Origin of the sequence: Hahella sp. CCB-MM4 (genome assembly GCF_002260525.1) — a bacterium.
Lineage (GTDB): Bacteria > Pseudomonadota > Gammaproteobacteria > Pseudomonadales > Oleiphilaceae > Hahella.
The window spans coordinates 1-115,343 of sequence record NZ_MRYI01000005.1 but is presented as its reverse complement, the minus strand read 5'-3'; the positions used below and the strand labels follow the sequence as shown (position 1 = coordinate 115,343).

General features: G+C 49.5%; 92 protein-coding genes (1 of these 92 running past the window's edge). 44 read left to right on the top strand and 48 right to left on the bottom strand.

Annotation, left to right across the window (positions count from 1 at the left end):
• The 11 genes from BTA51_RS11645 to BTA51_RS11595 all read right to left on the bottom strand — a co-directional run.
• On the bottom strand, positions 1-1,467 hold the 5' portion of the coding sequence (locus tag BTA51_RS11645) for an IucA/IucC family siderophore biosynthesis protein (protein ID WP_094707639.1). It extends 462 nt beyond the left edge of the window; 1,467 of the gene's 1,929 nt are visible here — the first part of the coding sequence; the start codon lies at positions 1,465-1,467; its stop codon lies beyond the left edge, outside the window.
• Positions 1,464-2,942, bottom strand: coding sequence for a DHA2 family efflux MFS transporter permease subunit (locus BTA51_RS11640; RefSeq protein ID WP_246841009.1), 1,479 nt, complete (start codon positions 2,940-2,942; stop codon positions 1,464-1,466). The genes BTA51_RS11645 and BTA51_RS11640 overlap by 4 nt, the downstream gene beginning before the upstream one ends.
• Before the next feature lie 107 nt (positions 2,943-3,049).
• Entirely contained in the window at positions 3,050-4,429 is a 1,380-nt protein-coding gene (locus BTA51_RS11635) for a diaminobutyrate--2-oxoglutarate transaminase (protein WP_094707637.1), read from the bottom strand.
• A complete protein-coding gene (locus BTA51_RS11630) occupies positions 4,410-5,705 on the bottom strand; it encodes a type III PLP-dependent enzyme (RefSeq protein WP_094707636.1) in 1,296 nt (431 codons plus the stop codon). The genes BTA51_RS11635 and BTA51_RS11630 overlap by 20 nt, the downstream gene beginning before the upstream one ends.
• Positions 5,702-7,534, bottom strand: a complete 1,833-nt coding sequence (locus BTA51_RS11625; protein ID WP_094707635.1) for an IucA/IucC family siderophore biosynthesis protein — start codon at positions 7,532-7,534, stop codon at positions 5,702-5,704. The genes BTA51_RS11630 and BTA51_RS11625 overlap by 4 nt, the downstream gene beginning before the upstream one ends.
• Positions 7,531-8,493, bottom strand: coding sequence for a hypothetical protein (locus BTA51_RS11620; protein ID WP_141215584.1), 963 nt, complete (start codon positions 8,491-8,493; stop codon positions 7,531-7,533). Before BTA51_RS11620 ends, BTA51_RS11625 begins: the two co-directional genes overlap by 4 nt.
• 368 nt (positions 8,494-8,861) lie before the next feature.
• The gene (locus BTA51_RS11615; RefSeq protein WP_094707633.1) at positions 8,862-11,150 is read right to left on the bottom strand and encodes a TonB-dependent receptor; all 2,289 of its coding nucleotides are present in this window, start codon (positions 11,148-11,150) and stop codon (positions 8,862-8,864) included.
• A 125-nt stretch (positions 11,151-11,275) separates the two neighbouring features.
• Positions 11,276-13,252: an iron ABC transporter permease gene (locus BTA51_RS11610; RefSeq protein ID WP_094707632.1), complete on the bottom strand. Its 1,977-nt coding sequence runs from the start codon at positions 13,250-13,252 to the stop codon at positions 11,276-11,278.
• Complete coding sequence (locus BTA51_RS11605; protein ID WP_094707631.1) at positions 13,249-14,190, bottom strand: ABC transporter substrate-binding protein; 942 nt, start codon at positions 14,188-14,190, stop codon at positions 13,249-13,251. The genes BTA51_RS11610 and BTA51_RS11605 overlap by 4 nt, the downstream gene beginning before the upstream one ends.
• Complete coding sequence (locus BTA51_RS11600; protein WP_094707630.1) at positions 14,181-15,026, bottom strand: ABC transporter ATP-binding protein; 846 nt, start codon at positions 15,024-15,026, stop codon at positions 14,181-14,183. The genes BTA51_RS11605 and BTA51_RS11600 overlap by 10 nt, the downstream gene beginning before the upstream one ends.
• A gap of 73 nt (positions 15,027-15,099) precedes the next feature.
• Positions 15,100-16,347, bottom strand: a complete 1,248-nt coding sequence (locus BTA51_RS11595) for an MFS transporter (protein WP_141215583.1) — start codon at positions 16,345-16,347, stop codon at positions 15,100-15,102.
• 161 nt (positions 16,348-16,508) lie between these two features.
• On the opposite strand from BTA51_RS11595, the gene BTA51_RS11590 reads away from it, so the two are divergent.
• The 4 genes from BTA51_RS11590 to BTA51_RS11575 are packed head-to-tail and all read left to right on the top strand — an operon-like array spanning position 16,509 to position 22,557.
• The gene (locus tag BTA51_RS11590; protein ID WP_094707628.1) at positions 16,509-18,377 is read left to right on the top strand and encodes an IucA/IucC family siderophore biosynthesis protein; all 1,869 of its coding nucleotides are present in this window, start codon (positions 16,509-16,511) and stop codon (positions 18,375-18,377) included.
• A 40-nt stretch (positions 18,378-18,417) separates the two neighbouring features.
• Positions 18,418-19,455 (top strand): GNAT family N-acetyltransferase, encoded by a 1,038-nt coding sequence (locus BTA51_RS11585; RefSeq protein WP_094707627.1) that lies wholly within the window; start codon positions 18,418-18,420, stop codon positions 19,453-19,455.
• A gap of 26 nt (positions 19,456-19,481) precedes the next feature.
• Positions 19,482-21,248, top strand: coding sequence for an IucA/IucC family siderophore biosynthesis protein (locus tag BTA51_RS11580; protein ID WP_168188138.1), 1,767 nt, complete (start codon positions 19,482-19,484; stop codon positions 21,246-21,248).
• Positions 21,232-22,557, top strand: coding sequence for a lysine N(6)-hydroxylase/L-ornithine N(5)-oxygenase family protein (locus BTA51_RS11575; protein ID WP_094707625.1), 1,326 nt, complete (start codon positions 21,232-21,234; stop codon positions 22,555-22,557). Before BTA51_RS11580 ends, BTA51_RS11575 begins: the two co-directional genes overlap by 17 nt.
• A 44-nt stretch (positions 22,558-22,601) precedes the next feature.
• Here the strand turns inward: BTA51_RS11575 and glpK are convergent, their stop codons facing one another.
• From glpK to BTA51_RS11555, 4 genes are all read right to left on the bottom strand, one after another.
• Entirely contained in the window at positions 22,602-24,095 is a 1,494-nt protein-coding gene (glpK, locus tag BTA51_RS11570) for a glycerol kinase GlpK (protein ID WP_094707624.1), read from the bottom strand.
• Between the two features lie 117 nt (positions 24,096-24,212).
• A complete protein-coding gene (glpD, locus tag BTA51_RS11565; protein ID WP_094707623.1) occupies positions 24,213-25,721 on the bottom strand; it encodes a glycerol-3-phosphate dehydrogenase in 1,509 nt (502 codons plus the stop codon).
• Positions 25,722-26,057: 336 nt separating this feature from the next.
• A complete protein-coding gene (locus BTA51_RS11560) occupies positions 26,058-26,828 on the bottom strand; it encodes a DeoR/GlpR family transcriptional regulator (RefSeq protein ID WP_094707622.1) in 771 nt (256 codons plus the stop codon).
• A gap of 180 nt (positions 26,829-27,008) precedes the next feature.
• Positions 27,009-27,818, bottom strand: coding sequence for a flagellin (locus BTA51_RS11555; protein ID WP_094707621.1), 810 nt, complete (start codon positions 27,816-27,818; stop codon positions 27,009-27,011).
• Positions 27,819-28,158: 340 nt separating this feature from the next.
• Here BTA51_RS11555 and BTA51_RS11550 point away from each other — a divergent pair, with 340 nt between their 5' ends.
• Positions 28,159-30,582 (top strand): hybrid sensor histidine kinase/response regulator, encoded by a 2,424-nt coding sequence (locus tag BTA51_RS11550; protein ID WP_168188137.1) that lies wholly within the window; start codon positions 28,159-28,161, stop codon positions 30,580-30,582.
• Between the two features lie 66 nt (positions 30,583-30,648).
• Positions 30,649-31,095 carry a YaiI/YqxD family protein gene (locus tag BTA51_RS11545; RefSeq protein ID WP_094707619.1) on the top strand — a complete coding sequence of 149 codons (447 nt, stop codon included), beginning with the start codon at positions 30,649-30,651 and terminating at the stop codon, positions 31,093-31,095.
• Positions 31,096-31,409: 314 nt separating this feature from the next.
• Here BTA51_RS11545 and BTA51_RS11540 read toward each other — a convergent pair whose 3' ends face one another.
• Together BTA51_RS11540 and BTA51_RS11535 are read right to left on the bottom strand one after the other, a co-directional pair.
• The gene (locus BTA51_RS11540; protein WP_094707618.1) at positions 31,410-32,858 is read right to left on the bottom strand and encodes a TrkH family potassium uptake protein; all 1,449 of its coding nucleotides are present in this window, start codon (positions 32,856-32,858) and stop codon (positions 31,410-31,412) included.
• A gap of 72 nt (positions 32,859-32,930) precedes the next feature.
• The gene (locus BTA51_RS11535; RefSeq protein ID WP_094707617.1) at positions 32,931-33,353 is read right to left on the bottom strand and encodes an Lrp/AsnC family transcriptional regulator; all 423 of its coding nucleotides are present in this window, start codon (positions 33,351-33,353) and stop codon (positions 32,931-32,933) included.
• 219 nt (positions 33,354-33,572) lie between these two features.
• Between BTA51_RS11535 and yjeH the strand changes: the two genes are divergently transcribed.
• Both yjeH and BTA51_RS11525 read left to right on the top strand, forming a co-directional pair.
• Entirely contained in the window at positions 33,573-34,850 is a 1,278-nt protein-coding gene (gene yjeH / locus BTA51_RS11530; protein WP_094707616.1) for an L-methionine/branched-chain amino acid transporter, read from the top strand.
• 256 nt (positions 34,851-35,106) lie between these two features.
• Positions 35,107-36,330 (top strand): lytic murein transglycosylase, encoded by a 1,224-nt coding sequence (locus tag BTA51_RS11525; protein WP_094707615.1) that lies wholly within the window; start codon positions 35,107-35,109, stop codon positions 36,328-36,330.
• A gap of 188 nt (positions 36,331-36,518) precedes the next feature.
• Here the strand turns inward: BTA51_RS11525 and BTA51_RS11520 are convergent, their stop codons facing one another.
• The 3 genes from BTA51_RS11520 to trpB form a co-directional block, all read right to left on the bottom strand.
• Entirely contained in the window at positions 36,519-37,589 is a 1,071-nt protein-coding gene (locus tag BTA51_RS11520; protein WP_094707614.1) for a hypothetical protein, read from the bottom strand.
• 90 nt (positions 37,590-37,679) lie between these two features.
• Positions 37,680-38,453, bottom strand: a complete 774-nt coding sequence (trpA, locus tag BTA51_RS11515) for a tryptophan synthase subunit alpha (protein ID WP_094707613.1) — start codon at positions 38,451-38,453, stop codon at positions 37,680-37,682.
• Positions 38,446-39,768, bottom strand: coding sequence for a tryptophan synthase subunit beta (gene trpB, locus BTA51_RS11510; protein WP_094707612.1), 1,323 nt, complete (start codon positions 39,766-39,768; stop codon positions 38,446-38,448). The genes trpA and trpB overlap by 8 nt, the downstream gene beginning before the upstream one ends.
• Positions 39,769-39,911: 143 nt before the next feature.
• On the opposite strand from trpB, the gene BTA51_RS11505 reads away from it, so the two are divergent.
• A complete protein-coding gene (locus tag BTA51_RS11505; RefSeq protein ID WP_094707611.1) occupies positions 39,912-40,379 on the top strand; it encodes a TetR/AcrR family transcriptional regulator in 468 nt (155 codons plus the stop codon).
• Here the strand turns inward: BTA51_RS11505 and BTA51_RS11500 are convergent.
• Positions 40,366-40,902 carry a DUF1439 domain-containing protein gene (locus BTA51_RS11500; RefSeq protein WP_094707610.1) on the bottom strand — a complete coding sequence of 179 codons (537 nt, stop codon included), beginning with the start codon at positions 40,900-40,902 and terminating at the stop codon, positions 40,366-40,368. The two genes, BTA51_RS11505 and BTA51_RS11500, sit on opposite strands and share 14 nt — an antisense overlap.
• Before the next feature lie 319 nt (positions 40,903-41,221).
• On the opposite strand from BTA51_RS11500, the gene BTA51_RS11495 reads away from it, so the two are divergent.
• The gene (locus BTA51_RS11495) at positions 41,222-41,791 is read left to right on the top strand and encodes a DUF1439 domain-containing protein (protein WP_094707609.1); all 570 of its coding nucleotides are present in this window, start codon (positions 41,222-41,224) and stop codon (positions 41,789-41,791) included.
• A 41-nt stretch (positions 41,792-41,832) separates the two neighbouring features.
• Here the strand turns inward: BTA51_RS11495 and BTA51_RS11490 are convergent, their stop codons facing one another.
• Entirely contained in the window at positions 41,833-42,777 is a 945-nt protein-coding gene (locus tag BTA51_RS11490) for a sensor domain-containing diguanylate cyclase (protein ID WP_094707608.1), read from the bottom strand.
• A 210-nt stretch (positions 42,778-42,987) separates the two neighbouring features.
• On the opposite strand from BTA51_RS11490, the gene BTA51_RS11485 reads away from it, so the two are divergent.
• Positions 42,988-43,383 (top strand): DCC1-like thiol-disulfide oxidoreductase family protein, encoded by a 396-nt coding sequence (locus tag BTA51_RS11485; protein WP_094707607.1) that lies wholly within the window; start codon positions 42,988-42,990, stop codon positions 43,381-43,383.
• Positions 43,384-43,409: 26 nt separating this feature from the next.
• Here the strand turns inward: BTA51_RS11485 and BTA51_RS11480 are convergent, their stop codons facing one another.
• Positions 43,410-45,458, bottom strand: coding sequence for a methyl-accepting chemotaxis protein (locus tag BTA51_RS11480; protein ID WP_094707606.1), 2,049 nt, complete (start codon positions 45,456-45,458; stop codon positions 43,410-43,412).
• 270 nt (positions 45,459-45,728) lie between these two features.
• Here BTA51_RS11480 and BTA51_RS11475 point away from each other — a divergent pair, with 270 nt between their 5' ends.
• A complete protein-coding gene (locus BTA51_RS11475; RefSeq protein ID WP_094707605.1) occupies positions 45,729-46,544 on the top strand; it encodes a DUF547 domain-containing protein in 816 nt (271 codons plus the stop codon).
• Between the two features lie 208 nt (positions 46,545-46,752).
• Positions 46,753-47,526, top strand: a complete 774-nt coding sequence (locus BTA51_RS11470; RefSeq protein WP_094707604.1) for a hypothetical protein — start codon at positions 46,753-46,755, stop codon at positions 47,524-47,526.
• Positions 47,527-47,629: 103 nt separating this feature from the next.
• On the opposite strand, the gene BTA51_RS11465 is transcribed toward BTA51_RS11470, so the two are convergent.
• The 6 genes from BTA51_RS11465 to BTA51_RS11440 all read right to left on the bottom strand — a co-directional run bounded on the left by BTA51_RS11465 (position 47,630) and on the right by BTA51_RS11440 (position 51,221).
• On the bottom strand, positions 47,630-48,088 hold the full coding sequence (locus BTA51_RS11465) for an arsenate reductase ArsC (protein WP_246841008.1): 459 nt from the start codon (positions 48,086-48,088) through the stop codon (positions 47,630-47,632).
• Between the two features lie 32 nt (positions 48,089-48,120).
• Positions 48,121-49,173 carry a methyltransferase domain-containing protein gene (locus BTA51_RS11460; RefSeq protein ID WP_094707603.1) on the bottom strand — a complete coding sequence of 351 codons (1,053 nt, stop codon included), beginning with the start codon at positions 49,171-49,173 and terminating at the stop codon, positions 48,121-48,123.
• A 101-nt stretch (positions 49,174-49,274) separates the two neighbouring features.
• The gene (locus tag BTA51_RS11455) at positions 49,275-49,889 is read right to left on the bottom strand and encodes an Hpt domain-containing protein (protein WP_094707602.1); all 615 of its coding nucleotides are present in this window, start codon (positions 49,887-49,889) and stop codon (positions 49,275-49,277) included.
• Between the two features lie 42 nt (positions 49,890-49,931).
• Entirely contained in the window at positions 49,932-50,348 is a 417-nt protein-coding gene (locus BTA51_RS11450; protein WP_094707601.1) for a DUF6691 family protein, read from the bottom strand.
• Between the two features lie 15 nt (positions 50,349-50,363).
• Entirely contained in the window at positions 50,364-50,786 is a 423-nt protein-coding gene (locus BTA51_RS11445) for a YeeE/YedE family protein (RefSeq protein WP_094707600.1), read from the bottom strand.
• Between the two features lie 108 nt (positions 50,787-50,894).
• On the bottom strand, positions 50,895-51,221 hold the full coding sequence (locus tag BTA51_RS11440) for a metalloregulator ArsR/SmtB family transcription factor (protein ID WP_094707599.1): 327 nt from the start codon (positions 51,219-51,221) through the stop codon (positions 50,895-50,897).
• 425 nt (positions 51,222-51,646) lie between these two features.
• Here BTA51_RS11440 and BTA51_RS11435 point away from each other — a divergent pair, with 425 nt between their 5' ends.
• The 3 genes from BTA51_RS11435 to BTA51_RS11425 all read left to right on the top strand — a co-directional run bounded on the left by BTA51_RS11435 (position 51,647) and on the right by BTA51_RS11425 (position 58,322).
• The gene (locus BTA51_RS11435; protein ID WP_094707598.1) at positions 51,647-53,245 is read left to right on the top strand and encodes an isocitrate lyase; all 1,599 of its coding nucleotides are present in this window, start codon (positions 51,647-51,649) and stop codon (positions 53,243-53,245) included.
• Between the two features lie 231 nt (positions 53,246-53,476).
• Positions 53,477-57,652, top strand: coding sequence for a response regulator (locus BTA51_RS11430; RefSeq protein WP_094707597.1), 4,176 nt, complete (start codon positions 53,477-53,479; stop codon positions 57,650-57,652).
• Between the two features lie 169 nt (positions 57,653-57,821).
• Positions 57,822-58,322, top strand: a complete 501-nt coding sequence (locus BTA51_RS11425) for an OsmC family protein (RefSeq protein ID WP_094707596.1) — start codon at positions 57,822-57,824, stop codon at positions 58,320-58,322.
• A gap of 107 nt (positions 58,323-58,429) precedes the next feature.
• On the opposite strand, the gene BTA51_RS11420 is transcribed toward BTA51_RS11425, so the two are convergent.
• Positions 58,430-59,071: a DUF642 domain-containing protein gene (locus tag BTA51_RS11420; RefSeq protein WP_094707595.1), complete on the bottom strand. Its 642-nt coding sequence runs from the start codon at positions 59,069-59,071 to the stop codon at positions 58,430-58,432.
• Between the two features lie 259 nt (positions 59,072-59,330).
• On the opposite strand from BTA51_RS11420, the gene BTA51_RS11415 reads away from it, so the two are divergent.
• Positions 59,331-61,157, top strand: coding sequence for an ATP-binding protein (locus tag BTA51_RS11415; protein WP_094707594.1), 1,827 nt, complete (start codon positions 59,331-59,333; stop codon positions 61,155-61,157).
• Positions 61,154-63,457: a hypothetical protein gene (locus tag BTA51_RS11410; RefSeq protein WP_094707593.1), complete on the top strand. Its 2,304-nt coding sequence runs from the start codon at positions 61,154-61,156 to the stop codon at positions 63,455-63,457. Before BTA51_RS11415 ends, BTA51_RS11410 begins: the two co-directional genes overlap by 4 nt.
• A 48-nt stretch (positions 63,458-63,505) precedes the next feature.
• On the opposite strand, the gene BTA51_RS11405 is transcribed toward BTA51_RS11410, so the two are convergent.
• The 3 genes from BTA51_RS11405 to BTA51_RS11395 form a co-directional block, all read right to left on the bottom strand.
• On the bottom strand, positions 63,506-64,441 hold the full coding sequence (locus tag BTA51_RS11405; protein ID WP_094707592.1) for an OmpA family protein: 936 nt from the start codon (positions 64,439-64,441) through the stop codon (positions 63,506-63,508).
• 372 nt (positions 64,442-64,813) lie between these two features.
• A complete protein-coding gene (locus BTA51_RS11400; RefSeq protein ID WP_094707591.1) occupies positions 64,814-65,356 on the bottom strand; it encodes a hypothetical protein in 543 nt (180 codons plus the stop codon).
• A gap of 367 nt (positions 65,357-65,723) precedes the next feature.
• Positions 65,724-66,209, bottom strand: coding sequence for a hypothetical protein (locus tag BTA51_RS11395; RefSeq protein WP_094707590.1), 486 nt, complete (start codon positions 66,207-66,209; stop codon positions 65,724-65,726).
• A 120-nt stretch (positions 66,210-66,329) separates the two neighbouring features.
• Between BTA51_RS11395 and BTA51_RS30160 the strand changes: the two genes are divergently transcribed.
• Positions 66,330-66,494 carry a hypothetical protein gene (locus BTA51_RS30160; protein WP_168188136.1) on the top strand — a complete coding sequence of 55 codons (165 nt, stop codon included), beginning with the start codon at positions 66,330-66,332 and terminating at the stop codon, positions 66,492-66,494.
• A gap of 80 nt (positions 66,495-66,574) precedes the next feature.
• Positions 66,575-67,312: an NUDIX domain-containing protein gene (locus BTA51_RS11390; RefSeq protein ID WP_094707589.1), complete on the top strand. Its 738-nt coding sequence runs from the start codon at positions 66,575-66,577 to the stop codon at positions 67,310-67,312.
• A gap of 43 nt (positions 67,313-67,355) precedes the next feature.
• Here BTA51_RS11390 and BTA51_RS11385 read toward each other — a convergent pair whose 3' ends face one another.
• Positions 67,356-67,547 (bottom strand): hypothetical protein, encoded by a 192-nt coding sequence (locus BTA51_RS11385; protein ID WP_094707588.1) that lies wholly within the window; start codon positions 67,545-67,547, stop codon positions 67,356-67,358.
• Positions 67,548-67,710: 163 nt separating this feature from the next.
• Here BTA51_RS11385 and BTA51_RS11380 point away from each other — a divergent pair, with 163 nt between their 5' ends.
• On the top strand, positions 67,711-68,100 hold the full coding sequence (locus tag BTA51_RS11380; protein ID WP_094707587.1) for a hypothetical protein: 390 nt from the start codon (positions 67,711-67,713) through the stop codon (positions 68,098-68,100).
• An 89-nt stretch (positions 68,101-68,189) separates the two neighbouring features.
• On the opposite strand, the gene BTA51_RS11375 is transcribed toward BTA51_RS11380, so the two are convergent.
• Both BTA51_RS11375 and BTA51_RS11370 read right to left on the bottom strand, forming a co-directional pair.
• Positions 68,190-68,426, bottom strand: coding sequence for a hypothetical protein (locus BTA51_RS11375; RefSeq protein WP_094707586.1), 237 nt, complete (start codon positions 68,424-68,426; stop codon positions 68,190-68,192).
• Between the two features lie 67 nt (positions 68,427-68,493).
• Complete coding sequence (locus BTA51_RS11370; protein ID WP_141215582.1) at positions 68,494-68,727, bottom strand: hypothetical protein; 234 nt, start codon at positions 68,725-68,727, stop codon at positions 68,494-68,496.
• A 318-nt stretch (positions 68,728-69,045) separates the two neighbouring features.
• Between BTA51_RS11370 and BTA51_RS11365 the strand changes: the two genes are divergently transcribed.
• The 7 genes from BTA51_RS11365 to BTA51_RS11335 all read left to right on the top strand — a co-directional run bounded on the left by BTA51_RS11365 (position 69,046) and on the right by BTA51_RS11335 (position 74,596).
• Positions 69,046-69,705, top strand: a complete 660-nt coding sequence (locus tag BTA51_RS11365; RefSeq protein ID WP_094707584.1) for a hypothetical protein — start codon at positions 69,046-69,048, stop codon at positions 69,703-69,705.
• Between the two features lie 115 nt (positions 69,706-69,820).
• Positions 69,821-70,060 carry a UPF0175 family protein gene (locus BTA51_RS11360; RefSeq protein WP_094707583.1) on the top strand — a complete coding sequence of 80 codons (240 nt, stop codon included), beginning with the start codon at positions 69,821-69,823 and terminating at the stop codon, positions 70,058-70,060.
• A 66-nt stretch (positions 70,061-70,126) separates the two neighbouring features.
• Positions 70,127-70,291, top strand: coding sequence for a hypothetical protein (locus BTA51_RS11355; protein WP_210404818.1), 165 nt, complete (start codon positions 70,127-70,129; stop codon positions 70,289-70,291).
• Positions 70,292-70,487: 196 nt separating this feature from the next.
• On the top strand, positions 70,488-70,907 hold the full coding sequence (locus BTA51_RS11350) for a hypothetical protein (protein ID WP_246841007.1): 420 nt from the start codon (positions 70,488-70,490) through the stop codon (positions 70,905-70,907).
• A gap of 4 nt (positions 70,908-70,911) precedes the next feature.
• Positions 70,912-71,568 carry a hypothetical protein gene (locus BTA51_RS11345; RefSeq protein WP_094707581.1) on the top strand — a complete coding sequence of 219 codons (657 nt, stop codon included), beginning with the start codon at positions 70,912-70,914 and terminating at the stop codon, positions 71,566-71,568.
• A gap of 551 nt (positions 71,569-72,119) precedes the next feature.
• Positions 72,120-73,457 (top strand): DarT ssDNA thymidine ADP-ribosyltransferase family protein, encoded by a 1,338-nt coding sequence (locus BTA51_RS11340; RefSeq protein WP_094707580.1) that lies wholly within the window; start codon positions 72,120-72,122, stop codon positions 73,455-73,457.
• On the top strand, positions 73,454-74,596 hold the full coding sequence (locus tag BTA51_RS11335) for a macro domain-containing protein (protein WP_094707579.1): 1,143 nt from the start codon (positions 73,454-73,456) through the stop codon (positions 74,594-74,596). The genes BTA51_RS11340 and BTA51_RS11335 overlap by 4 nt, the downstream gene beginning before the upstream one ends.
• A gap of 64 nt (positions 74,597-74,660) precedes the next feature.
• Here BTA51_RS11335 and BTA51_RS11330 read toward each other — a convergent pair whose 3' ends face one another.
• From BTA51_RS11330 to BTA51_RS11315, 4 genes are read right to left on the bottom strand one after another with little or no spacing between them, the layout of a single operon-like run.
• Positions 74,661-75,284, bottom strand: a complete 624-nt coding sequence (locus tag BTA51_RS11330) for a PIN domain-containing protein (RefSeq protein WP_256385719.1) — start codon at positions 75,282-75,284, stop codon at positions 74,661-74,663.
• Positions 75,259-76,443, bottom strand: a complete 1,185-nt coding sequence (locus BTA51_RS11325) for an XRE family transcriptional regulator (protein WP_094707577.1) — start codon at positions 76,441-76,443, stop codon at positions 75,259-75,261. Before BTA51_RS11325 ends, BTA51_RS11330 begins: the two co-directional genes overlap by 26 nt.
• Positions 76,440-77,825, bottom strand: a complete 1,386-nt coding sequence (locus BTA51_RS11320; protein ID WP_094707576.1) for a 7-cyano-7-deazaguanine synthase — start codon at positions 77,823-77,825, stop codon at positions 76,440-76,442. The genes BTA51_RS11325 and BTA51_RS11320 overlap by 4 nt, the downstream gene beginning before the upstream one ends.
• On the bottom strand, positions 77,822-78,463 hold the full coding sequence (locus BTA51_RS11315) for a hypothetical protein (RefSeq protein ID WP_141215581.1): 642 nt from the start codon (positions 78,461-78,463) through the stop codon (positions 77,822-77,824). Before BTA51_RS11315 ends, BTA51_RS11320 begins: the two co-directional genes overlap by 4 nt.
• A gap of 83 nt (positions 78,464-78,546) precedes the next feature.
• Here BTA51_RS11315 and BTA51_RS11310 point away from each other — a divergent pair, with 83 nt between their 5' ends.
• The gene (locus BTA51_RS11310; RefSeq protein ID WP_094707574.1) at positions 78,547-79,692 is read left to right on the top strand and encodes an HNH endonuclease; all 1,146 of its coding nucleotides are present in this window, start codon (positions 78,547-78,549) and stop codon (positions 79,690-79,692) included.
• 2 nt (positions 79,693-79,694) lie between these two features.
• Here the strand turns inward: BTA51_RS11310 and BTA51_RS11305 are convergent, their stop codons facing one another.
• Positions 79,695-80,246 carry a bifunctional 2-polyprenyl-6-hydroxyphenol methylase/3-demethylubiquinol 3-O-methyltransferase UbiG gene (locus BTA51_RS11305; protein ID WP_094707573.1) on the bottom strand — a complete coding sequence of 184 codons (552 nt, stop codon included), beginning with the start codon at positions 80,244-80,246 and terminating at the stop codon, positions 79,695-79,697.
• 203 nt (positions 80,247-80,449) lie between these two features.
• On the opposite strand from BTA51_RS11305, the gene BTA51_RS11300 reads away from it, so the two are divergent.
• The 14 genes from BTA51_RS11300 to fusA all read left to right on the top strand — a co-directional run bounded on the left by BTA51_RS11300 (position 80,450) and on the right by fusA (position 104,932).
• Positions 80,450-80,797, top strand: a complete 348-nt coding sequence (locus tag BTA51_RS11300; protein ID WP_094707572.1) for a hypothetical protein — start codon at positions 80,450-80,452, stop codon at positions 80,795-80,797.
• A complete protein-coding gene (locus BTA51_RS11295) occupies positions 80,790-81,452 on the top strand; it encodes a hypothetical protein (protein ID WP_094707571.1) in 663 nt (220 codons plus the stop codon). Before BTA51_RS11300 ends, BTA51_RS11295 begins: the two co-directional genes overlap by 8 nt.
• A gap of 19 nt (positions 81,453-81,471) precedes the next feature.
• The gene (locus tag BTA51_RS11290; protein ID WP_094707570.1) at positions 81,472-82,053 is read left to right on the top strand and encodes an imm11 family protein; all 582 of its coding nucleotides are present in this window, start codon (positions 81,472-81,474) and stop codon (positions 82,051-82,053) included.
• 95 nt (positions 82,054-82,148) lie between these two features.
• On the top strand, positions 82,149-82,316 hold the full coding sequence (locus tag BTA51_RS30155) for a hypothetical protein (RefSeq protein WP_168188134.1): 168 nt from the start codon (positions 82,149-82,151) through the stop codon (positions 82,314-82,316).
• A 55-nt stretch (positions 82,317-82,371) separates the two neighbouring features.
• Positions 82,372-82,965, top strand: a complete 594-nt coding sequence (locus tag BTA51_RS11280; protein ID WP_094707568.1) for a DUF4166 domain-containing protein — start codon at positions 82,372-82,374, stop codon at positions 82,963-82,965.
• Positions 82,966-82,997: 32 nt separating this feature from the next.
• Positions 82,998-83,735, top strand: a complete 738-nt coding sequence (locus BTA51_RS11275; protein ID WP_168188133.1) for a type VI secretion IcmF C-terminal domain-containing protein — start codon at positions 82,998-83,000, stop codon at positions 83,733-83,735.
• Between the two features lie 130 nt (positions 83,736-83,865).
• Entirely contained in the window at positions 83,866-84,129 is a 264-nt protein-coding gene (locus BTA51_RS11270; RefSeq protein WP_094707566.1) for a helix-turn-helix transcriptional regulator, read from the top strand.
• A complete protein-coding gene (locus BTA51_RS11265; RefSeq protein ID WP_094707565.1) occupies positions 84,129-85,358 on the top strand; it encodes a type II toxin-antitoxin system HipA family toxin in 1,230 nt (409 codons plus the stop codon). The genes BTA51_RS11270 and BTA51_RS11265 overlap by 1 nt, the downstream gene beginning before the upstream one ends.
• Before the next feature lie 142 nt (positions 85,359-85,500).
• Positions 85,501-86,394 carry an EamA family transporter gene (locus BTA51_RS11260; RefSeq protein ID WP_094707564.1) on the top strand — a complete coding sequence of 298 codons (894 nt, stop codon included), beginning with the start codon at positions 85,501-85,503 and terminating at the stop codon, positions 86,392-86,394.
• 192 nt (positions 86,395-86,586) lie between these two features.
• Positions 86,587-87,591: an efflux RND transporter periplasmic adaptor subunit gene (locus BTA51_RS11255; RefSeq protein ID WP_094707563.1), complete on the top strand. Its 1,005-nt coding sequence runs from the start codon at positions 86,587-86,589 to the stop codon at positions 87,589-87,591.
• Positions 87,592-87,608: 17 nt separating this feature from the next.
• Positions 87,609-92,108, top strand: coding sequence for an efflux RND transporter permease subunit (locus BTA51_RS11250; protein WP_094707562.1), 4,500 nt, complete (start codon positions 87,609-87,611; stop codon positions 92,106-92,108).
• A 507-nt stretch (positions 92,109-92,615) separates the two neighbouring features.
• Positions 92,616-100,583: a type I polyketide synthase gene (locus BTA51_RS11245; protein ID WP_094707561.1), complete on the top strand. Its 7,968-nt coding sequence runs from the start codon at positions 92,616-92,618 to the stop codon at positions 100,581-100,583.
• 50 nt (positions 100,584-100,633) lie between these two features.
• A complete protein-coding gene (locus BTA51_RS11240) occupies positions 100,634-102,163 on the top strand; it encodes a hypothetical protein (protein ID WP_094707560.1) in 1,530 nt (509 codons plus the stop codon).
• Positions 102,164-102,892: 729 nt separating this feature from the next.
• The gene (gene fusA, locus BTA51_RS11235; protein ID WP_094707795.1) at positions 102,893-104,932 is read left to right on the top strand and encodes an elongation factor G; all 2,040 of its coding nucleotides are present in this window, start codon (positions 102,893-102,895) and stop codon (positions 104,930-104,932) included.
• 101 nt (positions 104,933-105,033) lie between these two features.
• Here the strand turns inward: fusA and BTA51_RS11230 are convergent, their stop codons facing one another.
• From BTA51_RS11230 to BTA51_RS11210, 5 genes are all read right to left on the bottom strand, one after another.
• Positions 105,034-108,753, bottom strand: a complete 3,720-nt coding sequence (locus BTA51_RS11230) for a putative Ig domain-containing protein (RefSeq protein WP_094707559.1) — start codon at positions 108,751-108,753, stop codon at positions 105,034-105,036.
• 114 nt (positions 108,754-108,867) lie between these two features.
• Positions 108,868-109,089 (bottom strand): hypothetical protein, encoded by a 222-nt coding sequence (locus BTA51_RS11225; RefSeq protein WP_094707558.1) that lies wholly within the window; start codon positions 109,087-109,089, stop codon positions 108,868-108,870.
• A 279-nt stretch (positions 109,090-109,368) separates the two neighbouring features.
• Positions 109,369-111,153, bottom strand: a complete 1,785-nt coding sequence (locus BTA51_RS11220) for an alkaline phosphatase (RefSeq protein WP_246841006.1) — start codon at positions 111,151-111,153, stop codon at positions 109,369-109,371.
• 275 nt (positions 111,154-111,428) lie between these two features.
• Positions 111,429-112,136 (bottom strand): N-acetylmuramoyl-L-alanine amidase, encoded by a 708-nt coding sequence (locus BTA51_RS11215; protein WP_094707556.1) that lies wholly within the window; start codon positions 112,134-112,136, stop codon positions 111,429-111,431.
• A 142-nt stretch (positions 112,137-112,278) separates the two neighbouring features.
• Positions 112,279-112,962 (bottom strand): hypothetical protein, encoded by a 684-nt coding sequence (locus BTA51_RS11210; protein ID WP_094707555.1) that lies wholly within the window; start codon positions 112,960-112,962, stop codon positions 112,279-112,281.
• Positions 112,963-113,183: 221 nt separating this feature from the next.
• Between BTA51_RS11210 and BTA51_RS11205 the strand changes: the two genes are divergently transcribed.
• Complete coding sequence (locus BTA51_RS11205; RefSeq protein ID WP_094707554.1) at positions 113,184-113,603, top strand: hypothetical protein; 420 nt, start codon at positions 113,184-113,186, stop codon at positions 113,601-113,603.
• A 15-nt stretch (positions 113,604-113,618) separates the two neighbouring features.
• Here BTA51_RS11205 and BTA51_RS11200 read toward each other — a convergent pair whose 3' ends face one another.
• On the bottom strand, positions 113,619-114,506 hold the full coding sequence (locus BTA51_RS11200) for a tetratricopeptide repeat protein (protein ID WP_094707553.1): 888 nt from the start codon (positions 114,504-114,506) through the stop codon (positions 113,619-113,621).
• A gap of 57 nt (positions 114,507-114,563) precedes the next feature.
• Entirely contained in the window at positions 114,564-115,103 is a 540-nt protein-coding gene (locus BTA51_RS30490) for a hypothetical protein (protein ID WP_210404817.1), read from the bottom strand.
• Positions 115,104-115,343: the final 240 nt, after the last annotated feature.

Here is a 115,343-nt window from a genome sequence, read left to right as displayed (position 1 = left end):
ATGAATAAGCACAATGTTCTGTGCATGAGATTCCATTCCAATACCATGGGCAAACAGCATGTGAATAATCGGGGTGGTGGATACCCTGAGTACCTGCTCTGTCCAGGCTTTCAGACCGTATTGCTGTATCCAGGAATCAATCAGCGGTTTCGCTTCCGGTTTTATTGGTCCTGTATTTTCCTGATTCAACGGTTCGGGTCTAAGCGAACAGAGTCCGTTGAAAGGAAACCCTTCTTCACCCGGCTTCAGATAATGATGCAGACTTTCCCGCCAGATAGCTCCCAGCGTGCCGTAAGCTTTTGAATGTCTGGCTTCCGGTAGCTTCTGATAATCAAAGGTCACGCCCACCGTTTCACCCAGGATGACGAAGTCCATTTCGCGGGCAGTTTGGTCTTGGGTAATCAAGCCGTGCAGCCAATCTGTAATCAACGGACCGTTCAAGACGGTATGGCCCGCCAGTATTCTGCTGGTAGAAGTATTGGTGATGCTGAGAGCCAGTTTGACGTAAGGCTTCTCCTTCTGCGTGGCATTGGCCAGGGTGCGAATCGATTGCTGAGCGCGGTAGCGATCCTCGCTGGTACCGAGGTAAATGATCTCTTTGTCCACCAGTTCAGGATAAAAAGTGGCTAAAACCTTTTCCTCCCATTGCCAGGGGTGTACGGGAATCAGGTGGTAGTCACTCAGATCACGACCCTGGCTTTGCAGCGCATCGACGAAACGTTGATAGTCCTGTGCGCCCAGCTGTTCTTCCACGAAAGCCTGATAGTCGGTGGAAAGTGAATGATTCATGGAACTTAGGCGATGATGCACAGCCAGCCAGTGAACCTGCAGGGGCTGCTTGAACTCAGGCCCGTAAAGTTCGTTATCTTCCAGGGAGAATCCAATGCGGGATTTATAACAAGCGTGGTATGAATGGGCATCCAGAATGTCGCCCTCAAGCTCGTCATAGTCCAGTTTCCCATCCCAAGGCTGAAGAAAACGCTCCTGGCTGTGGGACTGCAAGTCCTTGAGCAGAGTTTGTTCCAATTCATCCATAAATGTCGCGAGGAGCTGGGTGTCGGGGATGCGGGAGACAAGCTCGGTCAGAACTTCCTGCAGGTTGGCAGATTTGGTCTGACCGTTTTCGGAGATTCGCAGCACCGCTACCCGGTCCAGCTTGATCTGTCCAAAGCTGACCCTGGCTCCGCCGCGACAATGATAGTGGACCGGCTTCCCGGTTGCTGTCTTGCCTTCCAGGATAAACCAGCCTTTATCGTCGGGTGTGGCATCCTGTCGAAACTCGTGGGGCAGAATGTCTTCGTAAATCAGCGTTTGTAATAGTTGCCTGATGACCCTTTGTTCAACCTGATGGAACTGGTTGGATGCCAGCGCCTCCACCCAGCGGGTGGATTGGCTGGATTGGCCCGACTGATTGGATTGATTGGTGTGGGTTTGGTTTCCGATTTCCTTGGCTTCCAAAACACTCATGTTTCTACCTTGTTTAGTTTTTGATTTGAGGCTGTCTGCCCTTTCAGGAGCAGACTTTTAGATAAACGAAAATTGATCCGTGCTGCTTTCAGCCGGTTCTTCTGCCATTTCTTCGATTGATGCGGAGCTGAACCGGGCAGTAGCCATGCCAACGGCAAGGCCAGCAATATCAGCAGACCAACCGTTGTGAATATCTCGTTGATGGCGGTTAATCCGCTGATGTCTGACGGGGTACCGCCAGTGCGAAGATTGGCACTGCGAACCTCGAAATAAATGGACATCAGAACGATGGCGATTGAGGCCGCAATGCGCCGCAGGATGTTGTTCATTGCAGCACCCTGTGCCACCAGATGCTCGGGGATGGCATTGAGTCCTGCAGTGGTTACGGGCATATAGGACAGCCCGATGCCGATTCCCCTGGCCATCATGAGTAAAAAGATCATCCAAAGTGGTGAGGCGTTATCGATCAATCCAAACGCGATGGTTGCCAGTGCGGTAAACAGCAGGCCGATACAAACCACACCTCTTGGTCCCCGTGTGTCCAGTGTCTTTCCGCCCAGATTGACAAATGCACTGGCGAACACGGCGGTGGTCAGTAATGCCAGCCCGGTCCAGACCGGGCCATGTCCCAAAACGGTTTGCATGAGCAACGGCAATATCATGATGCAGCCAAACATGCCGACGGTCTGGACCACGGCAACAACGACACTCAGGCTATAGCTTGGAATGGCAAATATCTGCAGGCACAGCAAGGGTTCCTGCTTGCTTATCTCTACCCGGACAAATGCGACAAGGCAGAGTAACGCAAGAGTTATCAATGTCAGATTGACAGGACTGGTCAGTGCCGTTTGATCCCTGAATTGGCTGAGGACAAACAGTAGTAGTCCAACCCCTGAAGTCACCAACAGAAAACCAATCCAGTCGAATGAACGGTCTTTTTGACCTTCGTCTGCCGGGAGGCAATAAAAGCCGACAAACAAGCCCAGCAGGCCGGTGGGAATATTCATGGCGAACAGCACATGCCAGCTGTAAAACTGCAACATCACTCCACCAACCGCAGGTCCTACTGCTGGGGCCAACATTACCGCAGTTCCCCAGATGCCGGTGACTCTGCCACGCTGTTCTTTTGGATAGACGGCAAAGATCAGGGCCAGAGATAAAGGGATCATCAGACCTCCTGCTATTCCCTGGAAGACTCTGGCTGCGATTACCCAGGGCATGGTCGTCGTAAAAGTACCGGCAATAGAGCCGCAGATAAAAAGCGTTAGCCCGGTCAGGTACACGGTTCTCTTGCTGAAGCGATGACTCAGAAAACCGGTGATCGGCATGGTCATACCCATGCCGATCAAAAAGCCGGTAATGATCCAGCCGGCGGTAATCGGGCCAATGCTGAAGGCTGTCATGAACTCAGGTACCGCCGGATTGAGAGCACTATTGTTCAGGCTCACCGTGACCGTTCCGAACAGAACGGTCATGACGATTAACCAGCGTGGTCTGCTATTAGCTCCTGGAGTTATATCGGCTCCTGGAGATATGTTGGATCGTGAAATCATGTCAGATTGAGGACCTATATTGACGCTATTTATCCAGCGACGCTGATTTCACGGGACAGGCAAAGCTCCCGTACCGCTTCGGAAAAAATATTGCCGATTTGTTCAATCTGCTGTTCAGTAACGATCAAAGGAGGGAGGAAGCGGACCACCGAAGAATGCCTGCCGCCAACCTCAAGAATTAATCCTTTCTGAAAGCATCGACGCTGTATTTTTGAAGCCAGTTCCGGGTTAGCCAGCGGCTGGCCCAGACGATCTGTAGCCCCATTACCGTCAACGATTTCAACGCCAATCATCAGGCCCTGTCCCCGGACATCGCCGATTTCACCAAAGTCATACTGAAGCTCGCCCAGCTTCTCTTGAAGTTGTCTGCCTTTGATTGACGCCTGTGCGGAGAGATCCTTCGATTTGATGTATTTGAGACTGGCCAGTCCTGCGGCCATTGCTAGTTGATTTCCCCGAAAGGTGCCGATATGAGCGCCGGGCAGCCACTGGTCGAACTTTTTCCGGTATACAAGAACTGACAACGGCAGGCTGCCACCAATGGCTTTGGACAGGACCAGGATATCCGGCTCGATACCGGCGTGCTCAAAAGCGAACAGACGACCGGTTCGGCCGAAACCGGTTTGTACTTCGTCGATGATCAAGGGGATTCCGGCTTCTGCGGTAATGCGGCGAATCTCCCTGAGCCATTCCACCGGAGCGGGGATGGCGCCACCTTCGCCCTGAACGACCTCCAGAATTACGGCGGCAGGAGGGAGAATACCGCTTTCCGGATCATGCAGAATCGTTTCAAGATAACGGGTGCCGAGTTGATGTCCCCGTTTTCCACCGACGCCGAAAGGACAACGATAAGAGTAAGGATATGGGAGGAAATGAACATTAGGTATCAACCCTTGAACAGCTCCTTTTTGATGTAGAGTGCCGCTAAGGCTCATCGTTGCATGGGTGGAACCGTGATAACCACCGTGAAAGGAAAAGATGCCGCTTCTTCCCGTGTGGGTTTTGGCCAGTTTGAGCGCGGCTTCAATACCGTCTGCGCCAGATGGGCCGCAGAAGTGTATACGAGCGTCTTCGGCAAACCCGGGAGGTAAACTGGCAAACAGTTCGTCAACGAAGGCCTCTTTCACCGGGGTGGTCAGATCAAGCGTGTGGAGCGGTAGCTGCTGGTCCAGTGCTGTTTTGATGGCTTCCACGACCACCGGATGGTTGTGTCCCAGTGCAAGAGTACCGGCACCGGCCAGACAATCGATATAGGTTTTACCGTCCATATCTGTGACATGGATTCCCTCGGCTTTGCTAATAGCCAGAGGCAATCGTCTTGGATAGGAACGGGCATTTGATTCGCGGCTAGCCTGGTTTTCCAGTAATGGAAGGTTTCTGGAGCCTTCATTAACAAGCGGTTGCAACATGTTGGTCACTCCTTTGTATATGTGCGTCAATAACGTCTGAATCAATGAAAATCTGTTGTGGTTTGGGATGGCACAGAAAGTCCGTGTGGGAAATGTTGTAGCCATAAGCACCTGCCATCGGCAGGACCAGCAGGTCGCCTATCTGCAGGTCGGAAAAACTCTGATTCCGGGAAAGAATGTCCTTGGGAGTACATAGTTGTCCCACAACGGTCACGGTTTGCCAGGAATCGGAACGGTTGTTGCCGTAGTCCCTTGGGTTCCCCATTGGTAAGTGAATCACCGGGTGATCATGGGATTGGGCTACCGGTAAGCGGAAGTGATGGGTACCCCCCCGGCATATCGCAAAGGTTTGGCCGTGGTTTTGTTTAATGTCTATTATCTGTATCAGGTAATACCCACAAAACGCTGAAATGAAGCGGCCTGGTTCGAATCGAATGCGAGGCGGATTCGGATGTTGTTTCAGGGATTGCTCAAGATGACGACAAAGGGCTGACCAATCGTACTGATCCGGAGTCAGATAGTTGACCCCCATCCCCCCGCCGACATTCAGGTAACACAGGTTGGAGGTATCTGTGACCAGGGCTTTCCACTCGCCCCATTTTTCCAGGTACCAATCGAGCAGGCGCTGGTGCCGTTGCACATCTGTCTGGTGTGACATGGCATGAACGTGGAAGCCGCTGAGTATCAGATGTTCACTCTGTTCAACCAGTTGAATGGCTTCAGCCAACTGCTTTTCGTCGATACCAAAGGGAGTGGGAACACCTGCCATGGATAGTTTGGTGGCCAAATGATCCGGTAACATCGGGTTAATGCGCAGCAATACCTTTTGTTGGCGATTTTGCTCTGCGGCGATGTTCTCCAACCGATGTATTTCATTAATGCTTTCGAGGTGGATCATTTCCACTCGGTGTTTGATGGCTTCTCTTAGGTCGGAGTCCAACTTACCTGGGCCGGAAAAGATAAAGGGCTTGCGTAGTGAACAATTCAGGACTTTCTGAATTTCTCCCCCCGAGGAGATTTCCAGTCCATCCACCAGAGGTGCCACGGTTTCAATAATTTCTTTCTCGCTGTTGGCTTTGATCGCGTAATACAGTTCCACTCCTTTAGGGAGTTGGGACATGAGACTACGAACATGCCTGCGTAGGCTTTCCAGGTCATAGATGAAGGCACAGACCGGTTCATTTTCAACCAAAGCAAGAGATTTTGCGTTTACCAGGATATTCTCGGGTAGTGATGCAGAAGATGCAGAAAAAGACGAGTCGGATAGTGCTTTCATTGGCTGCACTCCATAACTTTCAGTGGATTGTCTGCATGACCCGAATCTTTCGATGTGAATTTGTCATGCCAGGGAGATGGAAGTTGCACATAACCAGCCTGCTTATCTGCAGCTCCGGCCAATCTCACCCTGAAATTGGTTTTACATGGAATATCATCACCTGAGAGCAAACCGTCCAGTTCCGGTGTTGGTGTTGCCAACTCTTTCCGGATCATCTGAAGCTCTTCATAAACCATCTGCCACATCTGTGGAGCCAGTTCAGGATGATGATGGGTGAGCGCCAACACGGCTTCTGAAAGGTTATTGACGAACAGGCAGTAGGCGATTCGGCTCCACCCCTGGGCTCGTGGGTAAGTCATGGACTGTTTGACCCGTGGGTGAGTGTCCTCGGGAATCCACTGGCTGCCCAGATCGGAGGTCAGTTTGACGCCTTCATAGTCACGCAGAAGCACCTTTTCCGGGTAACCCTGCCGGTGAACCACGATGGTATTCTGCAAATGAGGTTCAAACACGATTCCATGATTGAAGAACAGGCTGATAACTGGACGTAACAGCAAAGACTGGTAGTGACGGAACCAAGCCAGACGGTCCTGCGATGTGGGAGAATGACCAAGATAATCCTGTAGAAAGTTAAGGATGACGGGAAGCAGGGCTCCGTCCCGGCCGAACAGCGTGCCTGCCATCAGGCTGTTTTCCATCCCCTCATGTTGGCAAAAGTTGCGTCGCAAAATGGCCCCGGTTTGTTCACGGAACCAACGTTGATCTTCCTCTGAAGCCGCGACGGGTGACCAACTGATAGCTCCTGGTTCACCCAGCAATTGCAACCCACCGGTGGTTGCAGGGGAGTCCGTGACCAGGTGGGTGAGCAGCCGGTCAATGATCAGAGCGCTTTCCAATTCATACCAGGCATTCTTGCGCACGCAGTTGGTGATGCGGACGTTCAGTGATCCTTTAATGAAGAAATCGTGATCCTTCACATACAGGGTTCTAAGGGAAGCCGTAGGCCAGGCGTCAAAACCGGATCTGCCCAGATCGCGGATAATGTTATCGGATAGCAATTGCTGGACTCTGGGGTCGGTTCGGAAGAGTTCGCCCTGTACCGGATGCATACTGATAATGGCCATACCTGGACGAGCACCGGATTGGTTGGCAAAACCGTTAAGAACCTGCCGGTCAGATAATTCATTGCCACTGACCCACAGACCATTCATGGGGACCTCAAACTGGTGCAGCCGCATTGATCGAGCAAACTCTGGGGAATAGTCTTGCTGCTGCAAATGTTGAGGCCAGAGCCGGGCTTTGGGAGCGGGATGAGTCGGATGACCAAACCAAAGGCTTTGCTCGCTATCAAGATAGCCTTTTAATGAGCGTCTGACCTGGGAGGTGAGTTGGGCCACAATCGTTTGCTTAAGCTCGCCGCTTGCAAGAATCTGGTCCATGAGCTCTTCGTTGCGATGACCGGTGATCTCAGAGCAGCTTTCCAGTAAATACTCGGCAAAAGTTCTAAGCTGAAGCTTTCTCCAGGGCCCGGATTGGCGCTTCCCAAAAGCGCCCGAGAGGTAATATTGACTACCCAGGTTATCCTGACGATCAACCAGTACCAGGAAACGTGTTCCGTTAGGCATGTCTACCCTCAGGGGAAAGGCATTCACAGAACGTGCGCGATGGGATAGTTGAAGAGGTAGCCCCATCGGTTCACTCGGCCAGCCATAGCGAACCAGTGATAAAGGCAGAGCGAATTCCTTGATCAGGCAGTTCAGCAGAGCGTGACAGGCAGCCTGCTCGCCGATGACATTGGCGTATACGGCATAAGGAGGATTGAGGCTCATGCCATCGCCTCCAACATCGGGGATTCCTGATGAGTTTCACACCATTGCAGCGGCTGGGAGGGTATACCCAGGCAGATATTGATGGTTTCCCTGAACAGGTTCCCTTCCAGATGCTCGTTCAGTGACAACTCGCCGTCTTCGGTGTGAAGTCCGTTATGGATTTCCTTTATCCTTGGGCCGTTGGCGGTGATGGTATATTCGACATGGTGACGGCCCAGCCCAAGTCCCAGTCCGGACAACTGACTCAGAACCTCATTTTGTAATGGAAGTGTTGCCATCCATTGCGGCTGACGAATGGTGCTACCGGAAAGCTCCTGAATCTGGATGCGGCTTCCGCCCAGTACGATAAAACCCTCAGGAGTACCCAGACCCTCCAGGGTATAAAACTCGCCTTCTACATAATTCTCAACAAGCGCGAATCCTTCACTAAGGGTTGTGAGATAACGGCTTAACTCCTCCTGGTTTCTCACAACCTGTCCATTGTCGCCGGTTCCGGGTTCCAATGATTGAACGACTGCAGGGAAATGCTTGATCATGGATGCTGATTTAAGGTCCGCAGCTTGAATGATTTTGCTGTTGGTTACATTATCGGAGGGATCGAGCCGGTTATGTAAAGCGTTTTTCTGGCTGCAGAGAAGTGTGCTGTGCCAGGACGGGCCGGATAGGCCGTGATAGTCTGAAAGTATTGCTGCACTGGGTTGTAAACCGGGTGCCATGGCGAGAATACCGTCGCATCTTAACTGATGTATCGCCATTAATCTGGCGACAGATAGAGGATTGAAGATATCGCATTCGAGAAGTTTGCAGTGTTGATACGCCGGGACGAATTTCTTCCGCAATACATGCTCATGGATACAGTCTGTCAGAATGGTCACCTCGACGTTCAGGTCGATAGCGGCCGGGATAAATCCTTCCTCGAGGACTCGCGTCGGCAAATGGGAGAGTAAAATCAATTCCATTTGGGGCCTCACAAAGTGGTTAGTTGCAAATAGTTTGCATACGGTAATGAGAATCATTCGCATTGTAAATAGAAAGAATGACCTAATCCTCAGTTTTTTTGATTGTGACGAACTAGACTTTTGTATAAGACAGACTCAAGAGAGGTAAAAAGCTCACGGCAAAACGCCTGAACATTGATCGAGATTGCACGCATGAAACGGCAGTAACATATGAGCCGTTTTGGATTGCCGGGAAAATGGGAAAAGGAAGAATTGAAATAATGAATAGGCGGGATTAAGCGAAAAGAAAGGCACCGCTATCAGCGGTGCCTTGTGCGATGATAAAATTTATAAATCAGTAAACTACATAGATAAGAAGGCTAAATAAATCAGTAGGTTACAGAGTATCCTAAAGTAATTGTCCGACCTTGGGCGCTGAGACCTGAAGGTGAGCCGTAGGTGGCTTCAGCCCACTGGGAATAAACGGTTTTGTAATCACGATCGAAGAGGTTGCTGATGCCGGCACTCAGTTCTCCTACCGGTAGAGTAAAGCGGCCTAGAAGGTCGACCACCAGGTACCCATCGATTGGTTTGATGCTGCTCATTTCACCGCTTGTTTCGTCTATTTCAGCACCTTTGTCGTAGCTTTGTACTTTTAGAGCCTGTAACCGAAGGCTGTAGTTGTCCGCGACGTAACCGACATAGGTCGTAATTTTTTCCGGAGAAACTTCGCTGGCATCCAGGTCGACCCAGGTTCCGGCATCGGTATCGAAGGTTCGACCTTCCGTAAACGAGTAGGTAGCTCCTGTGACCAGGTTATCTGTCAGATAGTAATCCAACGTGGCTTCTGCACCATAAATACGTTTCTGCTGTTCCAGCATGTCCACGGAATAGTCTTCATTGAAGACCACCGTTTTATCGGATTTGTTATAAAACGCCGTGATACTCGCCTGAATAGGCTGCCATTGTCCACGCCACCCAAGCTCATAACTTCTCACCTTCATCGCATCCAGGTTGATCTGGTCGATAGTGGTATAAGGCCCCCCAACTTCAGCAAGCTGGCTGTCCTTGGCAATAGCACCTCGTAGTAGACGGGCAGTATCGGGTAACTCAAAACCTTCGGAATAATTAATGAAGATCTCATGCTCAGGAGTCACCCGATAAATAGCACCGGTGTTGACCAGTAGAGAATTGTAATTAACTTTGCCGCCTTCGAGCTCGGTTGGGGTAAAGTCGGATGGTCTGCCTATATCGTCATATGCATAATCGTAGAGTGATTCGTAGGGCGACGTAAAATTGCTAATATCTTGCTTGATGGTTTCATATCTCAATCCCAACTGTAGTGTTAAGGGATCAACAGGTTTATAGGAAGACTGAACGAAACCTGCCAAAGTGGTGGTTTCGACGTCCGGCCCATAAGAGTACTCGCGTCCGGTAGGTGAATATTCCAAACCATTGGATGTAAGAAAAGTCATAGTGTCGTAGCTTTTGGCATTCTGGGAGCCTTTTTCAACTTCGAAGTCTGTTCCCCAGACCAGATTGACTCTTTCGTGGACAGGTGTGTCGAATGCCAGTTTACTGCCCCAAACTTCAGACTCACTGACAGATTGATTCACAACCAGACGTGCCAGTGTAGGTAGTCCGGCACGAGCTTTGAGCAATGTGGGGAATGGATAAAATTTATATTCCCGTTTCCGGTAATATCCCAATGCATGGAAACTTCCACCAAGAGTATCACTGTCATTAAAAGAGATGGAGTAAGCGTCCCTGTGGCTGTATGGTTGGTCATCCAGTTTCAGTCCGTCAACCGCTTCGGTGGGGAATGACATAGTACCACCGGAGGTAACGTAGGCTGCCCCGGGCCCGTAGTTAGGGCCGAAATCGGTGTCCATATCATCGCGAAACCATTCACCTGATAGTTGAATGTCCTGGGTTTCGCTCAACTGATAACCGCCTTTCAACAGAATGTTTTTGGTTTCCGTATCCTCCCGTCCGACCTGTGCAGGTTCCGGTGCAATACGGTTGCCTTCACTATCGTAATTGCCGTAACGCTCTTCGTAATTGGCATTGAAGAACAGATCGAAGTCACCCTCCTTGACGGACACGCTCTGGCTGACATCATACTTGCTGACTCTTTTAGATGGCGTAGAGGAGGTAATGCTGGTGCCGACATCAGTGGAGAATTCAACGCCGTCTTCCCGGGCCTTTTTGGTGATGATGTTAATAACACCACCAGCGCCGCCTGAACCGTAAATTGCGCTGGAACCGGAGATGACCTCTATGCGATCAATAATGCTCGCTGACAGAGTATTGAGCTGGCGGCTGACATTACGGTTTTCGATCTGTGGAACGCCATCAATCAACAGTAGTACATCCCTTCCCCGAATGGTTTGGGTAAAGTCTGTTGAGATTTGTGTGCTGGTGCCCATCCCGGGAACCATCCGGCCGAGAATATCAGCCACAGAAGCTCCTGTCGCAGCCTGTTCCGCTATCTGGTCTTCATCAATCACCTGTACCGTTTGCGGGATCTCTGAAATAGACTGTGCAGTACGGGAGGCTGTTACAAAAACGTCATCCATAACGATTGCCTCATCAGCGTGGGCAAATCCCGGAAGCGCAATGCTCACAGCAACGATACCTGTTGCCCGGGTGGTTTTACTAAGCAGTGGTCGGGTCACGACGTTCTCCTATTGATGTAAAGCGTTATTCATTTGATGTAAAACGTTGTCAGCTAGTTTTGATAATCATTCGTATTTGTAATTTGCAGACAAAAATGCACGGCTCGTAAACTCCTTCGAGTCGATTAATGAGAGATGGCTGGATTAGATGAGAGACGCTGTCTGTATTTGCCGGTAAGCAGCAGGAGGACAAAGTAGCTTCCTCCGAGGACGGCTGTGGTAATGCCTGCCGCAAGCTCAAATGGCGACATAAGGGATTGAGCCAGAGAGTCAGCAGCGACCAAAAGTATGGCGCCTAGCAATAGGCTGCCGAGCATCTTCTGTCGGTAATTTGATAGTCCCAGCATACTGGCCAGATGTGGCGCCATCAGTCCGATAAAGCCGATGCCACCGACAACAGCCACTGAAACAGCGGCCAGGATACAAGCGAGCACCAACATGAGAAGACCCTGACGTTGTATGGAAACACTCAGTGCCTGGGACAATTCCGGACCTAACTGGAGAATATCCAGAAGCCGGGCCTGATGTATTACCCAGACCATAATGGGGAGGCTGATTCCCGCCATTAACCACCATTGGGATTGGGTAACACCATAAGTGGTGCCCGACAGCCATAGCAGTGCATCGGACGCCTGACTAGCGCCTAATGTCAGCAAAAGGGTATTCAGCGTGGCGGCAATGGCTGAGAGCGTCATACCAACCAGTGCCACATGAGTGGGGGAATAGGCTGGCCGCCGTAGTAGCAGGAAAAATACAGGAAGTACCAGCAGGCTCCCGATCATGGATAGCCAGGCGAAATCCATTCGATTCAGGCCAGGGCTGAAGCTCAGAGCGATGACAACAACCAAAACGCCAACGGTCGTAACCCCTGAAATATCCGGACTGGCCAGCGGATTTCGCAGTAGCCCCTGAAAGATTAATCCGGAACAGGCTAATGCAGCACCTGCAAGCGCTGCGACAGCAGTGCGATAGGAATACAGGTAAGCGATAGGTGATTCCGAGCCGATATTTGGAAACGTTAGCCATAACAACATGGCCAGTATTGCTACAAGAACAGTAAAGAGAATGGCTGGACGGCATTCGAATAGTGGAGCAAGTCCAACTTCCCTGGCTTCCGGCAAGCGTGTTCTTTGTCGTGAAAGTTTTAGCAACATCCATAGCAGGAATGGCCCGCCAATCAGGGTTGTCATGGCTCCGGCGGGAACCGGAAAATCATGTCCGCCAACGAATCGGGCGAGTACATCCGCACCCAGCAATAATGCGGCACCTACCACAGCGGTGATAATTCCCTGGCTAAATGACCGTCTGGCACCAAGTAATTTTGCCAGATGGGGGGCAACCAGGCCGACAAAACTGATAACGCCAACCATGCTGACGCAGAGTCCAGCCAGAATAGTCGCCAGTAGCAGGCTGAGGCCTCTAATTTTGGCAACAGAGACTCCCAGGGATAAAGCTGTCTGGTCGCCAAGGTGGAACAGATCCAAAGCACGGGTGGCACCTATCCCCAGAGCAATCGTCAGTGCCAGCGGAAGCGTGAAGTGAACCAGATCATAGGATTCCAGGTGCTGGAGACTACCGGCGCCCCAGAGGAACATTCCGTCCAACCTGTTTTCGTAAAACAACATGAAGCCGGACGTAAGCGCTCCCAATGCCAGGGAAAGCGCCATACCCACCAGAATCGTATTTAACGCACTACTGCCCAGCCAGGCGGCGAATCCGTAAACCACCAGGGCTGTGGTAGCCGCGCCACCGAAAGCCCATAGTGATGCTTCCCATGGGGTGAGGGTGGCAATGACCAGTTGACCGATAATCAGTCCCACCATAGCGCCGGCGTTAATTCCCAATGTGGTTGGGCTGGCAAATGGATTCTGCAGACTGTGCTGAATCAGGATACCGGCCAGTCCCATTGCGGCACCTATCAGGCATGCCAGAATGGTTCGTGGCAGTGTCAGAGTGGTAAACAGCTCCTGGTCTATGTTGATTGTTGAATCTGACCAGAGAGTCGGCAAGATAACAGTACATTGGTCGTCAAGGCACAGCGAAGCCAGGGCAAGCAAAGCCAGCAGTCCCAAACTGAATACTGCAGTTACCCCTAGCTTCATAACCTGTCTCCGGTAGTTTTCTCTATGAGCCTCCAGGAGATGGTGTCCGCCATTCTCATGGCGCTGACGGGGCCGCCGAAACTCCACAACTGTTCTGTACTATATAACTGATCATTGATAACGAACGGCATGTGCGGCCAAAGCGATGAGTCGATCAGCTGTTGAGCATTCCGGGATAGCCCACCGACCATGAAAACATGGGTGTCAGAGAATCCTGCGAGTTCCCGTAGCTGTATGTGAGAAAAGTCTCTTCCGGGAATTGAAGTTAACCAACGATTTTTAAGACCTAATTGAGTGGTCAGAGTGCCGGCGAGGGATTCCGGGCTAAAGACCCTGACGCCCAATCCCATACCTATGGCCTTGGCAACAACGATCTGCTCGCCCTCAAGGCCGGCACTGGTCAGGCTTTTCCTTGACTCTGCAATCGTGTCCCACATCTGTCCCAGCAGGGATCGCGCTTCTTCTTCTTTATCAAGCAACCGTGCCAGTTGGAGAAAATTGGATTGCATGACATCGAAATATAAAAAGTCTTTTTCGCCTGTTGCGGGGTACTGTTGAAACAATGCGGTAGGCGCTATTTTGCTTAAGGCTTCGTAAGCACTGCGGTGGCGCCAGGGGTAGCCGACGATGAGATCAGGTTTCAATGCGGCGATCGCCTTCAGGTTGACCTGGCTACGGCTTCCGAGTTCCGTCACGCCGTCCGGAAGTTCAGGATGATTCGATTGCCATTGACGATATCCTTTAATACTGGCTGCACCGACAGGTACCGTATCAAGGCTGAGCAGCATTTCCACCGCTGTCCAGTTCAGAGCAACCACTCGCTTTGGAGGCGCCGGCAGTTCCAGGGTCCCCAGCGCATGTGTGGCACTGACAGCGGCGTAGACCTGTCCGTAACTTAATAGGAACACACTGCTGATCAGGAGGGCTATCAATCGCAATTTACTTCCTCCAGTGAGGGCTTGCGACAGTGGTTCAATTGATGTTGGCGGCGTGACGTCCTGGATCTGCAATGCAAATAGGTATTACCGTCAGGAAGCTCAACCCGGGTGGTTTGCAGCTGAAACGTGTCGTTGAGTATGGGGAGTTCCAGCAAGTGTTCCGGATTGCCAAAAAAGGCCGGTGCTCCCTGTCTCATAAGCAGAATCTGATGGCTGAACTGCAGCGCCTGGTTAATATCATGCAGTATCCACACAATGCTTTTATTGAGTTGGTGATTGATATCCTGAACCAACTCCAGTAACTCAAACTGGTGACTCAGGTCCAGATAAGAGGTTGGCTCATCCAGGAGAATCATGGGGGTATCCTGGGCAAGGATCATGGCCAGCCATACGCGCTGCATTTCTCCACCGGACAGAACGTCAACGCGTTCCTTACGACGGTCTGCCAGACTCACCAGTTGCAGGGCCCATTCAATCATTTCCTGATCGTGTTGAGTCATACGACCCAGAACTGAACGATGTGGGTGTCGTCCACATGCCACCAGATCCTCAATCAACATACCAAGAGGACGTGGTGCTGATTGGGGGAGTAGAGCCAGCTGTTGGGAAAGCTCGCGTTGACGAAAATGTTTTAAAGGTTTCCCACCCAGTCGAATGTTTCCCTCGCTTGGTGCCAGCAAGCGGCTGGCCAGCTTAAGAAATGTGCTCTTACCTGAACCGTTAGGACCGATGACAGCGGTGACGGATCCTGCCGGAAACGTCAGGGAAATATCGGACACCAATGTTTTTTGTCCAATGCGGTAAGCGACAGAATCAAACTCAAGGGAAACAGACATATGACAACTGCTAATAAGTGATAAGATATTAATTTAAATCACAATCATTCTCATTAGCAATAGTGTATTGTTTTTATGGCTCCTCAGGAAGGGGGGATATGCTATTTTTTGAACATTGCCACAGGGTTAAAACAACAAATATCGGTCCCAGCAGCAAAGAACTACTGAGGGCCTGATCCGGCAAGTATTGAAATAGCAGTCCTCCTGCCAGGGTACCCACGCCATAGCCAATAGTGTGGGCGCTAGTCAGAATTCCCCCAATAAGTCCCTGTCTTTCCGGCCACCGGTCTCTGAGTTGCTGACCGTAATAGGGGGTGCTGAGTGTTACTCCCATACAGGCGAGAATCAGTCCCCCTGTCAGCGTGATGATGCTCTGACTGCTTCCAAGCATCAGGCTGCCCACACTGATGGTGGCGAGCATGACCGTCAGATAGCTCCTAGTGCGGTTTTGCAGCCAGGGAATCAAAACTAGAGCCGTAATAACCATCGTGAAAGCGGAAATAGCCAACATCCCGCTTAACTGATGGGTGGCTTCCTCTGGGGATAACCCGTACTGATGCTGAAGGTAGGGCCCCAAAGAAAATTGTATGGCACCCAGGAAGAAGGTCAGGCAGAAGGCCATGGAAAGCTCGGGTAAGACATCATTCCAGTTAATCTGCTGGTTATCGGTCGGTTCCCTGGGGCTTGGCTTTACGGAGGTCGCACACGGCAGTCGTTTCGACCGGAAGAATAGTGACCATGACATCAGAAGACAGATTATTCCCAGTAAATACAGCGATAGAAGAGCGTTGTACCAGGCACATGCTGCGACCAGGAGTGGGCCTAGTATTCGGCCGGCCTGATTGGCGGCATTCAGACGGGCAAGATGGCTTCGGGTGTTGCTTGAGAGCGGAGTGATCACGCTGGCTTGTGCAGCGCTGAAAACTCCTGATGCAAACACTGCATAGACGAGGCGTGACAACACCAGCCCGCCCAATATGAGCCAAAACTCCGTCGGTTGAAAGATCGCGGTACTGAGGGTGGCCAATAGTAGCAGATGGGCTGTGGAAAGGCCGGCGAAGGTCCAGGCCAGAGTCCGGACAGGAGTATACCGGTCGGTCAGTTTCCCCCATATCGGACCGAAAAAGACAAAGCCCAGTAACCCTCCCCCAATCAGCCAGGACCATAATGATGCAGTCATCGGAGTCTTGGCGATCAGTAGTGGCAGGCAGGCTAATAACGCCGATTGTAATGTGCCCATGATGAGCACACTGATGTGAGCTGTTGTGCTGTTGTTCGCTGAAAGCTTCGTTGAAAGAGTAGAAAGTTTCTCGGTGTCCATTTTGGCCTGATGATCTGTGATTTTTATCAAAAACTCATAAATGATAATTGTTCGCACTTGAAAACAATTATCACACGCATTAGCATAATTTAAAACTCGAATGTGAAGGGACGGAATGTCCCTTATGAGAATTGTCGACTTCGACTGTGTGTTGAAGCCCGATGTATACAATAGCAGCCAGATTACCCGGGAAGGTCATGATGAGCTTCTTTTTTGATTCCTCACTTAACTGTTTCTTCAATGCGATGCTCAGGGAATGGAGTGGCTGGAAATATCGGCCAGCACAGCCCCAAGCTGATACTGATCACCAGCAAGGTTCGTTATATCCCTCCGGATGGTTTGATATTTCAGCTGCCGAAGGCGTTCTGTCTGTACCCTGTCGGCAATATTTCTCGACAGGACGGCATCAACTGCTGGCTCCCTGCTTACTGACCGACAACGACGGTGAAGTTCATACCCTTCAGTTTGAGCAAGCGATGGAATGGGCGATGCTGAACAGTTCTGTGGCGGCGGATCTTCCTGCTACCACCGTCATTGAATTTATCTCCAGAGTTCGAGATAGCAATCGTAATCTTAAGCATGCGATTGAGTTTAGAGGGGATGAACTGGATGCGCTATTTCAATCACCCCTGAATTTTTCTCAGGCTGAAACGGCGCTATTTACCGGCCACTCTATCCATCCCTGTCCAAAGGCCAGGGATAATTTCTCTGAACAGGACACCCTGGCGTATGCCCCCGAATACAACGGAAAGTTTGCCCTGCAATGGTATCTGGTCAGGAAAGACCGGCTATACCTCAAGGAGAGCGAAGGACATGCTTACAATGAGCTGGTGCAGGATCTACTGAAATCAGATAAGCATATGCAGTATTGGGCTGCTCAATTGGGAGAAAATCAGGCGCTGTTTCCCTGTCATCCGTTTCAACACCAGGTTTGGCAAAGCACGCCTCGCATTCGCGACATGATAGAAGAAGGATCTTTGGTATACCTTGGCCAGGGTAGTCAGCATTGGAGTGCCACGTCATCTGTGCGTGCCATTTATAGCTCGCAAGCTCCCTGGATGTTGAAGTATTCGCTCACGGTGAAGCTCACCAACTCGATTCGTCATCTGCAGCCGGCAGAGCTGGTGCGCGGAGCAGAACTGTTCAGAGTGCTGAATACTTCCAAAGCCAGGGAATATGTCGATCGCTTTCCATGTTTCAATATCCTCATGGAGCCGACAGCCGCAGCTTTATGCGGCGAGGATGGTTCACTATATGAAGAGAGTATTGTGCTTTGGAGGCAGAATCCTTTCATCGAGCGGTTTGATCGGAATACGGAAGTACTGGCCACTTTGTTGCAGGATGATCCCAGGACGGGAACTTCCCGGCTTGAGCAACGTCTCCGGTTATTGCCGCAATCCTATCAGGAAGTGGCGGTAGAGTGGTTTCAACAATATCTGGAAGTTGCTGTTAAACCGTTATTAGTCGGGCAGGCAGATTATGGCCTGCTGTTTGGCGCCCATCAGCAGAATATTGTGCTGACCCTGAACGATCTGGGGTATCCGGTAAAGATGTACTTCCGTGATTGCCAAGGCACCGGCTATACCCATCTGGCTCACGAGTTGTATGGTCATGAAATTGCCGACATGGCGAAGGATAGTGGGAACGTCATCGAAGACGAGGTGGCCATCCAGTTATTCAGCTATTACCTGATTGTAAATGCCACTTTCAATGTGATCAGTAGCTTATGCGGGGATGGAGCACTTGAAGAGAGTCTGTTGATTCGGCACTTGGGAGAGTTTTTAGTCGCCGTGAAAGAAGACGGGATTAACGATCACCAATGTATTGACTACTTGCTGCAATCCCCGGAGCTCACCGCCAAATGCAATTTTTATCTGGCATTGCGGAAAACCAATGAAAATACAAATTCAGATTACCTGGCAACATACCACCAGATGCCCAATCCCTTATTGATATGGTCACAGGGAAAATCCGTCAGTGAAGTCGATCTTCATCGAAATTCAGAGATTTCTGAGTCTGTAACTCCATAGCTCCTCGTCATACACAACTTATCGACATATTTGGAAGACCATGAACACTATTGCGCATATTGATACTTCTACGGCCGACAATGCTTTTTCTCCCCAACAGGAGAAATTTCAATTGATTCCCCATTCCGCGGATAACTGCCTGTTGATTCAGAAGGGCACCCGGCAGTGGCAGATAGACTTCAGTCAACACACACTGGAAGACAATACCTGGTTACTTACAGGACTATACGGGAGTATCGAGAATACCCTGCTTGCAGGCCAGTTAATGGATCAGCTCTTTGCTTACACCAAGGCACAAAGGCTAATCATTTCAGAAGCCATTCTGGCTGGAAACCCGGTGTTGAGGATGCCTCATTGGAGACCGTGTGAGCAGGGCGTTAGCATTGAGAGAGTTGCGTTTTATCAGATCCGGGAACACTGGTTGTCGCCTGAGCTGTTAAGTGTAGCACCGGATGCCAGGGTGAAGAGGGAAGGTGTGGCAGAGACTGTGCCCGTACGTCCACAGATTCCCGATACCGTCTTGTATCAACGTCAAATTCCGGGACTGAATGAAGTCTTTAGCCTACGACGGGCCACTATCGAAGAAGATGGTGAACGCTTTCACCGATGGCAAAATGAGCCCAGAGTCGCCAAATTCTGGGAATATCCGTTCAGTCGGCAGGAACTCGATGACATGCTACGTGATCGTCGTGCTGATCCCCACTGCGAACCTCTGATCGGCTGCTTTGACGGCCAACCTTTTGCTTATTTCGAGAGTTATTGGGGATTAGAGGATCGACTGGGCCCTTATTACGATGCTCGTCCTTTTGACCATGGATATCATGTGCTGGTCGGCGAACCCAAATATTTGGGAGGGGGGAGAACCCTGCATTGGATCAACGCTCTCAGTCACTATCTCTTTCTGTTGGATCCAAGGACTGAGCGCCTTGTAGGGGAGCCACGTGCAGATAACAGCAAGCTGCTTAAATGGGTGGAACACACTGCATGGTATAAAGAACGGGAATTTGATTTTCCTCACAAACGTGCAGCTCTGCTGAAGTGTGAGCGCGAAGAATACTTTTCTACCACGGTATTGTAGCCGACCTCCCAACAGGAATGACCGTCATGACATTGGAACCGTTACTATGGGCGCGATGTAATCAATCCCTCGTCGCCAAAATCATTGGCGAATGTGCTTATGAGGAATGCTGGGAACCGACTCCGCTGAGCAAAGGGGAGTACGAACTGGTGATTGGGGATCGCAGTTACCGTTTTCATGCCCGTCAGAGCATCTGGGGCTGGCTCCAGGTTGATCCGGAAAGTATTCGCTGTCAGGGGCAAGAGGTCTCCTCAGCCACTGAATTTCTGGTGAATGCACAGCCAGATCTGAAACTGAATGATATTGATCTGGGTAATCTTTTGGAGGAAATCCAGAACACGCTCTACAGCACTTATCGGCAACAGGAACGACTGTTGGCATATACCGCAGGGGATATGGTCCAGTTACCTGCAGAAGAGTTGCAATCCCTGTTAGATGGACACCCCAAAGCGATTGCCAACAAAGGGCGAATCGGTTGGGGTACAGAAGAACTGGCCCTCTATGCACCTGAATCGGGACAGTCCGTTCGCCTGCAATTGCTACTGGTACATCGAAGTTTGTGCACCGTTGGTTATGAGCCAGAGACAGATCCGTGGCATTTGCTTCAGCTGCACGTAAGCGATGAGCAGAATCAAGTGATCGACCAATTACTCAAGGACCGGGGAACAACGCGGTCTGAATATTATCCTGTGCCGGTTCACCCTTGGCAGTGGCAACGTCATATCAATGTTCAATACCAGGCCTGGATTCAGAGCGGAGACATTATACCGGTTGGGGAGTTGGCGGATGATTATTTGCCTCAGCAATCCATTCGTACCTTCTCGAATCTGAGAGACAGGGCTGATTACGATATAAAACTGCCTTTGACCATCCTGAACACCTCTTGTTTCCGTGGTATTCCCGGTAAGCATATCGAGACAGGCGCAGACTTGTCTCAGTGGTTGTCGTCGATTGTTTCCGAAGATCCATTGTTGAGTGGATTGGTTGTTCAGCGGGAGATCTGTGGTATCCACTGCCGTCACCCGGTCCAGGAACAGGTGGCTCAAACTCCCTATAGATATCGAGAAATGCTCGGAGTCGTCTGGCGGGAGTCTTTGCAGAAGTTTGTGAATCAGGACGAACAGGGCATTTTGATGGCGACGCTTATGCAGTGCGATAGCCGTGGCAAGGCTCTGGTCGCTGAGTATATTCGCCGTTCAGGACTCGCCCCGGAAGCTTGGCTGCGTGAATTGTTCAGTAAGGTTGTCGTACCCCTTTATCACCTGATGGCGAAATATGGAGTGGGGCTCGTCGCTCATGGCCAGAACATCAGTGTGATATTGAGAGATCATGTGCCGGTTCGCGTCAGTGTTAAGGACTTTCATGGTGATCTGCGTATAGTAGACCAGGATTTTCCAGAGCTTGCCGACATGCCCATGCAGGTGAAAGCTTGTCTTACGCGGTTTCCCGCAAAGTACCTTATTCATGATCTGGTTACCGGGCATTTTGTTACCACGCTGAGGTTCATATCACCGTTGGTGGAGGAACAGTGTGGTGTCACGGAAGCCCGTTTCTATGCCCTTCTTGCGGAAAGTATAAGTAAGTACCAGAAGCAACACCCGGAGCTCGCTGCCCGGTATGAACTATTTCCCATGTTTACCGACACTATTCTGAAAGTTTGTATAAATCGGGTGCGTTTTCGCATCGGATATGCTGATTCGGCGGAACGACCTATCCCCGAACTTGGTACCCCGATCAACAACCCATTAGTTTTGGATCGAGTCACGGAGCACGACTATGACACAGCCTCTTGATCTTGCAGGCCTTGGCGCAGGACCTTTCAATCTGAGCATTGCAGCGCTCATAGATGGCCTGAATCGGCAAGGGAGAAGCATCCGCTCAACGTTTTTTGAGCGTAAATCCTCATTCAGCTGGCATCCGGGAATGTTATTGCCGGACGCGCGAATGCAGACCTCCTACCTGAAGGACTTGGTGACAGGCATTGCGCCCACCAGCCCATACAGCTTTTTGAACTATCTGGTATCTCATAAGCGCTTTTACCAATTCCTGTCTGCTGAACTCACTGCTGTCACTCGGGCCGAATATGCTGATTACCTGCGCTGGGTATCGGAGCAGCTACCTAATGTTCAGTTCAATTCGCCGGTTGAGAATGTGGAGTTTTCAGAAGGGCAATTTCGGTTGTATTTTGACGGTGTTTCAGAGCCTGTGAAGGCTAAGAATATTTGTCTTGGCACTGGAAAAAGGCCTCATATTCCTGAGTGTGCCCGCAAGCATATCGGTGGCAACGTATTTCATGCTATTGGCATTGCCCAGCGGCAGTTTTCGGTGGAAGGGCTTCGGGTTGCAGTTGTTGGCGGTGGCCAAACCGGTGCGGAAGTATTCCAGAGCATGATGGATAACCAATGGGGAAGGCCGGCGAGTGTGCACTGGCTATCGCGGCGACAGAACTTTGAACCGCTGGACGAAACCCCTTTCACCAATGAATTTTTTACACCCCAGTATGTGGATGCGTTTTTCCAGCTGCCAGGAAAAATCAAACAACGGCTGGTGGCCAGCCAGAAGCTGGCATCCGATGGGATTTCGCCGGATACCCTCAAAGCCCTGTACCAAAAGTTATATGACAAGGCTGTCAGGGGGCAGGCTGAGCACCTTGACCTTCGACCTTATCGTGAAATGTCAGGCATGACCTACGAAAACGGCCGTTATTCCCTGGAGTTGTTGAATGGGCTTAATCAGCAATCCGAATCGTTGCAGGCCGATGTTGTGGTGCTATGCACCGGATTTGAATCTGACATTCCCGTGTATATGGATAGCCTGCGCAGCAAGTTGTCTATTGATGCTGAAGGACAGTTTGAATTAAGCCGGGACTTTGAAGTGGAGTGGAATGGACCATCAGAAAACCGCATCTTTGCTGTGAATGCCGGACGTCATAGTCACGGTATCGCCGAGCCCCAGATGAGTCTGATGTGCTGGCGGTCTGCCAGTATTATTAATCGCTTACTGGGCGAACAGGTATTTGATCTAGAGCAGCGTGTCAGTCTGGTGAACTGGCAGGAGGAGCTTCAGCCTGAAGTCGAAATGGCTTACGACATGGCTATTTAACAGAAATACCCCATCAACTCGGTACCGGGTTGATGGGGATCAGTCTAATCAGCAGAAATATGCTTCACCCCTTCCAGGGCTTTCTGCCAGCCTTTGTACAGCCGATTGACGGTGTTGTCTTCCATCTTGGGTTTGAATGATCGCTCACATTGCCAGTTGCTTTGCAGCTCTTCCAGGGAGGAATAAATACCCTGTTGCAGTGCCGCCAGCATTGCAGCGCCCAGCGCTGTGGTTTCCGTAACCAGTGGGCGATCCACTTGAACCTGAAGAATGTCTGACAGGAACTGCATAACCCAGTCGTTGACTACCATCCCACCGTCGACCCGAAGAGCGGCCAGCTCTTCCACGCCGTCAGCCTTCATGGCCTCCAACAGGTCGCGGGTCTGGTAGCATACGGATTGCAGACCGGCCGTCACAATCTGTTCAATGCCGGTATCCCTAGTCAGGCCGACAATGGCACCACGTGCTTTGGGATCCCAGTGAGGTGCTCCCAGTCCGGTAAAGGCGGGTACCAGGTATACGGATTGGTCTGCACCGGCTTTCAGGGCGTGTTGCAGACTGTCGCCGGCGCTGGTGATCAGCTTGATGCCGTCGCGCAGCCATTGCACTGTTGCGCCTGCCATGAAGATACTGCCTTCTATGGCGTAGGTGACCTTGCCGTCCAGGCAGTAACCGATCGTCGTCAGCAATTGATTTTCGGAAGTCAGGGGCGTATCGCCGGTGTTCATGATCATGAAACAGCCGGTGCCATAGGTGCTCTTGCACATACCCGGTTCAAAACACGCCTGGCCAAACAGCGCAGCTTGCTGGTCGCCTGCAACACCGGAAATCGCCACATGGCCGCCGATAAAGTGCTCATCTGTGTGACCATAGTCGTCAGCACAATTCAACACTTCAGGCAGCATACTGGTAGGAATATCCAGCAGTTGAAGGAGTTCTTCGTCCCATTGCTGAGTCTTGATGTTGTACAGCATGGTACGGGAGGCATTAGTGGCGTCGGTCGCATGAGTTTTACCGCCGGTCATCTTCCACATCAGGTAAGTATCGACGGTACCGAACAGTAATTCGCCTTTCTCGGCTCTTTCCCGAGCGCCTTCCACTTGATTCAGTATCCAGCGGATTTTGGTGCCGGAAAAATAAGGGTCTATCAGTAGGCCGGTTTTATCACGAACCTTTTCGGCCAGTCCTTGATTTCTCAGTTCCTGACAGTATTCCGCGGTACGGCGATCCTGCCAGACAATGGCATTATAAATGGGCTCACCGGTTACTTTGTCCCAAACAATAGTGGTTTCGCGTTGGTTGGTAATCCCAATGGCCGTAATATCGTGGGCTTTGATACCGGCCTGTTTGAGAACATCACGGCATACATGTTCGGTGGTATTCCACAGGTCAAACGGATTATGTTCCACCCAGCCATCGCTGGGGAAATGCTGTGGAAATTCCTGTTGGGAAATAAAGGCAGGTTTACCCTGGTGGGTGAACAGTATGGCACGGGTGCTGGTCGTGCCTTGGTCAATGGCTAACAGGTATCCATTCACGGTTGTTATTCTCGTATTAGTGAAACGGTCAGGTTTTCAGTAAACAGTCGATCTTCAGCGTAACAGCATTATTGGATAAAAGCATCGGCCAGGCGATCGCCTGGCCGTGTTATCTGCTTATGCTGCAACGCGGTTATCGACCGCTTTTTTTTCAATATAGTCACTCACTGCGCTCTGTTGTTCCGCGTTAAGGAACAGACCCATTTTGGTCCGTCGCCAGAGCACGTCTTCTGCAGTACAGGCGAACTCGTACTGTACCAAATAGTCCACTTCGTTTTGAGTGAGATCAGAACCGAAATCGATTCCAAGGTCGCTCAGAGATTCCGCTTCACCGAGAATCATCTCTGCCCTGGTACCGTAGGTCGTTGCCAGACGCTTGGCGGTCTCCTGGGTCAGGAATGGGTACAATTCCCGCAACTTGGCGATATAAGCGTTAATGTCGGCACCGATATTACCTCCCGGGAGCTGGCTGGTTGCGGTCCAGGAATGCCCCATGGAAGGATAAAACGGCTTGAGCTTGTTCATGACAGCTTCGCTCAGCTTGCGATAGGTGGTCAGTTTGCCACCGAAGACAGACAGCAAAGGTAACTTGCCTTCTGTTTCCAGCTCAATGGTGTAGTCCCTTGTCACCGCCTGAGGAGAATCAGACTCGTCATCACACAATGGGCGAACACCTGAATAGGTCCATACCACATCTGCCGGGGAAATCTGGCGAGTGAAGTGCTGATTGACGATCTTGCACAGATAATCGATTTCTTCCTGCGATATCGCAACACTGTCAGGTTCGCCCTTATGTTCCACATCAGTGGTGCCGACGATAGAGAATTTATCCAGGTAAGGAATCACAAACACGATACGGCCATCTTCGTTTTGCAGAATGTAGGCCTGTTCCTGATCATGAATTTTAGGTACCACAATGTGACTACCCTTGATCAGCCGGATTCCTCTGGGACTGGTGCGGGACAGCTCCTGGGTCAGCAGGGCTTTGACCCAGGGGCCGGCCGCATTCACCAGACCTTTGGCTTTCAGAGTACGTTCTTTGCCGGTCAGCTCATCGCGTACCTGAATGTGCCATAAATCGTTTTCCTGTTTTGCTCCAATGCACTTGGTTCGGGTGAAAATGTCACCCCCGAGATCCCGGCACTGCATAGCATTCAGTGTTACCAGACGGGCGTCATCCACCCAGCAGTCAGAATATTCGTATCCTTTATTGATTTCCGGCTTCAGGGGAGAGTTATCTTTGCCGAATTTCAGGAATTTGCTGCCAGGAAGAACGTCTCTCTTACCGAGTACGTCATAAAGAAACAGGCCACTGCGGATCATCCATGAAGGTCTAAGGTGTGGACGGTGTGGCAGGATAAAGCGCATTGGCTTAACAATATGAGGCGCCTTATGAAATACCACTTCGCGCTCGTTGAGGGCTTCGCGTACCAACCGGAATTCGTAGTGTTCCAGATAGCGCAGGCCTCCGTGAATTAGTTTGCTGCTGGCCGAGGATGTTGCGCTGGCCAGGTCTTTCATTTCCACGAGAGCAGTTTTCAAACCACGTCCCTGGGCATCCAGAGCCGCGCCTACACCGTTGATACCCCCTCCGACCACTAAAAGATCATAGACTTGTTCCTTCATGGGAATTAAACCTGTCATTGGATTGTTGTTCAGATTAAACGAATCTTAAAACAACAAAAAAGAAAATAAAAGGAAAATGAAACGAAAATCATAAAATTTGTTCAATAAACGAACTGTACTTTGGGCTCACAATAGGAAGGGAATGTGACAATGCTGTGATCAGAATGTTGGATGAGTGAGGAATAATGAGAAGCTAGACAAACAGTTACGAACTAATTGGGAGCCTGTCAGGCGCGGTGGCAGACAACATTCAGGACGAGTAGTCTGGCCAGGAAATAGGGAGGGCTCAGCCCATCCCTATAAATAGGAGAAATAAATGAAAATGTTCGGAAGGAATTACTGGCAGATCTGCAGTTTGACGTCGTTTTCTTCCATCAGACTGATAATGTTGGAGTTGGGTGCCTGATCAGTGAAGAACATATTGGCCTGGGTGATGCTGCCTAGCCTTACCATGGCCCGGCGGCCGAATTTGGAGTGGTCGGCGGCCAAGAAGACATGACGGCTGTGTTCAATAATCGCCTGTGCCACCCTGACTTCTCTATAGTCGTAATCCAGCAGGGTACCGTCTTCATCGATCGCGCTGATGCCGATAATACCGAAATCCAAGCGAAACTGTTTGACGAAATCCATTGTAGCCTCACCGACAATCCCTCCATCGCGGGCACGGACTTCGCCGGATGTGACGATCACCCGAAAGTCTTCTTTCTGACTCATCAGACTGGCAACATGGAGGTTGTTGGTGACCACCTGCAAACCGCTGTGATTCATCAACGCCTTGGCAATCGTCTCAGTGGTCGTTCCGATATTGATGAACAGGCTGCTGTGGTCAGGAATATGAAGTGCAATCTCCCGGGCAATGGCCTCCTTTTCCCGCAGATAGCGTATCTGTCGATCCTGATAGGGGAGGTTCTGGGTCGAGGTGGTTGAACTCGCACCACCGTGAAAACGCTGGATCAAATTGGCATCTGCCAGCAGGTTGAGGTCACGCCGGAGGGTTTGCGGTGTGACATCAAAACTTGATTCCAGTTCGTCGATCGTTGCCGAGCCATTCTGCTCGATCATTTTCAGGATATTGACCTGGCGGGCATTCAGCGGTTTTTCAAGCATCTTTTTCGTTATTGTTCCATTGCTGATAACTAGTGGGGCGTGAAGAAAGCGACTGAATTTTCCTCACAACCCACTAGCGGATAAAACAGGTGCGCCAATGTTCGGCACCCGAGCATTATGCAGCAATGTTGTGACGCTTGTAACCCTGCGGGTTGTGGCTATTGAAATGGCTTGTCGGCTTTAGCCTGACAGCAAACGAAGTACCTGTTGTGCCTGGCCGTTTGCCTGCGCGCGGACGGCGATTTGTGCCTGGTTACGAATCTGTTCGGAAATCAGGCTGGAAGCGGCTTCTGCAATATCGGTATCGGCGATTCGACTACGGGCTTCCGCGGCATTGACCCGGCTGGTCTCTGCCTGTGCGATAGTCGCTTCGAACCGGTTGGCAACGGCTCCGAATTCCGCATTTCTCTCGTTGATGACGGAAAAGCTGTCGTCAATGACCGATAGGGCGTTAACGGCGCCTTCCTGTGTGCTGATATCCAGCTCATCCAGACCAAGCTGGTTCAGCTGATCGAGGATATTGCCGCCTTGTATGGAAACCTCGTCTCCAGCATTTTCTCCAGTTTGGAAAGTCTGAGCGTCCTCGTTGGTAAAAACACTGACGCCGTTGAAATTGGTCTTTTCCAGGATTTGCTGAGTACTTTCGGCCAATTGGCCGGCTTCCTGTTGAAGCGCCTGGCGGTCCCTATCCGAGAGCGTACCGTTTGCTGCCTGTAATGACAGCTCCCGGATACGTTGCAGGTTATCCGTTACCTGGCCAAGAGCCCCGGAAGCCAGCTGGGTATAGGAGATGCCGTCTCCAGCGTTGCGGATGGCCACATTAAACCCGCCGATTCGGGCATCAAAGCGATTGGTAATCGCAAGCCCCGCAGGGTCATCTGCAGCACTGTTGATACGATTTCCTGAGCTGATTTGTTCAAATCGCTGGTTAATACGCGTATCGCTGATCGGAGGCAGGTTATTGAAGGTGTTGTTGATATTAATGGCCATGTTTGGCTGCTCCCCGCAGAAATATCGCCTACATTTGCTTAAGCGGACAATTTTAAAACTGGTCAGATATTGTACATCGTCATTTGTTAACGGGACTAACTACAATGCACGGATTTTCGTCGATTATTGGTAACCGCCTGTAGGAAGTACGTAATAAATCGGGCTTTAGGATCGTTATAAATGGTTAAAATGCCATTTGGCTGATAGTCGGCACTTTATTCATGGTGTAATTTAGGACGTTTATCTATATTTTGGTCAGTAAGTCCCAAAATTATCGCTAATGGCTCAGGATGGTCGTGGTAATTTGGTTACTGAAGAAAAACGAGGTGTACATCTACAGATGGATAAACGCTGGCTATCAGTAACTCTGGTCAGTATGTTGATTTTGCTCTTCATGGGGACAAAAGCCTATGCTGGTCAACTGGAGATTTCCGGGGAGCCGGAGGAGCCTGTTGATCTCTCTTCGGTGATGGAGTTCTGGCACGACGAGGATGGAAATCGTACGGTTTCAGAGCTTCCTGCTTCCGGGCAGGCCGCCTGGCAACATCTGAATGAAGAGACTGGGGTGAATTTCGGCTTTGACAGCAGCCCGTTGTGGATTCGCTTTGATCTTATTAGTACGAGTAACACCACGTTGTATCCTCTGCTGGTATTGGCTGCACCGACCCTGGATTTTGTTGAGATTTATACCTCTGAACCCCGCCATGGAATATTGAAGGTTCTGGATACCGGCAACGCTTACCCATTCCATTCCCGCCTTCTGGACAATCGAAACTTCATTCTTCCCCTGAATCTTGCTCCCGGAGAGCAGATGACGCTGTTCCTGAGAATCCGTGAAGCCGGGTCCATGCAGGTCCCGTTAACGCTATGGGATAGAGACCAATATTACAGCGATTATCAGTATGACCAGACCAAGTACGCGCTGTATTTTGGTCTGCTGCTGACATTGATGGCCTATAACCTGTTTCTGGCAATCACCCTTCGTTCGAGGGGGCACATATATTATGTTGGCTATATTGCAACGCTGATTCTTATCCAGGCCTCCCAAACAGGGCTGGGTCCTCAGTTTCTATGGCCCAATATGCCGGAATGGGGGTACTACTCCGTTCAACTCGGGGTGGCGATGTCTGTCGTCTGTGCCGGCTTTTTCAGTATCGAAGCGCTTGGACTGAAACAATGGCCCAGATTGTTGCGTTGGAACAAGGTGGTTATTTTTGTGGCTCTGGCGATTATGTTGCTGGGGCTGGTGCTACCCCTGGGTGTGCATCTGAAGTTGGTTGTTGCGCTTGGCATGGCCGGTCCGGCAGCTTTTCTGGTTGCCGGTTTCCTGACCTGGCCCCGTGGAGAGTTGTCTTCACGTCTATATACATTGGCGTGGGTTGCCCTGGCATTGGGGACGACTATCTATGGTCTGAACAAGTTTGGACTGATCCCCGCCAATTCGTTGACTAACAATGCATTCTGGTTTGGATCGGCCTTTGAAGGCCTGCTGCTGTCTTTCTCACTCGCAGCCAGGTTCAGTGCATTACAGAAAAATCGCCTTGAACTGCAACGGCAGATCGCTCAGGACAGGGAAAAACAATTCGAGCTGGAGTCTGCCGCTATTCAGGCTGAGGCGCAGAATCTGGCAAGAGGTGAATTTATTGCCACCTTCAGCCACGAAATCAGAACACCGATTAACGGTATTCTGGGGATGGCAGAATTGTTGGATGACACTGAGCTGAATGAACTGCAGCGCAATTATCTGCAGGCGATCAGAGGCAGTGGTGAAAATCTGTTGCACCTGATCAATGGCGTATTGGATTTTTCCAAAATCGAGGCCGGTCGATTGGAACTCGATCTGCAAGCGACCTCTCTCAAAATACTGGTCAACAACTGTTGTGAACTATTTGAGGCGATAGCCAACGAAAAAGGCATCGGCTTTGGGGTGCGATACGAAGGGCAGGTTCCCCGGATCGCTATGCTGGATCCCCTGAGAGTCAAACAGATACTCCTGAACCTGTTATCCAATGCATTTAAATTTACCGAAAAAGGATCTGTAGAGCTGGCTGTCATTGCCGTTGATGGTGAGCATCTGCGGTTTGAAGTGACGGATACGGGTATCGGCATAGAGGAAGAGCATCAGGATCTACTGTTCCAGTCGTTCTACCAGGGCGATAAGTCCACTACCCGTCGATACGGCGGAACCGGCTTGGGTCTGACCATATGCCGTAGCCTGGTGGAGTTGCATCAAGGCCGCATAGGGGTTACCAGTGCTCCGGACTGTGGGTCAACATTTTGGTTTGAGATTCCTTTGGAAGAGGTTGAAGAGATTGAAGAAGAGGAATCCCCTCTCGTAGAGGAAGAAAAAGCCTACCTTCTTTCGCCAAACACGTTTCGAGTGCTGGTCGCAGAGGACAATAAAGTGAACGCCATGGTCATCGAACGCTTCCTGGAGCGCTTTGGCTGTCAGGTGGAACTGTGCGAGAACGGTCAGGAAGCTCTGTCGGCATTTATGCTGAACCCAGAGGCTTATAAGGTAGTGCTGCTGGACTATGAAATGCCAATTATGGATGGGCATCAGGTCACTATTGAGATTCGCCGGCATGAAAACAACCTGGGCATTCAACCGGTCCCCATCGTGGGAATCAGTGCACACACGCTGCCAGAGACGGAGCAGCGGTTGAAAGAGGCCGGTATGAATGATTTTATCCACAAGCCCATTAACCGGGAACAGTTGGAGTGGATGCTAAAAAAGTACTCGGGATTCGAAGATTCTGCCTGATATCAACAAATCGGGCATAATATAACGGCCGTTCACGTCGAATCATCAAAAGAGGAACACCACACCATGCAGATCTGGGTAGATGCCGATGCCTGTCCCAACGTCATAAAAGATATTCTGTTTCGAGCATCTGAGCGTACCGGAACACTGCTTACCCTGGTGGCAAACCAGGCTGTGAAAACGCCTCCTTCTGCTTTGATAAAATCTTTGCAGGTTGAATCTGGGTTTGATGTGGCAGATAACACCATCGTTCAGAGAATGGAGCCGGGTGATCTGGTCATCACTGCAGATATCCCCCTGGCGGCTGAAGTGATTGAGAAGGGCGGGCATGCCTTGAATCCGCGCGGACAGTTTTATACCAGAGAAAACATCAAGCAGCGTCTGGCAATGCGGGATTTTATGGAAACCATGCGCAGTAGCGGCATACAAAGCGGCGGTCCAGCGGCATTCAATCATGGTGATCGTATGGAGTTTGCAAACCAGCTGGATCGATTTCTGGCAAAGAACAAATAAGATAAGGATTAAATGAGATGCATGGCCTGTTGATGGGTCCATAAACGGAAAGGGCACAGCTTCCATGCTGTGCCCTGCGATATGCGATACCGTTGCCATATCCTATGGCCTCTATCATCCCTGCCGCTTCCCTGCTACGCATCCTTACGTGTCATTTCGCATCCTTTCGAGAGTAATAATAGTGATTCGGCTATGGGGGCGAAAGTCTACATCTCCGCAATAAACGTGCGACATGTCCTACATCAGAAAGTTGAAAGGAAATAGCACGATTCGATCAATAAACTGATGCCATGTTGGTCTGTTCTGACCCCCAATTATCCCCGCCAGAAGGTCCTCGTAAATAGAATCATCACGGCAAGAAACTCAAGCCTGCCCAGCAACATACCAATGGTCAGTAACCACTTGGCACTGATCTCCAGGCTCTGAAAATTGCCGGCCGGGCCAATCATATCTCCAAGACCGGGGCCGACGTTCATGAGCGCTGTAGAGGCCCCTGTTATGCTGGTAATAAAGTCCAGGCCGGTCAAAGACAGGAGGAACGTCAGTACGATCAGTGTTGTCATCAGGAAGAACAGGAAGGCGATACAGGATTGAATGATATCGTCGCTGACCGTGCGACCACCGAATTTACTGGCAATAACTGCATTAGGGTGAACCGATTTAACCAGCTGGGTTTTCAACATGATGAAGAAAATCTGGCAACGAAAAATCTTCACCCCGCCGCTGGTAGAGCCCGAGCACCCACCAATGAAGGTCAGAAAGAAAAACAGTGCAATCGCCGCATTGCCCCAGTGGGAGTAGTCCGCACTGGCAAAGCCTGTGGTGGTGACGACAGATGTCACGTTTAGTGCGCTGAGCGTGAATGCTTCCCAAAAATCCATTCTTCCGGTGAATTCCAGGTCAACCGCCAGGATCAGGGAGACCCCCAACAACAGTCCTACCAGACCCTTCACCTGCACATCATTTACATGGATCAGACTACGATGTGACCACATCCGGACATACAGTAAAAAGGGAATCGAGCCTGCGATCATGAAAAATGTGCACATCCACTGCAGCAGTTTGGAATCAAACTGGCCGAAGGAAGAGTCGGATGTGGAGAAGCCTCCGGTGGAGACGGTGGTCATGGCATGATTGATGGCATTGAATGGAGACATTCCACCCACCCAGTAAGCCAGTGCACAGAGGACCGAGATGGCAAGATAGGCGGTGATGATGCCGACCAGCATCTGGTGCGCCCGTGGCGTGGTTTTTTCCGACCAGTCAGAGGATTCTGTCTGGAACAGCCGCATGCCCCCAACTTTCAATGATGGCAGGATCGCGATAGCCATGCCGATGATGCCGATACCGCCGAACCACTGCAGGATGGAACGCCATAACAGAATATCGCGTGGTGTGTGGTCGAGCCCTGACATGACAGTGGAACCGGTCGTCGTCAGTGCGGAAACGGTTTCGAATACAGCATCGGTGAAGGTGAGCGGATCCCGCATCATCAGGAAGGGCAGCAACCCGAACATGGGGACAACAAACCAGGCGCCACTGGTGATGACAAACAGCTGTTTTGATATCAGCCGTTCAACACCTTCACGGCTGAGTAAATGACAGACGACAGCACCGGCCATGGTAAGGGCGGCGCTGACGGAGAAGGCTTTAAGGTGAACAGGGTCACCGTAAAATACCAGAATCAACGGCAGTAGCATCATTGTGCCGAGTACCAGCAGGGCAATCGACAGTAGCCGGAACAACGGTTTGAATAGCTGCATCTGTGGGCGAATCCTGTTTACTGCAGAATAAAGAGATTGTGATAGAGAATATGCATGAATCAGTTTACCGGCTTACTCGTTGATAAATTCCATTAACACCACGTGGGTCTTGATATAACCCACTCCTTTGATAGACGAGATGGTTTCCCGGATTTTTGTTACGCGATCCATGGATTTTGCCTTAACGGTTAACATCATATCTGTATCACCGGCCACACCATGGCATACCTTGATCTCGGGTATGCGGCGAAGCTGACTGGCAATTTCTGCACATTGAGTATTGTTATAGCTGATTTCCAGATAAACGATGACGTCATCCTGAGCGCCGGAGCTCAATAGTACCTGATAGCCACGAATAATTCCGGTTTCTTCCAGCTTTCGAATCCGATCTGTGACCGCTGAGCGGGACAGATTGACCTTATCGGCAATAGATGACACAGATTGCCGGGCATTCTCCCGCAATAGCTGAATGATTTTTTCGTCAAAACGATCCACTGAGACCTCGGAAAGCTGGAGTGGCCAGTGAGCAGGGTTATCACTGTGCCGGCAGATCAGGCATTTTGGCGGTCATTTACGACAAATTGCAAGTATCAGATGCGATAGTCTAACCCTCTGATATGGCGGCATAACCGATTAATGGCAGCAAGCCATGAAATGAGTATTGCAGCCGGTAGATCTGTGAGTATGTAGCGGTCCGGCAAAAGGAAATATCGCATGAATGAATTAAAGCCAACATTGACCCTGGTTCAGGGGCTGGGCCTATTAACCTCCGCGCTACTTGGAACCGGCGTTTTCATGCTGCCGGAGCTGACCGTGCGAACGTCCGGGGGTAACGCATTGTGGGGCTGGATGGTGTTAATTCTGGCAATTCTGCCGGTGGCTTTGTCTTTTGGTCAGCTTGGGCGTCGTTTTCCCCATGCAGGGGGAGCCTCCCATTTTGTCGAGTTGGCCTTTGGAAAATTGCAGGGACGTATTGTGGGGTGGTTGTTTCTTGCCCTGTTGCCGGTAGGGCTTCCTGCAGCCATGGAAATGGCGGTCTGGTTTTTGGGCAGTCTGGTCAGCATGTCTGACGCTCAGCAGGTGATGGCAAAAGTGTTATTGCTGCTCATGATGATGGCGGTAAATCTACGTGGAATTAAGCTGTCCGGGGCAATCCAGACGACAATATCTGTCACTGTCTGCAGCGTTATATTTCTTCTGACCTGGCTGGCAATCGATGACTCCGGACCTACTGCGGCGACCCGATATAATCCGTTTACTGCTGACTCTCTCGAAATGGGAGCCGTGGCCGCTGCCGCTGCATTAGCGTTCTGGAGCTTTATCGGTGTTGAGGCCTTGGCCCACGTATCGTCCGAATTCAAGAATCCCCAGCGGGACTTTCCTCTGGCACTGATCATCGGTGTGCTCATCGTGGGTCTGGTGTATTCACTTGGTACCTGGCTGGTATTGTCCTATCCGGGTTCACTCTCACCCGATACCCCTGCCATGGTGATTCTATTCGATAAGTTGATCGGTCCCTGGGGCGGACTGTGCATCGGGCTGTTCGGATTTCTGTCCTGTGTCGCCACCATGAATATCTACCATGCCAGTGCCTCCCGTATGCTCTGGAGTCTGGCCAGGGGCGGTGATGCCCCACGGATGCTGGAAAAGCTCAACCGACAGCAGGCTCCGGTCAATAGCGTGATTGCAATGACGGTGGTCTGCCTGATCAGTCTCCTGATCTCCAGTAGCCTGAACATGTCACTAGAGGGGCTCATCATGCTGTCCAATGGCATCGTGGTGCTGATATACATTATGACCATGATGGCCGCGATCAGGCTGCTGTCCCGCTGGCGGAAACTCCTCGCGGCCGGAGGCATGCTCATCTGTGTCTGGCTGGCGGTGACTCTGGCTGCCTCCATGCTTTATGCAGGTGTCCTCTATGTCTCGTTATGGATCTGGTTCCGTAGCCGTTATCTTGGGGAGGCAGATCTTATGGGGAACGGAGTCTAAGGAGCCACTGAACTACTTCCTACAATGCACCCCCAGATGCTTGGCTATGCTTCTGCATCCGATTTAATCCTGCCGGATTCCAAAGGTGAGGAAATATTTCCGAAACTTAATGAGTCCGGTAGTTGACAGTATTTGACGGCGTTGCGATCCTCAATCCCAGTTTCTATCTTCAAAAGGCCCTACCAGCCCATTTGAGCTAAAGGCATAACGGCTATCAGGTATACATAACCTATGCCGGATATAAAAAGGTATTAAGGTGCAAAAAAATCTCTTACGGCCGTTGGTCAACGCCGTGCTGCTTTTATCCACATTCGGTCTGAACTCTTCCGTGTGGGCAAGCGAAACCTTTGAACAGTGTGTCGTCGGCCTTCAGGACACAGCCAGAAACCAGGGTATTTCCCCTCAGACGGTGGACCAGGTACTGGCAAAAGTGAACTACCTGGACAAAGTCATTGAGCTGGACCGACGCCAGCCCGAATTCACCACGCCATTCTCGGAATATCTGGGTCTTCGTGTTACTGAGCAAAAAGTAAAGAAAGGGCGCGAGCTGTATCATCAGTATCGCGATCTCTTGCAGCGGGTTACCCGTGAAACAGGGGTACCCGGGCATTATCTGGTCGCCTTCTGGGGGCTGGAAACCAACTTCGGTACCTATTTCGGGAAAATGTCGACTCTGGATTCCCTGGCAACACTGGCTTGCGATCCCAGGCGGAGTGAATATTTCACTCAGGAGTTGATGTCTGCGCTGAAAATTATCGACAGTGGCGATATCGAGCCGGAGCGTATGCAGGGATCCTGGGCCGGTGCTCTGGGGCATGTACAGTTCATGCCGTCGGTATTCCTCAAATATGCTCGTGATGCCGATAAGGACGGCACCCGGGATCTCTGGGGCAGCGTGCCGGATGCCATGCTATCTGCCGGAACCTTCTTAAAAGGAATCGGCTGGAAACCTCAACTACGCTGGGGAAGAGAAGTATTACTGCCCAAAGACTTCAACTATCGTCTGGCAGGTCTGGGGCAGACCAAATCCCTGGCGGAATGGAAAGAGCTGGGACTAACGGATGCATTTGGACGGTCGTTGGCGAATGTGAACATTCAGGCTTCGTTGCTGGTGCCCGCCGGCCATGCAGGTCCGGCGTTTCTGGTGTATGACAACTTTGAAGTCATCATGCGCTGGAACCGGTCAGAGTACTATGCTCTGGCTGTTGGACACCTGGCAGACCGTATTGCCGGAGCCGGGCCACTGCAGAATACTCCGCCAGCGGATTCTCCACGTTTGAGTCGTGTGATTGTTCTTCAGCTACAGGAAAAGTTAATTGCCTATGGTGTGGATCCCGGTACGCCTGACGGTATTCTGGGGCCGGCTACCCGCAAAGCATTGCGTGAGTATCAACATCAGGAAGGGTTGGTTGCGGATGGATATCCCGATGCAACAACCTTTGCCAGGCTGGGGGTTTCGTTTCCCGCGGTTGAGCAGTGAAGGCTTGGATCTCTTCTGCCAGGCTGTTCTGAAAGCAAATTGAGAGGCTAATCTGAAAGCTAATTGAAAGGCCAGGCTGAAAGTTAATTGAAAGGATGACCGGAAGGCTAATCAAAAGGTGAGCCGATTAAGGTAATCCAACGGATAAAAAGGCCGTTACCTTCATAAGGTAACGGCCCGATCAGTACTTAATGCAACTGTGATTCCGCCTGAGCCTGAATCATCAGGCATGCGTCAGGGTCATCAAGATCCACGCCCATCGGGACCTTGCTGAGTCGATTCCCAATTGACGAAGTCTGGTCAAACAATATCCCTTTTTCAGTTACCAGCAAGTCATGTCCGTCGAACCAGGGTCCGCTTCCGATGGCCAAAGCTGTCGGACTGTCAAAGCCGAACGGGGGAGAAGAAAAGATCACAGGGAACGATTCCTCTCCAGTATCAGGATCGGTATAGGCGGCAACGTAGTGTATGCGTCCGGTGATAAAGTTAGTTAGTGCAATGCCGCCACAATAGGTCTGGATATCGTCGACAATGGCTCCCGGCGCTTCCCACATAACGGTCTCGTTAAGCACCTGATTTCCATCCTTATCGTCTACATAGATTGGCACATTGCCATTGTTTTCAATGGTGAAGCGCTTAACCTTCTGGCCATCGGAAACATACAGATAGTTGCCTGCGATTTTCAGTCCGTTAGCATTACTTAAACCATGATTGGCACCCACCCAGTTTTTGGTAAAGCTGGCGATGCGGGGTAAATCTCCATCGAAATCCAGGGTAGCCTTGGCAATTCCTGAGACACCGAAGAAGTTGGTATCGGAAATTAACAGGTCGCCGCTGGCTGTAAAGGCCATGCCATTTGGAATGGTAAGAGAATCCATGGGGTCATTGCTGGAAGGTGAGATAACCTGGAATTGATAGTCAGGCTCTTCAAGGTTGGCCGCGAACAGGTAGTTATTGGTAAATACCAGCCACTGTCTTCGTTCACAGGCGGTAAATACCCAATTATCCCGCTGGGCAAGTCCTGTAAAAGTACATTTGAAATCCGGGAATAACGAACGTTTGCTGTAGCTGACGGTGCCGTTCTGATCTTCGTCACGCATGACCTGGAAGACGCCGCTGCCACCGGTCACCAGCAGGTCACCGTTACTGGCAAACATCAGGTTCTCTGCATCGGGTACCTTGACGATCATTTCTTTTTCGATGCACCCGCTTAGCAGGGTCGCCGAGGCTAACAGGGCAATACAGTATTTGGTCGACATGTTTAACTAGTCCCTTATGTTGTTGTAGTGGGGCTGCCAAATGGTCGGCAGCCCCAGGAGGGCCAATTATTGGTAAACAGTCGATGATAGTCATCCCCCAAATGGGGGCAGATCCGCTTCTGTGATCAGTGTCGCCATGTTCTTGGCTGCCGTCTCGCTTCCGGACTCTGCCTGCCACTCGATATAACGGGAGCAGACCGCGGCGACCTCTACCTTGTGTTTCAAGGCCTTCAGGTCGCTGGCATCGCGCACCCCAAAACCCACAGCCAGTGGCAGATCGGTATATTGACGTATGCGGTTTAAATAGAGATCGAACGCTTCGTCCCATCGGGTCTGGTGTCCGGTGACTCCCATTCGTGCGACAACATATATCATCATGCGGCTGGCCTGACAGATTCGTTGCAGCCGGCTTTCAGGAGTGTTGGGGGTCACCATCAGGACGGGAGCCAGATTCAATTCGTCCAGTAGCGGTAACATGGGCTCCACCGATTCTACCGGCCAGTCCGGAATGATCAGACCCTGTATCCCTGCTTCGGCGGCATCACGAAAGCATTGTTCCAATCCATACCGGTAAAGAGGATTCAAGTAACTCATCAGGATGAAAGTGACCTGGGGATGTCGTGCTGTGGCCTGACGTGCAAGCTCAAGCGTGGCGGCCACGGAGCCACCTTGCTTGAGCGCAAGATAACAGGCGTTGACCAGAGTCGGGCCATCCGCAACCGGATCACTGAACGGTACCTGCAACTCAATCATGCGCACACCGGCACTGACCAGACCATCAATTGCCCGTAGATTTTCGTCCAGGGAAGGAAAACCAACCACTGCGTGAGACATAACCTGTAAAGAGGTTCCCGACTTAAGCATGGCGATTCTCCTTATGTGCTGTGTCGCTTTTTTGGACTGACGGCTCTTGTTCTGCTGAAGGTTCCTGTTGCGCTGAAGGCTCTTGAGTATGCCGCTCCAGCTCCCGTTGCAGGAATGCGGTCCACTCGGGCTGAGGGAAAGCTCTGGCGACATTGAAAATGTCTTTGTCGCCCCGTCCACTCAGGTTGATGACCAGATGCTGGTCGTTGTTCATGGTGGCCGCTTTTCGAAATCCTCCGGCCAATGCATGAGAAGACTCCAGTGCGGGGATAATACCCTCAAATTTCATGAGCAATTTGAATGCTTCCAGAACTTCTTCATCATTGGCTGAGTCGGCAGTGAGTCTTCCGCTTTGGCTGAGGTGTGCAATGATGGGTGAAACCCCTACGTAATCCAGACCGGCGGCAATGCTGTGGGTATGTCCCAACTGACCATCTTCATTCTGAAGGAACAGGGTTTTAAAGCCTTGGGCTATACCGGTTTCGGCGGTGTCGGGTTTTAATCTGATGGAGTGATCGCCATCTCCCATTCCGCGGCCGCCGGCTTCCACGCCGACTAATGTGACGTCATGGTGATCCAGGAACGGGGAAAACGCTCCCATGGCATTACTGCCACCGCCGACACAAGCCACGATGGCATCCGGCAGCCTACCGATGGCTTCTTGAATCTGGTCCTGGAGCTCGATACCAATCACACTCTGGAAATAAGTCACCAGCTCAGGGAAGGGGGCCGGACCACAGGCGGTTCCCAAAACATAGTGAGTAGTTTCACAGCTGGCAGCCCAATCCCGAAGTGCTTCGTCCATGGCTTCCTTGAGAGTTCGCGCCCCGGTAGAAACCGGAACCACATTGGCGCCCAGCTGGCGCATCCAGAAAACATTGCTGTACTGACGCTCAATATCATCAGCGCCCATGTAAATGGTGGCTTCCAATCCCAACCTTGCGGCCATGATTGCAGTGGCCAATCCGTGTTGACCGGCGCCGGTTTCGGCGATGACCCGTTTTTTGCCCAGACGCTTCACCAACAGGCCCTGTCCCAGCACATTGTTGACCTTATGGGCTCCGGAGTGGTTCAAGTCTTCCCGTTTCAACCATATTCTGGCGCCGCCGATATGATCTGACAGCCGATGACATGGGGTCAGCGGCGTTGGACGTCCACTGAATTGCCGGGTCAGGGTGACATATTCCTGCCAGAAATCCGCATCTTCCCGCAACTGGGCAAACATCTGCTCCAGCTCTGTTAATGCCGGAAGCAGAATCTCCGGGACAAAGCGGCCCCCGAAATCGCCGAACATACCATTTTGGCTGCGGATCATGGTGAATCTCCTTTGCATATTTCTGTGCATTGATCAGGCTTTTCCTGACCAGGTATAGAACTTATCGACCCCTTGTTAGATAATGCTGGGGTGTACCCAATTTAAACTAAACGGTTTAGTTAAAATATAGCGAAAGGAATCAAATGGCAAGGGCATCAAAGAAAGATTTTATTGTGCAAACCGCAACCGGCGTGTTCCTGGAAAATGGATTTAAGGGCACCTCCATCGACATGGTGGTAAGTGCCTGCCAGGTATCCAAGCCGACGGTTTACAACCATTTTCCGGACAAGTCGGAGTTAATCTCCGCTGTTGTCGAGCGCTGGATGCAACTGCATCCGGTGACGCTTGATGAGATTTTCTCGGAAATACACTGGGAGGAACGGTTAGCAACATCCTGGTGGAATGACGAGGCCATATCACTGTACAGGCTGGTGATAGGTGAAGGCTGGCGGTTCGAAAATACGGCAGAGCGCTTTTGGCAGGAATATGACGCCAAATGGCGGGATCTTGCTATTACTTGTTATAAACATCTGGAAATTCAATCCATGACCGACGACCACCTGCAAGCCTGGATCAGTCATCAACTGTGGAGCCGGCTCAGACCCGCTTAGGGATGGCAAAGCGTACCCGAAGTTTGCCTCGGTGAACTTCCACATTACGGACGACCGAACGAACCAGCCTGTGCTTCAGGCTGGTATTGCGAAACTTAAAGAGTGGCACGTTCACCACAAAGCGGGATAACAGGCTCCTCACCAGAACTCTTACCGGGGTCAGGTAACCCGGTGGAATCGACCCGAGCGCGAATTCACAGATCTCGGGCCGGTTCAGATAAAACGCTCCTTCCTCTGTGTCATAAACCAGTACTCCTGACAGTTCCAAGTGCCCTTCGGTTTTAATCTGGCCCGGCAGCCGCACCAATAATTGCACCCGCAGGTGGATGCGATTGGCACGTTCGTCGAGTTTTACCCGGGGATCAGCGAGCTGGATGTAAATACCCAATTTGCGGGTTTCCAGAGGGAAAAACCGCCCCAGGTGTCGTTCCAGAGCCTTGTCCGTCAGAGCCAGCCTGTAAGCCAGGGCTCGCACAATCTGGCGGCTTATATGATAGGGCGAAAAAGCATGTGGCGGATGCATGGTCAGATGTCGAGTTCCTGATTTTGACAGTTTTCCATAGACCCTGGCAGCCTAATGAGTCCTTTCAAGAGAGTCCAGCCGGTAACCTGTCAGGCGTGATTTTTGTGTCGGTGTTCAAATCGTGGATGTGCGGACGAGCATGTCGCAATAGCATTTGTGCATCCATTCACTTTGTCATGGGGATCATTAAAAAAACGTTACCGTGACCATTAAAGATGGAAGGCTGATTAACTATTCCGGAGTAACGTGTTATACACACCATCATATGCGTCGGGTATCGTCCCCCGCCTGTTTTCACTGGTCCGGATATTATTACGTCATGAACATGAAATCTGTTTTTATATTGTCTTTTCTGACAGCCTTCCTCTCAGCCTGTGCTACTTGGTCACCGCTGAGTATTAGCGAGAGCACTTTGGAAGGCTACCTGCAGGAGCAGGTGCAGCGGTTTGATCAGGAGCAGCTTAAATCAGGATCTCCCCTGAGCGTGAAACTGAGCGATGTGGATATAACGTTGGGGCCGGATGGCCGCGAAGTTGCGGTGTTGAGTGTGCAGGGGGAAGTCGCGGTAAACGCGTTGGTCACTAAAATACCGGTGGATGTGTTTCTGAAAGTGGAAGGTGCCCCGGTGTATAAAAGCGATGAAAAGGCGATCTATATTCGCCGTCTTAACCTGCTCGACAGCCGTGTAGAGTCGACGCTATTCAAAGGGGACTTCAAGCCGGTGACGGATAATCTTATGCGTGCACTTGCGCAGATGCTGGAGACCATGCCGGTATACCGTCTGGATGAGTCCAATCTCACCGGTCAGCTATTGGGAATGGCCGATCTTGATATCAAGGTGGCTCCCGGCAAACTGGTGCTGGTGCCTGCGGAAGCTTCCCGCAAGTAGACTGTAAGAATCAATAGAGAATATCCAGGTTCCCGCCTGCTTCAGGCGGGAGTACTGTTGGCTTTGATGGTGTTCACGACAACGCGGTTGCGCCCGGTTTCCTTGGCATCGTAAAGCGCCTCATCCGCCTTTTCGAACAATTGATCATAGGGAGTGTCGCAGGGGGCTTTGGTGACACCGATGGAAACCGTCATGGGAATCACCTGTTCCTCGTATCGCACGGGGTGGTTATCCACAATATGCCGAATGCGTTCTGCGATCTGTTCAGCCAGGTCTGCATCTGCCTGACCCAGGAATATACCAAACTCCTCGCCTCCCAGGCGCCCGAAAATATCATACTCTCTCAACGTCTGTCGGATCAGGCTCGCCATATGTACCAGGGCGGCATCGCCAGCCTGATGACCATACTGATCGTTAAGCTTTTTAAAGTGATCAATATCTATAACCAGCAGGGCGGCCTGAGCACCGGAGCGCCAGCATCGGTTGAGCTCCGCTTCGGCTGAGCTGGTAAAACAGCGCCGGTTGGCGATACCGGTTAATTCATCAGTAAGCGCTAGCTGCCGGAGCTTATGGTTACTTTGTTGAATTCTTTCTTCCAAGCGTTTCTGCTCGGAAATATTTTTGGCGTGTACCAGCAGTTCTTCTTTATCGTTCAACTGCTCTGAAAATAGATACCAGCGACCATCGGTCAGGTTAACCTCGTAAATCCTGAAGTCTTTCGAGCGCCGGACACTTTGCGCATATTGCAGCCAGCCTTCAAGGTCGTCCGCATCGATGCGCAATCCCTGGTTCAATTCATAGGATTGTTTGGCCAGATCTTCGAATGTTTTACCCAGCAGGTCCTTGCAGTCACTGTGAAAAATTTCGGCGAAGGAAACATTGCAATAGATCAACGCATCTTCATCGTTGAACACCGCGTAGGCATCGCCACTTTTGTCCACAAAATCGAATAGTTTTCGTTGTATTCCTTTATCTTTGGAAAACATGCCGGGCTCCGCTTCCAATGAGTCTGTTGTTATTTCTTGTTTCTTTCAGCCTGATAGCGTCTGCGGCCAATCGATATACATGCTTGTCCCAAAGGGGGACCAATAGTACTTAAAGCATAGTCCCTTTTTGGCAATATTGAATGCTTTGTTTGTTGCAATTCTGTATATCCCTAACGTGGAGGTTGGATAGCCACAGACCTATAATGGGCTATGGATAAAATAACTGTCTACTATGATGCTTCCTGCGCCGGGTGTCGGCGTGACCGTCGTCGCTATGACCGGTGGGCGGGTGAAGGCAAGGTCAACTGGTGCGATATCACCGGACAGGAGACTTTATTGCGAGGGAAAGGCATTGATCCCCTGGAAGCGCAGCTGAAACTGCATATCGAGCTTCCTGACGGGCATGTCGAAAAGGATATTGAGAGTTACATCGTACTGCTTAACCAGATTATCTGGCTCAAACCCCTGGCATGGTTGATTTCCCTTCCCTGGATAAGAGAGCCCTTGCGCGTCAGGTATCGGCGTTCAGTGACCCGGCGTCTTCAGGAGGATGGTCGGCTGGTCTGCCAAAACTGTGATAATACCGGTACATCCTCCGATTCCTGAGCTGTCATTTACTGATGTGATGCACATCAGATCTTAAACCTGCGCACAAGCTTACTCAGTTCCTGACTGAGAGTGTTCATTTCCTCGCTGTAGCCTTCACTGCGATGAGCTTCCTGGTCCGTATCCCGGCTGATACTTTCCACCACATTGATGCGCTGGTTGACGCTCCCAGCCAAAGCCATCTGTTCTTGCGTGGCGTTGGTAATCTCGTGGCTCATATGGCGAAGGTTGGTAATGGCACTGACCATTTCATCGAGATGGGTTCCAGTCGCACGAGCCTCATCCACGGTATCGTTGCCTTTGATCTGGCTCTTGTGCATAAAACTGGTGGCATTTTTCGACCCCTGCTGCAGGCGTTCAATCATGGCCTGAATGTCGGCCGTACTTTCCTGGGTACGAGAGGCGAGCGAGCGGACCTCATCTGCCACCACAGCAAATCCGCGGCCCTGTTCGCCAGCGCGGGCGGCTTCGATGGCGGCATTGAGCGCCAGGAGATTGGTTTGTTCGGCAATGGAGTTGATGACATTCACGACGGAGTCGATATTTCCAATTTCAGCGCCCAGGTTATTGATAATCTCTGCCCCTTGGCTGATATCAACAGCCAGCGCTTCGATGGCGGCGATAGAATCTTCCACCAGGCCCTTGGTTTGTTCCCCAATGTGTGCAGTTTTTTCTGCCAGGGTGATGGCCTGCTCGGAGGATTGGGCCACCACATCCACTGAGTTGGAAAGGGCCGACATGTCATTGAGCAGCAAAACGGCTTCAGAGCGTTGTTTCTCGCTATATTCGGTCGTGTTGTGGGCACAGGTGTTGAGTTCATTGCAGTTATTCAGCATGTTCTCACTGGCATCCCGAATATGTGTAATGACTTCCTGGATGCGGCTGATAAAGGTGTTGAAATGAGACGCCAGAACACCGATTTCGCCGCGACTACCCAGATTGATGCGCTGGGTAAGATCCCCTTCACCCTCGGCGATATCCAGTACCCGCCGGGTGATTTCCTTGATGGGTTTGATCACCACATTCAGCAGGATGATTGCCACCAGCACAAAAGCTACGGCCGCGACCAGCACACCGACTGAAATGGCTTTGGTTACCTGGGAAACCACCTGATTGGTGGATTCCTCGGAATCTCTCATGGCTTCCAGTGAAAATTGTTTGATCCGGTTAACGGTCGCATCCAGCTGGCCGATGACTACTTCGACATCATTTACCAGTGATAAGGCCTTGGCGCGGGTCTCCAGTTGTGCGGTTCTGGATTCAAAAATCTTTTCTTCATTGATGGCTTTTGCAAGCCAGGCCTCATAGCCGGATTTGATTCTGGCAATGTCTTCCAGAGTCTGTTCGTCTTCCACCATTCGGCTAAGGGTTTCCAGGGTGGCGATACCCTCATTCTGTTGGTCTTCGAATTCGATCCGCAGCTTTTTCAATGTCTCGGAATTTCGTTCCGACATGAATTTGGTCAGAACGATCTGAAGGGACAGTATGGTTTTGTTGAGGTTTTGTGCTTCGATGACAACCGGATAATCACTGGCGAACATATTGATCAGGGAGATCAGTTCTTCCAGCTCTTTGGAAACCTCGTCGCCTCTCTGCTTGAAAGTAGCGCTGAGCTCCAGATTTTTCTCATCCAGCTGTATCGCCTGGATCTGCAGCTGAACCACGTTTTCCACCAGGTTGTCCAACTGGATTCGGCTGTTCAGCAGCTTGCGTACATCCCCTTCAGTTTCGGGCAATACACCTGATAGCTCTTTGGCGTCCTTGATAAAGTCCGGGGTCAGGGATTGAATTACTGTCTGCTTCTGCTGGATCTGCGCCACTTCACTGACAGACAGAATTTCGTTAACGCCTTTGGTCGTTTGAAGGTAATTTATCGTGAGCGCATCCGACAGGTCGTCAGCCTTGCTGACATTGTTGATCAGATGATCAAAACGCTCTTCAATCTGTCCAAGTCCATTCCATGTAAAGGCAAAAATTCCAAAGATAATGATGGCGGTAAGTACCAGCAAAAACACCACCCGGAAGCTGATGCTATTGAACTTTGCACTCACCTGCGCAGGAATAATGCTTGCCACGTTAGACCTCTATCGCAGTGCTTTTTGTTTTATTTCAGAATAGTTGGCATCTGGCGTATTGACCACATGGAATACTGTAAGAGGATGTTAAGAAATATTGTTGGCGAGCATTTTCAACAAATTTCGCGACTGTTTTAATCCAGATTCCCGAAAATTAAACAGGGATGATTGGTGGGAACCTGTCAGGATTTATCCTGTCAAATCAGTAACCACGGGGTACTTAATCATACTTCGTCGAGTGTTCCGAATAATTTGAATCAGGGAGGCAGAATGAATTTGAGCCACTTAGCCAGAGTCCTGGTGCTGGCATGGACTGTGATGTTGTCATTTCAGGCGGTTGCCACCGAAACAGGTCTGTGGAAACAGAGCAATGAGGGCAATCCTTCAGTCATCGACCACAGTCGATGGGACCATATTCTGTCGAAATACCTCGAAATCTCAGATCCTTCTGGTGTTCATCTGTTTCGATATGTGGAAGTTTCCGCCGCTGACAGGACACAGCTGGAACAGTACATCGACAGCCTGGCCGGTCTCGATCCCAGAAAATACTCGCGGGCCGAACAGAAAGCTTATTGGATTAATCTCTATAACGCGCTGACAGTTGATCTGATTCTCAAACACTATCCGACCAAGTCGATCAAGAAGCTGGGTAAATCGTTCTTCTCATTCGGGCCATGGGATGACAAAGCGGTGCAAGTGGCAGGAGTTCCGCTGACACTGAATGATATCGAACATAAAATTCTGCGACCCATATGGCAGGATAAGCGGATTCACTATGCGGTGAACTGCGCCAGTTACAGCTGCCCGAATCTGGCAGCAGAAGCCTATACGTCTGACAACATGGAGCGTTTACTGGAGCAGGGTGCCCGGGACTATATTAATCACGAGAGAGGTGTCAGCCTGCGGCGCGGTGATTTACTGCTGTCATCTATTTACAAATGGTACCGGGAGGATTTTGGCAATAGTGAAGCGGACGTTCTGAAACATCTGGAACGCTATGCCGGGCCTGAGTTAAAGAAGGCGCTGGAAGGTTTTGATGGTGATATTGATTATGACTATGACTGGCGTTTGAATGAAGTTAAATAACCAACCACCTGCTTTCCCGCTAACCTTCGATGGGACTCCATGGACTTTGAGAGAGGAAAGGGGATGCCGTATTGGCTGACCAACATCCGGTAAAATACGGATCTGGCGAAGGCTGCAGCGAACATGCGAGAATCATTGATCTCTCCCAATTCGATAAAGGTCAATGGTGCGGTCGGCTGTACAATCCTGCTTCTTCAAAAGTGTTCTGATGCTGTTGTTATTCACTGGATGTGCAGACAAAGAGGCTGATTTCTCTATTGCCCTGACACCTGAGCAGCTGGACTGGGTTGGTCAGAAGATTTTCCAGAACGAATGCTCCGGTAAAGAATCCTGTCTGGTTCATTGGAATGAAGGTGAGGCGTTTCCCTCTCTGGGAATTGGCCATTTTATCTGGTATCCCGCCGGGGTAGACGAGCCTTTCGTGGAAAGCTTTCCTCTGTTGATCGATTTCATGCACGATAATGCCGTATCGCTTCCCACCTGGATGGATGAGCTTGAATCATTTGATGCTCCATGGCCGGATCGGCCCACGTTCCTGGACCGGCAGGACAGCACGGAAATCTGGACGTTGCGAAAGTTTCTTGTTGCTACTCAGGGAGTCCAGGCGGAATTCATGTACCAGCGTGCCAGGGAGTCGATGCAGCGGGTGCTGGATGCGGTGCCTGAAGATCAACAGGACCGTCTGCGCCGGAAACTGACGGCCATCACCAGAACCCCCGGTGGTGTCTATGCCCTGATAGACTATGTGAATTTTAAGGGGGAAGGTCTGTCAGCAAAGGAAACCTACCAGGGGCAGGGTTGGGGTCTGCTCCAGGTATTGCAGCAGATGCCTGAGGATTTTGACTCAAAACCTTTGCAGCGTTTTCAACAGGCAGCTGTCAAGGTGCTAACCCGGCGCGCTGAAAATGCAGAAAATCCTATCGAGCGGGAGAAGTGGCTACCAGGATGGATTAACCGGCTGAAGACATACCGGGATTCATAGCGGTAGCGAATTGCTCATACAAGTCACGGTTATCCACACCATTGCTATTCGCACGATGCTACTCTCTCCACGCCACGCCACGCCACGCCACGCCACGCCACGCTTAAGCAAGCTCGCGTTGTATGGAGAGCTGGCTTTGCAGCCATCGCCTGATCTGATCTCTCACCTGTCGATAGCAATCGAGGCGCTCCTCTTCGTTCATATCCTCCCTGGCCAGTTTGGGCGGGTCAGGGAAGGGCTGATGATAACGAGGAACCTGGTTGGGGAACGCCGGACAGTGATCCGCAGCGTGGTCACATACCGTGACCACATAGTCGAACGATACATCTGAAAGCTCTTCAAGGGTCTTTGAATAGTGCCCCTGCATGGAAATTCCGAGCTCTTTCATAACCGCTTCCACATTCGGGTTCATGCCATTAGCAACAATCCCGGCAGAATAAAAATCGAACTGGTCTCCCAACAGGGCTTTACCCAAGGCCTCTGCCATCTGGCTGCGACAGGAATTGCCTGTACACAAAAAGAGCAGCTTTCTGCGATCTGGGGTTGGGTTGGATGTATCCACGTAAGTCTCCCGGTCAGTTCACATCAGGGCTATCAGCAGCAGCCACCAGCGGATGCACTGCCATCACCTTCAACAGAATCAAAAGGCAGGCTGGTGCCACAGCCGTCAAAGATCCCATAGTGGATGCTCCAGTCACCGTAAAAATCGAAATGGGGACGGAAACGAGTGTCATGCAGCATACGGTAGGTATTGCCACAAACCGGGAAGACCCGGCCAGTTTCAATCACATGGTGTTTGTCCAGCACGAAGCGGTCGCCAGCATTGGGAATCGTGCCCTTGTAGCGGACTGCCTGACCGTAGTCTTCACAGGCAGGCTCCAGGCCATCTAGTTTGAACAGGCGGTAAGTGGCTGAAAAGAAACGCAGGTTCCCCACTTTCTGTTCCAGTTTTGGATTGTCGATGGTCAAAGGACGATCCTCCACCAGACGGGGATCGGCAAAACCGGCTTGTTTGGCCAGATTTACAAAGTCATTCCAATACAATGCGCCGGACAGACATTCGCCAAAGAGAACCGGATCTTTGGTCAGCTCATCCGGAACCCGGCGATCACAGTAAACGTCAGAAAAATACAGTTCGCCTCCGGGCTTCAGCAGCTCGTAGGCCTGGCGTAGAACGGCGGCTTTGTCAGTACACAGGTTCAATACGCAGTTGGACACGATGATATCGAAATGATTCTGCTTCAGTTCAAGCTCGTGCAGTTGCTCCAGAAATCCATGCAGAAAGCGGACGTTACCCTGGCGGTAACCAAATACCTCCCGGTGATACTCCACATGACGCTCTGCGACCTCTAACTGCTCGCGGGTCATATCCACGCCGGTGACGCTTCCCTGTTCGCCTACGAGAGCGCTGAGCACGTAGCAATCGCGGCCGGACCCACTTCCCAAGTCAAGAATATGGGCACCTTCCAGATGGTCTGGAGCAATCAGTCCGCAGCCATAGTAGCGTGACATGACCTCATCATGGATTTTGCTGAGAATGGGTTTCAGATGTTCTGGGGTGCCACCGGCTGTACAGCAGGCATCGGTTTGCAGGTCTTCAGAGGAAGAGAGGGTCTTTCCGTAATAATCTTGTACTTCGTCACGCATAGGAGATCCATTGTTCTGGTTATTCTGAAGCAGAAAAATCCGGGCCAGGATGTCTTACAGACATCGACTTCAGAGATTGGACAGGTTGGTTAGTGAAAAGTTCAATCGAATTCGATTCGCTCGATAATATGGCTTGCTGTGGAAAAGTCGAGGTGATTGATTGCGTCATCAAGCCGTGTCAGTGATTCCTGGGGTAGCTTGGCTATCAATGAGGGCCGGAGTTCCGGATACAGAGTCAGGGCCGTCATATTCTGTGTTTGAAGGTGTTGTAGGAACTGTTGATGTTGCTCTCTGTCCAACGGACTGGTTTCCTGTTGAAGGGAAGTCTCCTCCTCAAGATTGGCGAGCCACTGGGTTGCGGCGCTGATCATGTCGTCCAGGTCTTTTTTGACTTCCTGGATATTGGCCAGGGTAACCTCTTCTGACACCGCGGGCATGGATTTCTCGGCTTTGAATGCGGTGTCAACCAGCTTCTTTGCGCCGACAGTCCCACAGGAGCCCCTCAGAGTATGAAGAATTCTGGCGGCCTCTTTCTGCTCTCCATCCCGAAATAATTGTTCAGAGCGCTCTACTTCTTGCGGCCACTTTATGATGAAATCCTTCATCAACCGAATGATCTGCTGCTTTTGCCTGGAGCCCAGACCGGCTAGTCTGTCCAACTGGACCGGGCTGAAAATTTCCTCATTGTCTGAAGCGGCAGCATGCGCTGAATTCATAATGCCTCCTGGAAACCACGGGCAGGGAAAACATGACAGTATTTATATACTACGCTCACGCCAGAGTTTTTCCACCCACATGCCGGTGACCATGGCCACGACAAACACCGCAGATTCAGGACGAAAATAGGCCAGGCTGGCAATCGCAGGGCCGGGGCAGTAACCGTAAAGGCCCCAGCCAATGCCGAACAACGCGGCCCCAATCAGCAGAGGTTTATCGATGCTGGTATTGGTCGGCAAAGAAAACTTATCCGCGAAAGTAGGCCGTGTAAGTTTTTGCACAAAGTGAAAACCTATAAACGTTGTCACCACAGCTCCGCCCATGACAAAGACCAGAGCAGGGTCCCAGGCACCAAAAAGATCCAGGAAACCCTGGACTTTATGTGTGTCCGTCATGCCCGAAATTGCCAGGCCGATTCCGAATAATGTTCCACAAATGAGCGCGATTAATTGAGTCATGGATGTCTCCTCCTGTCAGGCTGCCAGCAAATGGCGGACAATAAACACGGTGATGATCCCCGTCGCCATAAACGTCAGGGTCGCGCTGAGTGAACGGGGCGAACGACGGCCCAATCCGCAGACACCGTGTCCGCTGGTGCATCCACTGCCCAGTCGAGTGCCGAAGCCTACCAGCAGCCCGGCAACGATAATTAACGGCCAGTTCCGGCCACCGGATTCAGGAATCGGCAGGTTCAAGAAGTAATGTGCCAGCAAAGGACCCAGAATCAGACCCGCGACAAAGGCCAGGCGCCAGTGGCGATCCGTTTCCACCAGGGAGGTCCACAGGATGCCGCTGATGCCCGTAATCCTACCCAACAGCCAGAGCATTAATACCGCTGCCAGCCCGATTAATATGCCGCCGGTCAGTGGCCAGGCGAAATCCAATGGAAGAGACATAAATGTTGTTCCTCAGGTAGAGCTTGTTCAGTTAATGGATAGAACGGTTTCCGGTGTAAGGAAAGTTTTGCTGCACGATGACTCCTGCAGCCGCATGATTTACCCGGATTAATCTGCTGCGCAGAACTGGTCCTTCAAAACACTGATTACTTGCTGGGCCGCAGTCCCCTCAAGCCGGTACCAGATGGTCTGGGCTTCCTTACGTGTATTGACCAGTCCGGCTTTACGAAGAGCTGCCAAATGCTGGGACAGCGCAGACTGGCTGAGCGGAACCCGGGCATTGAGTTCCCCTACAGGCAGTTCCCGTTCCAGAAGACTGCACAGGATCATCAAGCGATTTTCGTTAGCCATGGCTTTTAATAAACCGGCAGCCTCTTTCGCGTTTTCTGCCAGCCGGGCCAGTTCGCCCAGCTCTTCGGTGATTGATTCATTCATCGGTATTGGCCCTGTTATCGGTTTTGGCTCAGGCGTCGGTATTGGCTCAGTTGTCGGTATTGGTCCTGATTCGGGGTTCATAATCTCTTTAGACGGCAAGATGATTAATTATTGACCCGAAGAGGCTCTATATTGACCCGAAGAGGCTCTATATTGACCTGAAGAGATTCTATATTAGAAAATTCTAAATTAGCAATGTCTAAAATAATGGTCGCATAAAAAATGAGCAAAACCATCCACTTGCGACTAATACTAAAGTCGTAAAATTGACACGTGGCAAATATTCACCTGATTTATATCGAGTATCGATAATATATATTTCATTTATTCTCCCCGGTTTCTTAGACTTCCATCCGAACATTGAAACAGGCCAGTCGTATACCAGAATGGTCTCACTAAATAACGGATATCTTGAGGATCAGCACATGTCTCAATATCAAAATGACATTCAAGCTGTAGCAGCTATCAAAGAAACTGCTGGCAAGACTTGGGACGCAATCAACCCTGAGTACGCCGCTCGTATGCGCGCCCAGAACAAATTCAAAACTGGTCTGGATATCGCCAAGTACACTGCCAAAATCATGCGCGAAGACATGGCTGCGTATGACGCTGACACTGCTCAGTACACTCAGTCTCTGGGTTGCTGGCACGGTTTTATCGGTCAGCAAAAACTGATCGCGATTAAAAAGCACTTCGGTAACACCAAGCGTCGTTACCTGTACCTCTCCGGCTGGATGGTGGCGGCTCTGCGTTCAGAGTTCGGTCCTCTGCCTGACCAGTCCATGCACGAAAAAACTTCCGTTGCTGACCTGATCGAAGAACTGTACACCTTCCTGCGTCAGGCTGACGCTCGTGAGCTGGGTGGTCTGTTCCGTGAGCTGGATGCTGCACGTGAAGCTGGCGACAAATCAAAAGAAGCTGAAGTTCAAGCCAAGATCGACAACCATGAAACTCACGTTGTGCCGATCATTGCTGACATCGACGCTGGTTTCGGTAACGAAGAAGCCACATACCTGCTGGCCAAGCGTATGATCGAAGCGGGTGCTTGCTGTATCCAGATCGAGAACCAGGTTTCCGACGAGAAGCAATGTGGTCACCAGGACGGTAAAGTAACCGTTCCTCACGCTGACTTCCTGGCCAAGATCCGTGCGGTTCGCTACGCATTCCTGGAGCTGGGTGTAGACGACGGTGTCATCGTTGCCCGTACTGACTCCCTGGGTGCCGGCCTGACCAAGCAGATCGCTGTCACCAACGAACCAGGTGACCTGGGTGATCAGTACAACAGCTTCCTGGACGGCGACTATGTAGAAAGCGCTGACGACATCGCTAACGGTGATGTGGTTGTTAAAGCCAACGGCAAACTGCTGAAGCCCAAGCGTCTGGCTTCCGGTCTGTTCCAGTTCAAGAAAGGTTCTGGCGAAGATCGCGTAGTTCTGGACTGTATCACTTCTCTGCAGAACGGTGCTGACCTGCTGTGGATCGAAACCGAGAAGCCTCACGTTGGCCAGATCGCCGCGATGGTTAACCGCATTCGTGAAGCAGTGCCTAACGCGAAGCTGGTTTACAACAACAGCCCATCATTCAACTGGACTCTGAACTTCCGTCAGCAGGTATTCGATGCCTGGACTGAAGAAGGTAAAGACGTATCTGCCTACGATCGTGCTGCTCTGATGAGCGCCGAGTACGATGAAAGCGAGCTGTCTGTAGAAGCTGACCGTCGTATCCAGAGCTTCCAGCGTGATGCTGCTCGCGAAGCGGGTATCTTCCACCACCTGATCACTTTGCCGACCTACCACACTGCGGCCCTGTCTACTGACAACCTGGCCAAAGAGTACTTCGGTGAGCAAGGCATGCTGGGCTACGTCGCTGGCGTACAGCGTAAAGAGATCCGTCAGGGTATCGCTTGCGTTAAGCACCAGAACATGGCCGGTTCCGACATGGGTGACGATCACAAAGAATACTTCTCTGGTGATGCCGCGCTGAAAGCGTCCGGTAAAGACAACACCATGAACCAGTTTGGCTAATCGGAATTCCGATTTGGCAAGGGGCAGAGTAATCTGCCCCTTTTTTTTGTGCGGCTTCCGGCCGCCTGCCATCTGCATTTATCCCTTCTTTGACGCTCACAATAGCTTCTTCTCCCGCTTGCCACATACCGCCCATACGCCTATAACATAAAGGTGTGGATGAGAAGTCAGACGTTTAATGTTCACCCGGCATAAAACGACATATTGACGGATAAGGACGCTGGCAATTTCATGACGGATAACCTCGCCAAATTTCAGATCAGGCTGCTATTGCGGTATCCGGCACCTTTAGTTGTGATAGCTGTCACCCTGTCTGTCATGGTGGGCTGGTTCCTCAACAGCTCCCGGCTCGTGCAGGTGTTTCCCACCTTTGCCCCCATGCAGTTCAACACGGCTCTGTCATTGTTGTTGACGGCTGTTGCTCTGATATTCCTGCAGCAGTCCCGCCCCCGTCCAGCGATGATCTTCGCTGCAATACCCTGTCTAATTGGTGGTCTCACCCTGATAGAGTACGCCTCCGGCAGCAATCTGGGCATTGATGAGTTAATACTAAAGCACGGTATCACCACCAAGACTTCCCATCCGGGGAGAATGTCTCCCAATACTGCCACCTGCTTTGTGTTGCTGAATATCGCCATTTTCGTCTGGCAGGCAGTACAGAGAGACCTGCGGGCGTTAATACCGGTCATTGTTCTCAGCGGCATCGTTCTGTCTCTGTCGATGACGGCACTTTTCGGCTATCTGGCGTCCATTGAAGACGCCTACGGCTGGAGTGAATTCACTCGTATGGCGGTGCACACGTCCCTGGGGTTTATTCTGCTGTCCACCACCTTTCTGGCCGGTCTTTTCAATCCCGTAGAGCGTCGGGCGGAGGCGGAGAGATATTTGCCCTTCCTGGCCATTTATGTGGGGTTGTTGCTGACGGTACTGCTGGGTATTGCGCTGGCCAGTGACAATCACCGGTCCATTCAGAACGTCTCTGATAAAGCGGCTATCAGCCTCCGGGAAATGGTATTGAGTCTCTACGGGGACCAGATGAAAGCGCTTGATCGTATGGCGGCGCGCCTGATCCATATGACTGAGACCGCCAATCCGAATATGGAGGAACTCTGGCGGAACGATGCCAGGGAGTATCTGAGCGATCATGAAATATATCGCGGTATATTCTGGCTCAGGCAGGATGGCGAGCTTTTGGTGGAATTCAAGGACCAGGAGCTGGGGCGCACCCAGATATTGAACAGCATCATCAATGGTCCGGTGCCCAATCAGCCGGCGTCGGATGTCTGGAAAACCACTTCTGGCGGCTATGGTTTGATTGAACGACTGGATCTGGGGGAAGGGGCCTACCTGATTTCTTATCTGGCCCTGACCTCCCTGACTGAAACCAGTTTCATGCAATCCCGCCTGGAGGGATATAACTATCAACTGACCGTCAATGGATTCCCCATTCTGGATAAAGGCGTTTCATCGGATAATAGCTTTTTTGAGTTTCGGACCGAGCTGCAGTTTCCCCTCGGCAAACGAACTGTGGAGCTGTCCATTGCCCCCAGCTATGAGTTGATAGAGGAACTGAATACACCGCTATCCACTCTGGAGCTTATTCTGGGGACGCTGCTGTCTCTTTCCATTGGCTACATGGCTCACCTGAGTCTGAAAGCCAGCGGTAAAAACCATTTACTTGAGCAGTCCGAAGCATCCATCAGGGCTATTCTCGAATCCGTTGGCCAGGGAGTTTTCGGGCTGGATGAGCAGGGGAGAGCCACTTTTATCAACCCGGCAGCTTACGACATGCTGGGCTACCCGTCCGGCGAACTGATCGGACTGCCCATCCTGCCGATAATTCAAAACCGGGATAAGCATGGTCAGTCGATAGATATCGATCAGAGCCCCATTTCCAAAACGCTCGCAACGGGAGAGAGTTTTCGCATTAACAACGAAGTCATGTGTCGTAAGGATGGCCATGTCATTCCTGTGGAATATATGTGTACACCGGTCACAAACGGGGACCGTTCCGCCGGAGCTGTGGTGGTGTTCTCTGATATTACCGAACGGCTGGCCAGGGAAAATGAGCTGATGACCAAGCAGTCCAATCTGGAGGCAATCTGGCAATCGTTCGATGATATGTATTTCTGGCTCGATGCCGACGGAGTGATTGAGGAATACCGCGCCAGTGACCGCAGTGGCCTGTATGCCTCACCGGACGTCTTTCTGGGCAAGCGAATGCAGGATGTATTGCCGCAGGATGTCGGGGAGATGTTCTCCCAGGCGATGTCCGGCGTCGGTGATCGATCGGTCGCCTCTGAATTGCTGGAATACCAGCTGGATATCGAGGAATCGGGTCAGCATTATTTTGAAGCCAGGTTGGCCAGGATTCATGGCAACCGGTTTCTGATTGTGGTGCGTGACATCACCTCCCGCAAACTGGCAGAGATAGAACTGCTGAGAGCCAACCGCTATAAGTCCGAGTTCCTGGCCAACATGAGCCATGAGATTCGAACTCCCATGAATGCGATCCTGGGGCTGACCCAACTGGCAATGGGAACTGATTTGAATGATCAGCAGAAATCCTATCTGGAAAAAGTCAGGAGCTCTTCCCAGTCGTTGCTCAATATCCTGAACGATATTCTCGACTACTCGAAAATTGAGGCGGGCAAGCTGGATATTGTCGAGGAAGAGTTTGACCTGGAAAAACTGCTGCTCAGCACCTCGGGATTGTATGCCCTGAGTGCCGAGGAAAAGAAAATCGAATTGATATTCGACATGCAGATCGATATCCATCGATATTATCGCGGTGATGCCCTGCGTATTGGACAGGTACTGAATAACATCGTCAGCAATGCGATCAAGTTTACCGAGTATGGCGTGGTGCGTATTCGGGTGAGTGAAATGAGCTTCAGGTCAGGCCGGTCTTTGCTCCATTTTTCGGTGGAGGACAATGGTATCGGAATGACAAAAGATCAGGCCAGCCGCTTATTCCGGCCGTTTACCCAGGCCGACTCTTCCATCACCCGACGTTTCGGTGGCACCGGGCTGGGGCTGACAATCAGCAAAAAACTGGTGGACCTTATGGGAGGGGAAATCGGCGTCGTCAGCCGATTGAATGAAGGCTCAACTTTCAGCTTTTCCATTCCGGTGGACAAAGTCTGGGACAAGCAGACCAAAGTTCTCCAATTGATGAAGATGAAAACGCTGGTGGTTGACGATCAACCGGACTCCCTGGAGGTGGTCGGCAAGATTCTGCACAGTTGGAAATTCGATGTCTTGAAGGCCTCCTCTGCGAGACAGGCTCTCGATATCATTGAAGAATCCAAAGCAAATGGGGCACCAATCAGCCTGTTTCTCATTGACTGGAGAATTCCGGAAATCGACGGCCTGGAGTTGGCGGCCCGTATACGGGAAATCTATGCCAAAGAGAACATCCCTGTCGAAACCGTCATCATCATGGTGACGGCCCACGGTCGTTTTCAGGTTCAGGAAGCCTCATCAGGTATCGCCATTGACGGCTTTCTCGAAAAGCCGGTCATCGCCTCCCAGTTGCAGGACATCCTGGCCGAATTGCAACGCTCGAATGATAAATCCAAGCTGCTTGGCGGCATGCCGAAGAACGAACTGGAAAAGCTTCCGGATCTCTCCAGTATCGTGGGGGCTGAGGTTCTCCTGGTGGAGGACAATCATACCAATCAACTGGTCGCGGTGGATTTACTCAAACAGCTGGGGCTGAAAGCCACCGTCGCCGACAACGGAAGAGAGGCATTGGAGTGCTTTGGAAGACAGCCATATGATCTGATTCTGATGGATATCCATATGCCGGTGATGGATGGACTGGAGGCCACCCGACGTATCCGTATGGCACCCGGAGGCCAGAAAATACCTATCTTAGCCATGTCCGCTGCAGCCATGGAAGTGGATAAAGCCCGCTCCCTGGAGGCCGGGATGAACGGACATATCGTCAAGCCAATTGATTTCAAGGACTTCGCAGACATGCTGTTGAAGTACATTAAGCCTCAGAAAAGGCCGGACAATGAGATAGAACAGAAGAAAATAGAGCAAGAAAGTCCGTTCACCATTCCGGGGTTTGATTTGCAGGCAGCCGTTACCCGGGTGAGAGGTAATTGGAAACTTCTGAGAAAGATATACGAAAGCTTTTACCAGGAGTTTCAGCCGGCCGGGGAACAGTTAATAGAGCTGATTGAAAGCGAAGACATAGACGGCGCGATCAGTCTTGTTCATACCTTAAAAGGCTCAAGCCTCACTATTGGGGCATATCACCTGGCTGATATGGCTGAAAGTGTAGAGCATGCCCTACGCGCTGATAAGATCGCCGCCATTGATGAACTATTGAAGGAACTTAACAGAATACTTAAGGACATCACCAAATCCTTGCTCTCCGGATCGGTGCGATCCTAACCTGAACTCTCCCAAAACCGGATGCATAAAGCTTTTCTTCCCTATCGCGCCTAAGACTTTAACTATAATTTCTAATATCGATCTGGCTTGACGATAATCAACTTGGCCTGAAGCTAATCGACCTGTGACGATAACCGATCGGCCAAAAAATAAACTGAAGGAGGGGGATGTGAAAGCTGAAGACCTTCGTGCACTGCAATCACCGCTCAAGGAAAAGTACAAAGCTGACCCACAGTCTGCGGTGATCACTCTCAAAGCCGAAAGTGAGCTGGGTGAGGGTGTCTCCTGTAATGTCCAAACCGGAAAAGCCCTTGTGGAAGCGGGCCTTCATCCTGCCACCGGCGGTACCGGCATGCAGGCCTGTTCAGGGGATATGTTATTACAGGCACTGGTGGCCTGTGCCGGTGTTACTCTGTCGGCAGTCGCCACAGCTCTGGGAATTCCCGTTAATTCAGGGAAGCTCCACGCGGAAGGGGATCTCGATTTTCGCGGTACACTTGGGGTCTCGAAAGAGGCGAAAGTGGGATTCCAGGAGGTACGCCTTTACATCACCCTCGACAGCCCCGCATCCGCGGACGATATCAACAAATTGATAGAGCTGACGGAAAGGTACTGTGTGGTACTGCAAACGATACGTGCCCCGGTAGAAGTGAATACGTTCGTTAACTAGGGATGCCTGGCAATGATCGGCCAAGAATAAATGCAGACCAAAAAAAGGGCTCTTGCGAGCCCTGAAATCTTAATGTGAAATCAAATTGATTAACATTCAAGAGGAAATTAAGCGTTGCTGCGTGTGAGTTTGCGATGACCGGCAATCGCTGCCAGACCCAATCCGAAAATCGCAACGGCAGCGGGTTCAGGAACCGCTTCCAGGCTGACATTATCGATAAAGCCCCCGTAGGAATTACTGGCTCCAAGAGCAGCAAACGATAATGCCATTTCACTACTGGTGGCATGCAGCACCGCACTGAACTTCATCCACTCCGGCATCTCTTTGCGAGTCTGGTTTTCGATGCTGATCACCTCGTTCTCCGGGTCGAACATATCGAAATTGCCGTCAAAAATGTCCCAGAAAACCCCGATGCCATTGTCGTTATTGCCGCGGTTGGTACGTGGAATGTAATAAAAGCTCAGCAGATAGTCAGTGCCCGCTTCAAGATGAAGACTCTGGGTCATGGCACTATTCCCGTATGAATCCAGCTCCACATACTGATCGCCGGACTGTGCATTCACAATCGTGTTGCGCTGGATTTCAATACTGTTACCCATTGTGGTTTCCCAACCAGGAATATTGTCGAACACTTTCCAGCTGTGACCGCTCAACTGAGGCTCTTCAAAATCACCATTAACAATCAAATTAGCCTGAGCGGTGGAAGCCAGAGAAAGCGCCAGAAATGTGCTCGCAATAATGGATTTCATACTGCCATAAATCCTGTTTAGTGAATGATTTAGGATTCAGAGGATGACAGCTGGGCATCAGTCGGCCCACATCGCTCTGAATTTCGAGTGGGCATAGTACATGATGTGAACAATTTCGTTTTTAAACGATTGTAAAATGTAGAGAAGAGGCCGCTGGTTTGAAGGGCATAGGCATGCCCAAGATATTCCTGTATTTTAAAGTCCAGCGCTGAAATTGTGCTTTACTTAATTTCTTTTCATGCAGTAATGATGTATCAACATGGTAAGTGAACTACACCAAACCCAGGTAGATCTTGATGGACTACTGGATGTATTAGGTAAAAATCTATATTCAACTCCCTTTGTCGCTGTTCGGGAACTGATACAGAATGCCCATGACGCTTGTATCAGGCGTAAGCTTGAAGCTGATGACATTCAGGATTTCAGAATCCGGATTTCAACAGATTCCAATACCAAAACGCTTATCATCGAGGACAATGGCTCTGGCCTGACCTACGAGGAAGTCAAAAGTTATCTGGCAACCATCGGTGCCGGTTATACACGGCTTCTACGCCAACGCAGTAACACAGACGAGATGGTTGGCTATTTCGGGCTGGGCTTTCTCTCTGCCTACGTGGTTGCTGATAGGGTCGAGGCATGGACAACGTCATATCAAACCCCCGATAAAACCTGGCACTTTTCCAGTTCTGGAGGAAAACGGTTTGTGTTGCAGGAAGCTCAGAGTGCAGCTGACGTTAATTCCAGCAATGTTGGAACGAAAGTTCTGCTGACATTGAAGCAGGATTTTGCCGAGCTGAGTGAACATCCGGCCATATTTTCACTGATTCAGCGTTATTGCTGCCTGTTACCTATACCGATTTTAGTAAATGGCTCGGAAACTCCCGTTAATAATGTACTTGCCCCCTGGTTGCTGGACGAGTCGGCTTCTCAGTTGCAGCAAAAGAAAAAGCAGCTTGAGTTTGCCAATATTTTTGAGGACTCGTTTGAACCCCTGTGTACCTTTCCAATTCCCGAAAATAACCAATACGACCTTAAAGGTCTTATCTGGGTACAAGGAGGAAGTGGATATTCTACGAGTGATTTCCGCAATGTCTCTATATTTATCCGAGGGATGTTTATAAGTAATGAATGCCGTGATTTATTGCCAAGATGGGCGGGATTCATCGGTTGTGTGCTGGAGTCGGAACAATTGGTGCCGACAGCAAGCAGGGAAGACATACAGAAGAATGATCATTATTTCCTGGTTCAGGAATACCTCAAAGATATTCTCATCAATGGGCTGTGTGACATTGCGAAAAATGAATCTGCCAATTGGCGGAGGGTACTGTCACGTCATAATCAGGCTTTGCTGGGGGCAGGAGTAAGCGATGATTCGCTTTTTGAGGTCATACACAATGACCTGAAAGTGCCGACCTCCATGGGGGATATGACGCTTCCGGCATACTTGAAACAGAGTGGGGGGGGGTTATATGTTCGTAATGAAGATAAAAACAGCCATGAAGAAATCCTGTTTAGAGCACAGCTCAAACCACTGGTATTGGGATACTTGTTTGCAGCCCTGGGGTTTTGCCAAAAATTCGGCGAACGGAATAATGTCAAAGTACATATTATTGGAATCGGCAATAACAAAAATGATCTCTTCCAGGAAATCTCGGTAAATAGCGATCATCATGCCAAGCTTGCCAGGTTGTTCGAAGGGAATAACGAAAAGCTGATTTGCACTAAATTCTCTCCGGCGTTTATCCCTATGGTCATTATTGATGATCAGGAAACTCTGTTAAAAAAACGGGTGGAAAAAGATGATGCCGATAAAAGAATTGGTCGTGCGGCCCTCAGTCTTGCGCGGTTACATACCCAGAATATAAGCCAGGATATTGAGCGCCGGGTCTACATCAATATGGATTCACCGTTGATATCCAGATTAATTGAAATGGGTGAGAGTCTGAGTGAGCATTTCTCAAATACCATCAGGTCTTATATGGAATCCTTGTCACACCAGACGGACTCAGAAGAGTCCGTATTTTCAGATAAGCTTCAAAAATTCAGTGATTCACTGATCGCTCTGACAGAAAAGGATGCGCTATGAATATATGGCAATGGGTTTATGATCTGGAAGATGAACTTCATGAAAGTGGGAATAGCCGTTTAGCTACCCTCGTAGAACAAGTTCCGCATTATGCGGCAAATAACGACTTCGAAAAATTAAAGCTGGTCTATCCGGAGGCATTAGCCTTAGCGCGTCAGTATAACTATCCATGGCTGGAAATATTTTTCCGTCACTGGTATTTGCAAAATCAGGTGATTATCAGAAAGAACACTAAAGGGTTACTTTCAGAAGCGGTGGATTTGCTGGAGTTTTCTCACCGGCAGGATAATAAAGACTGCCCCCAAAGGATTTGTACGGTTCAGGATCTTGCTGTTTGTTATCAAAATACTGATGGCCCCGGTTATGCTGAAGAACGCATCGAGGTGTCCCTGGAAACACTGTCTCAAATTGACTCGAGTTGGCCCTGTTATACCTGTATTTATTCTGAGTACATCGACGCTTTGATTGATAAAGGTGACTTGGATCAGGCTCTCCGTGAAATTGATATTGTGAGATCAGAGCTGCTTAAGAGAGGAGTCTCGCTGAACAAAACAAAGCTTTCTTACCTTGAGGTATTTGTTCATCTCGAAAAGGGGGAGTACGAACAAGCTGAAATCCTGGCTCGTGAGGCGACTAACCATACCAGCGATCACATTGATCGGAAAAGGAAGTTTCTGTATCACGCGCTGTGTCTCGGTCATCTTGCTCAATGGGAGGAAGCTGACGCAATACAGGTATCATTCGAGGACGTACTCGAATCTCCGTATCTATTCGATGTGTGGTTAAAATTACAGAAGCTGAAAATAAAGAATGGAATCATTCAGAATACTGAGGAACTGGATCATCGATTTCATCTGATTGCATCGCTGTTCCTGAAAAATGGTACATACCGATCTGCGATTAACGTAGCTCTTTACCAGGCGGAACTCGCCCTTGAACGTGGTGCTGTGATTGTTGCAGAGATTTGCGCTAATAGAGCGGAAAGTGTAAGGGGCCAGCTTAATAAGGATTTAGGTGTATCGGAAAAACTGGCCGATATCAGAAAGAGAATCGGGGAAATTAATCATCAAGAGAGTGTCTGTCAGCAGGCAACGCCTGAAGAATTTCTTGAACTGCAATTCCGTTCCAGTGATGAAGCGCTAGTTCAGGCATATTCGGCATTACGGCAATGGCCGGATGATGATCGAATACTGGTCCGTTTGGTTGAAATACTTGATTCCATTGGATGTGCACAGGAAGCACTCGAACTCCTTAGAAAAAGTTTCAGCTTGGATCGGCCCCGCATCGTATTGGTCTATGGACATATATTAATTGATCAGGGAGAAGGTGAGACCTTCTTAAAGACCTTCCAGGAGGTCACTCCTGAGTCTGTAAGTGAGGAGGTCTATTGCAATATATGTTGGCTGTTCTCCCGTTACTATAGATCAACAGACCTCAAGCTTTCCTACGAGTATCTATGCAAGGTTATTGAGCGGAGGCCACAGTCAAGAAACGCTACGATCCAGGCTGCTCAGTCAGAACAAAAGCTCGGCTACTATGATCGTGCGGTCTCTCATTGGACATCTCTGATAGAGCAATATCCTGAAGAAACGGATTTTCACTGGGATAGAATGGTTCCAGCAACGATCTCGGAGAATTGGCCCACGGTCCATGAATCCGCTCGTGTTCTGGGCATCGAACTGCCTGTGGATGAAGGACCAATATACTGTGAAGGTGGCCATCTTCGACTGAGATTTCAGAACGATAATGGTGAATACCAAGACTATACTGCAGTTCGTACAGGCCCTGTAACAGCGAAAGTCATCAGCTTGTACCGATTAGGTGAAGAGCAAAGATATGGTGTTGAAGTCGTATTCGATCCTGTCCCGCGTAATCAACTGGACCAGGAGGATGAAGAGGGATACCCGATGGACAGGGAAGGCTACTACACCTATCTGTACGATGTATTTCAGGAAATCAGGAAGCCAAAGTACGAATACTTTGACCTTGATGGAGTACATCCTGGAGAGGAAGCACTAAAGAGAATTTTCAAAGAGTTGGATGCTCTTGATGTATTTGTACAGGTAAGAAGCTCTGATGATTATGAGGTTTTAGTAGACGGCAGTGAGAATGCCATAAAAGGGCTTTATGCATACATGGCTGTGCCCGAATCTACGGATCTGGCAAGCGTTAATAATATACTGAAAACGCTTATCGCAAAATTCGAACACCCATTAATCTGGCCTTCTCTTGCTGAGGAAGCAGGAGATAGCGAACTGCTGAAACTACATGCACAGGCAGAAGAAAAATATAACCTTTAGGTGAGAGGTCACGACAGGGGCAGAACAAGCTGCCCCTATAGAAATCTATCAGGACTTGGGAAGTGATAACACTAATTCAACCCGGCGGTTGATTTCCTTGGTCTGGGAAGTACCGGTCCTGGCCTGGGGAACCCAGGGACCTGCCCCTCTTGGCTTGAGACGGTCCTTGGCAATCCCAAAGTCTTTGATCAGCGCATTGGCAACCGACTCGGCTCTGGCGGTGGATAAATCCAGGTTGTGTTGCTCAGACCCGGTATCATCAGTATGACCGACAACGTAAAAGGACATGTCCGCATGAGCCTTCAGATAACCGGCAACACTGGAGAGCGTTTCGTTAGACGTCGGCTTCAATGTGGCGCTGTCCGTGTCGAAGTATAACCCTTTCAGAATCACCCGGCCCTGGTTTGTAATCTGCTTCGCCAGATAGTCCGGATCCACTTTCACTTTGCCGGTCTCCATCGCCTTTTCTTCGACAACGGTCTGGTAGACTCTTGGGCTGTACAACCCTGTCTCAAAGTAGAGAAACACATAGGCATTCCCCGAGTCTCTGGTTAAGCGATACAACCACACGGGGTCGTTACCGTTGTATTGATGCCAGATATCACCGGTTTTCTTGGTCTCTGAGAATAACGCATTCATTCCAGGGCCACAGTCCGGGCCGGAACAGGAAAACAGTAACTCCATACCGGCATCTTCCAATGCCTGCTTATAGTTTTCCGTGAGAACGATCATGGAAGTGCCTTCCGGAGTATCGTATTGATAGGAGTACGACACACCGGAAACCGCGAGGTATTTCCCCTTCGCAAGATCCCCAGGAACCTCCGCCAGAGGGAATTCGGCGTTGGTAAAATCCGAGCTCTCAAATTTCCACACACTCGACCCCTGATAAGGCGAGATAAGAGGATGCGCCTTGGAATAATCAACCTGAGAGAAAGCCGCCTGGCTGGCCAACAATAAGGCAATCAATGCAGTGATACGAAACATAGTCCATTCCTGAAAACAATATTGATAACTGATGGAAAGAGCCACCGATGGGCTCGCCTTCCATCACAAACAGTTGTGCCTATGCTGGCAAAATATCTTGATCATTGCCAAGGCCTTAATAGACCAATCTTTGGATCTGTGATGTGCTCAGGTTTATCACAACCCCATGTAGAGGCCGACCTATGCGTTAGCCCTGAATGCTTTGACACTATTAGGCTTTGGATTCGATGAAACGCCAAATCTGAAAAGAAAAGGGCAGAATGAACTGCCCCTTTTGGTATTGATCAGGGTTTTAATAGTGATAAAACCCGTCTGTTGAGGATGAGCCGGTCCTGGTCGGTAATCTGTTTGCCAGATACTCAGGATCAACTTTTACCTTATCGGTTTGTCACCTTCTTCGAGTACTGTCTGATAGATCTTCGGACCTTGCTTTCCTGTTTCAAAGTGCAAAAACACATAGACATTACCCGTATCCCTGCTTAAACGATACAACCATACAGGGTCGTTGCCCGAATATTCATGAGGTATACCACTGGTTTTATTGGTTTCGGAGAATAACTTGCTCAATCCGGGTCCACAGTCAGAACCCGAGCAGGAAAACAGTAACTCCATACCGGCATCTTCCAATGCCTGTTTATAGCTTTCAGTTACCGACGCCATGCTTGAACCTTCCGGCGTACTATACTCATAGGCGTAAGCACTTCCAGAGACGGCAAGATATTCTCCCTTGGTAAAGTCCATGGGAACTGCCGCCATTGGAAATTTAGCTTCAAAAAATTCATAGGACTCGGTCCACCAGGCAGTCGATCCTTCATAAGGTGGAACCAGAGGATGCCCATCGGGATAATCGACCATAGAGGAAAAAGCAGCCTGGCTGATCAGCAGCAAGCCAATCAATGAGGTAACACGAAACATAATTCAATCCTGAAAATAAATTGGTAACTAATGGATGAAGAGCCGCATATGAGCTCCCCTTCCAGCATGGACAGTTCCGCCGATGCCGGCGAAGTATAGTGAAATTGCCAACGCACTGATAAACCAATGTATGGATCTGTGACGTGCTCACGTTTATCACAAACCCACTTAGTGGCTGACCTGTGGTCAGCCCTCAGAAGGAAGAGCACCCGATGAGTCTGATTCAGGCGCAGATACAACCTCTCCATCGGTAGTTATATTCACCACAGACCTTTTCCCATCCCATCGTTTCCTAGTCACCCTTGGAATGGACACTACCCACTATCCTGCGATTACTAGATTTCCAAAATTATGGATTTACCGGTTCTTAAATACCTGCATTGCCAAAGTCTGATTGAACAGCTTTTTGGTTGGTGGTCCCCGTCATTTTGAAGTTTGCATAGAGAGTTAGTATGTGGAACAGGCGAATAGGGAATGCGTAGGCTTTAACCTGGCCGTCAATTTCTATCACTTTCAGTTCGATATCATTATTCTCGAATGATTGGGCATCGATTTTTGAAGGGCATTTGTTGGCTGTTAACACATCCGCAATCTTTCGAATGGTGTCTATTGATACATGATTCTCAATTTGAACAGGAAACTCTTTTTTGAATGAGTCTAAAAATTCAAAAATAAATTCCTTTTCATTGGGAGACACAGCAATATACATGGGAGTTTCACCATCGTATATTGCCAAACACTCTGCCTCATAATCATCAAACGAATCATCTATGTTTTTGATGAACTCTTTATGCTGAAGAGCCTCCAAACCTAGACTATCTATAAGGTCCTTGGTAGTTACTAATTTATCCATATGCTTATATTTCCCTATATTTAAAGTACACGTTTGAGGCTGTGGGTCGTCTTTAACTAAAAATGAGCATTGTCATTTTACGTTCCGCAGAATGCAGCCAACAATCATGTATATGGACTAATGAACACGATTCCAAAGCAGGAATCTCCTATTGCCACCATTAGCTCCCTGATCGGCCCTCTGATGGCCAACATGATGTTTCGCCGGGCCAACGTGAGCCTACCCATTCCCGACATCGATCCCAAGGCTCATGTTGAAGGCTTCTTGAACGGCAGAAGGCTCTAGTGCAACGGGCTTTCATTCCCGTTAACTTATATCTCAATACCCGTTAACCTATGTCTCCCGAGCCCAACCAGGAACCGAAAGTGCTAAATTTCGAAAACGATCCCTTCGACGGCGTCATCGTAAGTCTCCACCAAGCCACCTTCACCGCAGATGTTTTCAAGGACGCCCTGCAAACACTGCTTGGCACAGCCTCCGCCGGTAACAAGAAGCTTATCTGGCTTACCCTGGCGATCGAGCAATCGCACTTGATTGATGTCGCCATTAAACTGGGATTCGTCTTCCACAACTGCCTGGAAACCGAAATCACTTTGATTCACCGCATCCAACAAGGTGCTTACGCCCCGTTCAAACCCACCCACAGCCTGGGTGCTGGGGGTCTGGTTACCCGTGGCAACAATGAAATTCTGGTCGTCCGCGAGAAAACCAACCCACGCTTTAAACTCCCTGGCGGCCACATCGAACTCGGCGAAAAAATCGCCGAAGCCGTCGTACGGGAAGTCCTCGAAGAAACCGGCGTCACCGCCCAGTTCCAATCCATCCTGGGCATCGCCACCCGACATCCCTACGAGTTCGGCAAATCCAACATGTACTTTGTCTGTGGCCTGATACCAGTCTCCGACGAGATCAATATCCAGGACACCGACGAAATCGAAGAAGCCCGCTGGATCGCCGTATCCGATTATCTGGAAGATGAGAATAACAGCCTGTTTAATCGGCAGATCGTGAATGCCGCCTGGAACAGACGAGGGCTGTTAGGAGTTGAACTGGAAGGAAATGAAGGGAAGTTCAAGAAGCACGAAGTGTTTTTAGTGGAGTAAGTAACCAGTTCCCATACCAGCACAAATCAATGTAGGGGCTGACCTATGTGTCAGCCCTGTTTTGTTCCCTGACCTCTCTTCGAATTTCTAGATCGTCAGGTTGGCCACTCTTCAGACCATCAGGTTCATCAATACTATTCTTGACGCCTTGCTTATGTCGTTTTTCGATTTCAGGCAGCAACTCTTCAAGTCGCTTTTCGGCTTCTCTTAGGGCCTTATAAATATTCTTAGACATGGTTTGTGAATCCAGGTAAATGGCGGTAATAGCTTATTGGAAGGGCCTCTTTATATGGAATCATCCAAATAGCCGGTAGACGGCTACCCCACCGAAAGGTAATTTCCAGCGACATCAATAAGTTTTCAGAAGGTTCGACCACAGGGTAATTACCGAGGACAAAATGGCTGACATTAACCTAAAGATGCTCATCATCCCGCTATTTTCTCTAGCTGCATCCTGTGCCACAAGTGAGTCCACACACGCAATTGAAGCCGCCGACTTCTGCGAAGTACACAACCCTGAGCGCAGGATGAAATACTGGCAAGATGGTGATGCAGAAAGTACCGAGTTGTATTATCAAAAGCTCGCCAGCGATATAAAGGCAATCATCAAAACAGAAGGATTCAGAAACATCTTCAAAGAGCAGCTTAATATCCCTCCCAGCGAATACAAAAAAGAGTATTCGAACGACTATGTCTACTACAAAAAGAAAATTTCAGAGCTTCTTGATGAGGAATGGGATTGTGAGTATTTGAAGCATCACTATGTCCTGGAGTTTGTGGAGGAGTAGAACGCTCACTCTAGGTCTGATTCAAAAGTCCAGGTTCCACAAAAATCAATGTAGGGCTGACCTGAGTATCAGCCCATTGCTCTTAAATTCTACTCTGGGGATTCGTCACCTTTTGGCCAACCAGCCTTAATAACTCCCATGAAATTTGTCATGGTCACCCAGCCGACGACCTCGCCCTCATAGCCAAGGTTCCACTTCTCGCCATCCCAATCGGCCAAATCATAAGTACCAAAACCATTTGGGTATCTTACAGCTACGAAGTAGGTGCCGGTATGGGGGAGTTCCAGAGACTCCTGCCATTCAACGGGTAGGTTTATTTCGTTCACTTCCCTTCCTTTCCATAAGTTTTACAAGCTCAGGACACCTTAGTAAGTGAATAGCTTGAGCTAAACACTAGTTCCCAAGGTGAGGCGGCAGGGCTCCATATTCTTTCTCAAACTCCAATTTTATATGGCTTAGTATGCCCTTCAGATTTTGTTGGTCAGTGTACATATCTGCCAATTCATCCTCATCGACAGATTCGGGATCCACGGAGTCCATGACTTTTAACTTGGTATCAATTGATTCCATGATCAAAACCCAGTCACCCATGGTCATAGGTATGGGTAGGCTATCTAGTTGCGACATTGTTCTCTCTTAACTGACCTTTTTACAATGGACTGCCAGCTCTAGGCCTGGAATAAGGTGGTGTTAAGTGGCTAATAAACAGACCGCTATGAACACTAACTAGCTGATATGTATCATTCAATAAGGGTTACCGAGTAGGTCATAGGGGTTATGGCAATAGAGTGAGCGATTTGAGAGAGTGAGTTGGTATCATATATTGAAAATTGAGAAATTTAGTTAGCTGAGTTGCCTATAGAAGTACTGACTCTTGATATCGATGTGAGGTTATCAGTAATAAAGTGAATTTTTCAGAGTGGTTATTAATAACAAGGAGTAAATATGAAACGGAGTATTGACAGCGCAATTTTTTTAGCAGCATTCACGGGACTACTTTACACATGGAGTACCGCCTATTATCACGGGTATTTAGGGGTTATGGGGCTAGATGCAGATATGATGGAAAGAAGTTTTCATCAGGTGATATACGGTGGACTATTAAACTCATTTTCTCCAATATTTGCTATTTTACTTTTAGCAACACCTATACTATTCCTGTACTCAAATGCTGTGCTTCCCTCTTATATTGATTGGGTGAGAGGAAGTGTGAGAGCTAAAAAACGTGTTATCAAATTTCGGCACTTTTGGTTTGGAAAAAGAAACGAAGCTTATGTGGAACGGCGAGCTAAAAAAATAACTTCAAATGTTGCTATATTTACTGCTTTTGTATTTCTATATATCGTTAGTCTTGTTTACTTCGAGCATAAAGGTGTTATTAAAGCTAAGGCCATATTAGAAAAACATGTTACAGGAAAAAACAAGTTTACAGATATGATTAATGTAGTAATTGGCGATGACCGCAAGTTCCTTAGGTTTTTAGCCTGTGGTGAGAATAATTGTGCTGGAATAGAAAATAAAAGTAATTATATTTACTATTTTTCTTCTTCATCAGGATATAGCTATCTCCATCAAGAGCCGGAAATAGTAGATACTTCGAAATAGATTATTGAGATACACCTGTATCTACAATCAGCCATATAGCCTGTAGACGGGCGTACCTATACAGAGATAACCTTTTAACCATCATTCAGCAATTCAAGACAGGGAGGGAGTACCTATGAAAATTGATATACCTGATGATGTAATGCAGAGAGCTGGTTTAAGCGACCAGGAAATAAAGGAAATTGTTGCCGTTTCCCTCTATCAGCTTGAAAAAATCAATGGCGTTCAAGGCGGCAAGATTATTGGTAAGTCCGAGATCGAGTTCCATGAGGTGGTAGGAAAGTACGGCCAGACTTTTTCCTACGATGCCGAAGACCTTTTGGACGATATCGGACGAAGGGTAAATGAGGGTTAGAGCTTGTCGTACAACTACAAAGATCTAAATTACATCCGAGAAGCGCTGAATTTTTATGAAAAGCATTTGAGTGAAATTGATATTAATGAATGCGATGACGATGAAGCGGATGAAATACAAGACGATATTTTATATATGGGGCGTTTAAAGGCGCTGACGAATCGTTTGATTGAGGAGTGGGAGAGCAATGGTCCAAAACTTTCTTTAGTCGACAGTGAAAAACCTGAATAGCGGGAAAGCTTGAACCTGTGCCAAAAACTTATAAAACAGGGATTGTGTATGACTGAGCATTCATATCTCTATATGGATGGAGATGTGAATATTCTAAATTTGAGATTTCATGACGGGATTTCGCATCAATTGACGCTTGCAAAAAATCCATAGCAGAAAATACGGTCGTAATGCCACCGTACCTGTCGGTAACATAGTGAAAATCGCCGAAGGTGATATGAGGGAGCTGCGTTGTATCGTAAGAGCTGGATACTTTATGGCAATGGACGAAAAAGGTACCTATATGAAGACTTTTTGGGTAATTGATACCACGGTAACTGCCTTGGAAGGCTGTGATCTCAATGATGACGGTTCAAAGTATATATTCGGACGGAGTGTCGTCCCTGCCGATTCAAAAGAAGAAGCTGTTTCAGCACTTAAAGATCACCTTGAGCAAGCCAGAATTCATGTTGAAGAAGTCACAGCGGTTGTCGCCTATGACGAAGGTGACTGGAGTGAAGATCCGCATCTCCTAAGCAAAGCTTATAAGCTGGCTAAAGCTACTAACGAAATTAGAAGTGCGGCTTTTATTTCTGAAAAGGCGCGTGAATTTTCCGAGGAACAGAAACAAGGATAGTTGGATGACAAAGAAGTCACATGCTCTCACTCTGGCGGAGGGAGATCCTGATTTTAAAACCAATGCGACTTTGATATTGGGAGGCAATGTAGAAAGAGGATATGTTCTAAGAACTGCATATGACTCCTTAGCGGTGTGGAAAGCCAAATATGCCATTGGAGTATCGCCTTTTTACCCCAAAGTTAAAACTACACTAAAAGATGCAGCCCTCATTGATAATGAAATCTGGGTGTTCGGTGTTGATGCCACAGTAGCCCAACACATCGTAGATGCGGTGAGCATCGGCGCGCAGTTTTATAAAGTCGAACCTTCAGAGATTATGCGCCACATTTATGTGAAAAACTTAAATGCTGAAAGGGAGAATGGTATGGAAACCAAGGCTCTGATTAAAGCAAATATGAGTTTGTATGAGAAAACTGCGATAGCCATTAATGAGGCAGCAAGTATATTGGGAATAAAGGGTAAGCTGGATTTCTACATATACAGCGCAAGTAAGAATCATAAAATTCCCAGGGATAACTTGAGTGAGGCTGTATCCCGAGGTGGCGGGAGAAATTTCACATCAGATAGTAGAATCCATAAGTTCTTTGTTGGCTCAAATAACGGATTGCGGTTTGACGAGTTCTTAACGAATATGCACAAGACTGAGCTCAACTGGTAATTGAATCGAATTCAGAGCTGAGACATGTTAATCGTTGTAGGTCTGCGTATAGTTGGCTAAGGCTGGTCTACAACATTCGTCCCAATTCTTCTCCATTCTATTCAGTGATCGCATGGCAAGCTGGTAAAGTTTAGGGAGCCACTTAAGAACCTTAAGCGTGCGAAGACTGATCCACGAGTACTACCTTCAAATATTGATAAAAATCAAAGTATCACATAGTCCTTTTGGTCTAGGGTGACAAATTCTGATTATCGACTAGTCTAAAAATTGAACATCGGTTCGGCACTATTCCCCGAGTCGATTCTGGACGAATGGTTTACCCACTAGATCATTGAAGCGCTAAGGATGTGGAGTGTTGTATGGCGGTTCGAGATGGAGTTTGGAAAAACGGCGAGAAACCCAGTGGGTTGTCGCTGCCTGTGTTGTTGTTTGAATACCTAAGCCTCTTGCGATTTCGCACCTTTATCCCGTATTTACACTCACCTTGCCGCGATATTGATGGACGTTACTCTTTCTAAATTAATGCTTGGTTTTTGTGAAGGAGATTATGAATGGAAATTCCGGAATGCTACAAACATCGCCATGCTTATCATTTCACCTCTATGGAAAACTTAGAGTCGATCATAGATTCTGGTTTACTTTCGACCTCCTTAAAGAACTCCAGGGGAATCAGTCACGTAAACGTTGCAGAAGCAAGCATACAGGACCGACGAAGTACGATGCTAATTCCGGGGACGGATGGTCGCTGTGTTCATGATTATGTACCATTTTATTTTGCACAAAAAACACCAATGCAATTAGCCGTTCTAAACAAAAAGAATGTCGACCAAGAGTTCCTCATATATTTATCTATTTCGATCTCAGTACTTAATACTAGACCAGGAGTATTTTTCACAGATGCCTCAGCCAACACTGATATTGCCCCAAATTTCTATCCAGCAACTGAAGCCCATCAACTGAATAATCTAAAATGGCAAGTCATTGATAATCATAAATGGTCATATCATGATGACGACGAGCGCCACCAGAAAATGGCGGAACTATTAATACCAGACCAAGTATCCATTGCTGAAATTAGCGAAATAATAACCTGGGACCCTTCTATATCCGGTTATGTAAGACAGATATTTCAAGAAAAAGGCGTTGTCCCACCTCATATTACTGATAACTCATACCACTATTATGCAGATCCAGATAACTGGGCATACTCACTAGTTACAGGCCCAAATCTCTTAAAGAAAAATTTTGAGGACACTGTCAACAATATCAATATCTCCCAGACAAATAACGCTAAATTCCAAAACTTAGAGTCTGCCCTCTTGGCTGTCCAAGGTGATTTTTGTGCTATTAAAGAACTTTCTGATATTGACGGCTTAGCTGCTAATTACGGTCCGCATAACGACGATGTGGGCACTCATAGCAGGCGAGTAGCTGAACTTGTAAGGCTATCTCCTGAATACGCAAAGCTTAGCGACCATAACAAAGCCATTCTGGAAATTGCTGCGTACTTGCATGACATAGGAAAAGGACCAAAATCTAGATGGAAAAACTCCTATATGGACAAAGCTGATAACAACCATGCTAGAAAGTCGCTCCCAATGTTACAGAGAATCCTAACAGAGGACATTGGGGCAATACCTAATGACTCTGTCCGAAAATTGGTAATGCTGGTAACTTATGACGACCTTTTGGGAGATATAGCAGCTAACGGTAGAGACAAGATACAGCTTTTTAATATAGTTACGTGTCGAGAGGAGATAGAAATGCTGGTTGCGTTAAGCAAGGCTGATATTGGATCTCTTAGTCAGACCTGGCTAAATAATGTTACTTCCGAAATTGATAACCTAAGGGCCGAGGTTATTGTGGCACTAGAGAGTTCTACAGAATGATTAAATTTGTATCTGGTGACTTTTTTAATTTTGATGCCGATATCATGGTTAACACTGTTAATTGTGTCGGCGTTATGGGGGCAGGTGTCGCTCTTGCCTTTAAGAAAAGATACCCTGAAATGTTTGCAGACTATGTGGAAAAATGCAAAGCAAAGCAAATTCGTCCTGGCCGACCTGCCACTTGGGTTCAAAAGGATATGATTTCCAAAGAAATTGAGATAATTAACTTTCCTACAAAGGATGATTGGAAAAAACCTTCGAAATATTCTTACATAGAAGAAGGACTTCAATGGCTTTCGCTTTATCTTGAAGACAAACAAGGAAAGAAAGTTACTCTTCCTGCTCTTGGTTGTGGCCACGGCGGACTTGAATGGAGCAAAGTTCGGGAAATGATCTTGAGTAAACTTGAGAATTCAGTTGCCGAAATATATGTATTTGAACCATCCGATTCAGTAAAAGCGGCAAAGCATTCAGATAATAAAGATGAATATGAATCACTGCTATCTCCTCTTGGTATTGGGGTAATGAGGTCGTCCAATCCAGACTTTCCATATAGTCTTAGCCGTTACACAAAAAGAGATTTGTACTTCTTTCCAGATAGCAACCCAGTTTTTGAATACGATTTCGCGCTAGTTTGTAGCACCAAGCCATCAGAAGATGAAGTTGATATCATTACGCAATTTGTAGAGTTATGTTCTTTACATAACAGAAGTATCCTTTTGGGGGCGTCTGCATTTGAAAAAAAGCTTTCTATTAAACTTTCTAAGGCCCGAGTGGGGTGCGGATGCTTCCTTCCATCTGGAATACAAGCTGCTGTAAAAAAGATGGAGTCAAAGCTTGAGCAAGAAAAGCCGAGGCTGCTATCAATAGGTAATCCTATTAAGGAATTTGATAAAAGAGAGTTCTTACCGTCCGTATTGGGTCGAATTCACCTATCGCAGAAAACTATTTTTTTAACTCAGAGATTGTCTTGGGTTTCAAAATACAAGACGCTTTTCGAGCATGGATCAATAGACTCGTATTACTACAACTGGAAAGCAATGTCTGACAAAGACAGGGATGCCGCTATTAAGATCAATGCCAAAGAACTTTGTTCTGGCCAAGTCTTGTCGGACACGTTTCTTCGAGAATTTTTATAGTCAATTGGTGATATATCATAGTTCGCCGGAATAGCTTTCTTAGGTTGTAATATCACACAGGAAGTTAGGTATTAACAACCTGGCCTCGCCATTGTTTGAAATTTGGCAAACTATTACACTTTAGCGCTCTTTCAATTCCTATTAAATCTACAACTGCTTCTCGATGCTCTAGCAAGATTCGCATCCTTGCTTCCGATAGTGCATTGAAAACTAAGTCCGCCACATAAGTAGTGCCAAATATATTTATAACTGAGGGATGAAGAAGAAGGTCAATCGTTGTAGGTGTACAACATCCTGGTTTTTCGTCTTGTAATCGTTGCAGTCCCTTTCTCTCGTCAACGACTGCGATGTGGTTGTTTTCCAGCGCTACTGCTATAGTCGCGGCTTCGCCATCGTCAAGAGATCTGGGTTCCGAGACTAGTTCTGTATATCTGGCTAGATCTCCTTCCGAAAGAGGCACAATAGCTATAAGCTCCTGTGCTTGTAAGTCTCTTAGTAAAAACTTCTGAGCAGAAGAATCGTTATACTCTCCCCGAATCTCATTGAGCACGTTCTCTGTGACCATGATAGGGTTCGGTAAGGTTTCAATAATACTTTTAGCTTCTCCACTTGCATGAAGATTGATAATCACGCTTGTGTCTAAAACGAGGGGAGACTTAGTATTAGTGAGGCAACAAGAGTACTTCATTATCCTCACTGTCATTCAGTTCTTCGATTTCATCTATCAACATGCGAAGCTTCAAGCGCTTTAGGCCTAGCATAGAAGCAAGCTGACCCTCAGTAAGTAAATCTTTTTTCCAAGCATGATAAGCCATATAGCCAATCCGCATAGGTACAGGCTGATCTGCATCTTCCTTAGCAGGGTCGGAACGATCAGCAAGCTCATTCAGAACACTAAGAGCTTGCTCATTTGTTATTCCACCGTTGTCTTTAAACCAGGTCCAAGTGCCCTTCTTTACAAGAGCTAGTTCTTCAAGGCGAAGTACCATGGCCATTCTAGACACGCCAAAATAATGAGCTAGCAAGATGATATGTCTTCTAGTCAAATGGGTTGCGCCCGCAGTAATTTCTTTAAATTTGCGAGTAACTTCATTTCGAGGGGTAAGTAAAATTCGACCAAATGCATGTGCATACCGTTCTTCCCGTGACTGAAATTTTTCGTCCTTCTCTAGCACTTCGGGGGACTGCCTTGTGCCAATAAAATGGCCTAACTCATGGGCTGCGGACTGTACTCGTCGTCCTAAAGTGTGGTTGGCATTTAAAAGAATAGCTGCACCAACTTTGGATTCATAGGCAAATAAACCTGAAATTTTCGATGGCAATCTTCTTTGATAGAGTCTAATTCCAAGTCCGATTTCTATCAGGGAGAAGATATTGGAGATAGGCCCATGTCCGATACCTAAGAAGTCGCGAAATTGGTTCGCATGTTCTTCTGCTTGGGCATAAACGTCCCCTGATTGAATAACTTTTTCCTGAGGATAATTAGTTGGATGCTTAATACCGAGAATATTTTCCAGCTCAATATCTGCACTTACCAATAAATTGAGTTGCCGAACGGCATTGTCTATGTCTGGATCATTGGTTTCACTGATTCTGCGGAATCGCGGAATCAGGTCCACATGAACAGCTTCCCTTCGGAGGATGGCATTAACTGATGTACCGTAGAGATTTGCTAGTACTTGCAGTTCGTTTATCCGGATCCGCCGCGCTCCTTTTTCGATAGCCACAAGGGTTGTTCTGGCAAAACCAACTTCCTTTGCAGCCGTAGCTTGGGTAATGCGGGAGCTTTCTCGTGCGATCCTTAGTCTTTCACCTAATTCCTGAGGGCTGAGGTTAAGTATTGTCATCGTATTACTCCCTGTATCCAATTATTAATGAAGGACTTATCTTTTAGGGAGTTCAAAAATTCATGCCACTCGTGGCTGTGTTTCTTTAGCATTTCAGTCAAACGAATGTGTACATCTTCATGCTTTTGATTGGTTGATTTGGCTAGTTCTAAAGAATGAGCAAGTAAAAACCTAGTATTGCTATCCTTAACTAAGTTAGCTAGTTCATCAAAGTGCCGTACACCTGCGACGGCATTGGCCTTCATTGTTTTGAAACCTTTCCTAGTTGAAAGGGAATCAGGTGCAGCTTTCTCAAAGGAGCTCGAACTAAGATTGCTCCAGTAGTAGGTGTTTTCTGATTCTTCAATTTCCGCGTGATTGAGGCTTAGTCGTCTTAGGAGGCAGGCTGCGCAGGCGCCACATTGATGTCTAATACCGCCAAATGATACGTTATATCTACTCTGCCAGCAGGATCTAGTGTCTTTGAGAACATCCTCGGGTATACCGGTGTTAAGTGCAGAAAAAACGGTTTCTCCCTTTGTAAACCAGATTCGCGGTTGAGAGTAGTTCAATGAATAGCCCAACAATGCATAAATGAAACTCTCCATTTTTCGAAAGAAGACAGGATGATTTCTGAAGTCTGGGTATTGTGCATGGAGGGGCAATAGTACTGGGCTTAGGGCTCCTTGACCACTTTCAGGAACTATGATGTTTTTAGTCTTTGAGAGGTAAGCAGCAATAGCACTAATGGCTGCAAATTTGAAACCTCTCGAGCGAAAGCTATCCTCCTTGTGGTGGTGTTTGGGGTATTTTACCGTAAAAGGTATGGCAGTAAAGGCCGCAGGTTTACCGTTTTGCTTATCTGAACTTCCGACTCGAACTTTAATGAGTGTATCTTTGCCCTCTGAGTCTTCAAAAATTGAGGCAACACTTCTGGAGTCTAGCCCATCACTGTATGCCATGATTGCAGAAGCATTGGGTGGATAATCTAATTGTGACTGAACGGCTTCGGTGTATTTGGAAGATCGCTGAACAAAATATAATCGCCAATGGTCTCCGGTTAGAACGTTTAGTGTTTTCCTTAAAGAGTCAGATACTGAAGGGCTGGACCAATGACTAGGGTCAGCCACGGGAATCCGTAGTTGAATATCCCTCGGCCACTTAACTCTACTTCTAGGTTTGTATCGATCGCTAAATTCAATGGCGGCGGTTGTAATTAGAAGGTCATAAACGATGCTTTCAAGATTCTTGGCGCAGTAAGTTTCAAGTATCTCGGGGTTAAATTGGATATGATTATTAATTTCGCAAGCCACAGCACTGGTGGGGAGGAGGGTGTTGTGTGGTTCAACAACATCGACAGTTAAACTATTAGATGAATTCTCTGGAGAAGAGAGGAAAGTCATAAAGGGACACCATCATCTAGTCCGCTTTGCTTTTTAATTGGTTCTAGGGTAGGCAAGCGACCACTATCAATTAGACTACTGCTCATGTCAGTGGCTTCTATCTGTGAGGTGGCTTGGTCACACCTGCAAGCCACATATTTTAGATTTACTTCGTTTTCTATTGTAATGCTATGGTCTTTAATTCGACGAAGTCCTGAATGAACAAGTTCCTCTATTGTGCTTGTAAGTGCACTATGAAGCTCGTCATAGGTTAATTTGCCGGACGAACTTTGAAGTTCAATATTTCGGAGTAAGCTGACATTAAAATTGGATTGACCAAGAGTTTCCCTGAGTTGCTCAATAACTTCCTGTAAGTTGTGACCAATGAGAGGGAGCTGCCCATCTTTGACAAGTTGGCACCGGCGTGCGAGCGCCTCTATTGCTTGATATCCCTCTTGCTCTTTTAAGTCCTTTTCTATGGCTTTCTTAATCCAGCCCAATGCTACATCAATGCTATACGCACTATGTGCCAATACATCAGCAGCCTTTTTCCAAGAGCCGCTGAGGGGTAAATTTCTAAAAGGCCCGTCAGTCATATCAACCTCCAGTGTCAAAAAAATAAATAAATATTCTGACATTATCAATAAATCAATATTCATTTCTGACATTCGGGGGGGTAGAGTAGCGGAGAAAAGGTGACAGATCTATTTATAGGCGAATATCTTTCTACTAATATCGACTCATGAATCTAACCTACTACGCCGAAAAGCTGTCAACACTGCGCCCCGATCGCTCTAGTGGTCATGCAAAACCCCACAAAGTTTGCATGCTCTTCGCCGTCATTGACCTAATAGAGCTGGGCCGAATCACCGACAATAGCATCTACTTCAACGATGAACTTAAAAACCGCTTCTCCTTTCATTTCGAGCTGCTGAAAAGCAAGAACGATCAGAACAATCCGTACCTGCCTTTTTACCATCTCTCATCCTCTGGTGTCTGGCACCTGAAGCTCCATGAGGGGAGTGCAGTTGATTTTCAATCACAGCGAAATCTGAGTGAAGCGAGCATTCGGAAGCATGTCGAATATGCCTTTCTTGATGTTGAACTGTTTGAGTATCTGCGTAATGCAAGCACCAGGCATATTCTGAAAGAGAGTTTAAGTAGTAATCTGGACTCCTTAGAGGATCAGTTCCAACGCTGGGGGAGAAGTGTTGGTAAGTCGGAAAAGACTCTCAAGAACTACACTGGTGCGCTAAAAAGTTCGATTCCTTCATGGCTTCAGAGCGCAGGTCTTCCCTGCGAAAGTTTGCTGAGTATCAGCTCTTTCTACGAATACGAAAATATTGTGTCTCAGGTCTCCAAAGTGGAGGAGTTTGTTGAACGAGATCGTGTCGGCAAGGGAATGTATAGCGCAGCAATCCGATGCTACAGGGACTTTCTTTCGGACATCACCCAGGCAGACGTGCAAAGGGATATTGAAGATATTCTGCAAGATAAAAATATCCCGGAAACCCAGAAGGTCAATTTAGTTAACACGCGCATTGGTCAGGGTAAGTTCAGGGAAGAACTTGTTGCATACTGGAAAGGGCGATGTGCGGTGACGGGATATCGAAAGTTGCCTTTCTTAATCGCTTCCCACATTAAACCCTGGGCTCAATCTACAGATCAGGAAAGGCTCGATCCTTTTAACGGTATACTGTTACTCGCCAATCTGGATAAGGCTTTTGATCTGGGATTTGTCAGTTTTAAAAACTCGGGCCAGATTATGCTCTCTAAGCAGCTGGAAGATCATGAAACTCTGGGTATCCATACTAACATGACAGTGTCTCTGTGCCGGGAGCATCAGCTTTATATGGAATATCATCGGGATTGCAGATTTAAGAGATAGCGTTACCTGAAAACAGCCGTTTTCCAAATAATTCCTGTGCGCTTTTCTAAATCCTCTGCTTGGAAAATGGCAGCTCCATCGAACAAGCTTTCATCTACAACATAAAACTGCCGTTCGGTTTCACCCGCCACATTTCGCCAAGTGATTACCAAGACACCATCAGATGTTTGGAGCTGCCTCAATCGATCAAAACTAAGCTGTTGCTCTTCAGGCGAAAGATGCATCCAAACAGCGCTCACCAGAATTAGTTCAAACCTGTACCGGTTATCAATCTCTGTAAGGCTAGGGAGAGAATCTCTCATCCATTGAATGTTTTCGTTCCGGTGGAATTCCTGCGCCCGATGTCGAAGGTCATCCGCGGGCTCCACAGCGGTTACCTGCCAACCTCTATCCGCCAACCAAGCCGCATCCCGCCCGGAACCTGCACCGATATCCAGGGCTCTACCGGGAGACGAAGGAAGAAGATCCAACCAGACACTATGAACCTGTTCAAAGCTGAAGCTTTGATATTGGCTGAAGAGCCGGTCGGCGTTTAGGTTGTAGAAGTTGTCCATTTGGCGATGCCGGTGATATAGGTTCGTAGGTTCCTGCAAATGATACAAACAGTATCGCAAAATTGGGGTAAATTGGAGGTCTTATTTCAAGAACTAAAGGAATCCTTGGCGCTGATGTAGCTCCTATTTATCCTATTTTGGCTACAGACCACTGCGCATGTATTCGTTAGAATTTTTATGGTTGATAAATCTGGAGGTAATCCATGGAAATAATCTCAGTTTGGCTAATACACCATAAAGCCTCAATGGACGAGTACTCGCCGAAAAACCTTGATGGTTCGGAATATATGGTAGGTATTGGTGTTGTACCCGCTACCAATATGAGAGAGGCGCTTGATCTGTTTGATCGGTACCTAAGTGACTTGAAAATGGAGATCATGGAAGTCACAAAATGTGAACAGTACGATCCAAAGAATTTTGTTGAACCAACCGAGGATAACAGGGATATAAACGAAGTGGCCGCGGAAGCCCTGGAAAGTGGACGCATATTTTACGCTTGCGGTATTTCGTCAGAGGCACTGGACTGCCTTGAGGACGGAGAGGATGACTAAGCCAAAGGGAGCAATGACTCTTGCTGAAGGACGATACGACTATAGAGTAGATGTCTCGCTGATATTGAATAATGGAAAGGACAAGAAGGACTTTGTCTTAAGGACATGCCTGGATAATTATGATGTGTGGAAAGCAAAATACGGTAAATCTTGCTCCCCTTTTAGTGCTTTCATCAGTGGAACGATCAAAAGAGCTGCCATCATTGATTATGAGGTATGGGTATTTGGAGTCAATGGAACGGTTGCAAGTGACATAGTGGTCGCCGTAAAAATTGGGATGAATTACTTTAAAGTGAGTGCTGAAGATATTCTCTGTGATGTCTACGTAAAAAACCTTAATGTTGAAGGTGAAGACAAAATGGGGTTTCAGCATTTGGTCGATGAAAATAGGAAGCTATATTCAGGCGTATGTGAATCAATAATGAAAGCTGCCAATGTTCTGGGGTGCAGCAATGCTCTGAACTTTTGGGTTTTTAGCAATATAAAAAATCACAAGATTCCAAAGTCTGATCTACATGCATCCCTTCGAGATGGTGGTGCGCATTCAGTGACTACTGACGAAAAAACAAGGCATGTCTTTCGTGTTGGAGATAACTTTGGTGGGCAGGGAGATCGTTTTAAGACACATTTGCATCTGGCCGTTCTGAAACCTTGATGTTCAAAATGGAGTCTAATTGATTTATCGCATCCACCACGATGACCAATTTCTCACGTTCGAAATACCGACCCGTGAAGTTCTGAATAAGCTGGGGCGAGCGTACCCTTTTCACATCAACCGATCTCCAATTGAATATGCTGAAGTATGGAAGGAGCCGCTTCATATAGTGTTTCGTCCACCCGAGAGCTCAACTAAGGATGTCGTTCCTGATTTAGCTGAAGTCGACGGTGAGTTATTTATCAGTAGTCGGGCATATGATGTGCTCAAGAATGTTTTTGACGGCCATGGGGAATTTCTACCTGTGACTTTTGAAGGTGGTAGTGGATATCTCTTTAATGTTCTGACAATTGCAGAAAAGCTAGACGGGCTTGATTCGAAGCTAACTGGATATGATAAACACGGTAATCTGGAACACTTTGGATTTCGTGAAGATGTTATGGGAGAAATTCCAGTCTTCAGAGCTGAAATTGACAGCTTCCAAGGGATATTCTGCAGCGGAATGGTTAAAGAACTAATAGAAGAAAACAGATTAACTGGTGTGTACTTCCATGTTGATCTGGCAAACCCTGTAGGCGACAGCTACGGCACGGCACAATAGTAAATGGAATGATTTAGGCAACGGATTGTTAATGGATAAATATATTTTATTCACCAAGACCACTACGTCATATGGCGAGGATTGGTCGATACATCATGGTTAGAAGTATCCTTTTCCTGTTGGCTTGCGTTGTATTGGCAACAGCGTCCTGGAAGTTCTTTAATGTTTTCGGCCAGAAAGCTTTTCTCATCATGCTGGCAGTAACCATCGCTGCGCTTTTGGTGAAAGTTGGGAAGCCCAAAGAAAATGAGTTTCCTGAATGATTAATAAAAATGGTCCTGATTCAAGTTGCCCCTAACTAAAAATGATAAAGCCCATATGAGTGAACCGATTTTCCAACCGATATTCGGTCAGAGCTGGAATGCTCTACCTATCGTGATGCAAAAACATTACGCCAACCGTCCCTACACGGATGATGTTACTGTGGTGAAAGGGAAGTTGAACGTGATATGCAGAGCTCCCTTGAAATGGATCGCGCCATTGATGAAGGCCATGGGACAGATTCCCGCCTATAGCGAAAATGACGTTCCGGTGACAGTGGAATTCAGGAGTGATCCGAACTCCAAAGCCTTCCATTTTGTTCGCCGTTTTGACTTTAAATCTGGCCCCTATGTTTTTCACTCGCGGATGGTTCAAGTCAAGGAAGACGAGGTCATTGAGATCATGCGATTCGGGTTGGGCTGGCGGATGCGCTATTCATGGGATGGCGAAAAAGTGGTGCTTTCTCACCGGGGATATGTGTTACACCTGCTGGGACGATTTATCCCACTACCGATTGGTTGGATGATGGGAGAAAGTTATGCAGAAGAGCGAGCCGTTAATGACCAGACGTTTGAGATGAGCACGAATATTTCGCATCCCTGGTGGGGTAAGATCTATGAATACAAAGGGCAGTTTGAGGTGTTGGAATGACTCGGTATTTAGTCCGGATAGGGATATTGGCTATGCCCCTGTTAGTGGCAGGTTGCAGCAGCTACGGAACCACAACACAGGATGGTGCGAAATCCGAGATTGAGGAACAATGGCGCAACAAGGTGTACCCGGAATGCGCCGCTTTGAAAGAGCGATATCCTTTCAGTCCAGATGCAAGCAAAGAGGTATCCCTGACCTCTTTCGAGGATTACTTCGGTCCAGGAGGAACGTGGCAATCTTTTTATCAGGAATATCTACAAGCCTATTGGGGTGACAATGGGGAGTCTACAAAAACAAGTACTACGGTATTCTCAGATGACTTTGTGAAACAGGTGAATGCAGGACGTTTAATCCAGAGAGCCTTTTTTTCGGAGAATGGGCCGCGAGCGAATTATCGAATGAGCTTCAAGCCATCGACAATGTCGCCTTCGATCAGGCGAGTATTGATGAATGTTGGAGGTACTGAAGGACCTTCTACTTTGGGTCCCCGGTTATGGGCTGAAGTGTCATGGCCAACGCCATCCCCAGGCGCGAAATTGGTAGTGGAACGCTTGAACGGTGACAGTAAAGGATATGAGTTTGCCGGCGACTGGGCGTTGTTCCGCATGTTGAACAAAGCGCATATTACATTGGACTCCAATGAAAGCGGCCAAGCCCGATTTGATTTTGATGAATTGAATGTGATTTATCAGATAAAAGTGGCCCATCCTTCCAGCCTTAACGTATTTCAGGCGTTGTCAGAGTATCATTGCCCAGAGACGATTCAATAGCGGTTGGCATTACCGGATTCATCGCTGTCTTTTATTGCGAGCACAAATATAAGTGCATTATGTGTTTTTTATTAAATGTGCATTAATATTTGTGCATTTGTATGGAAATAATTCTATACTCGTGCGTATTATGATGAATAAACATCACGACCTCATAAAAATCGGATCTCTCATCAAGCAGCGCCGTAAGGAAATGAAACTGAGCCAGCAAGCATTGGCAGACAGGATCGGTGCTCACAGAAACGAAATTGGGAGAATGGAATCCGGGGAATACGTTGGTAGTTTGGGTAAGTATCTTCAATGCCTGAATTTTCTGAATCTGACATTGCAGGCGACTACCTATCGGTTACCGACTTTGGACGAGCTGCCAGCCATTTTTGAGGATGAAGATTAATGGACCATTTACGCAATCTTCCTGATAAAATTGAAGCTGTTACTGTAGAGCTACCGGAAGGAATTGCCGGAGGTCTTACTAAGCCAGCCCAATACCAGTTTACCTATCTACCTGACGCCACCCCTGTATCTAAAACCATGCCCATTAAGGCGGAGCCATATAATAGCGGTGTTTTGCATCCTATTTTCGAAATGAATTTGCCGGAAGGCTTTATACGACGCTATTTATCAGACTTGTTGATCAGGTACACCAAAATTGATGACCTGTTATTCTTGGCACTGCAGGGAAAAAACGGTATTGGAAGACTGTCGTATAAGAGTGTTATTGAACGCGAAGAAGTCGAAACAGACTCGCTTGAGGAAATTTTGGCCTGGAGTGGAGAAGGGTTGTTTCAGAGTCTTTTGAGGCGGCATGTGTTTAATGGAACTTTGTCTGGTGTTCAACCGAAAGTATTGTTGAATGCGGGCGAAGAGCGTTCATCTTTGGTATCTCCTCAATACATTGTTAAAACTGGAGGCCCCGAATTTCCTCGTTTGGCATTGAATGAGTATTTATGTCTCTCGTTTGCCAGAGAAGCTGGAATTGCGGTACCTGATGTCTGGCTTTCAGATAACCAGGAATTGCTTGTTCTTAAGCGTTTTGACCAGAGGAATGGCTTGCAGCTGGGTATGGAAGATTATTGCGTGCTCATGGGGAAACAGGGGGGGGATAGATATAGGTCTTCCTATGAATCTGGGGCTAAGGTGGCTGGGCCACTATATCGTGTAGGTCCTGAAGGTTTGATTGAATATTACCGCTATGTGGTCTTTAGCTGTATTGTTCGAAATGGTGATGCACACTTGAAGAATTTTGCTCTTCTATACGAGCACCCAAGCGAACAACCATGGTTGGCGCCGCTATATGACGTCGTTTGCACATCCTTATATCCAGACATGGAAGATGGGCTTGCTCTTAAAATGAATGGATCCAAGGAGTTCCCGACCAGGGAGGGGCTGGTTAAATTTGGAATAGGAATAGGCCTGAAAGATCCAGATTCAATAATTGAACAGTTGGGTGACCTGGTATCTGATTCGTTAAAAAAATCTGATTTCAAAACTGAGTATCCTGAGTTTTTTGATGCTGTATCCAACAGTCTGGACCACTCAATGGCACTATCATCCAGCGCAGGTTATCGAAGTTCCGCAAAGCGGAAAAAACCACGAAAGTTGGATAGCTATTTAAAAAAGTAGATCGAACCCAGTAGCGGATCAGGCTAACTGCTAATTCTCACTAGCTATTCCTCATAGGAATAGAATCTATTAAATTTATTCCTTTTACTTCTGCCTTATCTCAAGCGATGCTGCCTTTCCGTCACCCAGAAGGAAATTCTCCATGTGGATTAGCTTTACTATGCTGGCGGCGCTGTTTCAATCCATGCGGACAGCTCACCAGAATACCCTGTCCAAGGAATCAGGGACTCTTCATGCAACGTTGGCGCGTTCGCTGTTCGGGTTGCCCTTTGTTTTACTGTATTGCTGGATGTGTTTTCAGTGGTTTGGTCCGTTGGAAGCGGGTGGCGACTGGTCGTTCTATGTGCCTGCCACTTTAGGGGCGCTGACGCAAATTGCCGCCACCTATTTTATGTTGCGGCTGTTTCAGACCCGCAGTTATGCCAGCGGTACTTTGTTTGCCAAGACAGAAGCGCTGATGACGGCCCTGTTAGGGCTGGCGTTTTTTACCCATACCCTGACCTGGTTGTCCTGGCTGGGCATATTTATTGGAGTCATCGGGATTCTGGTCTTGAGTCAAAAAAATACACGGCTTGGTTGGCGTGATCTGTTACAGGCTAACACTCTGCTGGGGCTGGCCAGTGGCCTTTGCTTTGCCATCACGTCGGTATGCGTTGCCTATGCCAGTAGCCAGTTGCAGGGGCACTTTTCCGTCCGTGCCGGGGTGACTCTGGCCTATGTGTTGCTGATTCAGACACTGGTACTCTGGCTGATACAAACCCGACACACAGGCAATCCTCTGCACGCATTTCGCACTGATCCGTCGCTCAGTGGCAAAGTGGGGCTGTACAGCGCATTGGGCTCCATTGGTTGGTTTACCGCGTTTTCCCTGATGCATCCAGCCTTAGTGAAAACTCTTGGGCAGATCGAGGTAATGGGAACCTTATACTACTCGAAATTTCGCTTTGCCGAGTCGATACAAAAGCAGGAATGGATTGGCGGTGGACTGATTCTGCTTAGCGTTATGAGTGTGGCGTTGGCAGGTTATACCGGATAATCAGAAGCCGCCATTCTGGTAGCTTCAACTTTCCTCCCCCCATAACTCCCCCTTCTCCTCCCACCATTCATTTTCAGGGTAGTGCCCTTTGGGCTGAGTACTTCCTGTATGTGACTGTCTATGATGTAGGCAATTCAAATGTTTCCCCTGTAAACATTGTGCTGAAACAGAAACATCAGTAAGGACAGAACGATGAAAGCTTTCTTGATGCTGTTGGGGTTCCTGGCGTGTGTTGATGCGATGGCCACTGAAGCTGTACCGGTGAAGGTATTGACGGCGGAAGTGGTGGAGGATGTGAGGACGGTGCGCAGTAGCGGGCAGTTGGTGAACCGGTCTGAGCAGGTGCTGTCGTTCAAGGTGGATGGCATTGTAAAGGAGGTGAAGGCGCGTGCCGGGCAGCGGGTGAAGCAGGGGGAGTTGCTGGCCACGTTGAATCTCGATGAGATGCAGGCCCAGTGGAAAAAGGCCAAGGCGCTGATGGAGCGAAGCCGGAAGAGTTTTGACCGGGCTCGTTCGTTGAAGCAACAGGATCTTATTTCCATGGACAATTACCAGGAGCTGGAAACCAATCTGGCTGTGGCCGAAGCGAATTTCAGGATTGCTGAGTTCAACTTGCAGCATGCGGTCATCAAGGCGCCGGGAGATGGCGTGGTGCTCGAGAGGACCATTGAGCCCAACGAGTGGATAGAGCCGGGGCAGGGAGCCTTTCGGTTTGCCATCGAGGATTCCGGCTGGGTCGTGAGGCTGGGGCTGACAGACAGGGATGCGCTGCGGGTGAATATCGGGGATAAAGCCAAAATCCGCTTAGACGCTTACCCGGGCCGTTACTTTGATTCGGAGGTGATTGAAATCTCCGGTCGGGCGGACCCGTTGAATCAAACGTTCAGTACTGAATTGCGGCTGGTGAATCCGCCGGAGCGATTGCTTTCCGGACTGATTGCTCATTGTGAGATTCAGCCCGGCTATCGGGAGCAGGTGGTGATGCTTCCTTTTACCGCACTATTGAGCGGTGACGGCTATAAGGGGCAGGTGTGGGTATTGGATGAAGAGAATCGTGCTCAACTGCAACAGGTGCGTATCGGATATCTGAACCATGGACAGGTGGCGGTGACCGAGGGACTGGAGGCCGGCGTCAAAGTGGTCTGGCAGGGGACTCCCTATGTGGTTGCCAATGAACCCGTGACCATTGTGCGATAAGTGCCGGGAGCCCGCTGATGTCCTTGATCAAACTGGCACTGCGCCATCACCAATTAACCTGGATACTGATGCTGTTGTTGGTCATTATCGGTATCGTTTCCTTCAACACCATGCCCCGTTCGGAAGATCCCCAACTGGACTTTCCCATGACGATCGTCACGGTTGTCGATCCCGGTGTGTCGGCGGCGGACATGGAGTCCCTGGTTGCCGATCCTCTGGAAGAATCCCTCAATCAAATTGATGACATCCGCAAAATCACCTCCGATATCAGCGACGGCCTGGTGACGATTGGGGTGGAATTCCTATACGGCAGTGATGCTCAGGAGAAATACGACGGCACTGTTTCCATCATTAATCGGGTGCGCGATCAACTGCCGGATGGCGTGATTGAAGTGAATGTGGAAAAAGTCTCGCCCACGGAAGTGGCGATGCTGCAACTGGCGTTGACGGCGGACCCTCTCGATAGCCTTGGTTTTAGTACCAGCAACAGCTCTGGCTTTAGTACCAGCAATAGCTCTGATATCAGGAACAGCTCTTATATCAGAAACAGTTCTAACACCAGAAATAGCTCTAACACCAGAAATAGCTTTGATACCCAGACAATGAAGACCCTGGCGGAAACGCTGGAGACCCGCCTGGAAAGAGTGGTCGGTGTGGAGCGGGTCGACATCGATGCGCTGCCGGAACTGGAAGTCGAAGTGTCAGTGGATGCCATGAAACTTCATGCGCTGGGACTGAGCCTGGATCAGGTGATCAAAGTGCTGGACAGCAGTGCGCTGAACCTGCCGGGGGGGCACGGTAACTCCGGCAAGAGCCGGTTTAATGTGCGCACCAGCGGCGATTTCACCAGTCTGGAACAAATCGAAAATATCGTTATCAGCAGCCGGGCGGATCGGCTGGTGTATTTGCGGGATGTGGCCGAAGTGGCGCTGGGTAATCGCTTTCCCAGCTATCAGGCTTATTACCAGGGAAAGCAGGCGGTGTTTCTGAGTGTGGTCCAGCGCAAGGGAAGCCAGATCTTCAGCGTGATGGAGATTATCGATAAACGTCTGGAGGATTTTGAAAAGGAAGAACTCCCGCGAGGAGTGCAGCTCCACCGGGTGTTGGAACAAAGCAAAAGCGTAAAGAAACAGGTGAGCGGTTTCTTCGGCAACCTGTTGCAGGGTGTTTTGCTGGTTGGTGCCATGGTGTTTCTGGTGATGGGATGGCGGCCGAGTCTGGTCGTGGTGTTGGCCATACCGTTGTCCATCATGATCGGAATCGGTTGGCTGGATCTTACCGGATTCGGGTTGCAGCAAATGTCCATTGTCGGCCTGGTGATTGCCCTGGGACTGTTAGTGGATAACGCCATTGTGGTGGTGGATAACGTACGCCGGGAGATGGATAAGAACCGTATGCAGGCCGTCGAGCGCGGTGTGGGACAGGTGGCGGGATCCATTTTTAGCGGTACCCTGACGACGGTGCTGTCGTTTCTACCGATGCTGTTGATGCAGAACGGTTCCGGTGCATTCATCCGATCCATGCCAGTGACCGTGGTGTTAACTCTGTTCGCCAGTCTGCTGGTGGCACTCACGGTGACGCCGTTACTGGCCGGGAGGTTCCTTGCCCGGCAACACCGGGAAACGCCGGTTCAGCGTCGTCTGGATCACTTTGCCGAACACCGCTATCGCCGCTGGCTCAATGCGGCCTTGGACCGCCCGCTCAGAGTGTTGTTGGTGGCTGTGGTATTTCTGGTGGGCACGCTCAATCTGTTCTCCGAAGTGGGCGTCAGCATGTTTCCCAAAGCGGAGAAACCGATGCTGCTGATCAATCTGGAAGCGCCGGAAGGAACCCGCTTCGAAGACATGGAGCAGTCAGCTCTGGGACTGGCCGGTGAACTGGAGCGGGATGCCCTGGTGGAGAATGTGGCCGTCAATGTGGGGCAGGGAAATCCCCGTATCTACTATAACGAGGGCCGTGGAGGCCAGGGAGCCAACTATGGACAACTGTTTGTCCGGCTGAATCAGTCAGAACTGGATGTCGTCGAACCCTATGTCGCGCAACTGCGGGAGCGCTACGCCCGGTTACCGGGATTGAAAGCCAGGGTGCGTGAGTTTCACCAGGGGCCACCTTCGGGGGCTCCGATCACCGTGCGAGTGATCGGCGACAATCTGGCGGATATTCGTCATGCGGCGAAACAGGTGGAAGCCGTGATGCGGAAAACCGAGGGGACCGTCGATATCAGTAACCCTATCGGTATGAACCGGATCGATCTTAAAGTGGAGATCAACCGGGAGAAAGCTGCATTGTTGGGTATTTCGCTGGACACGATTGACCGGGCTGTGCGGGCTACCCTGGTAGGGAGTGAGATCGGGACCTTCAAGCAGGCAAACGGCGATAACTATCCGATCAGGCTGCGGGTGTCTCTACCTTTAGGGGCTGCAGAACAGGTGATCGAGTCGACGGAACCGGATATTGAGGCTCTGTCCTACTTACAGATTCCCACGGCTACCGGTGTGATGGTGCCGTTCGGCCAGATTGCCGAACTTAAATTGCAGACCTCTCTGACCCGGTTGCAACACATCGATATGCAGCGGGTATCGCCGGTATCGTCAGATGTCCTGCCCGACTACAACGTGGCGGATGTTGTGGAAGAACTCGATGAACAATTGAAAAAACTGCACTTGCCAAGAGGCGTCAGTTATAACTTCGGCGGTGAAGAAGAAAATCGGGACGAAGGCTTTGGGGCACTGCTGAAGGCCATCTTTATTGCTATGTTGGGTATATTTGCCGTGCTGGTGGCGCAGTTCCGATCGCTGAGCCAGCCACTGATTATTTTCTCCGCCATTCCCTTTGCCATGACCGGCACCATTCTGGCGCTTTATGTCACCGGCCTGACGTTTTCCTTTACGGCTTTCGTTGGGTTGACCTCTTTGATGGGGATTGTGGTGAACAATGCCATTATTCTCATCGATTATGCCAACCAGCAGATTGCCTCCGGTGTCCATCGGCGAGAGGCGATCTGTAACGCGGGTTGTGTTCGGTTGACGCCGATTTTGCTGACGACGGTTACCACCATTGGTGGACTGCTGCCGTTGACCTTGTCCGGATCAGACATGTGGGCGCCGATGGGCTGGGCACTCATTGGCGGATTGGGGCTATCCACGCTGTTGAGCCTGCTGGTCGTGCCCATTCTCTACAATATGTTCACCGTGGAGTCCGAAGATCAGATTCGAAAAGGGTTCATGCTGACCAACCTGGATTTCAAGTTGCACTGGGCAGGTACCGGTATCGCCCAGATCGGCAGTTTTTTTACCACCGTGGCGCTGCCCTGGCTGGTACTGTCCCTGACCGATGATGATGCCATTATCACCAGCACAGTGCTCGCCACGCTGAGTTTGCCCCATGGTTTCTTTATTCTGTTTGGTGGTGCGCTGGCGGATCGGTTATCACCCATTCGTGTGTTGATGGTCAGCCGGACGCTGTTCATGTTGTCGCTGGCCAGCTTTGCCGCACTGGTGTACATGGAATACACCCCATTGTGGATGATCTATGTGTTCGCACTCATGTTCGGTACGTTTGGTTCGGTCTCCATGCCGGCTTCCCAGTCGGTGCTGCCTGCGCTGCTCCCGTCTGAAGAACTGGGGCGTGGCAATGGGCTGGTGATGGGAACCGGGCAGGTGGCTCAGGTGATTGGCCCGGTGCTGGCGGGATTGCTGTTATGGATGGGGCGTCAGTATACCGAGGTACCGGATGAACTGACTGACTATAAGAGCTTTGCCATGGCGTTCATGGTAGATGCTGTGGGGCTGATGCTTTCTATTTTGTTGTTGTCATCAATACGGGTGCATATCAAACCGGTGAGGGAGATGAATCTCTATAGAATGGTATCGCGTGGGTTTATCTTCTGTTGGCATGACCGGGGTATTCGAATGGTGCTGGGGTATCTGATCCTGGTGTCGCTATGTATCCACGGAACCATGCTGGCGGCACTACCGCTTTATACCAAGAATGTCTTGGATTTGTCTGAAGCCGCTTATGGCGGGCTCTATGCGATGGTGGGCATTGGCACAGTGATCGGTGCCATCATCGCCATGACCCGGATCAATGGCGCGCCAAAGCTGGGAATTGTGGTGCTCTGCTGTGATCTGGTTAGTGGCGTGAGTTTCTTCTGTCTGGGACAGACCGAGAGTTTGATTAATGCCTGCGCTCTTCAAATGGCGACGGGGATCTGTGGCGGTATTATCATGATCGCCGGCACCACCTGGTTTCAGGCCCGCACCCCGGATACCTATATGGGCAGAGTCATGAGTATTCTGATGTTCTGTATTCTTGGGCTCATGCCCATTTCCTCAGCCATTACAGGGTATGTTATTGATCTGACTTCGGTTGGTACGGCAATCAGTGGCGCAGGCTTGATTGTGATTCTTTTGACTTCGCTGGGGCTCACAATGCCCTCTGTTCGGGGCATGGGGGATATTCCTCCAGCGGATATTGAGCAGATTCCAGAGCTTCAGACATATTCTCAGGCTGCCTGACTGTCACAATAATTTCATAAAGATAATTCCTATAGGTAAAAAGCCACTTAGATAGACAGTTATCAAAAATATTATAGCTGAATTCAATCTTGGGATTCTGGCTAGCTTAAAGACATTGGTAAACCGTGATTTGCATTCGTGAGTCGCGGTTTTTTTTGTCCTTGAAATCCCCTGCCGTTCCTCATCTCCCCCGGGGTATCCCCCCCCTTAAACTCCCCTCGTTCCCCTCGTGCAAATGGACTACTCCCAATTTTTTTTTGCCCTGGAGGATGAGTTAAAGGAGCGTCCGAGTAATCTGATTGGAAAATAAAATAGAAAGTCACCAACAACTCATGTGACTGGCTAGCGGAACACAGCCGCATAGCAGGAGCGTTATCAGGATGATGTATGGAAGTATCTGATGCATTTTCCGTCACTGGTTGTCTGGTGATTGATGCGGTAGGGAACCACTCATGAAAAAGGAAGTTTGCGCGGGTATCAGATCAATCATGACATGGAGTGGTGCAAATGAGCCAAAAGCATACCAGCCCTGCAGGGGCTACCCGGATCCCTGGAACAGATGTTGTAGCAGGCAATGATGTTGTAAAGGGCAGTGATGTTGTAAAGGGTAACGATGTCGTAAAGAGGAGCGATCAGGACATCGCCATTGTCGGTATGTCATGCCGACTGCCAGGTGATGTGAAGAATTCCCGGGAATTCTGGAAGTTTCTTATCAACGGTGGTGACGGCATTGTGGAGGTGCCTGAAGACCGTTGGGATATCGGTGCCTATTACGATGCGGACAGGGAAAAGCCCAACCGTATGTATGTTCGCCGGGGCGGGTTTATTCAAGGACTGGATCAGTTTGACCCCCAGTTCTTCGGTATCTCGCCCAAAGAAGCTCCCTTTATCGATCCCCAGCACCGCTGGCTGCTGGAGCTGGCTTATGAAGCCTTTGAGGACGCCGGCATTCGGGCCGGGGATTTGAAGGGCAGTGATACCGCGGTCTATGTGGGCCAGTTCATGCACGATTATGAACAGGTTCAGTTGGAATCCAATGCCCATAACCTGATGTCCAGCCATTCCGCGACCGGTCCTTCCATGACGCTGACAGCGAACCGGATTTCCTATGTGTTTGATTTCACCGGCCCCAGCGTGACACTGGATACCGCCTGCTCCTCTTCCCTGGTGGCGTTGGATATGGCCTGTAAGGCGCTATTGAACGGAGACAGTCGGTTGGCGCTGGCCGGCGGGGTGAATATTCTGCTGCGTCCCGAATTGACCATGTCGATCTGTAAGGCTTCCATGCTGTCGCCGGACGGGCGCTGTAAGAGTTTTGATGCGTCTGCCAATGGTTATGTGCGCAGTGAAGGTGCTGCCTGGGTGGTGGTGAAAACATTGTCTGATGCCCAGCGTGACGGGGACCGGATTCTGGCAGTGATCAAAGCCACCGGAGTTAACCAGGACGGGCAGACGGTGGGGATTACCGTACCCAATGGGGAGTCCCAGAAAAAGCTGCTGCGACTTAACCTGAACCGGGCGGGAGTATCCAGCGAGGATATTCAGTATGTGGAAGCTCATGGTACAGGCACCGCTGTGGGTGACCCGATTGAGGTCAATGCCCTGGGCCAGACCTTTGGCCCCAGAGAGGGCAACCGTCCCCGCTGTTTGATCGGTTCGGTGAAAAGCAATATCGGCCATACGGAAGCCACAGCCGGAATGGCCGGTCTGATCAAAACTGTGCTGGCAATGAACGAAGGTCTTGTGCCCGGCAATATCCACTATCACCAGACTAATCCTGCGATCGATCTGCAATCACTTAATGTGGATATCGCCAGTCATAACTGGCCATGGCCAGACCAGGAGGGGATGCCGCGTCGGGCGGTCGTCAATTCATTCGGCTTTGGCGGTACCAACGCGAACCTTGTTCTTGAGCAAGCACCTATGGCGCGTCAGCACGCCAATAGCCAGGCTCCGGTCCTTAATGGTCTCCATAAAACGTTATTGATCAGTTCCAAAACCGAACAGGGATTAAAGGGTCAAGCCGCGGCCTTGCGCGATTTTCTGGCCAGTGAGGATCCCGTGCTTGGGGCAGGGGAGGTGGCTTTACATGATATTTGTTATACCGCCGCAGTGAAGCGTGAACATCATCCCCACCGCCTGGCAGCGATCGCTGGAGATAAAGCCCAACTGTTGGACCATTTACAGGACGTCATCGAAGGAAAAGCCAATCCCGGAACCATTCAGGCCAAGGCCAATTCCGAGCTGGGAGATCTCATATGTTTTGTATATGCGGGTATGGGGACCCAATGGGCGGGCATGGGCAGGAGTCTGTACGCGGTAGAGCCGGTATTTCGTGAGGTATTGGACCGCTGTGACTCTGCATTTCGTGGCTATGCCGGATGGTCTTTGCTGGAGGCGATATTTGACGATTCCGAGCACCACCGGGTGGACGAAACCGAGGTTGCCCAGCCGGGAATATTTGCCATCCAGGTGGCGCTGTCAGCGTTATTGAAATCCTGGGGAATCAAGCCTGATTGCATCGTGGGCCATAGCGCCGGGGAAGTGGCTGCAGCCTATGTGGCTGGTGTGTACAGCTTTGAAGATGCCATCAGGATTATCTACCACCGGAGTCGTCTTCAGCAGACGACTCAGGGCACCGGCAAAATGCTGGCGGTAGGTTTGTCTGAAAAGGATCTGTTGCCCTATTTGAGAGGGAAAGAGGATCTGATTTCTATTGCGGCGGTCAACAGTGAAGAAGCGCTGACTCTGGCCGGCGATGAAAATACCCTGACCCGGATATCGGAGCAATTGGAGCAGGCGGGTAAGTTCTGCCGCTTTCTGAATGTGGGCGTTCCTTATCACAGCCCGGTGATGGATCAGTTAAGAGAGCCGTTAATCGATGTGTTGCAGGGTATTGAGGTTCGAGAACCGAATGTCCCTCTCTATTCCACGGTATCCGGCAGGTTGACCGGTCCAGAGGACTGGAGTCCGGAATATTGGGCCGACAACGTACGCGAGCCGGTCCGCTTTAAGGATGCTATCGAACAGATTGCGGAGCAGGGCGTGCGGGTGTTCCTGGAGGTGGCACCTCACTCTGCATTATCCGGTTCGGTACAGAAGAATGTCAGTGCCATGGATGAGTCTTCCCTTTGTGTCTCCACCTTACGTCGGGGACAGGAGGGTGATCTGCGTATGCAGCAGATGCTGGCAGAGCTGCATACCGGGGGATATCCGTTGGATTGGCAGTTGTTATACCCCGGTGCGGGACAGCTGGTGAGCCTGCCGGGCTATCGCTGGCAGCATCAATCCTATTGGAATGAGTCAGAAGAAGCCCGACAAACCCGCCTGAAAAACCTAACCCAGGGCGGTGGTTTTTCTGAACCGGTACACCCTTTGTTGGGCGCCAGGTTCGCGTCCACGATGCCCGTGTGGCAAAAGCGCCTGGATCTGGCGGAAGAAGCCTATATTGCTGATCACCAGGTGGATGGTGTCACGGTCTATCCCGGTGCGGCTTATGTCGAGGCAGGATTAGCTCTGGCGCGCCACGAATTAAAGCAGCGCTACGTAACGCTGGAAAATTTGGTATTCAGGAAAGCATTTTTCCTAAAGCCGGACAAGGAAGCCGTTATTGAGACGACCTTTGATGAGTTGGAAAAACGCTTCCGGATACATGCGATGGCGGCGGGAGGGTCGCAATGGGAAGCCTACAGCGAAGGAGAGATCAGCGAAGTAGAGCCAATGCCGCCTGTTATGCCCGTGCCTTTGGGAACATTGCAGGAAAGGCTGACCCAAACCATGGACAAGCAAAGTTTCTATGCCCATTGCGCGGAATTGGGGCTGACCTACCAGGGAGTTTTTCAAGGTGTGGAAAATGCCTGCTACGACGAGCGGGAGGTTCTGGTGGAATTCCGTTGGCCAACGTCCATGGGTGAAGGAAATCATGCCTATCTACTTCATCCTTGCTCGTTGGATGCCGCGTTCCAGAGTGTCTTCCCCATTCTCAATCATGGCTATCTGCCGGTGAATATCCGCCGTATCAATTATTTCGGTGTTCCTCCGGTGCGCTGCTTCGGCCATATGAAAACCCTGTACAAGGATGATCAGAGCTTTATCGGTGATTTATCGATCTGTAATGCGGAAGGCCAGGTGCTGGTGGAAGTGCTCGGCGTTGAGTTAAAGGCCATACGCACTCGCGACCAGATGTCTGGCGTCGGGGAAGCTCTCTACGACTTCCAATGGCAAGCGCAGGAGCTTTCGGCGGAAATGCCAGAGCTACCTGAAACTCCACCCCAATCCTGGATCGTACTGACTTACCAAGAAGGAGTCGCCGAAGGATTGGCGGAGTGTATGGAATCCCAGGGGCATCGGATAGTTCTGCTCAATTCCGAGCAAGCCCGCAATAAATCGACATTGATAAGCACTTTCCAGGAAGTGGCTGACACCTGTCACGGTATTGTTTACCTGAACGGCCAGGGTGTTAAGAGTGTTGAGGATGCGCTTCTGGGTGACCCCATGGAGGCGTGTGAGTATACGGTGATCACGCCAATGATACTGGCCCAGGCGATTGACCAGGTGAGCTGGAAACAACTGGCGCAGGTCGTGTTGGTGTCGCAGGCAGCTCACCGTATTCCGGAAGATAATTTCACCCCGCAACCGGTGCAGGCCGCCATGTGGGGATTCGGTCGGGTCTATGGCTCTGAGCACTCGGAATATCTGGTGAAGTTGGTTGACCTGGATATGGCCGTGTCGGACCGGGTGATTGAGCAGTTGTCCCAGGAGCTGACACGGCAATCTCGTGAAGCCGAAGTGGCTCTACGAGAGCAAGGACGGTTTGTGCATCGTTTGCAGCGCCTTTTACCTGCACGATTGGAGCAATATGCGCATGCCCCCACCCGTATCTCGCCATCCCGCTGTTTTGGCGTTCATCTGAACGCCTCTTCGGGAGATGTCGTGACATTGGAGCGCCGGATCCGAGAGCCGGTGGAGGCAGGTCCTCAGAACGTTGCCATTAATGTTGCCTGCGCCAGCGCGGCCTTGTCGGGTGATCGATCAACAGTGGTCGGTTATGCGGGAAGCATTGCTTCTGTCGGCGCGGGGACTGAGTCGTTAGCGATCGGCCAGCCGGTTTTCGGACTCAGTCAGCAGGGAGCTTGTTCCCAGGTAACGGCGGATGTCTCCTCCGTCATCTGTAAACCGGAAGGTGTCACCATGGCGCAAGCCGCCGCTATGGCCGGACCTTATGCGGAAGCATTGTATGCTCTACATCATCTGGCGCGAATCAGGGCGGGGGAAAGAATATTAATCCATCAGGCTGCCAGCCCCGTTGGTCTTGCCGCTCTTCGCTTGGCCTTGCGAGCCAAAGCCAGCGTAGTGGCGACGGCGGAGACCGAAGCCGAAAGAGACTATTTGAGATCCCTGGGGATTGAACAGGTTTTCGATTGTTCCCGCCTGGATTTCGCCGAGCGCATGATGGATTCGACCACTTCTCCAGGTGAGCAGGCGGGAGTGGATGTTGTTCTAAACTCGCTGTTTGGCCAGTTTCTTGATCGCAGTATCCGTGTGCTCAAGCCGCTGGGGCGATTTGTACAGCTACGCCCGCTGGATGGTTCGGGGGCATTACTTGGTCGCCGCTTGGCGGAAAAGCAAATCAGTTATCACCGGCTGGATCTGTCTGTGTTGTTGGAATGCCAACCGGAGCTTGTCTGTGAATTGTTGCATCAAGTGTCTTCACTGATGCAGGACGATGAACTGAAACTGCCTGATACCTGGGCGATACCTGTTTCCAGGGACTCCGTACTCCTGGAAGAACTCCCCTCCAACACAGTGCCGGTTCTGGTATTCAATGGCGAACCTGCTTTTGCTGTGGCAGGCATCGAACCTCAGGTGGTGAATGATCGGGGAACTTACTTGATCACCGGCGGATTAGGTGGGCTCGGTCTCGAAATGATGGAGTGGCTGGTTCGTGAGAGCGCCAGTTCTATTGTTCTGGTCGGACGCAGGGCTCCCTCAGAAGCCGCGATGGATAAAATTTCCAGGGCGCGGTTGCAGGGAGTACGGGTGGAGGTGATTCAGGGCGACATATCCATTGCGGAGGATGTGGCTGGCATTGTTGAGCAGGTGCAGAGCCGTATGAAGCCCTTGGCGGGTATTCTCCACTCAGCGGGCGTATTGGATGACGGGGTTATCCAACAACAGACAACGGAGAGATTTCACAAGGTGCTGGCGCCGAAGGTCTTGGGTGCCTGGAACCTGCATCAACAGACTCTGCACCTCGATCTGGATTTTTTCGTCTGTTTTTCTTCCATTGCTTCCGTGGTGGGCTGGGCCGGGCAGAGTAACTACGCGGCGGCCAATGCTTTCATGGATGGCCTGGCAGAGTATCGGCGTTCGCTGGGGCTACCTGCGCTGAGCGTGAATTGGGGCCCCTGGAGTGACGCAGGAATGGCGGCCAATCTGGACGATCGTGACCAGCAGCGTATGCGCGATGCAGGAATGACCCCCTTGGACACCGACCGGGGGATTCAGGCGCTGTCACTTCTGCTCACCTACCGGGTAGTGCAGGCTGGAGTGTTCGATCTGGATTGGAGCCGGATCGCACGCCAGTATCCGGCACCGGAACAGAAGACTTTGCTCGCCGGATTCTTTGCCCAGGACAATCAGGATAACAGGGTCAGATTCATCGAAACCCTGACCAAAGCAGACCCCAAACAGCGGTTACTAATGCTGAGGAAAAAGCTCCAGGACATGCTGGCGGATGTCCTTGGGATTGATTCAGCTGAGGGCATTGAAATCCATCAGAACGTGTTCGACTACGGCATGAACTCGCTCATGGCGATGGACTTCCGTAATCAACTACAGCACGTGCTCAAAATCAAAATGCCGTCCACGATTGTGATGCAGCATCCTACGATCAAGGCAATGGCGGGAGCCATACTGGAAGGGCCGCTACTGGAGGTCTTGTCTGGTCAGGTAGAGGTGGAAAAAGACCTGTTGATGTGGGACCCGCAGAACCCAGAAATCAATACCAGTCATGAATTGACGGGCGAACTTCCATTTACCGCCAAAGTGATTCATTGGATGCGGCAGAAAAAGCGCATCGTCAACGTTTCCGTGCTCATTGAGTTTGCCGATGACGGTTTTGATCTGGCAGCGTTGGAAACTGCTCTTAAGATTTTGTTCAGCTACCACGACGGGAGTCGGTTGCAGGTAAGTTGGCCGGGGGATAACGAGGCTGAATGGAAACAGCAAATCGCCCCTTCCCAACCGACGCTTCACATTCCCCGCTATGACTGGCGTGGTTTGGGCTACGAAGAAGGCGTGGCCCATATGCAGGAAACCAACTATGGCCTGCATGAACAATGGAAGTTTGAGATTGGCGATCCGTTGTATCGGCTGGCTTATCACCAGATTGATGCCGCTAATCCACACCGTTTCCTGTTGGTGTTCCATCACTTTGTCGCGGACGGGATGTCGATGAAGATCTTCGCTCAGGGTCTTGAGCGTCTATACGACCAGGTACGTCGGAAGCAAGCCGTGACAATGCCGCCAAAGGGACATTCATTGGTGGAGTGGAATAAGAGTATCCACCAGTTTGCCAATACCACGGCTGCGGACCAGTTGGATTACTGGTTGGATAAAATGAACCAGGCGCAAGAAACCCTCTTCGAATCGGACTACCCGGTAGTGGAGGAAAGGCAACCTGAGCATAAGGATTTCAGATTGATTACTCTGGACCGGGAGACCACCCGAGGGTTGCTGAACCTATGTCGGGATAAGGCTTTCGAGCTCACAGATATCACGGTCTATGCGGTGATGCGTGCCTTTAATCAGCGTACGCAATCCGATCAACTATGGGCTGATCTGGTTATCCATGCGCGCCACAACGTCATTGAAAACGTTGAGATTCCAGAGTTATTCGGGCAGATCAATGAAACCTCTTCAATTCTGTTTGATCTGGATCCCAATCTGTCCATCACAGAGCAACTCGTCAGTCTGAGTGAACAACGTCTGAATCTTCCCAATGCGGGCGTAGGTCTGAAAGCACTCAAATATCTGCACGCAGATCCTGAGGTGCAGAAGCAAATCGACAACGACCTGATGCCCCAAGTGGAGATCAATTGTGACTTCATGAAATACGAAGCCGCTGGCGATTGGTTGAAGGTGGCTCCGGAGGGACCTGGGCATACACCAGAGCCGTTTATTGAAGATCCCGAAGTTCATCAGCACGAGTTCTACATCAATGGACGGCTGACGGAAGGGGAGATGAGTCTTGCCTGCTATTACTACCGCAATACCTTCACTGACGACACTGTCGAACGCTTGTTGCAGGAGGCGGAATCCGTACTGAAAAAACTGTCGGACATCCCTCGACGGGATTTGTCGGAGCAGATTCAACAGGCAGAAAAAAGCACTGGGGTGAACAGAGTGGGTCAGGATTCCACCGGCTTGTCCCCGGCATCAGAAGAAACCCTGGAAGCACTGGCAAAGAGCTGACACAGGGAACGGGAAAACAACAGATCAACTTTAATATTCAGGAGAATTATATGATTCAGATATGCAGAGCAGCTCTGCTGGGGAGCCTGCTGACCATCGCCGGAATAACCCAGGCCGCGCCGGACTTGAACCCGGATGCACTGGCATCGGACCTCACCCTGCAACACGAACTCGGGGTGGACTTCAAAACCCTCTCCCGCTTCAGGCAGCATCCTGCCATTGTTAATTATTTTCAGGAGCGACTGGATATTCAAATGCAGCAACAGGGAATCCCAGAGGGCTCGGCAGAGGAAGTGGACCCTCTGACAGCCTATGAAACCTGGCTGCCCCATGCAACGCAACCAGACATCAGCAACTTTGAAAAAGCCATTCTTACGGTATATCTGAATCATCCGGATGACCTTCTGCTGACCAACTTTCTGGCGGCATACCACGCACGTCAGTCGTTACTGATTCGGCCGGTCAGCGGAAAATCAGTGGAACACTCGATTATTGCCCTGTACTTCTTCAACCGGATTGAGGATCTCGGTGGCGGTGATCGCTGGGTAGGAAAAGCGCTGACTAAGCTGAACAGGAAACTGGATAAACTAAAACGCAAAGGCGGCGAGCCTGTCGCGGATGAATCCGACCACCCGGCGTACGATTATTTTATTGAGACCTTTAACTACCATGAGGAGAACCGCTATATCGCTGCGGATAAACTCATGGAGGATTTCGTCGCGCAGCCGAATAACGCTTTTACCTCCTTTGGAATTACTGCAGTCAATACCTGGAATGGCGGTGAAACGGATTATGAAGATCCTACAGTGCTGTATAACAGTATCCTGGGAGCTTGGTTTGCCGCGCATACCATCGATCTGGCAAAAGCCATTGAACAGGCCTGGGAGGTGGATCCTGAAAACAATGTCAGATTCCGGTTAGGTTCCATCCTGGGAGGTTTCTCCGCGATCCATCGTAAATGGCTGGCCACACTGAATCATGATAGCGAGGCGGCTTCCCGTATTGACGATGAGCACCGTATCTGGACCTACGATATCAATATGCCGTTCCATGCGTTTACGCTGGGTGTGGACTTCTTTCAGAGCCCTGAGAATTTTCTGGAAGGTTATGACGTCTGGACCGACACCATCGATTTATGCCTGAGCCGGGATGATCTGCGCACCTGCCATAATAAACCGCGCTTCAGCTTTAACGCACTGGGATTCAACCTGGGTTGGGTGGATTATCTGCTGAAGGCTGGAGAAGTGGAGTTCGCAGGTACACTGTTGTCCTGGATGCCGTACTTTGAGAACTATGCGGAGTGGGATTACGGCCACGATGCCGTGAATCACCGGGTGAACAATCTCCAGGCTATTGCGGATCTGTATGCCAATGATGACCCGTCAGATGATCCCCTTAATTTCTTCCTGAAGCGCAAGCAGTGGGGCACCGACCTTTCCGCCTGCCAGACCTGTCACCAGGCCCAAAGCAAGGTATGGACGGAAGAGGAAAAGAACACCATCATGCTGCCGCCGGAGGAAATCCTGACCATTGGTGATTGGCCGGAATTCACGACAACTTGGTATGGGGCGGTTAAATAACGTTATCGGGATCCGTTGAGACCAATCCTAGTTGGCCCAGTTATCCTGGATGCGGGGTTACTCTTGCGTCCAGGGTGACTCTTGCATCCAGGGTAACTTATAAAAGAAAAATCGACGAAAACTCTGGCTCTATGGAAAGGTATGTGTGGATGATACACGATGTTTATTTGTGGAAAGGCGCTGGTTGATTCACGTCTAATTGCCTGTTAGTATCCGCGCACTTAATGATCAAGTTTAGATGAAGACGAAGGCCATGAACCTGAATACAGCAAACACAAAACGCAATGTTGCAGCAATTTTAGTCGCTCGCGACAGCGCATGTATTCTGGTTTTGAAAAGATAGCCTTCGCTACAACGGAGGCTTAGTGGCCTCCGGTAAGCATCAGGAAACCCCGGTAGGTCACCCTATCGGGGTTTTTTCGTTTATAACCCCTTGAGTAATTGACTCTAACAGACGAAGCACTAACGGGTTACACCATGAGAACGTATGACAAGTACATCGCCGCAATAGTCCCTGCCCAAGGGCCGGAGTTCTCGTGCCTATCCCTTGGTGCTGCATTTTCTCTCCCATGGAATCTTCAAAGCGTAACGCAGGATCTATGCGGCAGATCAAAAGATCGGGAAACCACATAATGCTCCCATGACACCTCTGGTGCCCTGGGAGTGAAATTTCCGACAGGGCTAAGGAACCTGTTTGGAATTCATATATCAGGTTTTCAGAGGTTTGTTATGAAACTTCAAAAGTTAAGAAATATTGGAATTGTTGCACACGTAGACGCGGGTAAAACGACGTTGACTGAACGTCTGCTGTATTTCACTGGTACTCATCATAAAGTCGGTGAGGTTCATCATGGGAATGCGGTAACCGACTATATGGTTCAGGAGCGAGAACGTGGCATCACGATAGCCAGTGCGGCTGTCACCGTGGGGTGGCGCGATCATCGTATCAACATTATTGATACTCCGGGGCATATTGATTTCAACATCGAGGTTAATCGTTCTTTAAGAGTTTTGGATGGTGCGGTGGTGGTATTTGATTCGGTCGCAGGCGTAGAGCCTCAGTCCGAAACCAATTGGCGTCTGGCTGACAAGTATCACGTACCGCGGATCTGTGTGGTCAATAAAATGGATCGTGTGGGAGCAGACTATCTGAGAGTGATCGACATGATACGCAACCGCCTTGGTGCTTTACCGTTGGTGTTGCAATTGCCGGTCTTTGAAGAAGATCTCTTTGTTGGCTTGATTGATCTTGTGAACATGACGCTGCACAGATGGAGCAGTGAAGATGGTTGGGAATACCTCTCTGAGGAGATATCCGGTGATTACCTGGAATCGGCCCTGCATTATCGTGCTCTGTTGGAAGAACGCATCGTTGAATTGGATGATGAGATCATGGCGTCCTGGCTCGAAGGTGAGCCATTGGATGCTGCGGAAGTTGGACGATTGATCCGTCTTGGTACGCTTGCTGGCAGCTTCGTCCCGGTGTTCTGTGCTTCGGCGTTTAAGAATGTTGGTGTACAGATGCTGTTGGACGCTGTAGTGGACTATCTGCCATCGCCACAGGATGTTAAAGGCACAGTGGGTATGGATACGAATGATGGTGAACTCATTATCGAGTCCGAGGAAGCTGGTGCATTTGCTGCTTTGGCATTCAAGGTCGTGAATGACAAGCATGGAGCATTAACTTTCGTTCGTGTCTATCGTGGCTCGTTGGAGGCCGGATCCCGGGTACTAAATAGCTGTTCCAATAGCTATGAACGTATAAGTCGGATATACGAGATGCAGGCAGATCGCAAAGTAGCTAAGGATCGGATCAGTGCCGGCGATATCGTTGCTTTGGTTGGGCTCAAACATACTATGACGGGCGACACGCTCTGTGCCGCTGAACAACCGATGATACTTGAGCGTATCAGTGCACCTGAGCCGGTGATGGATATCGTGCTTGAGCCGAAAACCAGGCAGGATTATGACCGTATGTCGGATGCCTTGAGAAGCATCGTCAATGAAGATCCCAGTTTAAGGCTCGGAGCAGGAAGTGACGGTGAGACGCTCGTATCAGGAATGGGAGAGTTGCATCTGGAAATTGTGGTGGATCGCCTGAAAACGGACTTCGGCATCGATGTCAATGTTGGTCGGCCACAGGTGGCTTATAGGGAAACATTGACGGAGATGGTTGAGGTGAAATATCTCCACAAGAAGCAGAAAGGCGGAGCCGGACAATATGCCCAGGTTACTCTGCGTTTTGAGCCACTTGAAGGTGATGACATAGAGTTCGAGAGCCAGATCGTTGGTGCTGCGATACCCAGGGAATATATTCCATCGGTGGAAGAAGGTATTCGTATGGCTGCAATGAATGGAATGCTGAGAGGCTATCCGTCGGGTGGATTCAAAGCTGTTCTGTTGGATGGTGCATTCCACGCTCAGGATTCTTCCCAGCTTGCGTTCAGCATTGCAGGCCGAGAAGCCTTTAAGGAAGCTGCCAGGCTGGCAAAGCCGACACTGTTGGAGCCTTTGATGGCGGTGGAAGTGGTTTCACCCCAGGAGCATGTTGGTGACTGCATCGGTGATCTTATGCGTCGTCGTGGATCTATCGTGCAGCAGACGATCAGGGGAGAAACTGCGGTGATCGCTGCGGAAGTTCCGTTATCTGAGATGTTTGGATATATCGGAGACTTGCGGACGTTAACTGCCGGCCGCGCAAACTACTCAATGGTTTTTGACCGTTACGTACCTGTGTCCGAAATCATTGCTTCCAAGAAAGCAGGGTAGCTTTTGAGTGATCAAGGAGCGGGAAATCCCGCTCCTTTTTTTATGGTGAAGTTCTTTCAAATGAATACAGTTGCATGTCTTTTAATACAGCTGAATGTCTTCTAGTTCAGCAGCAAAGCTCCACTGTGATCCGTGCATTTCAGCTCTCGTGAGTTTCGGGCGCAGACTTTACTGTTATACCCTTCAATCTCCGAGACTGATCCAATGTTAATGGTTTGTACGCTTGTAGAATTAATATAATCACCCCAGCAGACTATTTGGCCGTTAGTCCTTAGGGCGCATGAGGTGCCCCATCCGGCGTGAAGATCAACCACATCATTGAGCCCGTAGGGTGCATCAAGCACACCAAGGTTGTTGGAACCCCAGCACTCGACTCCATTGTCATCCGCAACGCAGCTATGGCCGGTTTCTGATGTGTTGGGATAAACACCTCCGACAGCGATTGCCCGTGGATTAACCAGACCATAGTGAGAGTTCGCCTGTCCATAGCGGTTATCTCCCCAGCAAACGGCATGGTCACCATCAATCACACAGTTATGCGCTGTGCCTGCAGCCAGTAGAGTGGGGCTGGCAAGATTCGAAGGTACGTTCAACAATCCGTACTGGTTACTTCCCCAGCATCTGACAGTTCCGTTATCGATTGCGCAGGTCTGGTAGGTTGCGGCTTTTATACTGGTGACGTCGCTTAGATCTGACGGATAGCTCAGATTTGAGTCTGCTTTGCCCCAACAATGCATGCCGCTTTCGCCCCACACACAATTGTGATGGCGGCCTGCGCCAATTTCCTTGGGAGTCACAATTCCCTGTGGAATGTTGAGGACTTCGGGTTCGTTAAGGCCGCTTCCGAGGCACATGGCTTTTTCTGCACTGATTCCACAGACATGGTCTTGACCCACTGTGAAGTCGTTCATTTTGTACCAGATGGCGGACTGGCCATAGTTGTTGCTTCCCCAGCAAACATAGGTGCCCTTGATGGTCGTTGCGCAGTTGTTGTAAGGGCCGCTGTGAATGAGTGCAATGGGTTCGAGGTTCGCTGGAATATCCAGCTGACCGGAGCTGTTTCCTCCCCAGCACCTTGTCTGGCCAATATCGTTTACCGCACAGGTGTGATAATAACCCGCGTCAATGCTGACAATGTTAACGAGATCTGAAGGCACATCTGTTTGTCCTTGATCGTTGTTACCCCAGCATCGCACCTGGCCGTCTGTCTGGAGCACGCAGGTATGCAGGCCGCCAACAGCAACTTCCGCAGGAGTGCCTATGTCACTGGGGACATCACTTTGGAAGGAATCGTTTCGCCCCCAACATTCAACGTTAACACCATTATGGGCACAGGCATGATACTGAAACATATCCACTTGCTTCAGGTGGGTGATGCTTAGAAGCGGGTTAGCCAGGCTGTATCCGTCATAACCACGGCATTCAATGGTATCAATATCTGTGATGGCGCAGAGGGTGTTCGCCAATGTCGCCATTGAAATGCTGACAGCGTTAATGATCGGGTTTGACTGTACATCTAATGTCAATGTTGGGTAGTCGTCTCCCCAACAGGTCACTTTCATGTCCTGCAAGGCACAATAGACGCGATTTCCGGTAGTGACAACTTTCGGTGCGGTGAGTGTGGTTGGGATGGCGTATTGTGTTGATAGTCCCCAGCATGTGATTTTGTTGTTCACGATGGCACAACTTGCGTTGTTACCCAGGGACAGGCTATCAATCAATTCCACTGGGATGCTATTGCTGTTTGTCGGGTCCGAGTCGTATTGGAATTCTTCCAGGTTGGAGTACCCGTCCGCATCCAGATCTCCATCGGAATCGAAGATACCGGGATCTAGCCCATATTTGAGTTCCCATCCATCATCCATTCCATCGTTGTCACTATCACGATTTAGAGGATCAGTGTTATAGATACTGGCTTCGTCGATATCGGAAAGTCCATCGCCGTCATCGTCCATATCGGCGTTATTGCCAATGCCATCCTGATCTGTGTCCACAGATTCTGTCGGGTCCAGAGGGAAAGCATCCTCTGTATCATTGACGTCGTCATTGTCATCGTCCATGTCGGCGTTGTTGCCGATACCATCTGCATCTGAATCTACTGATTCGCTGGCATCAAGTGGGAAAGCATCACTGGAATCATCAACACCATCGTTGTCATCATCCGAATCTGCGTTATTACCCTGACCGTCGTTATCAGTATCAACCCACTCTGCAGGATCATTTGGGAAAGCGTCGTCCACATCTGGGACGTTGTCGCCATCGTCATCTGTATCGGCGTTATCGCCGATGCCGTCTCCGTCCAAGTCTGACCACTCGGTAGGGTCAAATGGAAATGCATCGTTGATATCGAGAACTCCATCAGCATCTGAATCCCGTTGAGAGCCTGAGCAGCCGGTTGAATCTGCCGTTTCAGTATCTGGAGTTTGGGGGCACTGGTCCAGTGCATCGACAACTCCGTCACTATCAGCATCATGGGTATTCGGATCAATTTGGATGATCTTTAGATTGTCGACAGCGATGTCGCCCATATATCCCCCTGCAGCGACGGCTCGTAGTCTGACCTGGGAGGTGTTATAGCTGCTGAGGTCAACATCTGCAGCGGCATAAGCTGCACTGTTACTGGTTTGTTGCTGCCCGGAGATGGACCAGACGTTCTCTATCCAGCTCCCGTCGACAAGTGTGTCGACAAACAGCGTCCCGGTGTTTGCTCCATACATGTGGTAGTCGAATTGCAGATGGAGGTTTGAACCGTTGACAGTCGGCCCGAGTAGTATGGCGCTGTCACCAGCGGAGTAGGCTGACCCGGAGGATGTCTCCAGATAGGCGTAATAGGAGCTGCCATCTGCTCCTCCGGTTGGTCCGGTACCACTTGACGGAGTACCACTGGTTTGTCTGGTCCAGTTTTGATTATCCCCCGTGGTAACGTTGTTCCAATCTCCGAAGTCTGCTTCAAAATCAGTCGCACTCAGAGGGCCATCTACTACGTTGACGATCAACGTAACGGCTGTTTTCCAGTAGCCATCGAAAGCCGCCACCAGAAACTCATATTTGCCGGCGCTCCCTGCTTCAGGCGTCCCACTCAGTGTGCCGTCTTGAGCAACAGTTAACCAGTCAGCACCACTTTCCTTGCTGAAGGTTAAAGGATCGCCATTGGCATCACTTGCATAGGTGGCAATGCTTGATTGGTAGGGCTTCCCGGAAATTGCGTCGGGTCCGACCAGAGGGGTGTGATCGAAACTCGGAGCAACCGGACTGCTGGCCAGAGTGGAAATCTCCACATTATCAATGGCGATATCCCCACGATACCCTCCAACTGCAGTGGCGCGAAAGCGAATCTGTGAAACATTGTATTCGCTGAGATTGAGATCAACGGATCGATAACTTTCAGTCTCACTGGTCTGTTGCTGTCCGGAAAGAGTCCAGACATCATTGGTCCAGTTTCCGTTGTTCAGTACATCGACAGAGAGCGTTCCTATTTGCACTCCGTACATGTGGTACTGAAACTGTAAACGGACATCGTCGTTTGTTGAAATCCCCGGGCTCATGAGAATGGCAGTATCTCCCGCGCTGTAGGCCGAGCCGGAGGAGGTTTCCAGATACATGTAATACTGGCTGCCATCAGCACCGCTGGAAGGTCCGGTGCTGACTGAAGAGGTCATACCGGAAAGGCGGCTCCAGTCTTTATTGTCGTCGACACTAACGTTGGACCAGTTGCCTGGCCCGGATTCAAAATCATCAGAATAGAGCAGTGATGAGGCTGACGCCTGACCACTGATGTTAAGCAGCATTGAGCTGGTCAACAGTAAGTATTTCAGGTCCATACTTATTGATTTCCCTATAGGTTGATGTGATTGGAGTGTTGCAGGGTTATAGGTGAGTAACGTGGCGAAATTCGCCGTTGATGTGGCCACCAAGGGAGTTACTGATGGTTGAAATCAGATCCCTCTGAGTGTGTCATCGACCGATCTGGATTTGGTCTCGATAGATGCTCTGGTGACCGAGTTGGAGAGAGTTTTGAGTCTTCTTGCAGATGAGGTGGATTGAGGCCTTTTTCCCTTTCTTTGAAGCCTGGTATGGCGATCAAAACGCTTACACCAGAAGGCATATTGCAGCCTGGAATACAGGGTGGCAACAGGGTCGAGAATGGTCTTATTCATGCTGCTACATCCTTGATAAATATCAATTTTATCGTTGTCGATAAAGTCCGGTTATTATACCAGATCAGAAGGTCACAAACCACAAAATACTGTATAAATATACAAACATTTGTGACCGACTGTAGCTGTCCGGGAAGTGTGTTTCTGACGGGATTTTTGCAGGGAATAGTGGCGCTAAAATGGCTTTGAAAGGGCTCTTTGTGTCGAATGAGGATCGAGTGTAGCAGGCATCAGAAAGTGCCAGTGACGGATCAAACCGCCCCTGGCAATGAACTGGTTTCAGTAGCCGCTGGTGGAATGTCTTACCAGCCAGGGCCAGTGTTCATATTTGCGGAATCGCGCAATCGCATTACGCCCCTGGTCGCCGGAGTTGATGTTCTTGTTCACACTGTAGGCAATCCACTCACAGTAGTCCTTTTTGAACTCAATGGTGGAATAGCCGTGCTGAGTGCTGTTGAACATCTTGACGTGAGGGTTGGTAAGGCGAAGCGCGGACTCACTCAGAGCCTGCAGCAGGAAGTTGGCCACTTCAGGATCAGGGCAGGACTTGGTGACCATATCGGACAAGCCGGCTGAGGTGATGGAAGGCGTCATGAACTCCACACCCACCTGATTGTCCAGATGCCAGAAACTCAGATCCGCATAGTCTTTTTTGACCTGGGAGGCCATGTAGGTGTGCAGATCACCGGTCAGCACAACAAAGTTATCCACATTGTTGGAACGAACTTCATTCATCAGGATCTGGCGTTCAGCTTCGTAGCCATCCCAGGCGTCCACATTGAAGGGCAGTTTGATTTTGTCTCCCACTTCGATGCCCAGGCGTCCCATATAGGTCTGGTTGCCCAGGACATTCCAGCGGCTGTGTGAAGCACTCCAGGTGTCGATCAACCATTCCCGTTGCTGCTGGCCCATCATGCTCTGATTGGGATTCTCAAGATTGGTACACCCCAGGGGGACGTAACGCTCAAGAAAATCGCCTTCACCACAGGGATGAGGCGTTCTGTAGGTCCGTGTATCCAGCATGCTCAAATTCACCAGATCACCGAACTGAAAGTTGCGATAAATCCGTGAGTACTCATGTGGATGGGTGGCATCTTCATTCACCTGCACTCTGGCCGGAGCATATTCCAGCCATGCGCGTTGGGAGTCCAATTTCAGCTGGCGCTTCAGATCAAGACGATTGTTGAACTGGGGATCGGTAGTGTAGGGATGATCCGGACAACCCAGCGTATCGAACTGGTAATCCCAGTAGCAATCATTGCTGGTTTCGTTGTCATCAGTGGTCAGGATCCAGGTATGATTTTCCATAGCTTTCTGCAGGAAAGGATCCTGGCGATAGCTACGATATAAATGGCGGTAGTCTTCCAGGTTCATGGCGACGGTAAAGCCGCTGGGTAAAGCGATCAGCCGGTCTTCAAAAGGTAGATCCTGGAACCTGGGATCACCGACACTCTCATAGATAAAGTCACCCATGTGGAGGACAAAGTCGATGCTGGTGTCCTCCGCTACGTAGTTCAAAGCGCCATAATAGCCGTTGGTGTAATCCTGGCAGGTCAGAACGGCAAACTTCACCGAACTCAAGTCGTACCCTATGGCTGGGGCTGTTTTGCAACGGCCGGTACGACTGGCGGTGCCTTTGTACAAGAACCGGTAGTAATAATAACGGTCTGATTGAAGCTGGCCGTCGAGATCGATTTTCACCGTATGATCCCGGCGGCTGTCCAAGTCCTCACCATTCACCATCCCTTCCACAACAATGTTATTGAATCCGGAATCGGTCGCGACCTGGAAGTACAGTTTTTCTGATGCTTCGTATTGGCTGGCTCGGATATGAGTCCACAACATCACACCAGAAGACGTCGGGTCACCTGAGGCAACCGACAGGTCAAAGATATTGGATGGATCATGGTCGTTGACTGGAAGCGGGGCTGCAGCCGAAGATGCTTTCCAGTTCAGTGCATCGGCGGCATGAGCGCCCTGGCTTTTGGACAGGACATAAGGGGTCGCCATACCGGCGGCTATCATGCCGAGGAATTTTCTACGATCGAAAGTGGGCACAGTCATCTCCTAACGGATTGTTATGTCATCCGGGTTGTTATTTCATCAGAGCATCAGGACCTCTTTAGTGATTCCTTTCGATCCTGAGAGGGTGTTATTTTTTCAAACGAGCGTTTTAATTTAACGGGTGTCTGTGAAGGGGATATGACTGTTTGATTGCAATGACATCAGGCTGTCCCCTCTGATGCTCGTTTCTATCTGAAATTGCTGTTTTTCGTTGGAAACATCGCATCAGCTGGGAGAGTGGAGTTTTTTTTGATTCGCAGAGTGATTCCTGTTGTCTAGGATACATGCTGATCATAGTTGGGGTTGGACTGTGCCGGGGAGATCCCATGATTCGGGTAACTATGATGAGGTCTATCAGAGATAAGCCCCAGGTTGGCCACAGCCCATTGGCCTACATTTACCCACACATCCGGACCCGGACAGGAATCGTGTTTCCCGCGCCCCCGGCCCTGAATTTGTCCATGAGGGTGGATATACCGCAAGTTCGGCAGGTAAGCATCCAGCCACCTTAGGAGCCTCTGGCCGGCTAAAATTGCCTGGCGGCTGAGTCGGGTACCTTGAGGTGTCGCTTGGTGTCCATAACCACCCTCAAACTCGATATCAACGCCGTGGCGCCCTGACACGCTGTTGAGTATGAACTGAACGTCATGGGTATAGATGATCTCGCCTGTGGCTCTCACCACAAAATGGGCAATAACATGGTCAAGGGAATGATCGCTGTGAATATCTCCGTCAGTAGCCTCTCCTGGTAACTGTGCGGGATGAAACGCTGTAATTTGATGCAGGATGACCGTATTGATGTCTGTAGGAGCCCGATTGAATGATGCTCTCCTGACGTCAAATGCTCTGCGGGATTCACTCATCCTGCGTGCTGAGGTTCCGCGCCCGTATATAGGCCTGGGACCGCCTCCGGCAGATGGTGCGTGGGTTTCGTCTGCGGCGGCTGTTCTGCGGTCTCGCATACCTGGAACGTAGATATTCATTCATCCTCCTGATTTTTCAGGTATAAAAAGTAGAGTCCTATCCAAGTCTCAAGACAGCCGGGCGAGAGACATTCGACCCTAATCATAAGAGCATAGGGCCGGCGTTAGATAGGACCTCTTTCACAACACTGAGCAATAGGGATTACTGATCGAACTTTCCATCCTGCTCACGACAGCCTTGCGCCAACTCGACCGTCAGACTCCAATCATCCAGCCAGAAGTTGGGGGCGACACCACCGTCAAAGTTAGTTACTTTCCAGTCCACTTCGATGGGAACAACTTTGGTTGTATCACCTTGGCTATTCATGATGCACATATGACGATCCATGGCGTGGGATTCCCAGGAGGCCGTGGTTTCCGAACCACTATCTGTGCTATCGAATGCGTAGGTATCCGGTGGAAAGCTTGATGCTGCCGGTGAAGCTTCCATTCCATCCACCATGATTCTGACTTCACACCAATCCTGGGCAACACTATTCAGCTCGTTACACCGGGATTCTGCCGTAAAGGCCAGATTCACCAGAACGTTCTTACCTGCGGGGACGGCGATCTTGGTTGCTGCTCCAGGTAGGGGAATGAACTTCTCCGACGTGGTTGTCTGCGGCTTGGTGCTGGTAATGGCTCGTTTGAAGTAATGGGCTCCTGCTGTATAGATTTTAAAATCCGCTTCTTCCAGCTTTGGATTTGCCACCAGGTCATCGGGCAGCTCATAGCTGAGTGGAACCTGAGGTGTGAGTTGACGGATCTCATCCGGACCCGCTGCCGTTGCGGTTTGAGAGGCAATTACCGCTGCAACGATGACGGAAAGGGACGTGGCTCGTTTCATAGTAAATCTCCATTTATTGTTTGATCGAATTACGCTCGTGTAGAACGTTTTTCAGTTATCGCTGATCAGGAGATGGTTTTCAGTGCATAAATTGGGGTTGGTTTTGTGAATTTTTGCCATAATGCCGGCCGATTTTCAGATGCTGTTGACCTGTCTATAGGTTCAGCCCTTAGGCTGTCTCCCTAGAAGAGCTTGACCCTGTAAGAGAATGAGGAATCCAAATGACACATAAATCCAGCCATCTAGACGACGAGACTTTTCTGGCACAATTCGAAGGCCAGACTCTGGACCCGGCGTGCTTTGATCACCTGGGACATATGCGGCTGGCTTGGTTGTATCTAAACCGGTATGACCTCGAAACAGCGGTCGAAAGTACCTGCCGTGGGATCAAACTCTATGCGGAAAGCCTGGGCGCAACCCAAAAGTTTCATTACACCCTGACGGACGCCATGGTGCGGATTATGGCGATGCGATTCGGGAAATCAGGCTTCGACAGTCTGGAACAATTTCTGGATATGAACCCTGATTTGGTTAATGACGCACTTGGAGTGATTCATCAGTATTTCAGTGAAGAGTGGTTGGCTCAGGATTCTGCGCGTTGTAGCAGAGTTGAGCCGGATTTGAGGTCTTTTGCGAATTAGATGAGTCGATTTACTTTAGGAGATTGCTACATCTTCAAGTTGTACCAATTTCCCCTCAGTAATTAACTGCCATCCTTCAAAAATTTGTATGATATTTTCATCATTATGGACGGCAACCCCCAAGGTTCGCTCTGACCTCCAATCGTTTTCCAGTGTTTTGTCATGGTGTTCATGAGGAATGCCTTCACTACATTGCTTGCATAGGACTTTTATGCCGGTTGTCCAATCTTCAAAGTAATGCTTTGAGTTATCGAAAAGGTCGCGTAAGACTCTCAGGTCTTCATCACTTTTAATAATCACTGAGGCTGTGACTGTCCTAAAATCAGATGCTTTAAATAACTCCAGCACATTGAACACCGGGTAGTCTCGATCCTTAATCTTTCGATACCCAACGGCTGCACCGTCATGAAGAACAATATCGTGATGTCTGAATCCGGATTCTTTATAGGGAATACTTTCTATTATGGCTCTTACTGGATCTATCCTGGTGGCCCAAACGACCTCACCAGATTCATCAGGATTCAATCGAATAGGTGTCATGCCAAAATTCATATTGATCGGCCCTGAATTTCCATCAAGTTCCAAACCGTTCTCAGCCCAGGCCTTGCGTGCGATATCCCATTTTCGCAGAGCTGTCGCTGCTATCGCCAAATTCCATCTTGCCGCTTCATCATCAGGGGCTAGCTCGTAAGCTCTAGTGTTGAACTCAAGGGATTTTTCCCATTCACCCTGGTATTTATAAATGAGTCCAATGTTGTAGAAACAGGCTGAATTCTCAGGGTCTAGTTGTATAGCTTCCAGGTAGGTGTTGATGGCTTCTTCATCTTTTCCCGATTCACTTAATGCTTCTCCTTTATCGAGAAGCTTTTGGGCTCGCCTTTTGTTGAGATTTAGAAAGTTCATGATGTCTATCCTGGTGAAAGTGGAGCGCTAGAACATGCAATAGGTAAGGGAATTGTACTAAATTTCAGGTTGTCTGATTTTTTCAAAAAAGGCTTCATCAGACCCCGTCTCAAAATCTGTATTTTGCCTAAGAGTTAACATGTTGCTGACAGCATGCAAACTGCTTTGAGTCGGATCGATCATGTTGTTCCAGTAGAAAGCCTGAATGTAGGTAATCCTGCTATTTTTGGGAATATCAAACAACTGTTGGATATTGTGCTCCGCCTCTATACATTCATCGGGAGCGATAACGATCAGTTCAGGTGGAACGATTTTATATTCTGGACCTTTAAAGCGGATAGGAAATCCACTGATTTCAGACACAGAAAACCGTAGATAATAGTACTGAGGGATCAGTAAATTGCGGACTTCCAGGTTGCTATCAGAAACATTGCATAGCTCAACGTGAACTATGGTGCTGGAGGTCCTTAACCAGCTTATTGAAAGGCTCAGTGGTTGCTTATTTTCGGTAACTGAAACTGTCGCACAGGAAGCGGATAGTCCCGTAACGAAAATTATCAAATAAGCTTTCAATAGCTTCTTTAGATTTATTGGCAAGCACTTTGTCTCCGCGTGGTATTTGCTGCACCTTATCACATACCCGGTAAAGAATGAGGTACAAAGTTCGTCTGGGGTATTGGATAAATTGATGCTTGGTTCAATATAGCTAAGGAGACTCTGAATAACTCCCCAAATCAGTCATAATACGGCCAAGCTAACTCATCAGGAATACTTTCCATGGAACAGATGACCTTCTCCGAAGCCGAATACCAGAATAAGAAGCGTAAAACCCGTCGG

Bases quoted from the DNA above. Each gene is read 5' to 3' on its own strand.
- BTA51_RS11490 (WP_094707608.1), bottom strand. From the start codon at position 42,777: ATGTTTTCCAAAGATAAAGGAATACAACGAAAACTATTCGATTTTGTG.
- BTA51_RS11305 (WP_094707573.1), bottom strand. From the start codon at position 80,246: ATGGACAACTTCTACAACCTAAACGCCGACCGGCTCTTCAGCCAATAT.
- BTA51_RS11245 (WP_094707561.1), top strand. From the start codon at position 92,616: ATGAGCCAAAAGCATACCAGCCCTGCAGGGGCTACCCGGATCCCTGGA.
- BTA51_RS11280 (WP_094707568.1), top strand. From the start codon at position 82,372: ATGAGTGAACCGATTTTCCAACCGATATTCGGTCAGAGCTGGAATGCT.
- BTA51_RS11385 (WP_094707588.1), bottom strand. From the start codon at position 67,547: ATGTCTAAGAATATTTATAAGGCCCTAAGAGAAGCCGAAAAGCGACTT.
- BTA51_RS11585 (WP_094707627.1), top strand. From the start codon at position 18,418: ATGAACACTATTGCGCATATTGATACTTCTACGGCCGACAATGCTTTT.
- BTA51_RS11635 (WP_094707637.1), bottom strand. From the start codon at position 4,429: ATGTTGCAACCGCTTGTTAATGAAGGCTCCAGAAACCTTCCATTACTG.
- BTA51_RS11610 (WP_094707632.1), bottom strand. From the start codon at position 13,252: ATGAAGCTAGGGGTAACTGCAGTATTCAGTTTGGGACTGCTGGCTTTG.
- BTA51_RS11315 (WP_141215581.1), bottom strand. From the start codon at position 78,463: ATGAATATTGATTTATTGATAATGTCAGAATATTTATTTATTTTTTTG.
- BTA51_RS11210 (WP_094707555.1), bottom strand. From the start codon at position 112,962: ATGAAACGAGCCACGTCCCTTTCCGTCATCGTTGCAGCGGTAATTGCC.
- BTA51_RS11240 (WP_094707560.1), top strand. From the start codon at position 100,634: ATGATTCAGATATGCAGAGCAGCTCTGCTGGGGAGCCTGCTGACCATC.
- BTA51_RS11360 (WP_094707583.1), top strand. From the start codon at position 69,821: ATGAAAATTGATATACCTGATGATGTAATGCAGAGAGCTGGTTTAAGC.
- BTA51_RS11300 (WP_094707572.1), top strand. From the start codon at position 80,450: ATGGAAATAATCTCAGTTTGGCTAATACACCATAAAGCCTCAATGGAC.
- BTA51_RS11310 (WP_094707574.1), top strand. From the start codon at position 78,547: ATGAATCTAACCTACTACGCCGAAAAGCTGTCAACACTGCGCCCCGAT.
- BTA51_RS11220 (WP_246841006.1), bottom strand. From the start codon at position 111,153: ATGACTGTGCCCACTTTCGATCGTAGAAAATTCCTCGGCATGATAGCC.
- BTA51_RS11625 (WP_094707635.1), bottom strand. From the start codon at position 7,534: ATGAGCCTCAATCCTCCTTATGCCGTATACGCCAATGTCATCGGCGAG.
- BTA51_RS11455 (WP_094707602.1), bottom strand. From the start codon at position 49,889: ATGAATTCAGCGCATGCTGCCGCTTCAGACAATGAGGAAATTTTCAGC.
- trpA (WP_094707613.1), bottom strand. From the start codon at position 38,453: ATGCTTAAGTCGGGAACCTCTTTACAGGTTATGTCTCACGCAGTGGTT.
- BTA51_RS11415 (WP_094707594.1), top strand. From the start codon at position 59,331: ATGGTAAGTGAACTACACCAAACCCAGGTAGATCTTGATGGACTACTG.
- BTA51_RS11405 (WP_094707592.1), bottom strand. From the start codon at position 64,441: ATGTTTCGTATCACTGCATTGATTGCCTTATTGTTGGCCAGCCAGGCG.
- BTA51_RS11420 (WP_094707595.1), bottom strand. From the start codon at position 59,071: ATGAAATCCATTATTGCGAGCACATTTCTGGCGCTTTCTCTGGCTTCC.
- BTA51_RS11545 (WP_094707619.1), top strand. From the start codon at position 30,649: ATGCAGATCTGGGTAGATGCCGATGCCTGTCCCAACGTCATAAAAGAT.
- BTA51_RS11440 (WP_094707599.1), bottom strand. From the start codon at position 51,221: ATGAATGAATCAATCACCGAAGAGCTGGGCGAACTGGCCCGGCTGGCA.
- BTA51_RS11630 (WP_094707636.1), bottom strand. From the start codon at position 5,705: ATGAAAGCACTATCCGACTCGTCTTTTTCTGCATCTTCTGCATCACTA.
- BTA51_RS11395 (WP_094707590.1), bottom strand. From the start codon at position 66,209: ATGGATAAATTAGTAACTACCAAGGACCTTATAGATAGTCTAGGTTTG.
- BTA51_RS11205 (WP_094707554.1), top strand. From the start codon at position 113,184: ATGACACATAAATCCAGCCATCTAGACGACGAGACTTTTCTGGCACAA.
- BTA51_RS11460 (WP_094707603.1), bottom strand. From the start codon at position 49,173: ATGCGTGACGAAGTACAAGATTATTACGGAAAGACCCTCTCTTCCTCT.
- BTA51_RS11260 (WP_094707564.1), top strand. From the start codon at position 85,501: ATGTGGATTAGCTTTACTATGCTGGCGGCGCTGTTTCAATCCATGCGG.
- BTA51_RS11620 (WP_141215584.1), bottom strand. From the start codon at position 8,493: ATGGAATTGATTTTACTCTCCCATTTGCCGACGCGAGTCCTCGAGGAA.
- BTA51_RS11470 (WP_094707604.1), top strand. From the start codon at position 46,753: ATGCTGTTGTTATTCACTGGATGTGCAGACAAAGAGGCTGATTTCTCT.
- BTA51_RS11450 (WP_094707601.1), bottom strand. From the start codon at position 50,348: ATGACTCAATTAATCGCGCTCATTTGTGGAACATTATTCGGAATCGGC.
- BTA51_RS11600 (WP_094707630.1), bottom strand. From the start codon at position 15,026: ATGTCTGTTTCCCTTGAGTTTGATTCTGTCGCTTACCGCATTGGACAA.
- BTA51_RS11445 (WP_094707600.1), bottom strand. From the start codon at position 50,786: ATGTCTCTTCCATTGGATTTCGCCTGGCCACTGACCGGCGGCATATTA.
- BTA51_RS11330 (WP_256385719.1), bottom strand. From the start codon at position 75,284: ATGAAGTACTCTTGTTGCCTCACTAATACTAAGTCTCCCCTCGTTTTA.
- BTA51_RS11540 (WP_094707618.1), bottom strand. From the start codon at position 32,858: ATGCAGCTATTCAAACCGTTGTTCCGGCTACTGTCGATTGCCCTGCTG.
- BTA51_RS11400 (WP_094707591.1), bottom strand. From the start codon at position 65,356: ATGTTTCGTGTTACCTCATTGATTGGCTTGCTGCTGATCAGCCAGGCT.
- BTA51_RS11340 (WP_094707580.1), top strand. From the start codon at position 72,120: ATGGAAATTCCGGAATGCTACAAACATCGCCATGCTTATCATTTCACC.
- BTA51_RS11500 (WP_094707610.1), bottom strand. From the start codon at position 40,902: ATGCATCCGCCACATGCTTTTTCGCCCTATCATATAAGCCGCCAGATT.
- BTA51_RS11475 (WP_094707605.1), top strand. From the start codon at position 45,729: ATGAATTTGAGCCACTTAGCCAGAGTCCTGGTGCTGGCATGGACTGTG.
- BTA51_RS11225 (WP_094707558.1), bottom strand. From the start codon at position 109,089: ATGAATAAGACCATTCTCGACCCTGTTGCCACCCTGTATTCCAGGCTG.
- fusA (WP_094707795.1), top strand. From the start codon at position 102,893: ATGAAACTTCAAAAGTTAAGAAATATTGGAATTGTTGCACACGTAGAC.
- BTA51_RS11265 (WP_094707565.1), top strand. From the start codon at position 84,129: ATGGACCATTTACGCAATCTTCCTGATAAAATTGAAGCTGTTACTGTA.
- BTA51_RS11345 (WP_094707581.1), top strand. From the start codon at position 70,912: ATGACAAAGAAGTCACATGCTCTCACTCTGGCGGAGGGAGATCCTGAT.
- BTA51_RS11410 (WP_094707593.1), top strand. From the start codon at position 61,154: ATGAATATATGGCAATGGGTTTATGATCTGGAAGATGAACTTCATGAA.
- BTA51_RS30155 (WP_168188134.1), top strand. From the start codon at position 82,149: ATGGTTAGAAGTATCCTTTTCCTGTTGGCTTGCGTTGTATTGGCAACA.
- BTA51_RS11270 (WP_094707566.1), top strand. From the start codon at position 83,866: ATGATGAATAAACATCACGACCTCATAAAAATCGGATCTCTCATCAAG.
- BTA51_RS11295 (WP_094707571.1), top strand. From the start codon at position 80,790: ATGACTAAGCCAAAGGGAGCAATGACTCTTGCTGAAGGACGATACGAC.
- BTA51_RS11230 (WP_094707559.1), bottom strand. From the start codon at position 108,753: ATGGACCTGAAATACTTACTGTTGACCAGCTCAATGCTGCTTAACATC.
- BTA51_RS11640 (WP_246841009.1), bottom strand. From the start codon at position 2,942: ATGACCGTTCTGTTCGGAACGGTCACGGTGAGCCTGAACAATAGTGCT.
- BTA51_RS11380 (WP_094707587.1), top strand. From the start codon at position 67,711: ATGGCTGACATTAACCTAAAGATGCTCATCATCCCGCTATTTTCTCTA.
- BTA51_RS11555 (WP_094707621.1), bottom strand. From the start codon at position 27,818: ATGGCCATTAATATCAACAACACCTTCAATAACCTGCCTCCGATCAGC.
- BTA51_RS11575 (WP_094707625.1), top strand. From the start codon at position 21,232: ATGACACAGCCTCTTGATCTTGCAGGCCTTGGCGCAGGACCTTTCAAT.
- glpD (WP_094707623.1), bottom strand. From the start codon at position 25,721: ATGAAGGAACAAGTCTATGATCTTTTAGTGGTCGGAGGGGGTATCAAC.
- BTA51_RS11365 (WP_094707584.1), top strand. From the start codon at position 69,046: ATGAAACGGAGTATTGACAGCGCAATTTTTTTAGCAGCATTCACGGGA.
- yjeH (WP_094707616.1), top strand. From the start codon at position 33,573: ATGAATGAATTAAAGCCAACATTGACCCTGGTTCAGGGGCTGGGCCTA.
- BTA51_RS11275 (WP_168188133.1), top strand. From the start codon at position 82,998: ATGCCCCTGTTAGTGGCAGGTTGCAGCAGCTACGGAACCACAACACAG.
- BTA51_RS11215 (WP_094707556.1), bottom strand. From the start codon at position 112,136: ATGAATATCTACGTTCCAGGTATGCGAGACCGCAGAACAGCCGCCGCA.
- BTA51_RS11335 (WP_094707579.1), top strand. From the start codon at position 73,454: ATGATTAAATTTGTATCTGGTGACTTTTTTAATTTTGATGCCGATATC.
- BTA51_RS11595 (WP_141215583.1), bottom strand. From the start codon at position 16,347: ATGGACACCGAGAAACTTTCTACTCTTTCAACGAAGCTTTCAGCGAAC.
- BTA51_RS11580 (WP_168188138.1), top strand. From the start codon at position 19,482: ATGACATTGGAACCGTTACTATGGGCGCGATGTAATCAATCCCTCGTC.
- BTA51_RS11505 (WP_094707611.1), top strand. From the start codon at position 39,912: ATGGCAAGGGCATCAAAGAAAGATTTTATTGTGCAAACCGCAACCGGC.
- BTA51_RS11495 (WP_094707609.1), top strand. From the start codon at position 41,222: ATGAACATGAAATCTGTTTTTATATTGTCTTTTCTGACAGCCTTCCTC.
- BTA51_RS11370 (WP_141215582.1), bottom strand. From the start codon at position 68,727: ATGTCGCAACTAGATAGCCTACCCATACCTATGACCATGGGTGACTGG.
- BTA51_RS11520 (WP_094707614.1), bottom strand. From the start codon at position 37,589: ATGTCGACCAAATACTGTATTGCCCTGTTAGCCTCGGCGACCCTGCTA.
- BTA51_RS11560 (WP_094707622.1), bottom strand. From the start codon at position 26,828: ATGCTTGAAAAACCGCTGAATGCCCGCCAGGTCAATATCCTGAAAATG.
- BTA51_RS30160 (WP_168188136.1), top strand. From the start codon at position 66,330: ATGAACACGATTCCAAAGCAGGAATCTCCTATTGCCACCATTAGCTCC.
- BTA51_RS11200 (WP_094707553.1), bottom strand. From the start codon at position 114,506: ATGAACTTTCTAAATCTCAACAAAAGGCGAGCCCAAAAGCTTCTCGAT.
- BTA51_RS11550 (WP_168188137.1), top strand. From the start codon at position 28,159: ATGGATAAACGCTGGCTATCAGTAACTCTGGTCAGTATGTTGATTTTG.
- BTA51_RS11325 (WP_094707577.1), bottom strand. From the start codon at position 76,443: ATGACAATACTTAACCTCAGCCCTCAGGAATTAGGTGAAAGACTAAGG.
- BTA51_RS11430 (WP_094707597.1), top strand. From the start codon at position 53,477: ATGACGGATAACCTCGCCAAATTTCAGATCAGGCTGCTATTGCGGTAT.
- BTA51_RS11485 (WP_094707607.1), top strand. From the start codon at position 42,988: ATGGATAAAATAACTGTCTACTATGATGCTTCCTGCGCCGGGTGTCGG.
- BTA51_RS11435 (WP_094707598.1), top strand. From the start codon at position 51,647: ATGTCTCAATATCAAAATGACATTCAAGCTGTAGCAGCTATCAAAGAA.
- BTA51_RS11320 (WP_094707576.1), bottom strand. From the start codon at position 77,825: ATGACTTTCCTCTCTTCTCCAGAGAATTCATCTAATAGTTTAACTGTC.
- BTA51_RS11590 (WP_094707628.1), top strand. From the start codon at position 16,509: ATGTATACAATAGCAGCCAGATTACCCGGGAAGGTCATGATGAGCTTC.
- trpB (WP_094707612.1), bottom strand. From the start codon at position 39,768: ATGATCCGCAGCCAAAATGGTATGTTCGGCGATTTCGGGGGCCGCTTT.
- BTA51_RS11255 (WP_094707563.1), top strand. From the start codon at position 86,587: ATGAAAGCTTTCTTGATGCTGTTGGGGTTCCTGGCGTGTGTTGATGCG.
- BTA51_RS11250 (WP_094707562.1), top strand. From the start codon at position 87,609: ATGTCCTTGATCAAACTGGCACTGCGCCATCACCAATTAACCTGGATA.